The organism is Pseudomonas sp. A1230, from assembly GCF_044218825.1.
Classification (GTDB): domain Bacteria; phylum Pseudomonadota; class Gammaproteobacteria; order Pseudomonadales; family Pseudomonadaceae; genus Aquipseudomonas; species Aquipseudomonas iridis.
In genome coordinates this window covers 4,530,101-4,644,099 of the sequence record NZ_CP162582.1, presented here as the reverse complement: position 1 = coordinate 4,644,099, position 113,999 = coordinate 4,530,101, and the positions used below count along the sequence as shown (strand labels likewise).

General features: G+C 59.7%; 105 protein-coding genes and 1 riboswitch (2 of these 106 running past the window's edge). Of the genes, 48 read left to right on the top strand and 57 right to left on the bottom strand.

Translation table 11 applies throughout. From position 1 onward, the window contains the following. From hemW to AB4P97_RS21720, 9 genes are all read right to left on the bottom strand, one after another. Positions 1-569, bottom strand: the 5' portion of a protein-coding gene (gene hemW, locus AB4P97_RS21760; RefSeq protein WP_395601602.1) for a radical SAM family heme chaperone HemW. Its footprint begins 637 nt before the window's first position; only the first 569 of its 1,206 coding nucleotides appear in the window; its start codon is at positions 567-569; its stop codon lies off the left edge, out of view. Beyond that, entirely contained in the window at positions 566-1,162 is a 597-nt protein-coding gene (gene rdgB, locus AB4P97_RS21755; protein WP_042561550.1) for an RdgB/HAM1 family non-canonical purine NTP pyrophosphatase, read from the bottom strand. Before rdgB ends, hemW begins: the two co-directional genes overlap by 4 nt. After that, positions 1,159-1,593 carry a DUF4426 domain-containing protein gene (locus AB4P97_RS21750; RefSeq protein ID WP_042561549.1) on the bottom strand — a complete coding sequence of 145 codons (435 nt, stop codon included), beginning with the start codon at positions 1,591-1,593 and terminating at the stop codon, positions 1,159-1,161. The genes rdgB and AB4P97_RS21750 overlap by 4 nt, the downstream gene beginning before the upstream one ends. Positions 1,594-1,611: 18 nt before the next feature. Next, complete coding sequence (gene metW, locus AB4P97_RS21745) at positions 1,612-2,232, bottom strand: methionine biosynthesis protein MetW (protein WP_042561548.1); 621 nt, start codon at positions 2,230-2,232, stop codon at positions 1,612-1,614. A gap of 7 nt (positions 2,233-2,239) precedes the next feature. Continuing rightward, the gene (locus AB4P97_RS21740) at positions 2,240-3,379 is read right to left on the bottom strand and encodes a homoserine O-acetyltransferase (RefSeq protein ID WP_042561547.1); all 1,140 of its coding nucleotides are present in this window, start codon (positions 3,377-3,379) and stop codon (positions 2,240-2,242) included. Between the two features lie 186 nt (positions 3,380-3,565). Beyond that, positions 3,566-3,859, bottom strand: coding sequence for a DUF167 domain-containing protein (locus tag AB4P97_RS21735; protein ID WP_042561546.1), 294 nt, complete (start codon positions 3,857-3,859; stop codon positions 3,566-3,568). After that, positions 3,856-4,446, bottom strand: coding sequence for a YggT family protein (locus AB4P97_RS21730; protein WP_042561545.1), 591 nt, complete (start codon positions 4,444-4,446; stop codon positions 3,856-3,858). Before AB4P97_RS21730 ends, AB4P97_RS21735 begins: the two co-directional genes overlap by 4 nt. A 10-nt stretch (positions 4,447-4,456) precedes the next feature. After that, a complete protein-coding gene (gene proC, locus AB4P97_RS21725) occupies positions 4,457-5,275 on the bottom strand; it encodes a pyrroline-5-carboxylate reductase (protein WP_395601601.1) in 819 nt (272 codons plus the stop codon). A 23-nt stretch (positions 5,276-5,298) separates the two neighbouring features. Next, positions 5,299-5,985, bottom strand: coding sequence for a YggS family pyridoxal phosphate-dependent enzyme (locus AB4P97_RS21720; RefSeq protein ID WP_042561543.1), 687 nt, complete (start codon positions 5,983-5,985; stop codon positions 5,299-5,301). Between the two features lie 56 nt (positions 5,986-6,041). On the opposite strand from AB4P97_RS21720, the gene AB4P97_RS21715 reads away from it, so the two are divergent. Beyond that, positions 6,042-7,076: a type IV pilus twitching motility protein PilT gene (locus tag AB4P97_RS21715; protein ID WP_007953348.1), complete on the top strand. Its 1,035-nt coding sequence runs from the start codon at positions 6,042-6,044 to the stop codon at positions 7,074-7,076. Between the two features lie 110 nt (positions 7,077-7,186). Here the strand turns inward: AB4P97_RS21715 and AB4P97_RS21710 are convergent, their stop codons facing one another. Further along, entirely contained in the window at positions 7,187-7,804 is a 618-nt protein-coding gene (locus tag AB4P97_RS21710) for a C40 family peptidase (protein WP_042561542.1), read from the bottom strand. Positions 7,805-8,052: 248 nt separating this feature from the next. Between AB4P97_RS21710 and AB4P97_RS21705 the strand changes: the two genes are divergently transcribed. Next, the gene (locus tag AB4P97_RS21705; RefSeq protein WP_150601974.1) at positions 8,053-8,487 is read left to right on the top strand and encodes a TM2 domain-containing protein; all 435 of its coding nucleotides are present in this window, start codon (positions 8,053-8,055) and stop codon (positions 8,485-8,487) included. Between the two features lie 512 nt (positions 8,488-8,999). Here AB4P97_RS21705 and AB4P97_RS21700 read toward each other — a convergent pair. The 8 genes from AB4P97_RS21700 to gshB form a co-directional block, all read right to left on the bottom strand. Beyond that, positions 9,000-9,986 (bottom strand): lipid II-degrading bacteriocin, encoded by a 987-nt coding sequence (locus tag AB4P97_RS21700; protein WP_395601600.1) that lies wholly within the window; start codon positions 9,984-9,986, stop codon positions 9,000-9,002. 356 nt (positions 9,987-10,342) lie between these two features. Next, on the bottom strand, positions 10,343-11,614 hold the full coding sequence (locus tag AB4P97_RS21695; RefSeq protein WP_273878335.1) for a dihydroorotase: 1,272 nt from the start codon (positions 11,612-11,614) through the stop codon (positions 10,343-10,345). After that, on the bottom strand, positions 11,611-12,615 hold the full coding sequence (locus AB4P97_RS21690; protein WP_007913665.1) for an aspartate carbamoyltransferase catalytic subunit: 1,005 nt from the start codon (positions 12,613-12,615) through the stop codon (positions 11,611-11,613). The genes AB4P97_RS21695 and AB4P97_RS21690 overlap by 4 nt, the downstream gene beginning before the upstream one ends. 27 nt (positions 12,616-12,642) lie before the next feature. Next, the gene (gene pyrR / locus AB4P97_RS21685; protein ID WP_042561538.1) at positions 12,643-13,149 is read right to left on the bottom strand and encodes a bifunctional pyr operon transcriptional regulator/uracil phosphoribosyltransferase PyrR; all 507 of its coding nucleotides are present in this window, start codon (positions 13,147-13,149) and stop codon (positions 12,643-12,645) included. A gap of 82 nt (positions 13,150-13,231) precedes the next feature. After that, positions 13,232-13,669: a Holliday junction resolvase RuvX gene (gene ruvX / locus AB4P97_RS21680; RefSeq protein ID WP_042561537.1), complete on the bottom strand. Its 438-nt coding sequence runs from the start codon at positions 13,667-13,669 to the stop codon at positions 13,232-13,234. Then, positions 13,669-14,241: a YqgE/AlgH family protein gene (locus AB4P97_RS21675; RefSeq protein ID WP_395602963.1), complete on the bottom strand. Its 573-nt coding sequence runs from the start codon at positions 14,239-14,241 to the stop codon at positions 13,669-13,671. The genes ruvX and AB4P97_RS21675 overlap by 1 nt, the downstream gene beginning before the upstream one ends. 193 nt (positions 14,242-14,434) lie before the next feature. Further along, entirely contained in the window at positions 14,435-15,334 is a 900-nt protein-coding gene (locus tag AB4P97_RS21670; protein WP_042561535.1) for an energy transducer TonB, read from the bottom strand. Between the two features lie 153 nt (positions 15,335-15,487). Beyond that, positions 15,488-16,459: a glutathione synthase gene (gene gshB / locus AB4P97_RS21665; RefSeq protein ID WP_395601599.1), complete on the bottom strand. Its 972-nt coding sequence runs from the start codon at positions 16,457-16,459 to the stop codon at positions 15,488-15,490. Positions 16,460-16,684: 225 nt separating this feature from the next. Between gshB and pilG the strand changes: the two genes are divergently transcribed. The 16 genes from pilG to madM all read left to right on the top strand — a co-directional run bounded on the left by pilG (position 16,685) and on the right by madM (position 35,132). Beyond that, positions 16,685-17,089, top strand: coding sequence for a twitching motility response regulator PilG (pilG, locus tag AB4P97_RS21660; RefSeq protein ID WP_042561533.1), 405 nt, complete (start codon positions 16,685-16,687; stop codon positions 17,087-17,089). 60 nt (positions 17,090-17,149) lie between these two features. Next, the gene (gene pilH, locus AB4P97_RS21655) at positions 17,150-17,515 is read left to right on the top strand and encodes a twitching motility response regulator PilH (RefSeq protein WP_042561532.1); all 366 of its coding nucleotides are present in this window, start codon (positions 17,150-17,152) and stop codon (positions 17,513-17,515) included. A 10-nt stretch (positions 17,516-17,525) separates the two neighbouring features. After that, complete coding sequence (locus AB4P97_RS21650; protein WP_042561531.1) at positions 17,526-18,065, top strand: chemotaxis protein CheW; 540 nt, start codon at positions 17,526-17,528, stop codon at positions 18,063-18,065. 154 nt (positions 18,066-18,219) lie between these two features. Further along, positions 18,220-20,280 (top strand): methyl-accepting chemotaxis protein, encoded by a 2,061-nt coding sequence (locus AB4P97_RS21645; RefSeq protein WP_042561530.1) that lies wholly within the window; start codon positions 18,220-18,222, stop codon positions 20,278-20,280. An 11-nt stretch (positions 20,281-20,291) separates the two neighbouring features. Then, on the top strand, positions 20,292-26,204 hold the full coding sequence (locus AB4P97_RS21640; protein WP_395601598.1) for an Hpt domain-containing protein: 5,913 nt from the start codon (positions 20,292-20,294) through the stop codon (positions 26,202-26,204). Next, entirely contained in the window at positions 26,197-26,667 is a 471-nt protein-coding gene (locus AB4P97_RS21635) for a chemotaxis protein CheW (protein ID WP_339474477.1), read from the top strand. Before AB4P97_RS21640 ends, AB4P97_RS21635 begins: the two co-directional genes overlap by 8 nt. Before the next feature lie 460 nt (positions 26,668-27,127). Then, positions 27,128-27,493: a DUF6124 family protein gene (locus AB4P97_RS21630; RefSeq protein WP_042561527.1), complete on the top strand. Its 366-nt coding sequence runs from the start codon at positions 27,128-27,130 to the stop codon at positions 27,491-27,493. A gap of 413 nt (positions 27,494-27,906) precedes the next feature. Next, entirely contained in the window at positions 27,907-29,577 is a 1,671-nt protein-coding gene (gene mdcA / locus AB4P97_RS21625; RefSeq protein WP_395601597.1) for a malonate decarboxylase subunit alpha, read from the top strand. Beyond that, complete coding sequence (locus AB4P97_RS21620) at positions 29,577-30,449, top strand: triphosphoribosyl-dephospho-CoA synthase (protein WP_395601596.1); 873 nt, start codon at positions 29,577-29,579, stop codon at positions 30,447-30,449. The genes mdcA and AB4P97_RS21620 overlap by 1 nt, the downstream gene beginning before the upstream one ends. Further along, positions 30,449-30,748 (top strand): malonate decarboxylase subunit delta, encoded by a 300-nt coding sequence (locus AB4P97_RS21615; RefSeq protein WP_150601960.1) that lies wholly within the window; start codon positions 30,449-30,451, stop codon positions 30,746-30,748. Before AB4P97_RS21620 ends, AB4P97_RS21615 begins: the two co-directional genes overlap by 1 nt. Then, entirely contained in the window at positions 30,741-31,592 is an 852-nt protein-coding gene (locus AB4P97_RS21610; protein WP_047303917.1) for a biotin-independent malonate decarboxylase subunit beta, read from the top strand. The genes AB4P97_RS21615 and AB4P97_RS21610 overlap by 8 nt, the downstream gene beginning before the upstream one ends. Further along, positions 31,589-32,374, top strand: coding sequence for a biotin-independent malonate decarboxylase subunit gamma (gene mdcE / locus AB4P97_RS21605; protein WP_395601595.1), 786 nt, complete (start codon positions 31,589-31,591; stop codon positions 32,372-32,374). The genes AB4P97_RS21610 and mdcE overlap by 4 nt, the downstream gene beginning before the upstream one ends. Next, positions 32,368-32,988, top strand: a complete 621-nt coding sequence (locus tag AB4P97_RS21600) for a malonate decarboxylase holo-ACP synthase (protein ID WP_115147120.1) — start codon at positions 32,368-32,370, stop codon at positions 32,986-32,988. The genes mdcE and AB4P97_RS21600 overlap by 7 nt, the downstream gene beginning before the upstream one ends. Then, positions 32,985-33,905 (top strand): malonate decarboxylase subunit epsilon, encoded by a 921-nt coding sequence (gene mdcH / locus AB4P97_RS21595; RefSeq protein WP_395601594.1) that lies wholly within the window; start codon positions 32,985-32,987, stop codon positions 33,903-33,905. The genes AB4P97_RS21600 and mdcH overlap by 4 nt, the downstream gene beginning before the upstream one ends. Positions 33,906-33,969: 64 nt before the next feature. Further along, entirely contained in the window at positions 33,970-34,362 is a 393-nt protein-coding gene (gene madL, locus AB4P97_RS21590) for a malonate transporter subunit MadL (RefSeq protein WP_395601593.1), read from the top strand. A 5-nt stretch (positions 34,363-34,367) separates the two neighbouring features. Then, positions 34,368-35,132: a malonate transporter subunit MadM gene (gene madM / locus AB4P97_RS21585; RefSeq protein ID WP_395601592.1), complete on the top strand. Its 765-nt coding sequence runs from the start codon at positions 34,368-34,370 to the stop codon at positions 35,130-35,132. 216 nt (positions 35,133-35,348) lie between these two features. Here madM and AB4P97_RS21580 read toward each other — a convergent pair whose 3' ends face one another. Next, positions 35,349-36,269, bottom strand: coding sequence for a LysR substrate-binding domain-containing protein (locus AB4P97_RS21580; protein ID WP_042561519.1), 921 nt, complete (start codon positions 36,267-36,269; stop codon positions 35,349-35,351). Between the two features lie 214 nt (positions 36,270-36,483). Here AB4P97_RS21580 and AB4P97_RS21575 point away from each other — a divergent pair, with 214 nt between their 5' ends. After that, entirely contained in the window at positions 36,484-37,101 is a 618-nt protein-coding gene (locus tag AB4P97_RS21575) for a hemolysin III family protein (RefSeq protein ID WP_115147123.1), read from the top strand. A gap of 111 nt (positions 37,102-37,212) precedes the next feature. Here the strand turns inward: AB4P97_RS21575 and AB4P97_RS21570 are convergent, their stop codons facing one another. Next, entirely contained in the window at positions 37,213-37,932 is a 720-nt protein-coding gene (locus AB4P97_RS21570; RefSeq protein ID WP_210623078.1) for a 16S rRNA (uracil(1498)-N(3))-methyltransferase, read from the bottom strand. A gap of 142 nt (positions 37,933-38,074) precedes the next feature. Beyond that, a complete protein-coding gene (locus tag AB4P97_RS21565) occupies positions 38,075-39,481 on the bottom strand; it encodes an adenosylmethionine--8-amino-7-oxononanoate transaminase (RefSeq protein ID WP_395601591.1) in 1,407 nt (468 codons plus the stop codon). Positions 39,482-39,702: 221 nt separating this feature from the next. Here AB4P97_RS21565 and AB4P97_RS21560 point away from each other — a divergent pair, with 221 nt between their 5' ends. The 3 genes from AB4P97_RS21560 to AB4P97_RS21550 all read left to right on the top strand — a co-directional run bounded on the left by AB4P97_RS21560 (position 39,703) and on the right by AB4P97_RS21550 (position 42,978). After that, complete coding sequence (locus tag AB4P97_RS21560) at positions 39,703-41,478, top strand: flavin monoamine oxidase family protein (protein ID WP_395601590.1); 1,776 nt, start codon at positions 39,703-39,705, stop codon at positions 41,476-41,478. Positions 41,479-41,815: 337 nt separating this feature from the next. Continuing rightward, positions 41,816-42,367, top strand: a complete 552-nt coding sequence (locus tag AB4P97_RS21555) for a cytochrome b (protein WP_042561514.1) — start codon at positions 41,816-41,818, stop codon at positions 42,365-42,367. 32 nt (positions 42,368-42,399) lie between these two features. Next, entirely contained in the window at positions 42,400-42,978 is a 579-nt protein-coding gene (locus AB4P97_RS21550; protein ID WP_042561513.1) for a YceI family protein, read from the top strand. A gap of 256 nt (positions 42,979-43,234) precedes the next feature. Here AB4P97_RS21550 and AB4P97_RS21545 read toward each other — a convergent pair whose 3' ends face one another. The 4 genes from AB4P97_RS21545 to ahcY all read right to left on the bottom strand — a co-directional run bounded on the left by AB4P97_RS21545 (position 43,235) and on the right by ahcY (position 48,786). Then, positions 43,235-45,112 (bottom strand): DEAD/DEAH box helicase, encoded by a 1,878-nt coding sequence (locus tag AB4P97_RS21545; protein ID WP_047303902.1) that lies wholly within the window; start codon positions 45,110-45,112, stop codon positions 43,235-43,237. A 221-nt stretch (positions 45,113-45,333) separates the two neighbouring features. After that, positions 45,334-46,146, bottom strand: coding sequence for a substrate-binding periplasmic protein (locus tag AB4P97_RS21540; protein WP_395601589.1), 813 nt, complete (start codon positions 46,144-46,146; stop codon positions 45,334-45,336). A gap of 193 nt (positions 46,147-46,339) precedes the next feature. After that, positions 46,340-47,185 (bottom strand): methylenetetrahydrofolate reductase [NAD(P)H], encoded by an 846-nt coding sequence (gene metF, locus AB4P97_RS21535; RefSeq protein WP_042561510.1) that lies wholly within the window; start codon positions 47,183-47,185, stop codon positions 46,340-46,342. Between the two features lie 191 nt (positions 47,186-47,376). Next, positions 47,377-48,786 (bottom strand): adenosylhomocysteinase, encoded by a 1,410-nt coding sequence (gene ahcY, locus AB4P97_RS21530; protein ID WP_047303898.1) that lies wholly within the window; start codon positions 48,784-48,786, stop codon positions 47,377-47,379. A gap of 23 nt (positions 48,787-48,809) precedes the next feature. Further along, positions 48,810-48,908: riboswitch (S-adenosyl-L-homocysteine riboswitch) on the bottom strand. A gap of 189 nt (positions 48,909-49,097) precedes the next feature. Here ahcY and AB4P97_RS21525 point away from each other — a divergent pair. Together AB4P97_RS21525 and AB4P97_RS21520 are read left to right on the top strand one after the other, a co-directional pair. Beyond that, positions 49,098-49,502, top strand: a complete 405-nt coding sequence (locus tag AB4P97_RS21525) for an acyl-CoA thioesterase (RefSeq protein WP_042561508.1) — start codon at positions 49,098-49,100, stop codon at positions 49,500-49,502. A gap of 172 nt (positions 49,503-49,674) precedes the next feature. Next, positions 49,675-50,556: a formate/nitrite transporter family protein gene (locus AB4P97_RS21520; RefSeq protein ID WP_042562232.1), complete on the top strand. Its 882-nt coding sequence runs from the start codon at positions 49,675-49,677 to the stop codon at positions 50,554-50,556. A gap of 6 nt (positions 50,557-50,562) precedes the next feature. Here the strand turns inward: AB4P97_RS21520 and AB4P97_RS21515 are convergent, their stop codons facing one another. Further along, positions 50,563-51,429 (bottom strand): LysR substrate-binding domain-containing protein, encoded by an 867-nt coding sequence (locus AB4P97_RS21515; protein WP_395601588.1) that lies wholly within the window; start codon positions 51,427-51,429, stop codon positions 50,563-50,565. A 112-nt stretch (positions 51,430-51,541) separates the two neighbouring features. Here AB4P97_RS21515 and AB4P97_RS21510 point away from each other — a divergent pair, with 112 nt between their 5' ends. Together AB4P97_RS21510 and AB4P97_RS21505 are read left to right on the top strand one after the other, a co-directional pair. Beyond that, on the top strand, positions 51,542-51,955 hold the full coding sequence (locus AB4P97_RS21510; protein WP_115147130.1) for a VOC family protein: 414 nt from the start codon (positions 51,542-51,544) through the stop codon (positions 51,953-51,955). A gap of 57 nt (positions 51,956-52,012) precedes the next feature. After that, positions 52,013-53,296, top strand: a complete 1,284-nt coding sequence (locus AB4P97_RS21505; RefSeq protein WP_395601587.1) for an amidase — start codon at positions 52,013-52,015, stop codon at positions 53,294-53,296. 52 nt (positions 53,297-53,348) lie between these two features. Here AB4P97_RS21505 and AB4P97_RS21500 read toward each other — a convergent pair whose 3' ends face one another. Continuing rightward, entirely contained in the window at positions 53,349-54,611 is a 1,263-nt protein-coding gene (locus AB4P97_RS21500; protein WP_395601586.1) for a cation:proton antiporter, read from the bottom strand. A 290-nt stretch (positions 54,612-54,901) separates the two neighbouring features. Next, a complete protein-coding gene (locus AB4P97_RS21495) occupies positions 54,902-56,071 on the bottom strand; it encodes an MFS transporter (RefSeq protein WP_395601585.1) in 1,170 nt (389 codons plus the stop codon). Between the two features lie 310 nt (positions 56,072-56,381). Between AB4P97_RS21495 and AB4P97_RS21490 the strand changes: the two genes are divergently transcribed. Then, positions 56,382-57,215: an EamA family transporter gene (locus AB4P97_RS21490; protein ID WP_395601584.1), complete on the top strand. Its 834-nt coding sequence runs from the start codon at positions 56,382-56,384 to the stop codon at positions 57,213-57,215. A 39-nt stretch (positions 57,216-57,254) separates the two neighbouring features. Next, entirely contained in the window at positions 57,255-57,638 is a 384-nt protein-coding gene (locus AB4P97_RS21485; RefSeq protein WP_042561501.1) for an MAPEG family protein, read from the top strand. Positions 57,639-57,733: 95 nt separating this feature from the next. Here the strand turns inward: AB4P97_RS21485 and AB4P97_RS21480 are convergent, their stop codons facing one another. Continuing rightward, on the bottom strand, positions 57,734-58,906 hold the full coding sequence (locus AB4P97_RS21480) for a murein transglycosylase A (RefSeq protein WP_395601583.1): 1,173 nt from the start codon (positions 58,904-58,906) through the stop codon (positions 57,734-57,736). Positions 58,907-59,034: 128 nt separating this feature from the next. Between AB4P97_RS21480 and AB4P97_RS21475 the strand changes: the two genes are divergently transcribed. Next, on the top strand, positions 59,035-59,484 hold the full coding sequence (locus AB4P97_RS21475) for a cytochrome c (protein WP_339474449.1): 450 nt from the start codon (positions 59,035-59,037) through the stop codon (positions 59,482-59,484). 137 nt (positions 59,485-59,621) lie between these two features. Here AB4P97_RS21475 and AB4P97_RS21470 read toward each other — a convergent pair whose 3' ends face one another. From AB4P97_RS21470 to AB4P97_RS21455, 4 genes are all read right to left on the bottom strand, one after another. Beyond that, positions 59,622-60,017 (bottom strand): DUF1090 domain-containing protein, encoded by a 396-nt coding sequence (locus tag AB4P97_RS21470; RefSeq protein ID WP_042561498.1) that lies wholly within the window; start codon positions 60,015-60,017, stop codon positions 59,622-59,624. Between the two features lie 96 nt (positions 60,018-60,113). After that, complete coding sequence (ligB, locus tag AB4P97_RS21465; protein ID WP_395601582.1) at positions 60,114-61,781, bottom strand: NAD-dependent DNA ligase LigB; 1,668 nt, start codon at positions 61,779-61,781, stop codon at positions 60,114-60,116. A gap of 243 nt (positions 61,782-62,024) precedes the next feature. Continuing rightward, positions 62,025-63,215, bottom strand: a complete 1,191-nt coding sequence (gene metK, locus AB4P97_RS21460) for a methionine adenosyltransferase (RefSeq protein WP_042561496.1) — start codon at positions 63,213-63,215, stop codon at positions 62,025-62,027. 18 nt (positions 63,216-63,233) lie between these two features. Further along, positions 63,234-64,229: a metalloregulator ArsR/SmtB family transcription factor gene (locus tag AB4P97_RS21455; RefSeq protein ID WP_042561495.1), complete on the bottom strand. Its 996-nt coding sequence runs from the start codon at positions 64,227-64,229 to the stop codon at positions 63,234-63,236. 259 nt (positions 64,230-64,488) lie between these two features. Between AB4P97_RS21455 and tkt the strand changes: the two genes are divergently transcribed. The 6 genes from tkt (at position 64,489) to fba (ending at position 70,867) form a co-directional block, all read left to right on the top strand. After that, on the top strand, positions 64,489-66,486 hold the full coding sequence (gene tkt, locus AB4P97_RS21450) for a transketolase (RefSeq protein WP_042561494.1): 1,998 nt from the start codon (positions 64,489-64,491) through the stop codon (positions 66,484-66,486). A 179-nt stretch (positions 66,487-66,665) separates the two neighbouring features. Then, on the top strand, positions 66,666-67,718 hold the full coding sequence (epd, locus tag AB4P97_RS21445) for an erythrose-4-phosphate dehydrogenase (RefSeq protein ID WP_042561493.1): 1,053 nt from the start codon (positions 66,666-66,668) through the stop codon (positions 67,716-67,718). A 12-nt stretch (positions 67,719-67,730) separates the two neighbouring features. Beyond that, positions 67,731-68,894: a phosphoglycerate kinase gene (locus tag AB4P97_RS21440; RefSeq protein WP_047303881.1), complete on the top strand. Its 1,164-nt coding sequence runs from the start codon at positions 67,731-67,733 to the stop codon at positions 68,892-68,894. A 34-nt stretch (positions 68,895-68,928) separates the two neighbouring features. After that, positions 68,929-69,150 carry a hypothetical protein gene (locus tag AB4P97_RS21435; RefSeq protein ID WP_395601581.1) on the top strand — a complete coding sequence of 74 codons (222 nt, stop codon included), beginning with the start codon at positions 68,929-68,931 and terminating at the stop codon, positions 69,148-69,150. 57 nt (positions 69,151-69,207) lie between these two features. Further along, positions 69,208-69,540 carry an MliC family protein gene (locus AB4P97_RS21430; protein WP_008081029.1) on the top strand — a complete coding sequence of 111 codons (333 nt, stop codon included), beginning with the start codon at positions 69,208-69,210 and terminating at the stop codon, positions 69,538-69,540. Between the two features lie 262 nt (positions 69,541-69,802). After that, the gene (fba, locus tag AB4P97_RS21425) at positions 69,803-70,867 is read left to right on the top strand and encodes a class II fructose-bisphosphate aldolase (RefSeq protein WP_007913760.1); all 1,065 of its coding nucleotides are present in this window, start codon (positions 69,803-69,805) and stop codon (positions 70,865-70,867) included. Between the two features lie 127 nt (positions 70,868-70,994). Here fba and AB4P97_RS21420 read toward each other — a convergent pair whose 3' ends face one another. From AB4P97_RS21420 to AB4P97_RS21410, 3 genes are all read right to left on the bottom strand, one after another. Further along, positions 70,995-71,420 (bottom strand): hypothetical protein, encoded by a 426-nt coding sequence (locus tag AB4P97_RS21420; protein ID WP_042561490.1) that lies wholly within the window; start codon positions 71,418-71,420, stop codon positions 70,995-70,997. A 230-nt stretch (positions 71,421-71,650) separates the two neighbouring features. Beyond that, a complete protein-coding gene (locus AB4P97_RS21415; RefSeq protein ID WP_395601580.1) occupies positions 71,651-72,013 on the bottom strand; it encodes a DUF6124 family protein in 363 nt (120 codons plus the stop codon). Between the two features lie 455 nt (positions 72,014-72,468). Further along, positions 72,469-73,137, bottom strand: coding sequence for a polysaccharide lyase family 7 protein (locus AB4P97_RS21410; protein ID WP_047303876.1), 669 nt, complete (start codon positions 73,135-73,137; stop codon positions 72,469-72,471). 320 nt (positions 73,138-73,457) lie between these two features. Between AB4P97_RS21410 and AB4P97_RS21405 the strand changes: the two genes are divergently transcribed. From AB4P97_RS21405 to AB4P97_RS21395, 3 genes are all read left to right on the top strand, one after another. Beyond that, positions 73,458-75,581 (top strand): bifunctional diguanylate cyclase/phosphodiesterase, encoded by a 2,124-nt coding sequence (locus tag AB4P97_RS21405; protein WP_115147139.1) that lies wholly within the window; start codon positions 73,458-73,460, stop codon positions 75,579-75,581. 44 nt (positions 75,582-75,625) lie between these two features. Beyond that, the gene (locus tag AB4P97_RS21400) at positions 75,626-76,117 is read left to right on the top strand and encodes a M48 family metallopeptidase (RefSeq protein ID WP_273877187.1); all 492 of its coding nucleotides are present in this window, start codon (positions 75,626-75,628) and stop codon (positions 76,115-76,117) included. A 116-nt stretch (positions 76,118-76,233) separates the two neighbouring features. After that, a complete protein-coding gene (locus tag AB4P97_RS21395) occupies positions 76,234-76,530 on the top strand; it encodes a helix-turn-helix domain-containing protein (protein WP_027610630.1) in 297 nt (98 codons plus the stop codon). 118 nt (positions 76,531-76,648) lie between these two features. Here the strand turns inward: AB4P97_RS21395 and AB4P97_RS21390 are convergent, their stop codons facing one another. Continuing rightward, positions 76,649-77,101, bottom strand: a complete 453-nt coding sequence (locus AB4P97_RS21390; protein WP_042561485.1) for a GNAT family N-acetyltransferase — start codon at positions 77,099-77,101, stop codon at positions 76,649-76,651. A gap of 254 nt (positions 77,102-77,355) precedes the next feature. Between AB4P97_RS21390 and AB4P97_RS21385 the strand changes: the two genes are divergently transcribed. Continuing rightward, a complete protein-coding gene (locus tag AB4P97_RS21385) occupies positions 77,356-78,093 on the top strand; it encodes an ABC transporter substrate-binding protein (RefSeq protein WP_042561484.1) in 738 nt (245 codons plus the stop codon). A 148-nt stretch (positions 78,094-78,241) separates the two neighbouring features. Here AB4P97_RS21385 and yccS read toward each other — a convergent pair whose 3' ends face one another. From yccS to betI, 9 genes are all read right to left on the bottom strand, one after another. Then, positions 78,242-80,425 (bottom strand): YccS family putative transporter, encoded by a 2,184-nt coding sequence (yccS, locus tag AB4P97_RS21380; protein ID WP_047303870.1) that lies wholly within the window; start codon positions 80,423-80,425, stop codon positions 78,242-78,244. Positions 80,426-80,688: 263 nt separating this feature from the next. After that, a complete protein-coding gene (locus tag AB4P97_RS21375; RefSeq protein WP_395601579.1) occupies positions 80,689-81,867 on the bottom strand; it encodes an NAD(P)/FAD-dependent oxidoreductase in 1,179 nt (392 codons plus the stop codon). Between the two features lie 143 nt (positions 81,868-82,010). Next, positions 82,011-83,348, bottom strand: coding sequence for an ATP-dependent RNA helicase DbpA (dbpA, locus tag AB4P97_RS21370; protein ID WP_395602962.1), 1,338 nt, complete (start codon positions 83,346-83,348; stop codon positions 82,011-82,013). 128 nt (positions 83,349-83,476) lie between these two features. Then, entirely contained in the window at positions 83,477-84,904 is a 1,428-nt protein-coding gene (gene mdtD / locus AB4P97_RS21365) for a multidrug transporter subunit MdtD (protein ID WP_042561480.1), read from the bottom strand. Positions 84,905-85,044: 140 nt separating this feature from the next. Next, positions 85,045-86,382, bottom strand: a complete 1,338-nt coding sequence (locus tag AB4P97_RS21360; RefSeq protein ID WP_395597957.1) for a TldD/PmbA family protein — start codon at positions 86,380-86,382, stop codon at positions 85,045-85,047. Beyond that, entirely contained in the window at positions 86,382-87,824 is a 1,443-nt protein-coding gene (locus tag AB4P97_RS21355) for a TldD/PmbA family protein (protein WP_395601578.1), read from the bottom strand. Before AB4P97_RS21355 ends, AB4P97_RS21360 begins: the two co-directional genes overlap by 1 nt. A 262-nt stretch (positions 87,825-88,086) precedes the next feature. After that, positions 88,087-89,790, bottom strand: a complete 1,704-nt coding sequence (betA, locus tag AB4P97_RS21350) for a choline dehydrogenase (RefSeq protein WP_200617174.1) — start codon at positions 89,788-89,790, stop codon at positions 88,087-88,089. A gap of 137 nt (positions 89,791-89,927) precedes the next feature. Continuing rightward, positions 89,928-91,400: a betaine-aldehyde dehydrogenase gene (gene betB, locus AB4P97_RS21345; protein ID WP_042561477.1), complete on the bottom strand. Its 1,473-nt coding sequence runs from the start codon at positions 91,398-91,400 to the stop codon at positions 89,928-89,930. Between the two features lie 108 nt (positions 91,401-91,508). Then, positions 91,509-92,102 (bottom strand): transcriptional regulator BetI, encoded by a 594-nt coding sequence (gene betI / locus AB4P97_RS21340; RefSeq protein ID WP_042561476.1) that lies wholly within the window; start codon positions 92,100-92,102, stop codon positions 91,509-91,511. A gap of 486 nt (positions 92,103-92,588) precedes the next feature. On the opposite strand from betI, the gene AB4P97_RS21335 reads away from it, so the two are divergent. Continuing rightward, positions 92,589-94,529, top strand: a complete 1,941-nt coding sequence (locus AB4P97_RS21335; protein ID WP_395602961.1) for a BCCT family transporter — start codon at positions 92,589-92,591, stop codon at positions 94,527-94,529. 182 nt (positions 94,530-94,711) lie between these two features. Here the strand turns inward: AB4P97_RS21335 and choV are convergent, their stop codons facing one another. The 4 genes from choV to AB4P97_RS21315 all read right to left on the bottom strand — a co-directional run bounded on the left by choV (position 94,712) and on the right by AB4P97_RS21315 (position 98,218). Beyond that, positions 94,712-95,890, bottom strand: a complete 1,179-nt coding sequence (gene choV / locus AB4P97_RS21330) for a choline ABC transporter ATP-binding protein (protein WP_395601577.1) — start codon at positions 95,888-95,890, stop codon at positions 94,712-94,714. After that, a complete protein-coding gene (gene choW / locus AB4P97_RS21325) occupies positions 95,887-96,732 on the bottom strand; it encodes a choline ABC transporter permease subunit (RefSeq protein ID WP_042561472.1) in 846 nt (281 codons plus the stop codon). Before choW ends, choV begins: the two co-directional genes overlap by 4 nt. Positions 96,733-96,798: 66 nt before the next feature. Beyond that, the gene (locus tag AB4P97_RS21320; RefSeq protein ID WP_042561471.1) at positions 96,799-97,746 is read right to left on the bottom strand and encodes a choline ABC transporter substrate-binding protein; all 948 of its coding nucleotides are present in this window, start codon (positions 97,744-97,746) and stop codon (positions 96,799-96,801) included. Between the two features lie 205 nt (positions 97,747-97,951). Then, positions 97,952-98,218 carry a hypothetical protein gene (locus AB4P97_RS21315; RefSeq protein WP_147282618.1) on the bottom strand — a complete coding sequence of 89 codons (267 nt, stop codon included), beginning with the start codon at positions 98,216-98,218 and terminating at the stop codon, positions 97,952-97,954. Between AB4P97_RS21315 and AB4P97_RS21310 the strand changes: the two genes are divergently transcribed. Together AB4P97_RS21310 and AB4P97_RS21305 are read left to right on the top strand one after the other, a co-directional pair. After that, on the top strand, positions 98,181-99,557 hold the full coding sequence (locus AB4P97_RS21310; protein WP_047303857.1) for an L-serine ammonia-lyase: 1,377 nt from the start codon (positions 98,181-98,183) through the stop codon (positions 99,555-99,557). The genes AB4P97_RS21315 and AB4P97_RS21310 overlap by 38 nt on opposite strands. A 566-nt stretch (positions 99,558-100,123) precedes the next feature. After that, positions 100,124-101,227, top strand: coding sequence for a GlxA family transcriptional regulator (locus tag AB4P97_RS21305; RefSeq protein WP_007949927.1), 1,104 nt, complete (start codon positions 100,124-100,126; stop codon positions 101,225-101,227). 112 nt (positions 101,228-101,339) lie between these two features. Here the strand turns inward: AB4P97_RS21305 and AB4P97_RS21300 are convergent, their stop codons facing one another. From AB4P97_RS21300 to AB4P97_RS21280, 5 genes are all read right to left on the bottom strand, one after another. Then, entirely contained in the window at positions 101,340-101,603 is a 264-nt protein-coding gene (locus AB4P97_RS21300; protein ID WP_273877182.1) for a hypothetical protein, read from the bottom strand. A 384-nt stretch (positions 101,604-101,987) separates the two neighbouring features. Further along, on the bottom strand, positions 101,988-102,464 hold the full coding sequence (locus AB4P97_RS21295) for a thioesterase family protein (protein WP_395601576.1): 477 nt from the start codon (positions 102,462-102,464) through the stop codon (positions 101,988-101,990). Between the two features lie 215 nt (positions 102,465-102,679). Then, positions 102,680-103,645: an L-carnitine dehydrogenase gene (locus tag AB4P97_RS21290; protein ID WP_115147146.1), complete on the bottom strand. Its 966-nt coding sequence runs from the start codon at positions 103,643-103,645 to the stop codon at positions 102,680-102,682. 141 nt (positions 103,646-103,786) lie between these two features. Then, a complete protein-coding gene (locus AB4P97_RS21285; protein ID WP_042561466.1) occupies positions 103,787-104,674 on the bottom strand; it encodes a 3-keto-5-aminohexanoate cleavage protein in 888 nt (295 codons plus the stop codon). 75 nt (positions 104,675-104,749) lie between these two features. After that, complete coding sequence (locus AB4P97_RS21280; RefSeq protein WP_115147147.1) at positions 104,750-105,694, bottom strand: choline ABC transporter substrate-binding protein; 945 nt, start codon at positions 105,692-105,694, stop codon at positions 104,750-104,752. A 192-nt stretch (positions 105,695-105,886) separates the two neighbouring features. On the opposite strand from AB4P97_RS21280, the gene AB4P97_RS21275 reads away from it, so the two are divergent. Next, positions 105,887-106,831 carry a GlxA family transcriptional regulator gene (locus AB4P97_RS21275; RefSeq protein ID WP_042561464.1) on the top strand — a complete coding sequence of 315 codons (945 nt, stop codon included), beginning with the start codon at positions 105,887-105,889 and terminating at the stop codon, positions 106,829-106,831. 135 nt (positions 106,832-106,966) lie between these two features. On the opposite strand, the gene AB4P97_RS21270 is transcribed toward AB4P97_RS21275, so the two are convergent. Together AB4P97_RS21270 and AB4P97_RS21265 are read right to left on the bottom strand one after the other, a co-directional pair. Beyond that, entirely contained in the window at positions 106,967-107,383 is a 417-nt protein-coding gene (locus AB4P97_RS21270; RefSeq protein WP_395601575.1) for a DUF3010 family protein, read from the bottom strand. Positions 107,384-107,430: 47 nt separating this feature from the next. Beyond that, positions 107,431-107,832, bottom strand: a complete 402-nt coding sequence (locus tag AB4P97_RS21265) for a lysozyme inhibitor LprI family protein (RefSeq protein ID WP_047303846.1) — start codon at positions 107,830-107,832, stop codon at positions 107,431-107,433. A gap of 234 nt (positions 107,833-108,066) precedes the next feature. On the opposite strand from AB4P97_RS21265, the gene AB4P97_RS21260 reads away from it, so the two are divergent. The 5 genes from AB4P97_RS21260 to AB4P97_RS21240 all read left to right on the top strand — a co-directional run. Continuing rightward, entirely contained in the window at positions 108,067-109,044 is a 978-nt protein-coding gene (locus AB4P97_RS21260; RefSeq protein ID WP_034153590.1) for a dipeptidase, read from the top strand. Between the two features lie 105 nt (positions 109,045-109,149). Beyond that, positions 109,150-109,680 (top strand): DUF5943 domain-containing protein, encoded by a 531-nt coding sequence (locus tag AB4P97_RS21255; protein ID WP_047303843.1) that lies wholly within the window; start codon positions 109,150-109,152, stop codon positions 109,678-109,680. A gap of 15 nt (positions 109,681-109,695) precedes the next feature. After that, entirely contained in the window at positions 109,696-111,756 is a 2,061-nt protein-coding gene (gene dgcA, locus AB4P97_RS21250) for a dimethylglycine demethylation protein DgcA (RefSeq protein WP_042561460.1), read from the top strand. 155 nt (positions 111,757-111,911) lie between these two features. Then, the gene (gene dgcB / locus AB4P97_RS21245; RefSeq protein ID WP_047303841.1) at positions 111,912-113,861 is read left to right on the top strand and encodes a dimethylglycine demethylation protein DgcB; all 1,950 of its coding nucleotides are present in this window, start codon (positions 111,912-111,914) and stop codon (positions 113,859-113,861) included. Next, positions 113,861-113,999 carry the start of an electron transfer flavoprotein subunit alpha/FixB family protein gene (locus tag AB4P97_RS21240; protein WP_395601574.1) on the top strand. 1,082 nt of this gene lie beyond the right edge of the window, so the window shows 139 of its 1,221 coding nt (coding positions 1-139); the start codon lies at positions 113,861-113,863; its stop codon lies beyond the right edge, outside the window. The genes dgcB and AB4P97_RS21240 overlap by 1 nt, the downstream gene beginning before the upstream one ends.

The following is a 113,999-nucleotide window of genomic DNA, read 5'->3' as shown; positions in this document are numbered from 1 at the left end:
AGGCCGTGCATCAAGTCGAGATTGAAGTTATCGAACCCGGCCTGCCGCGCCATGCCAGCCGCACGTACCGCTTCGTCGCCGTTATGGATACGGCCGAGGGCCTTGAGTTTTTCCTGCTGGAAACTCTGGATACCGATCGACAGGCGATTGATCCCCAACTTGCGATACGCGACAAACTTCTCCTGCTCGAAGGTACCGGGGTTGGCTTCCAGCGTGATTTCAATGTCGTGAGCAAACGGAATGCGCTGCTCTACGCCCTCCAGCAAGCGCCCGAGCGCCTCGGCACTGAACAGGCTCGGCGTACCGCCACCGAAGAAAATCGAGCTGATTTCGCGACCGTAGACCGCATGCAGATCCTGATCGAGATCGGCCAGCAACGCGTCGACGTACTCCTGCTCCGGCAGCACCGGGCTGGCGGTGTGCGAGTTGAAGTCGCAATACGGGCATTTGCGTACACACCACGGGATGTGGATGTACAACGACAGGGGCGGCAACGTCGGCAACGGCGCCCGTGGCGAAGAAGCGGCGCCGCCGACTATCAGCGACGACGCAGAAGAGTCATGGGTCATTTCAAGCCCAGACGCTGGCGCAGCAGATCCATTGCACGGGCGCGGTGGCTGATCTGGTTCTTGTCGGCAGGCGTCAGCTCGGCACTGGAGCAATCACGCTCCGGCACCCAGAACAGCGGGTCGTAACCAAAACCGTGTTCGCCGCTGGCCGCCGTCAGCATGCGCCCGTGCCACAAGCCTTCGCAGAGGATCGGCAACGGATCGTCGGCGTGACGCACCAGTGCCAGAACACAAACGAACTGCGCGCCGCGCTCGGCCTCAGGAACGTCCTTCAAGGCATCGAGCAGTTTTGCGTTGTTTGCCGCATCGCCCTTGCCGTCGGCATAACGCGCCGAGTAGATGCCCGGTGCACCGCCGAGGAAATCCACAGCCAGACCGGAATCATCGGCCAGCGCCGGCAGCCCGGATATGCGTGCGGCATTGCGTGCCTTGAGGATCGCGTTCTCGACGAACGACAGACCGGTTTCTTCCGGCTCCACGTTGCTCCACTCACCGATCGAGCGCAGTTGCACCGACTCGCCGAGCATGGCCTGGAGTTCCTTGAGTTTGCCGGCGTTGTGGCTGGCCAGTACGAGCTGCTTGAGGTTCATCATTCGCCGGGGAAAAGTTCTTGGTTGAAATTGATGGTGTTGATCTTGTCGCCATTCTGCACCTTGATTTCAAAGGTGCGGGTTTCCTGCTGTTCCACCGGGTACTGGGCGATGTAATAGATCGCGCCCTGTTCGGTGACCTGGCGGAAATTCAGCGGCACGCTTTTGCTGGTCAGGTCTTTGACCGTGCCGGTGACATTGGCGACCAGTGGTTTGCCGTCTTTGATCACCGAGACATTGATTACGCCTTGGTTTTTGCTGCGGATCAGTTCGGCAGCCTTGGCGATGTCAGGCGTCAGAAAGGTGGAATTAAAGGTGTTGTAGTGAACGGTGACATCACCAAACACTTCCTTGCGCTCGCCCTTGATCGCGTCGGCGGCGACCGCCGAAAAGCTCAGACATGCTGCCAACAGCGTACCAATCAAACGTCTCATGCTCGTTCTCCTCGAATGTCAGACCGCGATTTGGTGATCTGCCAGTACCGGGCTGCTGACGCGGTAGATACCAATCTCACCTAACAGATTAGGCCATAGCTTACTGGCCCACCCGTGGCGGTGCTGTTGATCCACGGCAAGCCGATCAATGACCTTCGCGTCACGTTCGCGGCAAAGTTCTTCAAAGTCTTCGAAGGTGCAGAAGTGAATGTTCGGCGTGTTGTACCAGGTGTAGGGCAAAAACTCCGACACCGGCATGCGCCCCTTGCTCGCCAGATACCAGCGGCAGCGCCAGTGGCCGAAATTGGGGAAGGTGATGATGCACTGACGACCGACCCGCAGCATTTCGTCGAGGATCTTGTCCGGGTAGTGCACGGCTTGCAGGGCCTGGGTCATGACGACGATGTCGAAACTGTTGCTGGCAAAGTTGCCGAGGCCCTTGTCCAGGTCCTGCTCAATGACGTTGACGCCTTTGGCCACGCACTGGGCAATGTTGTCAGCATCGTTTTCCAGGCCATAACCGGTGACCTGCTTGTTGTCGCGCAGCCAGGTCAGCAGTTCGCCGTCACCGCAACCGAGGTCGAGGACGCGGCTGCCGGCGGGGATCCATTCCTGGATGATTTCCAGATCAGCTCTCATGGCTTTCTCACAACGTGATGCGGTTCATGTAATTGCCGAACGCCTGCAAGTAGCGAGGGATCGGAATCAGGAAGGCGTCGTGGCCCTGCGGTGCGTCGATTTCCAGATAGCTGACGTCTTTGCGCGCCGCCATCAGTGCATCCACCAGCTCACGCGAGCGCGCCGGGGAGAAGCGCCAGTCGGTGGTGAAAGACATCACGCAGAACTTGGCCGTGGCGTTCTCGAAGGTTTTCGCCAGGTTGTCGTCGAAGTTCGCCGCCGGATCAAAGTAATCCAGCGCCTTGGTCATCAACAGATAGGTGTTGGCGTCGAAGCGTCCGGAGAACTCTTCGCCCTGATAACGCAGGTAGCTTTCGACCTGGAACTCGACACTGTGGAAGTCGTAGTTGAGCTTCTCGCTCTTCAGGCCACGGCCAAATTTCTCGCCCATCGAATCGTCGGACAGGTAGGTGATATGGCCGACCATGCGCGCCAGCATCAGGCCGCGCTTGGGGATTACACCCGCTTCCTGGAACGAACCACCGTGGAATTCCGGGTCAGTGAGAATCGCCTGGCGCGCCACTTCATTGAACGCGATGTTCTGCGCCGACAGCTTGGGCGCCGAGGCGATGGCCAGGCAGTGACGCACGCGATCCGGATAAGTGATGGTCCATTGCAGCGCCTGCATACCACCGAGGCTACCGCCGATCACCGCGGCCCACTGGCCGATGCCGAGCAGGTCAGCGAGACGCGCCTGGCTGTGCACCCAGTCTTCCACGGTGAGCACCGGGAAGTCGGCACCGAACGGTTTGCCGGTCTCAGGGTTGATGCTGCTCGGGCCGGTGGAGCCGTTGCAGCCGCCCAGATTATTCAGGCTGACCACGAAGAACTTGCTGGTGTCGATCGGTTTGCCGGGGCCGATGCAGCTGTCCCACCAACCGGGTTTGCGGTCGTCGACGCTGTGATAACCGGCGGCGTGATGATGGCCGGACAAGGCGTGGCAGATCAGCACGGCGTTGCTCGCCTGTGCGTTCAGCGTGCCGTAGGTTTCGTAGATCAGGTCATAGGCTGGCAGCGAGCGGCCACAGGCCAGGGCCAGAGGTTCGCTGAAGTGCGCCGTTTGCGGCGTCACCAGACCAACAGAATCGGGGGGAAAGGCAGTTGGCATCGACCCTGCTCTCGTTGAAATGAGGCGTAAGTCTAAAGACCGGGGGGGTTAGCGGCAAGCAACCATCTGGCCCTCATGTGTTCACTCTGGACCGAGGTGCCGCCATTCGCGAGCAGGCTCGCTCCCACAGGGGATTGCGTTTCAATGTGGGAGCGAGCCTGCTCGCGAATGGGACGACTCGGTGGATCAGGTCGGACGCATTAGATCTGGCAAATCCGGCAACTTCTTCGGCGAGCAAATCTTCACCCGTTTCTGCCGGTTCAACTCGCCACTGAGCAAGCTGACCTGGCTCTTGGACACCCCAAAAGCCTTGGCCAGAAAACCCATCAGATACGCATTGGCCTTGCCCTCGACCGGTGGCGCAGTCAGGCGGATTTTCAGGCGATCACCGTGCAGCCCGCAGAAATCATCGCTACGGGCTGCCGGTTGCAGGTGACACTCCAGAATCAGGTCGTCACCGTCCCAACGAAACCAGCTCACATCAGCAGACGGAGGATTTCCGGCATCATCGTCATCGCCGCCAGATTGTTGATCACCAGCATGTCGATCAGCTTCAGCGCGAGGAAGGCGAAGATCGGCGACAGATCCAGACCACCGAGGTTAGGCAGGAACTTGCGGAACGGCGCCAGGGCTGGCTCGCAGATCTGGTTGACCAGCTCGGCGCCCGGGTTGTGGCTGCCCGGAGCGACCCAGGACAGGATCACGCTGATGATCAGGGCAAAGAAGAAGATCTTCAGGAACAGCGCAGTCACGCCGATCAGCGACCAGATAAGCAGTTGCAGCGGGTTGCCGATGGTGCCGTAAGTCAGCAGCAGGGTCAGCGCCATCAGCGCCAGTTGCACCAGAATCGCCAGCACCAGCGACGACATGTCCAGACCGAACATGCTCGGGATGATCCGGCGCAGTGGCTTGAGCAGCGGCTGAGTCGCTTTGACGATGAACTGGCAAAGCGGGTTGTAGAAGTTCGCCCGCACCAGTTGCAGGACAAAGCGCAGCAGCACGATCAGCAGGTACAGGCTGCCGAGGGTTTGCAGCACGTAAACCGCTGCAGTGTTCAATCCAATCATGTAAGGCTCCTTATTTGCCCAGTTGTTCGGCCATTTCGGCCGAGCGGTGCGCGGCGGCGCCGAGTGCTTTTCCCACCAGGGCTTCGAAGCCCCCGGCCTGGAACGATTTGATCGCGGCTTCGGTGGTACCGGCCGGCGAGGTCACGCGACGACGCAGTTCGGCAGCATCGACGTCACTGGCCGCTGCCATGTGCGCGGCGCCCAGTGCGGTTTGCAGGGTCAGTTGTTCAGCGGTTTCTTTCGGCAGCCCGAGTTTGACGCCGGCGGCGGTCATGGCTTCGATCAGCAGGAAGAAGTACGCAGGGCCGGAACCGGATACAGCGGTCACTGCATCGAGTTGTTGTTCTTCATTCAGCCACAGTGCGATGCCGACGGCGGACAGCAGTTCTTCGGCTTGCTGGCGTTGTTCGGCAGTCACTTCGCTGGTGGCGTACAGACCGCTCACGCCCTGACGCAGCAGCGCCGGGGTATTGGGCATGCAGCGTACGATCGGCTGCTCGCCTAGCCATGCAGTCATGCTCGCGCAGGTAATGCCCGCCGCGATGGAGACCACCAGTTGATCGGGCTTGAGGCTCGGGCGAATCGCTTCGCAAACGGCTTTCATCGCCTGTGGTTTGACCGCCAGCACGACAACGTCGACGCCTTCGATGGCCTGAGCGTTGTCGGCGAAAGTTTCAATGCCGTGTTCGGCGCTGACCTTGGCGCGGGTTTCTTCGCCCGGGTCGCTGGCGCGGATGTGTGCAGCTTCCAGACCCTTGGCCCGCAGGCCGCCGATCAAACTGGCGGCCATGTTGCCGGCACCGATGAAGGCAATACGTGTGTTGCTCATGTCAGGTCCTTATCTGGAAAATTTCAAGATTGGGAATAGTCGCGTGCGCCAAACAGGGCGGTACCAATCCGCACCCAAGTGGCGCCTTGGGCAATGGCCGACTCAAGGTCATGGCTCATGCCCATGGAAAGTGTGTCGAGCGGCAGATTCAGGCTGGCCTGCAAACGTTGCACGGCAGCAAACGCGGCGTCTTGTTCGGCGCGATCTTCAGTCGGCTCGGGAATCGCCATCAAGCCGCGCAGCTTAAGGCGTGGCAGGGCGCTGATGGCATTCGCCAGCGCCGGCAGGTCGGCCGGGGTGCAGCCGGACTTGCTGGCTTCACCGCTGACGTTGACCTGAATGCAGATGTTCAGAGGCGGCAGGTCGGCCGGGCGCTGTTCGGACAGGCGCTGGGCAATTTTCAGACGATCCACGGAGTGCACCCATTCGAAATGCTCGGCAATCGCGCGAGTCTTGTTCGATTGAATGGGGCCGATGAAGTGCCAGATCAAGGGCAGGTCGGCCAGTTCGAGCTGTTTGCTCAGGGCCTCTTGCAGATAGTTCTCGCCAAAGTCCCGCAGACCGGCGGCATGAGCTTCGCGCAGCGCCTCGGCAGGTTTGGTTTTGCTCACGGCAAGCAACTGCACGCTGTTTTCAACGCGTCCGGCAGCTGCGGTGGCGGCCTGGATGCGCGAACTAACCTGAAGGATGTTGTCTGCTATCGTGGACATCAAGAGGCGCCGTGGGTCTGAAGGTTCGCGGCATTCTACTGGAATTGAGGAGCGCTATGGATATCACTGAACTGCTGGCCTTCAGCGCCAAACAGGGCGCTTCCGACCTGCACCTGTCGGCCGGTCTGCCGCCGATGATCCGCGTCGATGGCGATGTGCGGCGGATCAATCTGCCGGCACTGGATCACAAGCAAGTGCACGAATTGATCTACGACATCATGAACGACACCCAGCGGGTCGACTTCGAGAAACATCTGGAAACCGACTTTTCCTTCGAAGTCCCCGGCGTGGCGCGCTTTCGGGTCAATGCCTTCAATCAGAATCGTGGCGCGGGTGCCGTGTTCCGCACCATTCCCTCGAAAGTGCTGAGCATGGAAGACCTCGCCATGGGCGACGTCTTCCGCAAGATCACCGATGCTCCGCGCGGGTTGGTGCTGGTCACCGGGCCGACCGGTTCCGGCAAGTCGACCACGCTGGCGGCGATGATCGACTACCTCAACACCCATCGCCACCATCACATCCTGACCATCGAAGACCCGATCGAGTTTGTTCACGAGTCGCGCAAATGCTTGATCAATCAGCGTGAAGTCCACCGCGATACCCGTAGTTTTGCCACGGCTCTGCGTTCAGCGCTGCGTGAAGACCCGGACGTGATTCTGGTGGGCGAGATGCGCGACCTGGAGACCATTCGCCTGGCGTTGACTGCCGCCGAGACCGGGCACCTGGTATTCGGCACGCTGCACACGACGTCTGCCGCGAAAACCATCGACCGTGTGGTGGACGTGTTCCCCGGTGACGAGAAATCCATGGTGCGTTCGATGCTGTCGGAGTCACTGCTGGCAGTGGTCTCGCAGACGTTGATCAAGAAGATCGGCGGCGGGCGGGTGGCGGCGCACGAGATCATGCTGGGAACGTCAGCGATCCGTAACCTGATCCGCGAGGACAAGGTGGCGCAGATGTATTCGGCGATTCAGACCGGTGGGTCGCTGGGGATGCAGACACTGGATATGTGCCTGAAAGATCTGGTGACCAAGGGCTTGATCAGTCGCGAGCATGCGCGGGAGAAGGCGCGTACGCCGGATAACTTTTAAAAGCAAAAGATCGCAGCCTTCGGCAGCTCCTACACAGGTCAGTTCGTCCACATATCGGGGATGAACACAAAATCCTGTAAGAGCTGCCGAAAGCTGCGATCTTTTGACCCTTAGCGCTGAACCACGCGCATCTGGCTTTGCTCTTTCGGTAATACACGCTTGGCAACCACGTAATGTTTCTGCCAATACGGCTTGTTCAGCGTATCGATGCTCACCGACTTGCCACGACGTGGCGCGTGGATAAAGCGGTCGTTGCCCATATAGATGGCAACGTGATTGACCCGACGGCTCTTGAGTTTGAAGAAAATCAGGTCGCCCGGTTTCAAATCCTTGCGGTCGACTTTCTCACCGTGGCCGCTGGCCATGGCATTGGAGGTGCGTGGCAGGTCGAATGTGGCGTCGTTGAACGCGTATTTCACCAGGCCGCTGCAATCAAAGCCTTTACTTGGGCTGCTGCCGCCCCAACGATAAGGAGTACCGAGGACGTTTACGGCGCGGCTCAGGACATTGCTGCTTTCCTTGCTCGCCATCGGCGGTACCAGACTGCTGCGGCTTTTGCTGCTCAGCGTGGTGATTTTGCTTTGTTTGCTTTTGCTCGATGGGGCAGAAGCGTGGGATTTAGGGGTAAAGCCGTTAACGTTAGGAAGACGTTGCTCACGATTGGTGGCGTGGGCGGCCAGTGGCATTAATAGGCAAATAGTTAGCCATGTCTTGAAAAATGGTCGCATTAGGCGTGGCTCTTAAGTGATAGCGCGCAACTTTATAACAGCTTTTTTGTGACTTCCGAGGCCGTTGGTCGATTCAAACGGGAGGCAACGGAACCAAATAAGCGGCAAATTGACGCGATTGTCGGACAGAGGTCCGGTGCTATAAGGCTTTCACGGTAGCGACGGTAACATTTGCCATACGTCGGGTACCTGTAAAAAAGTCACAAAGAATTCAAGAATATTTATCTATCGAGTGCATCGAGGTCTTCATGAACAGCTATCAGCTACCCCGTGTGAAGGAAAAAACCACCCACAGCAAAATCATCGGTTACCTGCTGTGGATCTTCGGATTTACCGGTGCCCACCGCTTTTATTACGGCAAGCCTGTGACCGGGACGATCTGGTTCTTCACCTTCGGTTTGCTGGGAATTGGCTGGCTGATCGACCTGTTTCTGATCCCGGCAATGGATCGCGAAGCAGATCTGCGCTTTGCCGACGGGCCGATCGAGTACAACGTGGCGTGGATTCTGCTGACGTTTCTCGGCGTGCTGGGCGTGCACCGGATGTACCAGGGCAAGTGGATCAGCGGCTTGTTGTACCTGCTGACCGGCGGGTTGTTCTTCATTGGCGTGCTGTATGACTTCTGGACACTGAACGATCAGGTCTCGGTGCGCAACGCACAGAATCGCGGCACTTTTCAGTAATTACTGGATGAGGGAGCTTGCTGGAAAGCCGCAGTGCCTGGCCAGCAAGCCTCTTGATGTGCGTTCGGTTTATTTCAATTGTGCGAGTGTCCTCAGTTGAAAATCCATGAATACGATCGTGCAAGCGCCATACAGAATTGAAATCACAGCATGGTCGGGTACCGCCCAGTAAATAGTTCTGTTCGCGAGAATCAATAGCGATGAAGCTGCAATCAAATATATTGGGATATTAATTAGTAAGCCTGTGTGGTTGCGGGTGGATTTATTTTTTAGGATCACTATTTGTATCATGTGTGCGAGTGTTAGCACTGCCCATATGATTATTATTATGCTGATGGGTAACCCAACTGAGTCCCGATCCATTTGATATTTGTTTAATTCCAGATTATTTATAATTGTGAATATGCCCGTGGCAGATGTGATGGCTAAAAACAACGGGTAGATGTAGCTCGGATGTTTGTAGATTCGATTCATTGGCATTTTCGTGGTTAGCCTCTCAGGAATTCATCGTGTTACGGTGACGGATTATAGCCAACTCCGTTGAGTCGTATTTTTTGTTCGCCGAATATATCGATTTCATAGTGTGTTCCAGAAAATACTCTACCAGCTGTTGTTAATGTTTCAAGAGCGGTCGATCTGTTACTGGCGTCGAAGTCGTAGGTGTCAGCGTAGGCTTTGACGAAACCATCGAAAACCCAAGCGCCTTGATTGTCTCGAGTAAAGTTCCCTTCCATCTTCAACGTTATTCTTCCTAAGTACGCTCCCGTGACTTTACTATCATTGATGGTTGCGTATGGGATCTTGGGGTCAGACAAGTAGTAGGTTCCAGCTTCTTTGGTGCTTCTGATGGTATTGGCCAATAGTGGGAGTTCGTTGGCACTGACGTTCAGGCCGATGTTGTTGATGTTAACTTTCATCCTTTCGCCATTGCCCCAGAGGTAGTGAGCGAAGGCTTTCACCGGGCTAAAGGTGCCTCCGGACAGCTCGGTTGTCTGTATTTCGTAATTCAGATTGTATTGGGAAGTCGATGAAACCTTGATCAGTGCTTCTATGCTGCTGAGTTTTTGCTGTGCGGCAAATGAATCGGCAAGGCTGAAGTTTATTATTTTATTTTTAAAGTAGCCGTGACTGATGATTGCGGCGCTGTTTAGTAAATAATTATCGCTTTCCGTAATCTTCCACAGGTCACGTATGCCGCCAAGAGCATCGTTGTTAATCGCTTTACTCACCATTTGTAACTCATAGGTGAATGCTTTGATTCCAGATTTCATCTCCAGCCAGGCATGGAACATATCCATGTCTGCGGTGGATATTGTTGGCCCGCCACTCAACGGAAGGGAATAGGTTTGACCTTCATTAGTAATGATGGCTTCTCCCGCTCCCTGCCAATCTGCAGTTGCATAGGTTCCCCACCTGAATCCCGTGTCGACCGTAAAGCCGCCAGAATTTCCAGTTGTGCCTCGTGTGACTATTGGGGGTAACGTAAGTCCGTTTTTCATTTGTTCATCCCTGTTTGTGTTTGTCATCCTTCTGATGGATCAATGTTAATTGCTAATCGATAATTTTGTATCTGGAAGCTTTGTAGGCTGTTTCTGATTAGGTTGAAGTTGTTTTCGCGAATTGCGGAGGGGGAGAACTTTCTTTCAGGCGAGTGCGATTTTTCTGACGTTTCTGGACTGGTATTTAGCGGAGATAATTTGAGGAGGGATATGGCTGTGCGGTCTTGCGATCTCGTGCAACTGCTTGTTGTGGGTAAGGTTGATTGAGTAAATCATCCTTTTAATTACGGTTTTGTATAGCCATTAGATGCAGCTCAAGCGATCGCAGCCCCTCGCAGGGCTGCGATCTTTTGCTTTTAGGCCTGGTGGCTGATCCGCCCATCCACCAGCGTATAGCGAACCACACCCGGCAAGCTGTGACCCATGAACGGGCAGTTCTCGCCTCTCGACAGCCAGTGCTCACCGGCCACCGTCGATGCCTTCGGATCGAACAGTACGATATCCGCCGCACCGCCCACCGTCAGTTTGCCCGCCGGCAGTCGCAGTGCCTCGGCGGGGCCGGCGCTCAGGCGAGCCAGCAAGGTCGGCAGATCGAGCAAACCATCCTCAACCAGCGTCATCGCCAGCGGCAGCAGCAGTTCTACGCTGCTGATGCCCGGTTCAGTCGCGCCAAACGGTGCCAGTTTGGCGTCACGCTCATGGGGTTGGTGATGGCTGGAAATCGCCGAGATCACCCCCGACTTCACTGCTTCGCGCAGACCATCGCGGTCAGCGCGGGTGCGCAGCGGTGGCTGCACGTGATAGAGGCTGCTGAAGTCGATCAGCGCTTCGTCGGTCAGAATCAACTGATACAGCGCCACATCCGCCGTCACCTTCAAACCACGGGCCTGAGCCTGAGCGATCAGCGCAACACCGCGAGCACTGGTCAGCTGGCTGAAGTGCGCGCGCACGCCGGTCTGCTCGACCAGCAACAGGTCCCGAGCCAGCGCCACCGTTTCAGCGGTTTCCGGAATCCCCGGCAGGCCGAGGAAACTGGCCACCGCGCCTTCATGGGCCAGGCCACCTTCGGCCAGATCGTGATCCTGCGAGTTGAAGATCACCGTCAGGTCGAATGTCGCCGCGTAATCCAGCGCCCGGCACAGGGTGCGGGTGTTGCGGAAACTCTCCAGTCCGTTGCCGAACGCCACACAACCGGCGTCGCGCAGGGCAACCAGCTCGGCGAGCTGCTCACCGTCCAGACCTTTGCTCAAGGCGCCAATCGGGAACACCTTGGTATTACCGGCCTCGCGGGCGCGGTCGAGGATCAGTTCGGCCACAGCGGAGGTGTCGAGCACCGGTTTGGTTTGCGGTGGGCAGCACAGGCTGGTCACACCGCCGGCCGCTGCGGCGCGGGTTTCGCTGGCGATCGAGCCTTTGCGGCTGTAGCCCGGCTCGCGCAGGGCGACGTTGAGGTCGACCAGGCCCGGAGCGGCCACCAGGCCTGTGGCATCAATGGTTTCCATCGCGCTGAAACCGGCCGGCGCCGCGCCGAGGGCGATGATCTTGCAGGCTTCAATGTGAATGTCGGTGATTTGATCCAGGCCACTGCTTGGATCGATGACGCGTGCGCCGAGAATGCTGAGCTTCACTGGGCGTTCTCCTGCTCGAATTGGCGCTGGGCAGTCTGCCCGCTCATGGCCATGGACAGCACGGCCATACGAATCGCGATGCCGTAGGTGACCTGATTGAGGATCACCGAGTGCGGGCCATCGGCCACCGCCGACTCGATTTCCACCCCACGGTTGATCGGCCCCGGGTGCATGACGATGCAATCGGGTTTGGCCCCGGCCAGGCGCGCGGTGGTCAGGCCGAACAGGCGATAGAACTCGCCTTCGCTCGGCAGCAGGCCGCCGGTCATGCGCTCACGTTGCAGGCGCAGCATGATCACCACGTCGACGTCTTTCAGGCCTTCGGTCATGTCGGTGTAGACCTTGACGCCGTATTGCTCGATGCCGATCGGCAGCAGGGTTTTCGGCGCGATCACGCGGATGTCCGGGCAGCCGAGGGTTTTCAGGGCGAGCATGTTCGAGCGCGCGACCCGCGAGTGCAGGATGTCGCCGACGATGGCCACCGAGAGGTTTTCGAAACCGCCCTTGTGCCGACGGATGGTCAGCATGTCGAGCATGCCTTGCGTTGGGTGCGCGTGACGGCCATCGCCGCCGTTGATGATCGCCACCTGTGGGCAAACATGCTCGGCGATGAAGTGCGCAGCGCCGGAATCACCGTGGCGCACGACGAACATGTCGGCGGCCATCGCTTCCAGGTTGCGCAGGGTGTCGAGCAGGGTTTCACCTTTGCTTGCCGACGAGGTCGACACGTTCAGGGTGATCACGTCCGCCGACAGCCGCTGGGCGGCGAGTTCGAAGGTGGTGCGAGTGCGGGTGGAGTTTTCGAAGAACACGTTGCACACGGTCTTGCCGCGCAACAATGGGACTTTTTTCACCGCCCGGGCGCCGACTTCAAGGAACGAGTCGGCAGTGTCGAGGATTTCCGTCAGCAACTCGCGGCGCAGACCGTCGAGCGAGAGGAAGTGGCGCAGCTGGCCCTGATCATTGAGCTGCAGCGGGCGCTTGGTATCTAGAGGCGTCATCGCGAGGGGGACTCTCAATAGGGCGGATTAAAGGGTGAAATCTTGCAGTTCGAGCGTCAGCGGCTCGGGACCGGACAGCTTCACGCGCTCGTGAGCGGCCAGCGACAGGGTCGCGCCGACCACGTTCGGGCGGATCGGCAGTTCGCCAGCTTCCAGGTCGAGCAGGCATACCAGCGTCACGCTGGCCGGGCGGCCGTAGTCGAACAATTCGTTCATGGCGGCGCGGATGGTGCGCCCGCTCATCAGCACGTCGTCGATCAGCACCAGATGCTGGCCTTCGATCTCGAAGGGCAGGGCAGACGGGCGAACTTGCGGGTGCAGGCCGTTCTGGCTGAAGTCGTCGCGGTAGAAGGAAACATCCAGCGTGCCCAGCGGCGCGTCGCTGCCCAGTTCTTTGAGCAGCGCCTGCGCGACCCAGATGCCGCCGGTACGGATACCGATGTAACGCGGTTCGCTGATGCCGCGTTGAGCAAGGTGCGCCTTGAGGCGGATCGCCATCTGGCTGATCAGATCGGCGGGATTGGGCAGACTCATGGTTGCTCCTTCTTCGACCCGAGCTCCGTCCTGCCGGAGGTGGCTCGAGGTTTTAGCCAAAAGAAAAGCGCCGTAGCGCTTGTCAGGATTCAAATAAAGCAGTGTTTTCATCGAGCCAGCCCTGCAACAGCAGAGCGGCAGCGATGGCGTCCACCGGGTTGTCGCGGTAACTGCCCTTCTGACCGCCACGCGCCAGGCGCTCGCCCTTGGCTTCGAACGTGGTCAGGCGTTCATCGTGGGTATAGAAGGGCAGGTTGTAGCGGCCGTTGAGGCGGCGGGCGAATTTCTCGGCGCGCACGCACATGTCGCTGGGGGTGCCGTCCATGTTCAACGGCAGGCCGACGACGACGGCGTCGGGTTTCCATTCCTTTATAAGCGCTTCGACCTGGTTCCAGTCAGGAACACCGTTCTGCGCTTTCAAGGTGCACAGCTCGCGGGCCTGGCCGGTGATCACCTGGCCGACCGCTACGCCGATCTGTTTGGTGCCGTAGTCGAAGCCGAGAATCAGGCGCAGGGCCATCAGGCGTGCCCTGCCTGGCTGGTCAGCAGGTTGAGGTTGATCCCCAAGTGCCTGGCCGCCGCTTCCAGACGCAGTTCGCTGCGGGTGTTGAACAGGATGTCGACGTCGTACGGGCAGGTCAGCCAGGCGTTGTCGGCCATTTCGGCCTCCAGTTGCCCGGCTTCCCAACCGGCGTAACCCAGCGCGATCAGGCTTTTTGCCGGCCCCATGCCGTCAGCGATGGCGAACAGCACGTCCTGCGAGGTGGACAGTGCCAGGTCGCCCTCAAGCTCGGCGGTGGCCTGGAAGGTCTTGCCCGCCGGGTGCAGGACAAAGCCGCGATCGGTCTGTACCGGCCCGCCGATGAAGATCGGCACGTGCTGGCAGAGGGCCGGCGGATCGATGTCCGGGCGCAATTGCTCGAGGATGTCAGCCAGATTCAGCTCTTGCGGTCGATTGACCACGATCCCCATGGCGCCATTGGCCGTGTGCTCGACGATGTAGGTCAAGGTATGGGCAAAGTTCGGGTCGGCCATGTGTGGCATGGCGATCAGGAATTGATGCTTGAGGTAGCTGGGGCTGACGTTTTTCATGTGCGCTAGTGTGGCGTTCAAGGGGCGAACTGACAAGCTGAGGATGTCTGGGAAATGCTGCAAAAGCCGTGAGCGATGCTGATCTTTGTGGGAGCGGGCTTGCCCGCGATGGCGTCGTGTCAGTCACGATCAATGCCGCATGTGCCGGCCCCATCGCGGGCAAGCCCGCTCCCACAGGGTTCTACGGTGTTCTTTAATTACTTGAGAGCTTGTCGCCCCGGGCGAATTTCCAGGTGCGGATGATTTCCAGTCGGTCGATATCCGACAGATCCCCGGTAAACGGTGCAAACGGCGCCGCCAGTCGCACGATGCGCTGCGCGGCCTGATCCAGTAGCGGCTGGCCGGACGATTCCAGCACCAGCACTTCATACAGCGAGCCGTCGCGGTTGATCGACACCATCAGGCGCAAATTGCCGTAGATCTGCTTGCGCCGTGCTTCCTCGGGGTAGTTGAGGTTGCCGATACGTTCGACCTTCTTGCGCCAGTCGTCTTTGTACCAGGCACCCTTGTCGCGCATGGTCGAGGCAGCGCTCAAACGGTGGATTCGCGGGCGCTTGGCGTACAGCTGTTGTTCCTTGGCCAGCTCGGCTTCAAGGCTGGCGATGTCGCTGGACAGCTGCGAGCTGTCGAACGTCGGCGCGTCGACCGATGGTTTGACTTCGGTTTTGGTTTCTTCTTTCTTGGTCGGCGCCTTTTTCGGCGTCGGCGCAACCGTAGTCACGGCAGCCTTGGGCGCGGCTTCCTGCACTTGCGGCTTGGCGGCCGGTGGCGGCGTGACTTTTTTGACCTGATTGTCTTGGAACGGCGCGATCTCGGTGGTCTTCGGCGTCGCCTTCTTGTCCAGCGTGCCGCTGCCTTCCTGATTTTCCTGAGCGAGAAAGTCAGCTTTTTCGGGCTTCTTTTCGCTCTTGAAGGTGGCGAGGGTAATTTCCAGGGTTTTGCTGATCTGTTTCGGCTCGACCATCGTGAAACCGACGCCGAGCAGCAGCGCCAAATGAATCAGCGCGGCGAGGAATAGGGTAAATCCGAGGCGATCGGCCGGGCGCACGCCACGATGGGCGAGTTCAGCGGGCAGATCGGACGGGAGGGTCATGACAGAAAAACCAACATCGCGTTTTTAAAGGCACGGCATGATAACGCAATGTTGGTTTTTAGCTGCAAGTGACTAGCTTCAAGCGACAAGATGCACAGGGGCAGCTGCAAGCTACTAGTTACAAGCTGCAAGTTAGAAGCTTGTCGCTTGGCTTCAGGCCTGTGGCTTGCGGCTAATAGCTTGCAGCTGCTTTTCAATAGCATCCATGAGCATCCCGCCAATGTCGGTGCCGAAAGCGTTGTCGATTTCACGGATGCAGGTCGGGCTGGTGACGTTGATTTCGGTCAGATGCTCGCCGATCACATCGAGGCCAACGAACAGCAGGCCTTTTTCACGCAAGGTCGGGCCGACTTGAGCGGCGATCCAGCGATCCTTGTCGGTCAACGGACGGGCTTCACCGCGGCCGCCAGCCGCCAGGTTGCCACGGGTTTCGCCCTGGGCCGGAATCCGCGCCAGGCAATAATCCACCGGCTCACCGTCGATCATCAGGATGCGCTTGTCGCCGTCCTTGATCGCCGGCAGATAGGCCTGGCCCATGATCTGCTGGCCGCCGAGGGCGGTCAGGGTTTCCAGAATCACCGACAGGTTCGGATCGCCGGCGCGGTGACGGAAGATCGAAGTGCCGCCCATGCCGTCCAGCGGTTTGAGGATGACGTCGCCGTGTTTCGCGGCAAATTCGCGCAACACATCGGCGCGGCGGCTGACCACGGTTGGCGGCGTGCACTGCGGGAACAGTGTGGCGAACAGCTTTTCGTTGCAGTCGCGCAGGCTCTGCGGCTTGTTGACCACCAGCACGCCGGCGGTTTCGGCCTGTTCAAGCAAGTAGGTGGAGTAGACGAACTCCATGTCGAACGGCGGATCCTTGCGCATCAGGATCACGTCCAGATTGCTCAGCAGGTTGTCCTGCTCGGCGTCCAGTTCGAACCATTTTTCCGGGTTGGCGAAGACTTTCAGCGGCTTCATGCGCGCCCGTGCCTGACCTTCACCTTGATACAGGTCGCGCTGTTCCATATAGAACAGTTCCCAGCCGCGCTTCTGCGCGGCCAGCAGCATGGCCAGCGAGCTATCCTTTTTATAGGAGATGCTGGCGATAGGGTCCATGACAATCCCGACGCGAACGCTCATTGGGTTTTCCTCGAAAATTGGCTACCGGATCGGTATGAAAAAAGTGCCGCCAGAGTGGCGCCGGCAGGGTTTTCGGTCAAGGGAAAACCCGTCGATAGATTGCATCTGGAGACTGTGCTAAAAAGGCTGCCATGCAGTGCCGGCCCTTGAACATCAAGGGTTTCCGGCCATTACTGATAGCAAAACGGACAATTTGATTCGCAAAGGCGACGGTAGAGCCCTCTTATGGAACAGCAGTCCAGCGCCTTGAAGGTCATGGTGATCGACGACTCGAAAACGATTCGCCGTACCGCCGAAACCTTGTTGAAGAATGTCGGTTGCGAAGTCATCACGGCAATCGACGGTTTCGACGCTTTGGCGAAGATCGCCGACAACCACCCCGGGATCATTTTCGTCGACATCATGATGCCGCGTCTGGATGGTTATCAGACCTGCGCTTTAATCAAGAACAACAATGCGTTCAAGGCCACGCCGGTGATCATGCTGTCGTCCCGGGACGGGTTGTTCGACAAGGCCAAGGGGCGGATTGTCGGTTCCGATCAATTTTTGACCAAGCCTTTCAGCAAGGAAGAACTGCTCAGCGCGATCCAGGCCCATGTTCCGGGCTTTGCCGCCGTTTTGCCGCAGTAAGAAAAGCACTGAGACGCTCGGCCAGCGGGCCGGGTGTCGACAAGAAAAATGGGGAAGACCATGGCACGTATCCTGATCGTCGATGATTCGCCGACTGAAATGTACAAACTGACCGGCATGCTCGAAAAGCACGGCCATCAAGTGCTCAAGGCCGAAAACGGCGCCGACGGCGTCGCACTGGCCCGTCAGGAAAAACCCGACGCGGTGCTGATGGACATCGTCATGCCCGGCCTCAATGGTTTTCAGGCGACTCGTCAGTTGACCAAGGATCCGGAAACCGGGCATATCCCGGTAATCATCATCACCACCAAGGATCAGGATACCGACAAGGTCTGGGGCACCCGCCAGGGCGCCAAGGATTACCTGACCAAGCCGGTCGATGAAGACACTCTGATCAAAACCCTGAACAACGTGCTGAACGGTTGATCGCGCAGCCATGAGCGAAACACTGACTGCGTTCGAACTGCTTTGGCAGATCGACCAGCGCTGCCGCTTGTTGGCGGCGGACCTGCCGTCGCAACCCGCGCGCCAGGATCGCTGGAGCGGTATCGGGTTTCGCCTCGGCGAACACTGGTATGTCGCGCCGATGGGCGAAGTCAGCGAGGTGCTGCACGAACCGCGCTTCACCCAACTGCCCGGAGTCAAACCGTGGGTCAAGGGTGTGGCCAACCTGCGTGGGCGCTTGCTGCCGATCATGGACCTGTGCGGTTTCTTCGGGCATGAACTGTCACCGCTACGCAAACAGCGGCGGGTATTGGTGGTCGAGCATGAGGATGTGTTTGCCGGGTTGATGGTCGATGAAGTCATCGGCTTGCAGCACTTCGAACAAGACAGTTTTGAACCGCTGTCGATCAGCAAACGCCAGGGCTCGAAGGCCGAGTTCGTCAAAGGCTATTTCCGGCGCGAGCAGAACTGGCGGGTGTTCAGTTTGTTTGCGCTGGCCAGATCCCCGGTGTTCATGAGCGTCGCGATATAACAGATTCAGCACCGTCCCCTGTGGGAGCGAGCCTGCTCGCGAAGAGGGCGTGTCAGGCAAGATAAATATTGGCTGACCCACCGCTTTCGCGAGCAGGCTCGCTCCCACAGGGATTGCAGCAGGCCTCAAAGGTGTGGGTTAAGGGCGAGGACCGATGACAAAAGCAAAAACAGGCAAGTCAGCAGAGGGATCGCGCAGTCGCTCGCAGATCGTCGTGCTGTTCATTGCATTGATCGTGTTCATCATGCTGTTGTTCGCCAACTTCGCGTACCTCAACACCCAGGCGAATTACGATAAACAGTACATCGGCCATGCCGGTGAGCTGCGCGTGCTCTCGCAACGCATCGCCAAGAACGCCACCGAAGCCGCCGCCGGCAAGGCTGCCGCGTTCAAATTGCTGAGTGACGCCCGCAACGATTTCGCCCAGCGCTGGGGTTATCTGAAAAAAGGCGACCCGGCCACCGGCCTGCCGCCGGCGCCGTCCACCGTGCGCCCGGAAATGCGCGCCGTGCAGCTCGATTGGGAACGCCTGCTGAAAAACACCGACGCCATTCTTTCCAGCGAACAGACCGTGCTGTCGCTGCATCAGGTCGCCGCGACCCTGGCCGAAACCGTGCCGCAGTTGCAGATCGAATACGAAAAAGTCGTCGAAATCCTCCTCCAACGCGGTGCTCCCGCAGCGCAAGTGGCGATGGCCCAGCGTCAGTCGTTGCTGGCTGAACGCATCCTCGGCGCGGTCAACACCGTGCTCGCTGGCGATGAAAACTCGCAACAAGCCGCGGATGCCTTCGGCCGCGATGCCACGCGTTTCGGTCAGGTGCTCAATGGCATGCTCCAGGGCAACCCGGCGCTGAAAATCAGCCAGGTCGAAGACCGCGACGCCCGTGCTCGCTTGAGTGAAATCTCCGAGCTGTTCCAGTTCGTCTCCGGCTCTGTGGATGAAATCCTCGAAACCTCACCGGAGCTGTTCAAGGTCCGTGAGTCGGCCAGCAACATCTTCAGCCTCTCGCAAACCCTGCTCGACGAAGCCTCGCACCTGGCCAACGGTTTCGAAAACCTGGCCGGCGGGCGCAGCACCGACACCATCGGCGGCTACGTGCTCGGCTTGCTGGCGCTGGCCTCGATCATCCTCATCGGTCTGGTGATGGTGCGCGAGACCAATCGGCAACTGCGCGAAACGGCAGAAAAGAACGAGCGCAACCAGAACGCGATCATGCGTTTGCTCGATGAAATCGAAGATCTCGCCGATGGCGACCTGACCGTGACCGCTTCGGTGACCGAAGACTTCACCGGCACCATTGCCGACTCGATCAACTATTCCGTCGACCAACTGCGCGATCTGGTGGCGACCATCAACCTCACCGCCGGCCAGGTCGCCGCCGCTGTGCAGGAAACCCAGGCCACTGCCATGCATCTGGCCCAGGCCTCGGAACATCAGGCCCAGCAGATTTCTGAAGCGTCGACGGCGATCAGCGATATGGCCCAGTCCATCGATCAGGTGTCGGCCAACGCTGCCGAATCCTCGGCGGTGGCCGAGCGTTCCGTGGAAATCGCCAACAAGGGCAACGAGGTGGTGCACAACACCATCCACGGCATGGACAACATTCGCGAACAGATTCAGGACACCGCCAAACGCATCAAGCGTCTCGGTGAGTCGTCTCAGGAAATCGGCGACATCGTCAGCCTGATCGACGACATTGCCGACCAGACCAACATCCTCGCCCTCAACGCCGCCATTCAGGCGTCGATGGCCGGGGATGCCGGGCGCGGATTTGCCGTGGTCGCCGACGAAGTGCAGCGCTTGGCCGAGCGTTCATCTGCCGCTACACGCCAGATCGAAACCCTGGTGCGGGCGATTCAGACCGACACCAACGAAGCCGTCATTTCGATGGAGCAGACCACCACCGAAGTGGTGCGCGGCGCGCGACTGGCGCAGGATGCCGGTGTGGCGCTGGAAGAAATCGAAGGCGTATCCAAGACGCTCGCGGCGCTGATTCAAAGCATCTCCAACGCGGCGCAGCAGCAGACGTCTTCGGCGGGGCAGATTTCCCTGACCATGAACGTGATCCAGCAGATCACGTCGCAGACGTCGTCCGGCTCCACGGCCACCGCCGAAAGCATCGGCAACCTGGCGAAAATGGCCAGTCAGTTGCGCCGTTCGGTGTCCGGTTTCACCTTGCCGGCGGCGTCCGCGTCGGCGACGGATAAAGTGTGATTGGAGCGGTTATGGGTGATCGGCACGATTACGTGGCCCTCGAATGGGTCAAGGGCGAAATTGCCGAAACGCTGAAACAGGCGCATCAGGCGATCGAAGCCGTGCTCGATGATCCGCAGGCCTTTCCCGGGCTCGACGAGTGCCTGAGTTACATCCATCAGGTCCACGGCAGTTTGCAGATGGTCGAGTTCTACGGCGCGGCGTTGCTCGCCGAAGAAATGGAACATCTGGTCGAGGCCCTCCAGCACGAGCGCGTCAGCCATCGCGACGAAGCCCTGCACCTGCTGTTACAAGCCTTGGGGCAACTACCGATTTACCTTGAGCGTGTGCAAAGCGCCCGTCGCGATCTGCCGCTGGTGGTCTTGCCGTTGATCAATGATTTGCGCAGCGCCCGCGGCGAAAGCCTGCTCTCGGAAACCAGCCTGTTCAGCCCGCAACTGCCGGAACTGGCGCCGCTGAGTGAAGAGGCGCTGGCGCTGCTGGAACCGGCCGAACTGCCGAGCGTTCTGCGCAAGTTGCGCCAGACGCTGCAAATGGCGCTGGTCGGGTTGCTGCGTGAACAGGATGATCACACTCACCTCGATTATCTGGCCAAGGTCTTCAGCCGTCTCCAGGCGCTAAGCGGCGATGCGCCGTTGAGTCCGTTGTGGCAAGTAGCATCGGCATTGGTCGAAGGCATGCGTGAGGGTGTGATCGCCAACAGCCCGGCGCTACGCAGCCTGTTCAAGGATGCTGACAAAGAGCTCAAGCGCCTGCTCGAACAAGGCCTGCAAGGGCTCAATCAGCCGCCGCCTGCGGAGCTGCTCAAAAGCCTGTTGTTCTATATCGCCAAAGCCGAAAATCCCACCGGGCAGATGCTGACCATGAAAGATCGCTACTCGCTGGATGATGCTTTGCCCGACAGCGCGATGGTCGACGAAGAGCGCGCGCGCCTGGCCGGTCCCGACCGCGATGCGATGCGCTCGGTGCTCGCGGCACTGTGCGAAGAACTGGTGCGGGTCAAGGAGCGGCTCGACCTGTTCGTGCGCAGCGACCGCCAACATACGTCCGATCTGGAAAGTCTGCTGGCACCACTGCGGCAGATCGCCGATACCCTGGCCGTGCTCGGTTTCGGCCAGCCGCGCAAAGTCATCATCGACCAATTGGCGGTGGTCTTGAGCATCGCCCAAGGCCAGCGTGAACCGAACGACGCGGTTCTGATGGACGTCGCCGGTGCCTTGCTCTACGTCGAAGCGACCCTGGCCGGGATGGTCGGCACTGTCGAGCCGGAGAGCCCGGAAGATTCACGCCTGCCGACCACCGACCTCACGCAGATTCATCAGATCGTGATCAAGGAAGCACGCATCTGCCTGCAACAGGCCAAGGACATGATCGTCGACTACATCGACGCCGATTGGGACCGTCAGCAGCTGCAACCGCTGCCGGCGCTGCTCACTCAGGTGCGTGGGGCGCTGGCGATGATTCCGCTTGCGCGTGCGGCGAGTCTGGTCGAGGCCTGCAACGGTTTTATCCGCGAACATCTGTTGCTCGATCCGCATGAACCGGGTTGGGAGCAGTTGGACAACCTGGCCGATGTCATCAGCAGTCTTGAGTACTATCTGGAACGCTTGACCGACGACCCGCTGGCGCCCGGCGAGCAACTGCTGGATATCGCACAGAAGAGTCTCGCCAGCCTCGGTTTCTTTCCCAGCGAGCAGCCCGGTGAGGTCCATGTACCGGTGCTCGACGACGTGCTCAGTCCCAGCGAAGCACTGGTGATGCAGGACGCGCAGTCGCTGGACGATCCTGAAACTGTACAGTCGCTGGCCGAGGTCCTGGCCAGCCCGGTGTCGGTGCTCAACCCGCCCGCGCGCATCACGCCCGGCAGCCTGATGCCGCCACCGGCGGATGAAGAACCGGTGGATGACGAACTGCGCGAAGTGTTCCTCGAAGAGACCGACGAGGTCCTCGAAGTCCTTCACGAATACTTGCCGCGCTGGTCGGCCAATCCGCAGGATCACGCCGCGCTGACCGAACTGCGCCGCGCCTTCCACACCTTGAAAGGCAGCGGTCGCATGGTGCGTGCGCTGATTCTCGGCGAACTGGCGTGGGCCGTGGAAAACCTGCTCAACCGCGTGCTGGAGCAAAGCGTCGAACCCGGCTCGGTGGTCCAGCAACTGCTGACCGATACGGTGTTGTTGCTGCCGGAGCTGATCAACGAATTCGCCACTAATCGCCAGCGTCAGCGCAGCGATGTCGATCATCTCGCCGCGCGCGCCCATGCCTTGGCCAAGGGCGACGAACCGCTGGCCGCCGAGGACGTTGATGACGTCGCGGCGCTTGATCCATTGCTGCTGGAGATCTTCCGCAACGAAGCCGAAACCCATCTCGCCAGCCTCAACCGCTTTCTCGATCAGGCCGCTGAACACGTGCCGCTGCAAGCCAGCGACGAATTGCAGCGCGCCTTGCACACGCTCAAGGGCAGCGCGTCGATGGCGGGCGTGTTGCCGATTGCCGAACTGGCTGCGCCGCTCGATCAACTGGCCCGAGAGTTCAAGGCGCATCAACTGCCACTCGACCTCGATGAAGTGGAATTGCTCCTCGAAGCCGAGGGCCTGTTCCGTGTCGGATTACGTCAGCTCAAGCATGATCCGCTGGCGCCGATTGTCGGCGCGCAGTCACTGATCAAACGCACCGAAGCGCTGCTCGCCGAGCGTCTGGAATCGATCCTCAATGCGCCGAACACCGGCCTTCGGATCAAGCGTGATCCGCAACTGATCAACAACTTTCTTGCGCAAGGCATGGACATCCTGCTCGACGCCGAAAGCCTCTTGCAGCGCTGGCAGCAACACCCCGGCGAACGGCAGGAATTGAGCGCGCTGCTGGATGAACTGACCACCCTCGGCGAAGGCGCGCACCTGGCGGATCTGCTGCCGGTCGATGTGTTGTGCGAAGCCTTGCTCGATCTGTATGGCGCTGTGGAAGAAAGCAGCCTGGCGGTCAGCGACCGGTTCTTCCACGAAGCGCAAAACGCCCACGAAGCGCTGATCAACATGCTCGACGAGCTGGCCGCGGGCCAGGAAGTCACGCCGCAGCCTGCGCGGATTCGTGCGTTGCACGACTTGCTCGATGAGAGTCTCGATCCCTCGTCCATGGGCCTGATCCGCAGCGACGGCAGCCGCACCTTGAGCATCCGCGAACTGGGCGCCGCGACCGCTGAGCTTGCACAATCCACGTCTATCCCAGCGCCGGACGACGAGATCGTCGACATCTTCCTCGAAGAGGCCGTGGACATTCTCGACAGCGCCGGGCAAGCCTTGCAGCGCTGGTTGAACGACCCGGACAACGCCGCGCCGCTGTCCTCGTTGCAGCGCGATTTGCACACCCTCAAGGGCGGTGCGCGGATGGCTGAAGTCGAAGCCATTGGGGATCTGGCCCAAGAGTTGGAAAGCCTTTACGAAGGCCTGGTTGATCGGCGCCTCAGCCACAGCGAAGCCCTCGGTCGCTTGCTGCACAAGAGCCATGAGCGTTTGGCGCTGCTGCTGGAACAGCTGCAAGACCATCAGCCGCTGAACCCGGCGCAGGATCTGATTGAGGCGATTCGGCAGTTTCGCCAAGGTTCGTCCGCCAGTGTCGAAACGGCGCAACCTGCCGTCGATCACGAAGGTGCCGGTCACGATCCGGAGTTGCTGGAAATCTTCCTCGAAGAAGGTTTCGACATCATCGAAAACTCCGGCGCCGCGCTGCTGCGTTGGCAGGCCGAACCGGGCAATCGCCAGGAAGTGGAAACCCTGCTGCGCGATCTGCACACCCTCAAAGGCGGCGCGCGGATGGTCGAGATCGGCCCGATCGGCGACCTTGCCCATGAGCTGGAATACCTTTACGAAAGTCTCTCCGCCGGCACCTTACAAGCGTCGACCGAGTTGTTCGCATTGGTCCAGCGCGGCCACGACCGACTGGCGCAAATGCTCGATGCCGTGCGCGCCGGGCAACCGTGCCCGCCGGCGGATCGGCTGATCAATGCGATTCGCAATTTCAGTCATCCAGCGGCGCTGGAAACCCCGCCGCCGGTGCCGCTTGCGGTCAAGAGTGAGACCGCGCCACCTGCCGTCGACGCCAGCGCTGACATGGTCAAGGTCTCCGCCGAACTGCTCGACGAACTGGTCAACCTGGCCGGGGAAACCTCGATTTTCCGCGGGCGTATCGAACAGCAAGTCAACGACGCGCAGATAGCGCTCAACGAGATGGAAACCACCATCGAGCGTATGCGCGATCAACTGCGTCGCCTCGACACCGAAACCCAGGGACGGATTCTCAGCCGGCAGCAGGTCGATGCCGAGCGTCTTGGCTATGAAGAATTCGATCCGCTGGAAATGGACCGTCATTCGCAGTTGCAGCAATTGTCGCGAGCGCTGTTCGAATCCGCCTCGGACTTGCTCGACCTCAAGGAAACCCTCGACCGACGCAACCACGACGCCGAGAACCTGCTGCAACAACAGGGACGGATCAACACCGAATTGCAGGAAGGCCTGATGCGTACACGCATGGTGCCTTTCGAACGTCTGTTGCCGCGCCTCAAACGCATCGTCCGTCAGGTGGCTGAAGAGCTGGACAAGGACGTTGCGTTCGTCGTCGGCAATGCCGAAGGCGAGATGGACCGCAACGTCCTTGAACGCATGGTCGCGCCGCTGGAACACATGCTGCGCAACGCCGTCGACCATGGTCTGGAATCTGCCGAGGTACGCCAGGCCTGCGGGAAACCGACGCAAGGACAAATCAGCCTCGACCTGTCGCGCGAGGGTGGCGACATCGTTTTCGACATTCGCGACGATGGCGCGGGTGTGCCGCTGGAAGCCGTGCGGCGCAAGGCGATAAAGCGCGGCTTGCTGGCCCCCAACGCCGAGATCAGCGACCGCGATGTGTTGCAGTTCATCCTTCAGCCGGGGTTTTCCACCGCCGAAAAAATTACCCAGATTTCCGGGCGTGGCGTCGGCATGGACGTGGTTCACGAGGAGGTCCGCCAACTGGGCGGCAGCATGAGCATCGACTCGGTGCCGGGGCAGGGCGTGCACTTCCGCATCCGTTTGCCGTTCACGGTGTCCGTCAATCGCGCGTTGATGGTGCAGTGCGCAGAGGATCAATACGCGATTCCGCTGAACACCATTGAAGGCATCGTCCGTGTCTTGCCGAATGACCTCGAAGGACATTTCCGTCTCGACCCGCCGAGCTATCAGTACGGCGGCCAACGCTATGAGTTGTGCTATCTGGGCGAACTGCTGAAAACCGCGCCACGGCCGAAACTGCTCGGCCAGAATCTGCCATTGCCGGTGCTGCTGGTGCATTACAACGACCGGCACATTGCGGTGCAGGTTGATGCCATGGCGGGTACTCGCGAGATTGTGGTGAAGAGCCTCGGCGCGCAGTTCGCGGCGGTGCAGGGCGTGTCCGGCGCGACGATTCTCGGTGATGGTCGGGTCGTGTTGATTCTTGATTTGCTCGCGCCGATCCGCGCGATGCAGGCGCGCGTTACGCAGCATCCGACGCGCCCGGAAATCGACAGCGAGTCGCAGAAACCGCTGCTGGTGATGGTGGTCGACGACTCGGTGACGGTACGCAAGGTCACCAGCCGTTTGCTTGAGCGCCACGGCATGAACGTACTGACCGCCAAGGATGGCGTCGACGCCATGCTCCTGCTCGAAGAACACATGCCCGACCTGATGCTGCTCGACATCGAAATGCCGCGCATGGACGGTTTCGAAGTGGCGACCCAGGTACGCAACGACGAACGCCTGCAACACCTGCCGATCATCATGATCACCTCGCGCACCGGGCAGAAACACCGCGACCGCGCCATGGCCATCGGCGTCAACGACTACCTCGGCAAGCCGTACCAGGAATCGGTGCTGCTCGAAAGCATTGCCCACTGGAGCAAGAAACATGCATGAGCGCCGGCACAACCCGCGCACCAGCCAACTTACCGGGCTGCTGCTGCCGCTGGCGGATCGCAATTTGATCCTGCCGAACGTGGCAGTCGCGGAGCTGATCGACTATCAGGCCAGCGCCTTCGATCTGGATACGCCACCGTGGTATCTGGGGCGCGTGACGTGGCGCGAGCGGCAGATTCCGTTGTTGAGTTTTGAGTCCGCCTGCGGGCAAAAAATCGTGATTGGCGAGCGGGCGCGGATCGTGATTCTCAATGCGCTGGGCGGGTTGCCGGAGCTGAAGTTCATTGCGCTGCTGGTGCAGGGGATTCCTCGGTCTTACAAACTCGACAGTCAGTTGAGTTACGTCGATGTGCCGTTGTGTGCGCTGGAGCAGGCAGCGGTGCAGGTGGGGGAGCAGGTGGCGAAGGTGCCGGATTTGTTGGCACTTGAGCAGTTGTTGGTGGAGGCGGGGCTTGTCCATTGATCCAGCATTTGTGGTGCTCTGAATGGCCCTATCGCTGGCAAGCCAGCGATGAGGCCAGTCGCGTGGCCAGATGCCGACAGGCAAATCCGCAACTTCTGTAGTGCAATAAACCCTTTCCGGCGCTGATGTTTAAAGACACTCGGTGTTACGCCCGGGAGCCTACAAATCCTTGCGCCGCTGCCTACGCATGCACCAGAATCCGCCGGCTTGTGCGCCCAGGGCTGGCTGCGTAACTTGGATCGGGTCACTGATTCGCAGTGATCGGGTTTAGCAGCCCGTGGTTAATCTAAGGGTGCACACACATCATCAGTCAGGCTCAACGCCTGAGTTCGATGGCGGCTGTGCGCAGGGCGCTTCGGCGCGCCGGCTTCCTTAGGTTCCCCGGTCTGCTAACCTGCGTTCAGCTGCCACCCCTTCTTTTAGCAGAGAAGCGGTTCCAGCTTTATTCCGGAACCTGAAGATGATTAAACCAACGCCTAACCCGCCGGTCACAGACCCGGCATCCCCCTACGAATCGTCCGATTCCAAGAAATTTCACGAAGCCGCCGAGCGCGCCCTCGACCATTACCTCGGCCCACCGACCGCCGAAATCATGGCCGCACCCTACAAGCCCAACAAGCTGTACATGACCGACCCCGAAGCTGATACCGAGTCTCTCCTGGCAGATGCCAGCGAAACACTCGGCTCGGCCACCGTCATGCTGCACAACCATGTGGCGATGGTCGAAGGCACCCACCGCAAAACCCTGCAAGGCATTGCTCAAGTGGTGATGCTGGCGGAGCTGGCGGTTAATCGGGTGCTGGACAGGTTAGTGCCTACGGATTGATCCAGAGCTTTCACTGATTGCACTGGCCCCATCGCTGGCAAGCCAGCTCCCACAGTGTCCGGGTTGTATCCGAATCTTGTGAACCACACAAAACCCTGTGGGAGCTGGCTTGTCAGCGATGGGGCCAGTGGCATCAGCAACTTCCTACCGGCCAACCCCCTGACTCATCGGCGGACTTATCCAGAACTTACGCTGCTTTGGCTGGCCTCTTCGCGAGCAGGCTCGCTCCCACAGTTGATCTTCAGTGCCCCCGGTTTTTGCGGACGATAGAGATCCCCTGTGGGAGCGAGCCTGCTCGCGAAGGCGGCAGTGAACGTTACGCTCAGCGTAACGTTTCACCACCCTGCTTGATTGATGCCCCCCCACTCACACGCCTAACTTAGCTCCACGACAGCGAACCCCGTGGAGTGAGCATGACAACAACAATTTCCCCCGACTCGCGCTGGACGCGGCGGCGCGATGAGAAGCAGCGCCGTCTCGACAAGGTGCGTGGGCTGGCCGACGGTGTGGTGTTGCCCACCGACAAGATCGTCGCGGCGCTTGAGGCGTTGATCCTGCCGGGCGACCGTGTAGTGCTGGAGGGCAATAACCAGAAGCAGGCGGACTTCCTCTCTCGCTCTCTCGCCAAGGCTGATCCCGAGACGCTCCACGACCTGCACATGATCATGCCCAGCGTCGGCCGCTCCGAGCACCTCGACCTGTTCGAACGCGGCATCGCTCGCAAGCTGGATTTCTCCTTCGCCGGCACCCAGAGCCTGCGCATCAGCCAGTTGCTTGAGGACGGGTTGCTGGAAGTCGGCGCGATCCACACCTACATCGAACTCTACGCACGGCTGGTGGTGGACCTGATCCCCAACGTCGTGCTCTCGGCCGGGTTCATGGCCGACCGAGCCGGCAACATCTATACCGGCCCAAGCACCGAAGACACCCCGGCGCTGATCGAACCGGCGGCGTTCAGTGACGGCATCGTCATCGTCCAGGTCAATCAACTGGTCGACGACGTCAGCGAACTGCCCCGCGTGGACATTCCGGCGTCATGGGTCGATTTTGTGGTGGTGGCCGACAAGCCGTTCTACATTGAGCCGCTGTTCACCCGCGACCCACGCCACATCAAGCCTGTGCACGTGTTGATGGCGATGATGGCGATCCGCGGTATCTACGAAAAACACAACGTGCAGTCGCTCAACCACGGCATCGGTTTCAACACTGCGGCCATCGAACTGATCCTGCCGACCTACGGCGAATCCCTTGGCCTCAAGGGCAAGATCTGCCGCAACTGGACGCTCAACCCGCACCCGACGCTGATCCCGGCGATTGAAAGTGGCTGGGTTGAAAGCGTGCATTGCTTCGGCACCGAACTGGGCATGGAAAACTACATCGCCGCGCGCCCCGACGTGTTCTTCACCGGCCGCGACGGCTCGCTGCGTTCCAACCGGATGTTCTGCCAACTGGCCGGGCAGTACGCGGTGGATCTGTTTATCGGCGCGACGTTGCAGGTCGATGGAGACGGCCATTCTTCCACCGTTACCCGTGGCCGACTCGCCGGTTTCGGTGGCGCACCGAACATGGGCCACGACCCGCGTGGCCGCCGCCACGGCACGCCTGCATGGCTCGATATGCGCCACGACGACTCGCCGCAACCGATGCTCGAACGCGGCAAGAAACTCGTGGTGCAAATGGTCGAGACGTTCCAGGAGGGCGGCAAACCGACCTTCGTCGAAACCCTCGATGCGGTGGAAGTGGCGAAGAAGAGCGGCATGCCGCTGGCGCCGATCATGATTTACGGCGACGACGTGACCCACCTGCTGACCGAAGAGGGCATCGCTTACCTCTATAAAGCGCGTTCGCTGGAAGAGCGCCAAGCGATGATCGCAGCCGTTGCGGGCGTCACCGCCATTGGCCTGCGCCACAACCCCAAAGACACCGAGCGCATGCGCCGCGAAGGCCTGATCGCCTTGCCCGAAGACCTCGGCATCCGCCGCACCGACGCCACCCGCGAACTGCTGGCGGCGAAGAGCGTGGCCGATCTGGTCGAGTGGTCCGGCGGCCTCTACAACCCGCCCGCCAAGTTCAGGAGCTGGTAATGCACGCATTCAACCTGCAAACGAAACCTCTGAGCCTGGCCGAGCGACTGGCGGATCTGGCGGTCGACGCATTGATCGACGAAGCGGATCTGTCACCGAAACCGGCACTGGTGGATCGTCGTGGCAACGGCGCGCATACCGATCTGCACCTGGGCCTGATGCACGCTTCGGCGCTGTCGTTGTGGCCAGCGTTCAAGGAAATGGCCGAAGCGGCTGTCGACATCGGCGAAGTCGCTTTGCCGTTGCGCGAAGCGGTTGGGCGGATTGGCCGTGAAGGCGAGCAAGCGATGCTCGCAACCACTCACGGCGTGAATACCCATCGCGGCGCGATCTGGGCGTTGGGCCTGATCGTGACAGCGGCGGCACTGGACGCGAAATCCAGCAAGGCCGGTGCTGTTTGCGTCAGGGCCGCACGTCTGGCGCTGCTCGATGATCGCTATGCACCGCGCCCGCTAAGTCACGGCGCGCAAGTCGCACTGCGGTACGGCGCACGCGGTGCTCGCGAAGAAGCGCAACTGGGTTTTCCGTCGGTGCTGCAACGCGGCTTGCCGCAACTCAAAAGCAGTCGCGCCCGTGGTCACGGCGAACAGAACGCCCGGCTCGACGCCTTGCTGGCGATCATGACTGACCTGGCCGACACCTGCGTGCTGTATCGCGCCGGCGAAGCGGGTTTGCAAGCCATGCAGGAAGGCGCGCAAGCGGTGCTGGATGCCGGCGGTAGCGCCAGCCTCACCGGCCGCCGTCGACTGCACGAACTGGATCAACAACTCATCGCATTGAATGCCTCGCCCGGTGGCGCCGCCGACTTGCTCGCCGCCACGCTACTGCTCGACCGAATCGAGCGCGACGGCCTCTTTCAGGGAGCGTTTTGATGGAAACCCTATCGTTTGAATTCCCCGCCGGGCCGCCGCCACGCGGTCGCGCGCTGGTCGGTTGTGTTGGCTCGGGCGACCTGGAAGTGCTGATCGAACCGGGACTGGCCGGCAAGTTGACGATCAACGTGCAGACCTCGGTCAACGGCGCGCAGCAGCGCTGGCAGCACTTGTTTGCGCGGATGTTCGACGGCACCACGCCGCCCGCCATGGCCATCGATATCCACGATTTCGGCGCGACGCCGGGTGTGGTGCGGTTGCGTCTGGAGCAAGGTTTCGAGGAGATCGGCCATGACTGACAGCGCAGCGCTTTTGCACAAACACAGCTTCGTTGAACTCGGCGCGCGGCAACGGGCGAAAGTCTTGCTCGATGCCGGCACCTTCCGCGAATTGCTTGACCCGTTCCAGCGCGTCATGTCGCCATGGCTTGAACGCCAGGGCGTGGTGCCGCAGGCCGATGACGGCGTGGTGATCGCCAAGGGCAGCGTCGATGGGCTGCCGGTGGTGATCGCCGCCATCGAAGGCGCGTTTCAGGGCGGCAGCCTCGGCGAAGTCGGCGGGGCGAAGATCGCCGGCGCGCTGGAACTGGCCGCCGAGGACAACCGCAAAGGCATCCCGACCCGCGCCATATTGCTGCTGGAAACCGGTGGCGTGCGTTTGCAGGAAGCCAATCTCGGTTTGGCGGCGATTGCCGATATTCACGCGGCAATTGTCGATTTGCAGCAGTACCAACCGGTCGTCGGTGTGGTGGCGGGCAGCGTGGGTTGCTTTGGCGGCATGTCGATTGCCGCGGCGCTGTGCAGCTATCTGCTGGTGACTCAGGAAGCACGCCTTGGCCTGAACGGCCCGCAAGTGATCGAGCAGGAAGCCGGGATCGAAGAATACGACTCACGCGACCGGCCATTTATCTGGAGCCTGACCGGTGGCGAGCAGCGTTTCGCCAGTGGGTTGGTGGATCGTTATGTCGCCGATGATGTGGCGCAGATTCGTCAGCAGGTCGGCGAATTACTGCAGCAAGGATTGCCGACGCAACCGCGCAGTCAGCGCGCCGAGTGGTTCCTGCAGCGTCTGGCCAGCCTCGACACTGACAAGCAAATCGAGCCTTCGGTGGTTCGCGATCTGTATCAAGGAGAGCGCTCATGAGTAGCTATTCCGTGCGCGGTTTGAACTGGTTCAACGCGTTGAGCGCTGGCGCCGTAGAGGTCGAAGGGTTGCCGTCATCGTTGAAAGTTGCCGATGGCCAACTCGGGCGTTTTATCGCCGTGGTCGCTGACCCGGACAATCGTTTTCCCCGTGCTCGAAACGGTGAAGTCGGGCTGTTGGAAGGCTGGGGTTTGGCCAAGGCTGTGGATGACGCGATCACTGCTGACCGCGACAAATCACAGAAACGCGCACTGATCGCCATCGTCGATGTACCAAGCCAGGCCTATGGTCGTCGCGAAGAAGCGCTGGGCATTCATCAGGCTTTGGCCGGTGCTGCGGACAGTTATGCCCGCGCACGTTTGGCCGGGCACCCGGTGATTGGGCTTCTGGTGGGCAAAGCGATGTCCGGGGCGTTCCTTGCCCACGGTTATCAGGCCAACCGTTTGATTGCCCTGCGCGATCCCGGCGTGATGGTGCACGCGATGGGCAAGGCGTCGGCGGCGCGGGTCACGTTGCGCAGTGTCGAAGAACTCGAAGCACTGGCCGCCAGCGTGCCGCCGATGGCTTATGACATCGACAGCTATGCCAGCCTCGGCTTGCTCTGGGAAACCCTGTCGGTGCAGCAGATCGAACAGCCGACAGTCGAGGATCTGGCTCGGGTGACTGAATGCCTGACCCAAGCGATCAACGATGTCAGCAGCAATGATCTGAGCGGTCGTCTCGGTGCGAACAATCGTGAAGCTTCCAGCCGCGTGCGCGAACTGCTGAGGGCGCAGTGGTGAACATGCCTCTGGCCCACGACCTGCTCTGGGGCATGACGCCTGCGCAGTTGCCGGTGGATGCGCCGCAGTGGGCGGTTGAATCGCTCAGGGTCGGGCAACCGGTGGTGGTGCGCCGGGCAATGAGCGCTGATGGTTTTGTTGCCGTTGGCGTGCGCGGTGTTTTGCGCGAGCAGCGGTTGGCGGCGTTCATGGCAGTCGATTCGATTGCCTGTCGGGTCAGTCCGGAAGCGCTTTGTCATGTCGACAGTGATCGCGACGTGCCGGCCCTGCGCGCGCTCGAACAGTTGCGGCCGATGCTCGATGATTGCGGTTGGGTCTGGGGCGTCAGTGGCAGTGCCGGGTTTGAACTGGCCAGTGGCTTTGCGGCGATGCATGAGGGCAGCGATCTCGATCTGATCCTGCGTACGCCGCACCTGTTGGCGCGTAATCAGGCGCGCGAACTGGTAGCGCTTTTCGATCAGGCAGCCTGCCGGGTCGACATGCAATTGCAGACGCCATTCGGCGCGGTGGCTCTGCGCGAATGGGCTGGCCCCTCAGCGCGGGTGCTGCTGAAAAACGCCCATCAGGCGTGTCTGGTGGCAGATCCATGGAATGTGCAGGAGCAGGCAGCGTGAGCAGCCTTTTGGTGTTCCCAGGCCAAGGCGCCCAGCAACCGGGCATGCTCCAGCGGTTGCCTCGGGAAACCTTGGTCGAGGCCAGCGATGTGCTCGGCGAAAACGTGTTGCTGCTCGACTCTGCCGAAGCGTTGCGCACGACAAGGGCGGTTCAGTTGTGTCTGTTGATCGCAGGCACAGCCGCTTCGCGGCAACTGCTGCAGCACGGACTGACGGCGGATTACGTCGCAGGTTTGTCCATCGGCGCTTACCCGGCAGCGGTGGTGGCGGGTGCCTTGAGCTTCAGCGATGCACTGCATCTGGTCAGCCTGCGCGGTGAGTTGATGCAGCAGGCTTATCCACAGGGCTTTGGCATGACCGCGATTATCGGCTTGCAGTTGTCCACAGTCGAAGCGTTGCTGGTGCAGGTTCACAGCGCCGAAACGCCGGTTTATCTGGCCAACATCAACGCCGATAACCAAGTGGTCATTGCTGGCAGTGACAAGGCGATGCAAGCGGTTGCCGAACTGGCGCGCAGTCGTGGCGCAGGGCTGGCGAAACGTCTGGCGGTCAGCGTGCCGTCGCATTGTCCTCTGCTGGATCAACCGGCTCAGGCCCTCGCTGAAGCCTTCGCCAAAATACAACTGCAAACTCCGCAAATCGCTTACCTGAGTGGCAGCCGGGCGCGCCCGGTGACTAAGGTCGATGCCCTGCGCGACGACCTCGCTTTCAACATGTGCCGCGTAGTGGACTGGCGCGGCACCGTGCAAAGCGCCTACGAGCGCGGCGTACGGCTACAGATCGAACTGCCGCCTGGTGCTGTGCTGACCGGGCTGGCGCGCCGGGTGTTTGAATCAGGCACTGTCACTGCCTTCGACAGTGCTCGCCTCGACACCTTGCAGGCGCTGTTGCGTGAGGAGGGAAGCCGCCGAACCTAAAACGCCGACTCAAGCTTCGAACAACAAAAACAACATTCGACGATGCACTTTGAGGACTACAACAATGATTATTTACGGTGTGGCGTTTCTCGCCTTTTGTACGCTGGTGGGTATCTGGGTCGGTGAACTGCTCGGCAAGCTGATCGGCGTACCGGCCAACGTCGGCGGCGTCGGCATTGCGATGCTGCTGTTGATCGGCCTGGGCAGTTATCTGAACAAAACCGGCTGGCTCAAGGGCAAGACTGAACAGGGAGTCGGGTTCTGGAGTGCGATCTACATTCCGATCGTGGTCGCCATGGCGGCGCAGCAAAACGTTTACGGCGCACTGAAGGGTGGGCCGATGGCGATTCTGGCGGGGACGCTGGCTGTGGTGATTGCGTTTGCCATGGTGCCGGTGCTGGTACGCCTTGGTAACAAGGAGTCGACCGCCGTCATTCCACCCAAGACTGTGGGGTGATCGCCATGTACGAATCATTGATGAAAGTCATCACCGGTTACGGCCTGATCAGCGGTTTCCTGATTGTAGGCCTGACCATGTGGGTGTCCTACTGGATGTCCAACACCTTCACCAAGGGCCGGTTGCACGGTTCGGCGATTGCCATTCTGCTCGGGCTGGTGTTGTCCTACGTTGGCGGTGCGCTGACCGGTGGGCAGAAAGGCGTGGTGGATATTCCACTGTTGTCCGGTATCGGTTTGCTGGGCGGAGCGATGCTGCGCGATTTCGCCATCGTTGCCACGGCGTTCGGCGTGAGTGTTGAAGAGCTCAAGCGGGCCGGGTTTGTCGGTGTACTGGCGCTGTTTGTCGGGGTGGGCACGTCGTTTGTCGCCGGTGTAGGTGTGGCGATGGCATTCGGTTATACCGATGCTGTGAGCCTGACCACCATCGGCGCGGGGGCGGTGACTTACATTGTCGGCCCGGTGACCGGTGCGGCGATTGGTGCCAGTTCTGAAGTCATGGCGCTGTCGATTGCTGCGGGGTTGATCAAGGCCATTCTGGTGATGGTGATGACACCGTTCGTAGCGCTGATGATCGGCTTGAACAACCCGCGCAGTGCGGTGATCTTCGGCGGGTTGATGGGCACTTCCAGTGGCGTGGCTGGCGGGCTGGCGGCGACGGATCCGAAACTGGTGCCTTACGGTTGCCTGACGGCGGCGTTCTATACCGCGCTTGGGTGTTTGCTTGGGCCTTCGGTGTTGTTTTTGGTGATGCGGGGGTTGGTGGGTTAACGGCCGCCTGAAAAGCAAACCCTAACCCTCCCGAAACGTCGGACCGCCCGGAGGGAGAGGGGACTGAACGAGTAGTTTTTGGCGTTATACACCGTCCTGAAATTTCTGTGTCGAACTCCGGTTCTGAAAGCCCCCGATCTGCTCCCTTTCCCCCTCGCCCCCTTGGGGGAGAGGGCTGGGGTGAGGGGGTAGCTCTTGATCTTGATCTGCTTCCAATCACACCGCCGTCTGGCGATTGGCATACATCCGACACTCCGCCAACAACGCGAGCAAATTCGGATCGCGCTCCTTGGCCTTCAAAAACACTACGCCGATGTGCTGCTGCAACCGATACTTTTCCTGCAACGGAATCAGCTTTACCCGGTTCTCGTACACCGCCGCAATCCGCCCCGGCAGCAATGCATAACCCACCCCGGAACTGACCATGCTCAGCAGCGTGAAGATGTCATTCACCTGCATCGCCACCTTCGGCTCGAACCCCGCCTGCCTGAACACCCGATTGCCGTCCTGATGGGTCGCGAATCCCTGGGTCAAGGTGATGAAGGTTTCATCGCGTACGTCCGCCAGATCAACTTCACTGCGCTGGGCAAATCTTGAATCGGCAGGAGTGGCGAGGAAAATGTCATCGGAGAACAGCGCAATCTGCTCGCAATCCGGGTCGTTGATGCTGTCGTCCAGCGACACCAGAATCGCGTCGACTTCCATGTTTTTCAGCTTGTAGAGCAGGTCGATGTTCGAGCCAAGAATCAGGTCGATGTTGAGTTCGCTGCGGCGGATCTTCAGGCCCATGATCAGTTGCGGCACGGTTTTCACGGTCAGTGAATACAGCGAGCCGAGCTTGAAGCGTTCGGCGGAGAACCCGGCGGCCTCGCGGGTCAGGCGTACGCTTTCGACCACGTCCTGGATCAGCTTCTGCGCGCGTTCCTCCAGTACATAGGCGCTTTCCAGCGGCGTCAGGTTGCGGCCTTCGTGTTTGAACAGCGGGCAGCGCAGGGCGTTTTCCAGCGAGTGAATCGCGCGGTGCACGCTGACGTTGCTGGTTTGCAACTCGGCAGCGGCACGGGCGAGATTGCCGGTGCGCATGAAAGCGAGGAACACCTCGAGTTTTTTCAGGGTCAACTCTTCGTCGATCAGCATGGCGCGGACTCTTTTTGGTATCGGCCGATTGTGCACGGTAAACGCGGCCCTTTGTAGGAGCTGCCGCAGGCTGCGATCTTTTGCTTTTGAAGATCAAAAGATCGCAGCCTGCAGTAGCTCCTACGCGGATTCATGTTGAACAGAAACATTGCGCTTTTATGCTCAAGGCCCGAGCCTTGCGCACTGCGGTAATGAATTTTGAGGTGAGCAATAGATGTATCACGGAGAACGATTGAACGCCTGGACGCATCTGGTCGGGGCAGTGGCGGCTTTTATCGGTGGTGTGTGGATGCTGGTCATCGCCTGCCTCGATGGCAGTCCATGGAAGATCGTCAGTGTGGCGATTTACGCGTTTACCCTGCTGGTGTTGTACAGCGCATCGACCGTGTACCACAGCGTGCGCGGGCGCAAGAAAGAGATCATGAAGAAGGTCGATCACTTCTCGATCTATCTGCTGATCGCCGGCAGCTACACGCCGTTTTGCCTGGTGACCTTGCGCGGGGTGTGGGGCTGGACGCTGTTCGGGATTGTCTGGGGGCTGGCGCTGATCGGCATTCTGCAAGAGATCAAACCGCGTTCCGAGGCGCGGATTCTGTCCATCGTGATCTATGCGGTGATGGGCTGGATCGTGCTGGTGGCAGTCAAGCCGTTACTGGCGGCGTTAGGCGCGACGGGTTTCGCGTGGCTGGCGACGGGCGGAGTTTTGTACACCGTGGGGATTATCTTTTTTGCCCTGGATCATCGTCTGCGGCATGCCCACGGGATCTGGCATTTGTTTGTGATTGCCGGGAGCCTGCTGCACTTTATCGCGATTATGTTTTACGTCTTGTAGACCGAGGCGCGGCTAATCGCTGGCAAGCCAGCTCCCACAGGTGCGTTGTTGGCCACAACATTTGTGAACAACACTGAACCCTGTGGGAGCTGGCTTGCCAGCGATGGGGACCTAGAAATCACCCCACAACTGTTGTGCCACCGCCAACGCAACCACCGGCGCCGTCTCGGTACGCAACACGCGCGGACCCAGGCGCGCAGCATGAAAACCATTGCCCTTGGCCTGCTCGACCTCGGCCTCGGACAAGCCACCCTCCGGCCCGATCAGAAACGCCAGTGTCGAAGGTTTGGCATGGCTCACCAGCGGCTCGGCCACCGGGTGCAGCACCAGTTTCAACTCGGCTTCGGTCTGCTTGATCCAGTCTGCCAGCAGTACCGGTGGGTGAATCACCGGGACCCGCGAACGACCACATTGCTCACATGCGCTGATGGCCACCTGACGCCAATGCTGCAGGCGTTTGTCAGCGCGCTCGTCTTTGAGGCGAACTTCACAGCGATCGCTGAAGATCGGCGTGATTTCATTGACGCCCAGTTCGGTGGCTTTCTGGATCGCCCAGTCCATCCGCTCGCCGCGGGACAAGCCCTGGCCGAGATGGATTTGCAGCGGTGATTCGATCTGTCCGGCGAACTGCTCGTCGATCTGCACCACCACGCGTTTCTTGCCGACTTCCAGCAAGGAACCGCGAAACTCATGGCCGGAACCGTCGAACATCTGCACCGCATCGCCCTCGGCCATGCGCAGCACGCGGCTGATGTAATGTGCCTGCGCTTCCGGCAGTTCGTGTTGGCCGGTGCTTAGCGGGGCATCGATAAAGAAGCGGGACAGTCTCATTTCGGGTCTCTGAAAAGATGTGAATCAGTTGAATCGGTGTCGGTTTCATTCGCGAGCAGGCTCGCTCCCACAGGGGAATGCATTCCAGGGTGGGAGCGAGCCTGCTCGCGAAAGCGGCAGTTCAGGCACCACAAATTTTGAATCAACCCGGATCACGGAACCCCGGATGGAAATCCTTCGGCACGGCCACGCTGACGCTGTCACGGGTGGCGATGTCGATGCCTTCGCTGGCGACTTCGGCGAGGAAGTCGATCTGCTCCGGCGTGATCACGTACGGCGGCAGGAAGTACACCACGCTGCCGAGCGGACGCAGCAGCGCGCCACGCTCCAGCGCATGCTGGAACACCTTCAGACCGCGCCGATCCTGCCAAGGGTAGGCCTCCTTGGTGGCTTTATCCTTGACCATCTCGATGGCCAGGACCATGCCGGTCTGACGCACTTCGCTGACGTTCGGGTGATCGACCAGGTGCGCCGTCGCCGACGCCATGCGCTGGGCGAGTGCCTTGTTGTTCTCGATCACGTTGTCCTGCTCGAAGATATCCAGCGTCGCCAGCGCCGCCGCACACGCCAGCGGGTTGCCGGTGTAGCTGTGCGAGTGGAGGAAGGCGCGCAGGGTTGGATAGTCGTCGTAGAACGCGCTGTAGACATCGTCGGTGGTCAGGCACGCGGCCAGCGGCAGGTAGCCGCCGGTCAGGGCCTTGGACAGGCAGAGGAAGTCCGGACGAATGCCGGCCTGCTCGCAGGCGAACATCGTCCCGGTGCGGCCAAAGCCGACGGCGATTTCGTCGAGGATCAGGTGCAAGCCGTAACGGTCGCAGGCCTCGCGCAACAGTTTGAGGTACACCGGGTGGTACATGCGCATGCCGCCGGCGCCCTGAATCAGTGGCTCGACGATCACTGCCGCAACGCTGTCATGGTTCTCGGCCAACGTCTGTTCCATTGCCGCGAACATATTGCGCGAGTGCTCTTCCCAGCTCATGCCTTGCGGACGCCCATAGCAATCCGGGCTCGGCACCTTGATGGTGTCCATCAGCAGGGCTTTGTAGGTTTCGGTGAACAGCGGCACGTCGCCGACCGCCATCGCCGCCATGGTTTCGCCGTGGTAGCTGTTGGTCAGGGTAACGAAGCGTTTTTTGGCGGGCATGCCGCGGTTGAGCCAGTAGTGAAAGCTCATTTTCAGCGCGACTTCGATGCAGGACGAACCGTTATCGGCGTAGAACACCCGGTTCAGGCCTTCCGGCGTCATCTTCACCAGACGTTCGGACAGCTCGATCACCGGTTGATGGCTGAAACCGGCGAGAATCACGTGCTCCAGTTGATCGACCTGATCCTTGATGCGCTGGTTGATCCGCGGGTTGGCGTGGCCGAACACGTTGACCCACCACGAGCTGACCGCGTCGAGGTAGCGCTTGCCTTCGAAATCTTCGAGCCAGACGCCTTCGCCGCGCTTGATCGGGATCAGCGGCAGTTGTTCGTGGTCTTTCATCTGGGTGCAGGGATGCCACAACACCGCGAGATCGCGTTGCATCCACTGATTATTAAGGCCCATTTACAGTCTCCTCGAGGCGGCTCGCGACAGGCGCGGGCAAACAATCGCGCAAGCCTATGCAATGCATCGCGCGGGAACAACCCATTGTGTCGATTGAGCTACTTTGTATGAGCCGATAGACGTCGCTGGCGGCGTTTTGATGGCTAACGTATTCTTCGCGGTTCTTTGGGTCGTCTGACCCGCACAACTGCTTTTTTCTGTGTATTTCCGGAGTTCGCTGAATGTCTGTCGGTTGGCTGCGCGCCTGTGCGCTGGTGATGTTGGGGCTGTTCAGCGTTACGGCGCTGGCCAAGGATAAAACTGCAATCGTGATCGGCGGCGGCCTGTCGGGCCTGACAGCCGCTTACGAACTGCAAAACAAAGGCTGGCAGGTCACGCTGCTCGAAGCCAAACCAAGCCTGGGCGGTCGCTCGGGCATGGCCACCAGCGAGTGGATCGGCAATGACAAAACCCAGCCGGTACTGAACAAGTACGTCTCGACGTTCAAGCTCGGCACCACGCCTGCACCGGAATTCGTGCGCACGCCGGGTTATCTGATCGACGGCGAGTATTTTTCCGCTGCCGACCTGGCGACCAAGCAACCAGCCACCGCCGATGCGCTCAAGCGCTACCAGAAAACCCTCGACGATCTGGCGCGCTCGATCGACGACCCACAGAACCCGGCAGCGACCAACACCCTGCACGCACTGGACCAGATCACCGTGTCGAGCTGGCTCGACAAACAGAATCTGCCAGCCACTGCGCGTCAGTTGATCAACCAGGACATCCGCACCCATTACGACGAGCCTTCGCGTCTGTCGCTGCTGTATTTCGCCCAGCAGAACCGCGTGTATCGCGGCGTCTCCGACCGTGACCTGCGCGCTTCGCGTCTGGTCGGCGGCAGCCAGGTGCTGGCGCAAGCGTTCGTCAAACAGATCAAGACCATCAAGACCAACTCGCCCGTGTCGGCCATCAGCCAGGATAAGGACGGCGTGACCGTCAAGGTTGGCAGCGTCGGTTACCAGGCCGATTACGTCGTGCTGGCTGTGCCGCTGCGTGCATTGAACAAAATTCAGCTGACCCCGGCACTGGATGCCCAGCGTCTGGGGGCCATCAAGGGCACCAACTACGGTTGGCGCGACCAGATCATGCTGAAGTTCAAGACGCCGGTGTGGGAAAGCAAGTCGCGCATGTCCGGCGAGATCTACAGCAACACCGGTCTGGGCATGTTGTGGATCGAGCCCGCGCTGAAGGGCGGCGCCAACGTGGTGATCAACCTGTCCGGCGACAATGCCCGCGTGATGCAGGCATTTGGCGACAAGCAGATGGTCGATCAGGTGCTGATTCGTCTGCACGCGTTTTATCCACAGGCCCGTGGCTCGTTCACCGGTTATGAGATCCGTCGCTACAGCACCGACCCATCGATGGGCGGCGCGTACCTGGCCTATGGCCCGGGCCAGATCAGCAAGTTCTGGCGCGTCTGGGAGCGTCCGCTGCAGCGCGTAGCGTTTGCCGGCGAACACACCGACACCTTGTACCCGGGCACTCTGGAAGGTGCTCTGCGCACCGGTCAGCGTGCGGCCAGCCAGGTTGAAGATCTGGCGGCTGGCAAATCATTTGAACCGGCCAAAGTGATCCCGGCCGCAGCAGCGGCGGGCGCGGCAGGTGCCGTAGCAGCGAAGAAGGGCAACTTCTTCAGCAACCTGTTCGGTGGTTCGGATGATGAGAAGAAGCCAGAGCCTGTGAAAGCTCCAGAGCCAGCTCCCGTGGCCCCAGCGCCGGCGCCAACTCCATCACCTGCGCCAGCTCCGGTGGAAGCGCCGAAGCCAGCCGCGCCGGTAAAAGCCGAGCCTGCGAAAAAAGCCGCGGCCAAGCCAGCAGCGAAGAAACCTGCGGCGAAAACCGAAGCGAAAAAGCCAGCGGCGAAACCAGCGGCCAAACCTGCGGCGAAAAAGGCTGAACCGGCGAAGAAGCCAGCAGCCAAGCCTGCGGCAACAACCGAGACCAAGGCGCAGTAAAGCCTTGCGGTGATGAAGAAGCGCGGCGCTTATGCCGCGCTTTTTTTTGCCTGTCAGATCGCTTTCGCGAGCAGGCTCGCTCCCACATTCGAGCGGGCTCTTCAGCTGCAATGCAATTCCCTGTGGGAGCGAGCCTGCTCGCGAAGGGGCCTGTTCAGACATACCCATTCCATTGCCTGGCAACAACATCCCGCCACAATTTCTCCTTTAATCTTTCCTTAACACGCCACTTTCAGACTCTTCATCGTATTTCTCGATATTTCAAAGCGAAATTTTCCGCTTTAATTCGATAGATAACTCGCTAGTCTTGGTTCGCAGTTCTCACAGGATTTGGGCAATGCAGCTACGTAACTCTTCTTCGCGCTATGGTTGGGTCAGCATCTTCATGCACTGGGGTGTGGCGCTGGTGGTCTTCGGACTGTTCGCGCTGGGCCTGTGGATGGTGGGGCTGGATTACTACAGCACCTGGCGCAAAGACGCGCCGGATCTGCACAAGAGCATTGGTCTGGTGCTGCTCGGTGTGATGGTGTTGCGGGTGTTGTGGCGTTTTATCAGCCCACCGCCGCCGACGCTGCAAAGCTACAGTCGCATGACCCGTATCGGCGCTAAATTCGGCCACGGGTTTCTGTATCTCGCGCTGTTCGCTGTGATGCTTGCCGGTTACCTGATTTCCACCGCAGACGGTGTCGGTATTCCGGTGTTTGGCCTGTTTGAAGTTCCTGCACTGGTTTCCGGGCTACCGGATCAGGCAGATACCGCTGGGGTGATTCATCTCTGGCTCGCGTGGGCGGTGGTAATTTTTTCCGGTCTCCATGCGTTGGCAGCATTGAAGCACCACTTTATCGATCGTGATGCGACCCTCACTCGAATGCTCGGTCGCAAAGCCTGAAATTCAACCTCGACTCCAAAGGAAAACAAAGCATGTTGAAAAAGACTCTGGCCGCTCTGGCAATCGGTTCTGCCGTTCTGTCCGCCAACGTAATGGCTGCTGACTATGTCGTTGATAAAGAAGGCCAGCACGCCTTCGTCGACTTCAAGATCAGCCACCTGGGCTACAGCTTCATCACCGGTACTTTCAAGGACATCGACGGCAAGTTCAGCTTCGACGCGGCCAAGCCTGAAGACAGCAAGATCGAGTTCAACGTCAACACCGCCAGCGTGTTCACCAATCACGCCGAACGCGACAAACACATCGCCAGCGCAGACTTCCTCAATGCCAGCAAGTTTGGCAAAGCGACTTTCGTCTCCACCAGCGTCAAGTCCACCGGCGCGAACACCGCTGACGTGACTGGCGACCTGACCCTCTTGGGCGTCACCAAGCCAGTGGTTGTCAAAGCCACTTTCCTGGGTGAAGGCAAGGATCCATGGGGCGGCTACCGTGCCGGCTTCGAAGGCACCACCAGCATCAAGCGTTCCGATTTCGGCAAGCAGAAAGACCTGGGTCCTAAGTCCGACGCGGTCGAGCTGTACGTTTCGTTTGAAGGCGTGAAAGCGAAGTAATTTTTCGCCAGCCACACAAAAACGCCCCCGGTTGAACAGCCGGGGGCGTTTTTTATTGCCTGCCACACACACACATCCCCCTGTGGGAGCGAGCCTGCTCGCGAAGGCGTAGTGTCAGCCAGCATCCATATTGGATGTGCTGACCTCTTCGCGAGCAGGCTCGCTCCCACAGGGGAAGGTGTGTACAGGGTTGGCGTTGCCCATAAAAAATGCCCCGGCTCTTGTGAACCGGGGCATTTTTCATTGCGGCATCAAATCAGCGATTGCGAGTCAGCAAGGCTGGTTTTTCGCCACGTGGGCGGCTTGGCAGTTGATCGAGCTGCTCAGGTGTCGGGAAGCGGTCGGCTTTCGATTCCTTGTGCATGATCTTCGGGCCATTGCTGCGCGGAGCCTGCACGGCTGGCTCGGTACGTGGTTGATCGTCACGGGCCGGGCGGCGGTTGCGCGAGGACGAGGAAGAGTCGTCGCGACGACCCGACTGACCGTCACGCGGTGCACCATTGCGTGGACCGCTACGCTTGGCTGGCGGGGTGCCGGTGCTCGAGCCGTTGGTGTTGCGCGGAGCGTTCTGGCGACCCTGCGACTGACCGCCGCGTGGTGCGCCCGAACCTGCGCCTGCGCCCTGGGCCGGTGCGCCTGGACGACGACCGCGACCGCCGGCAGGGGCTGGCTTGGGCACGTAGTCAACGCGGTTACCGAAGTTATCCACGTCGTCGTCGAGGAATTCGTCCGGAGCGCGGTCAGCAGCAGCACGTGGCGGCTGGCTCGGACGCTGGTCACGAGCCGGGGTGCCTTCGCGAGGCTTTTGCTGACGGGCAGGACGCTCGCCGCGTTCGCCGGCTGGCTTTTCCTTGCTCTTTTCCTTGCCCTTGTCTTTACGACCACCGCCGCCGCCATTCGGACCGTCGCCACGCGGGCCACGAGGATTGCGCGGGTTGCGCACGTCCGGACGCTCACGCACTTCCGGTTTCTCGGCTTCAATGGTGCTCGAGTCGAAGCCCATCAGGTCGCCGTCGGCGATTTTCTGCTTGGTCATGCGCTCGATGCTTTTCAGCAGTTTTTCTTCGTCCGGTGCGACCAGCGAGATCGCTTCACCCGAACGACCGGCACGGCCAGTACGGCCGATACGGTGCACGTAGTCTTCATCAACGTTCGGCAGTTCGAAGTTGACCACGTGTGGCAACTGGTCGATGTCCAGACCGCGCGCGGCGATGTCGGTGGCAACCAGAATGCGCACTTCGCCAGCCTTGAAATCGGCCAGGGCTTTGGTGCGAGCGTTCTGGCTCTTGTTGCCGTGAATCGCGACAGCCGGCAGACCGTGCTTGTCGAGGTACTCGGCCAGGCGGTTGGCGCCGTGCTTGGTACGGGTGAACACCAGCACCTGTTCCCACGCGCCGGCGGTGATCAGGTGAGCCAGCAGCGCACGCTTGTGGCTGGCCGGCAGACGGAATACGCGCTGTTCGATGCGCTCGACCGTGGTGTTCGGCGGCGTGACTTCGATGCGTTCCGGGTTGTGCAGCAGCTTGCCGGCAAGGTCGGTGATGTCTTTGGAGAACGTCGCCGAGAACAGCAGGTTCTGACGCTTGGACGGCAGGCGTGCGAGGACTTTCTTCACGTCGTGCACGAAGCCCATGTCGAGCATGCGGTCGGCTTCGTCGAGGACGAGGATTTCAACGTGGGACAGATCGACGCTGCCCTGGCCGCACAGGTCGAGCAAACGACCCGGGCACGCCACCAGCACGTCGACACCACGGGCCATGGCCTGAACCTGTGGGTTCGTGCCGACGCCGCCGAAGATGCAGGCGCTGACGAATTTCAGGTCACGGGCGTAGATCTTGAAGCTCTCGTGAACCTGGGCCGCGAGTTCGCGGGTCGGGGTCAGGACCAGTACGCGCGGTTGGCGCGGGCCGTGACGCTGGGATTTGTCCGGGTGACCGTTGGGGAACAACCGCTCCAGGATCGGAAGGGCGAAACCGCCGGTTTTACCAGTACCTGTCTGCGCCGCAACCATCAGGTCGCGACCTTGCAACACGGCGGGAATGGCCCGCTGTTGCACCGGAGTAGGCTCGGTATAGCCCGCATCTTCGATGGCACGGACTAAAGCCTCGGAGAGACCGAGGGAAGCAAAGGACATGAGTAATCCTGTTTTAGTTAGGGCTTGGCCCAATGGGAATCTTGCCTGGCGCGAATCACGTTTAAGAGGACGCAATCCCGTCCGGTCCTGCTGCGGTTCCAAAGACACGTCTGGAGTGCTCGCGCTGGCTGAAAGCTGCGCTGTAGCGGGTCGAGAGGCCTGTTAAGGTTCCGGGCGTCCGGGCGTGAGCCTGGCGGGAACGCCGGAGTATAACAGAGCAATCACTGCGCGCTGCTTTCCTGCTGCTCAACGGTTTTGCTGTCCGCCGCCGCTCTACTCAATGGCGCCGCCTGGCCAGGGGCTGCGCCATAGCGTGCGCTCAGCTCGGCGTAGGCCGGTTCGCGCTTGAATCGCTTGAGTTCGGCGCCGAAGCGCTGGACCAGCAAATCCATCCCGGCATTGCGCCGAACTGCAAGAAACTGGCTCTGGCGGCTAATAACCGTAGGATTTTGGCTGATCAGCTCGCGAATATTCAACTCGTCGAGCAAATGCTGGCCCACGCGACGATCAGTGATCAATAAATCGATGCGTCCGCGCACCAGTTTGCCGAAGTTCGCTTCGTGGGTCGGCGCAGGCTCGCGGGTAAACAGGGTCGATTCGCTGAATTCGGGGCTATACAGATAACCCGGGGAAGTGCCGATGGTCAGGCCTTTGAGCTCGTCGAGCCTGGTGAACGGGTGGGGGCGGTCGTTGGCGTAGAACATCACGAACTCGACATCCGACAGCGGCTCGCTGGGGTAGAGCAGGGTGGCGTCGCGCTCGTCACTGTGAAAAATATCCAGCGCGCCGTCGGCCTGGCCGGTTTCCAGCATCGACAGGCAGCGTTTCCACGGCAGGAACTGCCATTCGACTTCTATGCCCAGGCGCTTGAACACAATGGCGGTGGTTTCGTAGTCCAGTCCGAGCTTTTTACCGTTCTCTTCATAGACGTAAGGCGCCCATGGCTCGGTGACAATACGCAGCTTCTCGCCCCGAGCGGCGAAGCTTAGGCAAGCAAAAACCAGCACGGCGAATAGTTGCGTGATCAAAGGCATGGCTTGAGATTACGACGAGAAACCATAAAGAGCCAGAAACGGCCTCTACAAGCTCTGCCTCGGGCCTTTAAAAGCAAAAAATCGCAGCCTTTGGCAGCTTCTGCAGGGAGAACTGAATCCCAATGCATGAGCTGCCGCAGGCTGCGATCTTTTGATCTGGCTTGTAGCTTTCAGCTTGAAGCTTGTAGCTGCTTCAACGCGGCAACTTCAGGTTATTCCAGATCGCCAGACTAGGTTCAGCCTGGTTCATGGAATAGAAGTGCAGCCCCGGTGCGCCGCCCTGCAACAGGCGTTCGCACATCTCGCTGACGACTTGCTCACCAAAGCGCTGAATGCTTTGAGTGTCATCGCCATAGGCTTCCAGCTGCTTGCGAATCCAGCGCGGGATTTCCGCACCGCAGGCATCGGAGAAGCGCGCGAGTTTGCTGTAGTTGGTGATCGGCATGATCCCCGGCACCACCGGAATATCCACGCCCAGCGCCTGCAAACGGTCGACGAAGTAGAAGTAGCTGTCGGCGTTGAAGAAGTACTGGGTGATCGCGCTGTCGGCGCCGGCGCGAGCCTTGCGCACGAAGTTGGCGAGATCGTCTTCGTAATTGCGCGCTTGCGGATGCATCTCCGGGTAAGCGGCGACTTCGATGTGGAAATGGTCGCCGGTTTCTTCACGAATGAATTCAACCAGTTCATTGGCGTGACGCAGCTCACCGCTGGTCATGCCCATGCCGGACGGCAAGTCGCCACGCAGGGCAACAATGCGCTTGATGCCGGCAGCCTTGTACTCGTTCAGCAGGCCGCGCAAATCGCCCTTGCTGTCGCCGACGCACGACAGGTGCGGTGCGGCCGGTACTTTGACTTCGCTTTCCAGCTGCAAAACGGTGTTGAGGGTGCGATCACGCGTCGAACCACCAGCGCCATAGGTGCAGGAAAAGAAGTCAGGGTTGTAGGTGGCCAACTGACGGGCAGTGGCGAGCAGTTTTTCATGCCCAGCATCGGTCTTGGTCGGAAAGAACTCGAAGCTGTAGCGACGGTCTTGGGACATGGAGGAAACCTCCAGCTACAAGCGGCAAGCTTCAAGCTGCAAGAGAAGCGGAGGTGCGCTTGTCTCTTGTGCCTGGAGCCTGCTGCCTGAAACTGTTTTGAAATAGGGGCAGAGCCTCACGCTTTGCACGGCAAGTCCGGCTTTTGACCTCGCTTGCCGCTTGAAGCTGGATGCTCGCAGCTGCTCTAAACTTAGTAGCGGTAAGCGTGCGGCTTGAACGGGCCTTCGACGGTAACGCCGATGTAGTCAGCCTGTTGCTTGGTCAGTTGAGTGACCACGCCGCCGAAGCCGCGAACCATTTCCAGGGCCACTTCTTCGTCGAGTTTCTTCGGCAGTACTTCAACGGTCAGGCGCTCGGCTTTCTGGGCTGGCGACAGGTCGGCGTACTTCTGGTCGAACAGGAAGATCTGTGCCAGCACCTGGTTGGCGAACGAACCGTCCATGATGCGGCTCGGGTGACCGGTAGCGTTGCCCAGGTTCACCAGACGGCCTTCGGCCAGCAGGATCAGGTAGTCGTCGTTCTGAGCGTCGAAAGCGCCAGCACCGGTACGATGAATCTTGTGTACCTGCGGCTTCACTTCTTCCCATGCCCAGTTCTTGCGCATGAAAGCGGTGTCGATTTCGTTGTCGAAGTGACCGATGTTGCAGACAACGGCGCGCTTCTTCAGGGCTTTGAGCATGTTCGAGTCGCAAACATTGACGTTACCGGTGGTGGTCACGATCAGGTCGATCTTGCCCAGCAGCGCTTTGTCGATGCTCGCTTCGGTACCGTCGTTGATGCCGTCGATGAACGGCGAAACCAGCTCGTAGCCGTCCATGCAAGCCTGCATGGCGCAGATCGGGTCGACTTCGGACACTTTAACGATCATGCCTTCCTGGCGCAGGGACTGGGCGGAGCCCTTGCCCACGTCACCGTAACCGATGACCAGCGCTTGCTTGCCGGACAGCAGGTGGTCGGTGCCGCGCTTGATCGCGTCGTTCAGGCTGTGACGGCAGCCGTACTTGTTGTCGTTCTTGGACTTGGTCACCGAGTCGTTGACGTTGATGGCCGGGATTTTCAGCTCGCCCTTGGCCAGCATGTCCAGCAGACGGTGTACGCCAGTGGTGGTTTCTTCGGTCACGCCGTGAACGCGATCCAGAACCTGTGGGTATTTCTTGTGCAGCAGCTCGGTCAGGTCGCCGCCGTCGTCGAGGATCATGTTGGCGTCCCATGGCTGGCCATCTTTCAGGATGGTCTGCTCCAGGCACCACTCGTACTCTTCTTCAGTTTCGCCTTTCCAGGCGAAAACCGGGATGCCGGCAGCAGCGATAGCGGCAGCAGCCTGATCCTGAGTCGAGAAAATGTTGCAGGACGACCAGCGTACTTCGGCACCCAGGGCAACCAGGGTTTCGATCAGCACGGCAGTCTGAATGGTCATGTGGATGCAGCCGAGAATCTTCGCGCCTTTCAACGGCTGTTCGCCGGAGTACTTGCGACGCAGACCCATCAGAGCCGGCATTTCCGATTCGGCGATGATGGTTTCGCGACGGCCCCAGGCAGCCAGGGACATGTCGGCAACTTTGTAATCGTTAAAATCTGCAGGCGTGATAACAGCGCTCATGAAGAGCCTCCATTCGTAATGTATGCGAATGGGCGCCGTTGTGCGTTTAGTGTCCGGCCTAGGCCAGTCAACGCCCCATCCGAGCCTGACAGGTTGAACCTGCTGCAGCGCCCCTCGGACAGGTGGCGGGAAAACGGTATTAGCCGTTCTGAATCGGTGGCGATTATAGCTTTCTTCGCCCGGCTAGTGGCAAGCGGCAAGCTACAAGCGGCAAGTCACAGCGAATCCGCTTTTACTTGCAGCTTGTAGCTTAAAACTTGAAGCTGGGGCCAGAACCCTTTCGCTCAAATGCCTCGACCTTGGAGCCCCCCATGAATTTCCACACCCGCAAATGGGTAAAACCCGAAGACCTCAACCCTAACGGCACCCTGTTCGGCGGCAGTCTGCTGCGCTGGATCGACGAGGAAGCAGCGATCTACGCCATCGTCCAGTTGGGCAATCAGCGCGTGGTTACCAAGTACATTTCTGAAATCAACTTCGTCAGCGCCTCGCGCCAGGGCGACATCATCGAACTGGGCATCACTGCCACCGAGTTCGGCCGCACCTCGATCACCCTGACCTGCGAAGTACGCAACAAGATCACCCGCAAGAGCATTCTGACTGTCGAGAAGATGGTTTTCGTCAACCTCGGTGAAGACGGCTTGCCGGCACCGCACGGGCGGACCGAGATCAGATATGTGAAAGACCAGTTCAAGGATGACGAGGCCGTCCAATAAGATTGGCGGCGCATTCTTCGCGAGCAGGCTCGATCCCACAGGCACGGCGATCCCTGTGGGAGCGGGCCTGCCCGCGATGGCGATTCTGTTATCGCTGAAGATTCACTGGGTCAGTGAACAGCTGTCAGCGGCGAATGTCGTAGCTAAATCGCCCCCCACCGGTTCCCACGCCATGACCACGCCCACCGACGGCAAGACCCCCGATCTCTCGGCCAAAGAGCAACACGAAGTCGAGAAAAGCCAGCCGCCCCGCGCGGCGGTTCTGCATGAAATCATCCGCTCCCAAGGCGATCAGGAACTTGAACGCAGTATCGCTGCGCTATGGTGGTCGGCGCTCGCTGCAGGGCTGACCATGGGCCTGTCGCTGATGGGCATGGGCCTGCTCACGTCACGCTTGCCCGAGGGCGACGAGTTCAAGGTGATTGCCAGTTTCGGCTACTGCGCAGGTTTCCTCGCGGTGATCCTTGCCCGCCAGCAACTGTTCACCGAAAACACCCTGACCGCCGTGCTGCCGGTCATGACCAAACCGACGCTGCTCAATTTCGGTCGGCTTATCCGCCTCTGGACGGTGGTGCTGGTCGGCAACCTGTGCGGCACGATTCTGGTGGCTTACGTGATGCTGGAGCTGCCGATTTTCGACGCCAAGACCGACCACGCCTTCCTCGAAATCGGCCGTAAGGTGATGGAACACAGCGCCAGCCAGATGTTCGCCAAAGGCATAGTTTCCGGCTGGATGATCGCGACCATGGTCTGGATGATCCCGTCGATGGAGAGCGCGAAGATGTGGATCATTATCCTCATCACCTACTTCATGGCGCTCGGTGACTTCACTCACATCGTCGTCGGTTCCGCGGAGGTGTCCTATCTGGTGTTTGCTGGTGAGTTGCCGTGGAGCGATTTCTTGGCGGTGTTTGCGGGGCCGACGCTGGCCGGCAATATCATCGGCGGCAGTTTTATCTTCGCCCTGATCAGCCATGCGCAGATTCGCAGCGAAAGCGGGACGCCGAAACCTGATGGCCCTGAGAAGGATCATGCCGAGTCCAAGCCAGATTGAATCCCGTCAGGCTTGTGCCAGTGAAAGCACTTTGGACAAGGCGCCCATCATCTTGGGCCGGTCAGTCTGAACGTGGCTGATCAGCGCAATCTCTCTGTCGTAGTGGTCGTTGCCAAGCGGGGTCACAACACACTTGTGGCCCCAGTGTTCGAAGCCGGACCAGTAAGGCACAAGGCTCACGCCCAGGCCTTCAGTCACGAGCATGGCAATGGTCTCCAGTGCATCCAGATCTACCAGCGGCGTCGGCAGCAATCCGTTGTCCGCCAGATAGTGCTCGGCATGCCTTCCGCCCCACGAGTCAGGATCGTAGCGGATATACGGTTGGGTTTTCAGTTGAGCCGGGATGCTGTCCGAGGATTTTTCCTTCGACAGAAAAACCAGAGGTTCCTTGCGAAGCGATACCGCCTGCAGGGCTTTCGGCAATTCGAACGGCGGAACCACCAGGATGGCCGCGTCGATTTCCCCAGAGAGAAGCGACTGATACAACGCGCGCGATGTACCCGGCACGATGACTGGCGTCAGCCCCGGCGCCAGCTCGGTCAGTGCGCGCAATGCGCCGGGAAGCAGACCGGTCAGCACAGTTGAAATAGCGCCTATTCGTAACTGCCCCGTAAGCCCGCCCTCGTCGGCATCTCCCGCCAGCAATGCAATCTCGCGAACGATGTGTTTAGCCCTCGGCAACAAACCGAGACAGGCTTGGGTCGGCTTGGCTGCGTGCCCAACCCGCGATAGCAGTTCAAAGCCGAGCTGCCGTTCGAGCGCGAGAATTCGCTGACTGATCGCTGCTGCCGTCAAACCTTCCACGCGCGCGGCGTGTGCGATGGAGCCACATTCCACGACCGTAATGAGGCTTTTCAAATAACGCGTATCCATAAGAAATTCTTTCGATAGCGAAAAAATTACATGCTATCTCTTTTGATGAAAACCGCACAGTCTTCAACTCAGCCAGTCACTCTCACTTTCCGGCGACGTTCAGGAGCTACCGATGCAGTCAATTTTTCATCTCGCTATTCACGTCCGCGATTTGCAGATTTCCCGCCAGTTCTATGGTGATCTGCTGGGATGCGAAGAAGGGCGCAGCACCGAGACCTGGGTGGACTTCAATTTTTTCGGGCATCAATTGTCGTTGCATCTGGGCGAGCCGTTTGCGGTAGCGAACACCGGGAAAGTAGGTGAGCACAACGTGCCGATGCCCCATCTTGGGGTGATATTGAAGATGTCGGACTGGGTTGCCTTGAAGGACCGTTTGATCGAAGGCCAAGTGAAATTTGTTCTTTCACCCACGATTCGTTTTCCGGGAGAGCCCGGCGAGCAAGCGACCATGTTCTTCCTGGACCCCGCCGGAAACCCGATCGAGATAAAAGGCTTCACTGATTTGCAATCGGTTTATGCAACTTGAAACGTCCAAAAGCGCACCTCCCTCAAGTGCTTTTCGAAGGGCAGTCCAAGGAACGATATGCACAATTTCAATCAAGCTGATGCCACCGCAATTTCTGAAATGGTTCGTGCGGATGTCGTGAGCGCAGAGGCAGTAGCCGAGCACTTTCTTGGCTGTGTCGAAGCGGGTGAACGCAGCATAAATGCCTTCGTTTCGTTCGATCCGGACGCGGTGCGCAGTCAGACGCGCCAATTGAAAAACGGTAACGCAAAAGGCCTCTTGGCAGGTGTGCCCGTGGGGATCAAAGACGCCTATGACACTGTCGATCATCCCACCCGTTTTTACTCGCCGATCTATGAGCAAAACCGCCCCTCGCGTGACGCCCATGTCGTTGCGCTGCTGCGCCAGGCCGGGGCAGTCATCATGGGCAAGACCCATACCACCGAATTCGCCTACATGCACACAGGTCCAACCCGCAATCCTCATGATCTTGCCAGAACCCCCGGTAGTTCGAGCGCCGGGTCGGCAGCGGGGATGGCTGCCGGTTTTTTCCCGCTCGCGTTGGGGACTCAGACGGCTGGCTCATTGATCAAACCGGCGGCCTATTGCGGGCTGTATGCCTTCAAGCCTTCGTATGGTCTGGTTTCTCTGGAGGGGGTCAAACCCCTGGCGCCGAGCTTCGACACGGTGGGTTGGTATGGCAGGTCTGTTCGCGATCTGGAGGTGATGGCGCGCGTCCTGATTCCTGGCTTTCCCCAGCCTGCGCATGAACGTCACGCCTGTTCGTTCGGCTTCTGTCGTACGGCGCGTTGGGATCAGGTAGATGAAGATGTGGCCAGATCTCTGGAAGCTGCGGTTCAAGAGCTGCGTTCAGCCGGACATCAGGTGAGCGAGGTGTTGCTGCCTGAGGAGTTTGCGGGGGTATTTGATGACCATCTGCTGATTAACGATTGCGAAGGCGCCCGATCACTGTCCAAAGAACTGCAAATGCATCCGGACAAACTCAGTGAAGAACTGTTAGCCATGATCGAACGCGCCCGTTTGACGACATGGGAGCAAGAGTCAGCGGCAAAGAAGCGTCTGGCAAAGTTGGCCACCGTTTTGGAGTCGATATTCCAGCCTTTCGACGCCGTCCTTGGGGCGAGCTGTGGCATCGTCGCCCCGTTGGGTCTTGAAGCCACCGGACCTTCCGATTTCAGCAAGTTCTGGATGGCGTTTGGCTTGCCGCAAATCAACCTTCCGCTCGTGCGCAATGCCGGGGCGTTACCCGTTGGCCTGCAAATGATCGGAGGGTTTAGAGACGACAGCAATCTGTTGCGTGCTGCGGAGCAGGTGGATGCTGTGCTGCGGGCTGCCGGCTAATTGAAGAGGCGCCGTCGTGGAGGTGGCTCCACGACGGCGCTCCATTGGTGCGTCAGTGCGCGGAACTCGCAGCGCTGACGTCTTGCTGGCCAGAGACGCCGCGAACAACCCGGCCAATGGTCAGGCCCTGTATCAGAATCGACGACAACACCACGATGTAGGTGATGCTCAGCAGCAGGTCACGCTCCTCGCCCAGTGGCAGCGATAGTGCCAAAGCGACCGAGACCCCACCGCGCAAACCGCCCCAGGTCAGCACCCGGATTGTGCCGCGCGGCACTGTGCGCCAACGCCGCAGCAGCAGGATTGCCGGGGCCACGGTGAGCAGACGCGACAGCAGAATCGCCACCGCCAGCAAGCTCGCCGCCGCCACGTGCAGCCAGTTGAATGGCAGCAGCAACAGCTCCATGCCGATCAGCGCAAACAGCAGCGCGTTGAGCATGTCGTCGAGCAGCTCCCAGAAGCCGTCGAGGTATTTGCGGGTCATGTCGTTCATCGCCAGATTGCGCCCCAGGTTGCCGATGATCAGGCCGGCAACCACCATCGCAATCGGTGCGGAAACGTGCAATTCGGAGGCCAGCGCCGAACCACCGATGACCAGCGCGAGGGTCAGCATCACTTCGATCTGGTGCTGCTCGATGCTCTTGATCATCAGGTAAACCAGATAACCGATCAGCCCACCGAACACCACGCCGCCAATGGCTTCGTGGGCGAATAGCATGGCGGTGGCACTGACGGTCGGGGTCTCGCCGAGTTGGGCGATGCCCAGCAACACGGTAAACACCACGACAGCGGTGCCGTCGTTGAACAGCGACTCGCCGACGATGGTGGTTTTCAGCGGTTTCGAGGCGTTGGCGGTACGCAACACGCCGAGTACCGCAATCGGGTCGGTCGGGGAAATCAGCGCGCCGAACAACAGGCAGTAGAGGAAGCTCAGGTGCCAGCCGAACAGGGCAAAGATGTAATACGCGAGGCTGCCGATCACCGCCGTGGCGATCAATACACCGAAAGTCGCCAGCAAGCCGATGGGCCAGCGATAGCTGCGCAAATCATTCAGGTTTACGTGCAAGGCACCGGCGAACAGCAGGAACGACAGCATCCAGTTCATCAGCAGATCGCCGAAATCGATCTGGCCGATCAGTTGCTGTACGCGTTCTTCCAGGCCCGGATAGCCGAGCACGCTCAAACCTTGCAGCAGCAGGGAAAACAGCAACGCGGTGACCATCACGCCGATGGTCGGCGGCAGACCGATGAAGCGGAAGTTGACGAAGGTGAGGAGGGTGGTGAGGCAGATGAAAGCGGCGACAAGTTCAAGCATCCGGGGTCCTTTGGATGAGGGGTGGGAAGAAAACGCACCGGTTCGTTGGTGCAGGGGTTTGATGGGCTGGAGGCAACTGAAGACACAGTGGAAATCTGAGCTGAGATCAAGAGCCCCCCTCATCACAGCCCTCTCCCAAAGGGAGAGGGGGGAAGGGAACCGATCTTCAGGCTTTTCAAACTGAGCTCGACTCGCGATTTCAGGTCGGCGTAATTCTACGGAACGGCGCGGTCAGTCCCCTCTCCCTCTGGGAGAGGGTTAGGGTGAGGGCAATGTCTGGCACAACTCGATCAGCCAGACACATTGACCGCAGCAGCTCCGCGACGTTGCAGGTAGATAAACCAAAGCGCCGTCAGCACCGTCAACACACCCACCAGCGCCCCGGTCCACGGCAACTGCGCAAGATCGGCACCGCTCGCCACCACCAACCCGCCAATCCAGGCACCGGCCGCGTTGCCGAGGTTGAAGGCGCTTTGATTCAGGGTCGAGCCGAGGTTCGGCGCTTCATGAGCTTGATCAATAATCAGCAGTTGAAGGATCGGGCACAGCGCGAAGGCGAAAATCCCCCACAGCACCAGCGTGATCGCTGCTGGAATCAACGAGTGACTGGTCTGGGTGAACGCCGCGAGAACCAGCACCACCGCCATTGCCACACCCACCAGCGACGGCAGCAAACGACTGTCGGCCAAACGCCCGCCGAGCATGCTGCCAGCGGTCAGGCCGACGCCGAACAGCAACAGCATCACTGTCACGCCGTGCGGGCTGACGCCGGTGATGTCCTGCAGGATCGGCGCAATGTAAGTGAACACGCTGAACAGGCTGGTCGACGCTAGCACACTCATGCCCAGCGCCAGCAGCACATTGATCTTGCCCAGCACCTTGAACTCACTGGCGAGGTTGGCCTTGTCCATCGGGATGTGTTTGGGCAACCACAACCATTGCGCGAGTGCGGCGACAACACCGATCACCGACACCGCCCAGAAGGTCGACCGCCAACCGGCGTATTGCCCGAGCGCAGTACCCAGCGGCACGCCGAGCACATTGGCCAGGGTCAGACCGGTGAACATCATTGCAATCGCCTGCGCGCGTTTGTTCGGCGCTACCAAACCGGCTGCGACCACCGAGCCGATGCCGAAAAACGCGCCGTGGCACAGCGCCGTGACCACGCGAGCGGCCATGAGCGTGGCGTAATTCGGTGCCAGCGCGCAGAGCACGTTGCCGAGGATGAACATCAGCGTCATGCCCAGCAGCGTGGCTTTGCGCGGCATGTTGGCGGTGCCGATGGCGAGGATCGGCGCACCGAACACCACACCCAGGGCATAACCGGTAATCAGCAGGCCGGCGTGAGGAATACTCACCGCGAGATCGCGGGCGACGTCGGGCAGCAGGCCCATGATGACGAATTCAGTGGTGCCGATGCCGAACGCGGCAACAGCGAGTGCAAACAAGGCGAGTGGCATGCGCAAGGTCTCTGTCGGTAGTCTTGACGCTGTGATCAGGCATACGCAGGCCAACGACCGGTCTCGAAAGAGAGCGGGGGCAGGCAGAAATTATTGGAATTAGTCTGTGCGCAACTGAGTGCGGCGTGGTCGCTTGCAGTATAAACAGCTGCTGACACATCGAGAATCAATAATCTGACTATTCGCTTACTGCTGTAGGAGCTGCCGCAGGCTGCGATCTTTTGACTTTGGTTTTTTATAAACAAGATCAAAAGATCGCAGCCTGCGGCAGCTCCTACAGGGGGGCGGTGAAAATAATAAGGAGTAAGACGTGCTGGCGACAGCTTTGGTGTTGGTAGCGGCGCTGCTGCATGCGGCGTGGAATACCCTGATCAAGTTCAGTGCCGAGCGGCTACTGGTGGTGGCGTGCATGGACACCGTGGCGCTGCTGGTTGTCGCCATCGCGTTGCCCTTCGTGAACGTGCCGCCCATGGAGATCTGGCCGTGGATTCTCGCGTCGGCAGCGTTCGAACTGCTTTATCGCTATCTGTTGATTCAAGCCTATCGCGTTGGCGATCTCGGGCTGGTCTATCCGTTGATGCGCGGTTTGTCGCCACTGGTGGTGCTGGCACTGACCCTGATCTTTGCCGGTGAAGTGCTCACTACACAGCAGATCTTCGGGATCATGCTGATTCCGTTCGGCATGGCGTGTCTGCTGTGGCAGGGCGGCGGTGGCAAACATTTACCGTGGTCGATGTTGCCGGTGGTAGCGCTGATCGGGCTGTGCATCGGCTGCTACACCTACATTGACGGTCAGGCGCTGCGGCGCTGGTCGCATCCGCTGGATTACCTGGTCTGGGTCACGCTGCTCAGCGCCTGGCCGTTTCCGTTGCTGGCGTGGGTCGCCAAACGTCCGGCATTCATGCAGTTCTGGCGTGAGCAGTGGAAACTGGGGCTGGCGGTCGGGTTCTGCGTGTTGTTCAGCTACGCTTTGGTGCTGTGGGCGATGCAGTTGGGCTCGATTGCCGAAGCAGCGGCGTTGCGCGAGATCAGCGTGATTCTGGTGGTGCTGTTCGGAATGCGATACCTCAAAGAACCTTTCGGCAGGTCGCGGCTCTTAGCTTGTGGGCTGGTGCTGATCGGCATACTGGTGATGAAGTTCTGACGGCTCGCGAATTCTATAACTCGAAAAAAGGATGGCGTTATGACGGTGGCTCTTTGGTGTGTGTTGATCGCGATCTTTTTGCCGTACGTGTGCACGATTGTCGCCAAGATCTCGGGCGGTTTCCGGCTCAGTGACAATCATGACCCGCGAGACTTTCTCGACAGCGTTAATGGCGTGGCCCGGCGGGCGCATGCGGCGCAACTGAACAGCTTTGAAGTGATGCCAGCGTTTGCCGCAGCGGTGATCGTTGCGCATCTGGTGGGGACGGCGCAGTTGGTCACCGTGAATGTGCTGGCGGTGCTGTTTATCACCAGTCGCCTGCTGTACATCATCTGCTATCTGGCGGACTGGGCAATTCTGCGGTCGCTGGTGTGGTTTGTGGGGATGGGGTTGATTGCTTCGTTCTTCTTTGTGTCGGTTTAGGTAGAGCAAGGTCAAAAGATCGCAGCCTACGGCAGCTCCTACAGAGGTCACAGATCCACCCTGTAGGAGTTGCCGCAGGCTGCGATCTTTTGCTTTTAAGGTTTGTCGGCCACCTGCGGCACTTGTGGCAACGGTGCACCTTTGGGCCAGAGCATCCAGATCTGCCCCTGCTGTTTCATGTCGCCGGCCAATTGCCCGGCCGCATCACCGGTGCCCCAGAACAGATCTGCGCGAACCTCACCGGCAATCGCACCGCCGGTGTCCTGCGCCGCCACCGGGCGAACCAGTGCCGTGCCATCCGGGCGCGTCGTCGACAACCACAACAGGCTACCCAAAGGAATCACCTTGCGATCCACCGCCGCGCTGTAGCCGGCAGTCAGTGGCACGTTCAGTGAACCGCGCGGGCCTTCGTTGCTGTCCGGGTTGCGGGTGAAAAACACATAGCTGGGGTTGCTGCCCAGCAGTTCCGGGATGCGCGACGGATTGGCCTTGGCCCAGTTGCTGATCGCGCCCATCGTTACGTCTTCTTTCTTCAGTTCGCCTTGCTCGACCAGCCAACGGCCAATCGGTCGATACGGGTGGCCGTTCTGGTCGGCGTAGGCAATGCGTAGCTGCTTGCCGTCCTGGGTCTGGATCCGCCCGGACCCCTGGATTTGCAAAAATTGCAGGTTCATCGGGTCGGTGAGGTAGGCAACCACTGGCGCGTTCACGCCTTTGCTTTCGATCGTCGCCGCGTCGTCGTAGGGCTTGAGCACCCGGCCTTCAAGTCGACCGCGAAGGCGTTTGCCTTTGAGTTCGGGATAAATGCTGTCGAGCGAGACGATGATCATGTCCTCGGGCACGCCATACACCGGAACGTTCGCCACATCGGTAGGCGTCAGGCTGCCGGGGTACACCGGTTCGTAATAGCCGGTGATCAAGCCGTTGGGATTGTCGTTTTCAGCACGCAGGCCGTAGACATCGAGGTTCTGTTTGAGGAAAGCACGAATCTCGCTGGCGCTTTGCGGCACGTTGGCTGCTGCGGCGCAGGTCGTGCCCCAGACCGCATCAGACTTGAGGCGGTTGCAGGCGCTGCGCCACGAGCCGAAACCGGCGACCAGATCGCTATCGGACACTGCCGGCAGTGCTTCCCACGTCGCGCTGGAATAAGTGGCCAGCGCATGGGTTTTCGGCTTGTCGCTGTCGCCACCGGTACAACCGGCGAGAATCGCCAGCATTGGAAGCGTGGTGATCAGCGGATGACGCCAGGCCTTGAAACGGCTGTTCATGGAGTGATTCCTGTGCCGGTCGCCAGAGTGCTCCATGCGCTCCGGCAACCCGTATTTTTAATAGGGCTATTGGTGTTTGTCGGTGACGCGGGGATACTGGCCGCCGATTTCCGTGACCTGAAGCCACCATGACTCTTAAAAGAATTGCTGTTGTATTGCTGGCCTGTCTGACCCTGTCCGCCTGTGGCGGTGTCGATCCGAATTCTCCGCTGGGCCAACGCAAGACGATCTTCAAGCAGATGCTCAAGACCGGCGAAGACCTGGGCGGCATGTTGCGTGGACGCATTCCGTTCGACGGGCCGAAGTTTGCCGAAGGTGCGGTGAAGCTCGATACGTTGTCCCGCGAACCGTGGAAACATTTCCCGCAAGTGCGCGAAGAAGATCACACGAGTGCCAAAGACGAAGTCTGGCAAAAGCAGGCGCGCTTCCAGGAAATGGCCCGTAACCTTGAAGCCGCCACCGGTGAATTGGTGGTCGCCAGCAAGGTCCAGCCGTACAAGGCCAGCAACCTGGGGCCTGCGGTGCAGAAGGTTGAAGATGCCTGCAGCGCTTGCCATAAAGAGTTTCGCGATCATTGATATCTGTTGGCTGATCTGACGCCATCGCGGGCAAGCCCGCTCCCACAAATTTCTCTGCTGTACATAAAGTCCAGGTTCACTCGAGATTCCTGTGGGAGCGGGCTTGCCCGCGATGGCGGCCTTTAACTCACCACCATTTACTTGTCGATCTGGTCCAGCGCGTCCTGCAGCTCTTTACGCGATTCGGCGAGCTTGTTCTTGCGCTTGTCGATCTTCTCCGGATCACCTTTCTTCATGGCCTTGTCGAGGTCGGCCTGGCGCTGGCTGACTTCATGCTTGGCCTCGAGGACCTTGTTTTCGCGCTCCTTTTTCAGGCCGGCGTCAGTGCAATGTTCGGTGACTTCACGCAGAGCGGTTTCCAGACCTGCCTGCTGATCGGCGTTGCCGCGGGCTTTGGCCTGCTCGATCTGGTTCACGATGCCCTGCTTCTTGGCCGCGCAGCCGGTCAGGCCGGGAGCGTCTTCGGCAGCCATCACGGGAGCGGCCATGACGCCGCAAAGGGTGAGCAGGGCGAGTGGTGCGAAAAATTTCATAAAAGCTCCATGTGCAAAGGCATTCGGGTCGGGAGGCGCTGCGCTGTTGGAGCGCCTCGGCGACCGTTGGGTTCCCGGTGAGCCGGGATTGCATGTTCAGAAACCGTCGATTCCGGCGGCGCGTAAAATTTCACTCAAGGCTAGCACCTGCGCGTCACGGAAGAATGCGTTCAATTGCGCTGCGCGACCGGGGCCGATGCCGGCTTCCTTCTGCCATTGTTCGGTATCGCGTTGTGCCAGTGCCTGCCACGAATCGGGGAGTTTTGCCCCGCCCGTTGGCGGCATACCCAGTGCCTTGAGCCATTGTGCGAACGGCCGTTGGCGGGCGCTGCGAAAGCTGTGCATCAGGCGCGCACTGCTGCGTTCGCCGAAGCCGGCAATGTTAGCAAGCTCTGGCTCGTCGAGGGTCAACCAATCCAGCAGGTGTTTCACGCGGCCTGTTTCGAGAAGTTTCTCCCAAGTACCGCGCCCGACATTCTGCATGGCCAGTCCTTGTTTGCCGCTGAGCCAGGTCAGGCGCGAGAGAAACTGGCTTTCGCAGCCGGGCGTGGGCTGCCAGCAACTCAAGGCATGAAAATCCTTGGCGTTCGGGACATTGATTACTGCGCGCTCGCTGGTGCGCAATACAGCGCTGTCGAGACGCGGAATCGTGAGTCCGGCCAGACTGATTGCCACCTGATCGCCGGGGCGGATATCCAGCGCCTGCCAGCGCTTGAGTGAACTGGCGCTGACCCGTTTGATCTCCCGGTCATCGAGCATGACGGGTATCAGTTCGAGTACCGGCGTGATGCGGCCGGTGCGACCAATCTTGAAATTCACCTTGCGTACTTCGGCCAATGCCTGGGCAAACGGATATTTCCAGGCGATCGCCCAGTAAGGTGCGCGGGCCTGCCAGCGCTCGGCGGGAGGGCGCTGACTCTGGCGCAGAACGATGCCATCAGTGGCAAATGGCAGGGGGGAGCGATACCAGTGCTCGCGCCACTTTTGCGCCTCTGCCAATTGCTGGACGGGATAGCTGTAGGGCACCGTTGTGGCGAAGCCCAGTGCCGCCAGTGTCGATAGCCGCTCAGGCAAATCCGAAGGCCCTTGTGGCCAGTCCCAGATGAATAAGCCGATGCCGGCACCTTGTTCTGTACTCAGGGATTTTCTGCCCATCAAGCCTGCAACGATAGCGCGTGCGTTGACGCTGCCGGCGCGTGCTTGAACATGCTCGTTCAAGCGCCAATAGAGTTCGCCTTGCACCAACACATCCAGCGGTTGCTTCAGGCGTTGAGGAATGGCGTCGATGTTGCGCGCCGATACCGTCCAGTCTTGCCCGTTGACGCCGTCACCGCGACTGATCGCTTGCTGCAAAACGCCTGCGCGATAGATGAGTGTCACGGCGACGCCATCGACTTTGGGTTGTACCCAGACGTCCTTGCGATCTCTCAGCCATGCCTCCACGGCCTCGGCTTTATGCAGCTTGTCCAGGCCAGTGTGGGCAATAGGGTGCGCAATGGCGCCCGCGGCTGTGCGCAAAGAGTCGGGCGCCATTGGTAATTTGAAACACTGCCGCCATTGGTTTAGCCGCAGGCGCGATTGATCGTAGAGTTCGTCGGCAATCAATGCGCGGCCTTCGCGGTGATAGGCGTCGTCCCATTGGTCGATCTGTTTTTGCAGGGTGGTGATTTCGCGCTGGGCCTGGGTGAGGGCCCAGTTCGGACATTGAGACGCGTAGCCAGTCAGGTATATGAGGTTCAGCAAAACAAACAAAAACAAACGCATCTTGAGCGTCCTTGCTCATGGGGGTTTCTGAAGACTAGTCAGGATTTTTAGCGAGGTCGGTTGGGTGTTTTGCGGGGTGTTGCGCAGAGCTGAAGATCAAAAGATCGCAGCCTTCGGCAGCTCCTACAAAGGATATGCGTTTCACCTGTAGGAGCTGCCGAAGGCTGCGATCTTTTGATCTTGAGAGCATAAAAAAACCCCGCACGGCGCAAACCGTGCGGGGTTTTTCATGCAGCCAGGGAATTACAAACCGGCAGCAGAACGCAGAGCGTCAGCGCGGTCGGTTTTTTCCCAGGTGAATGTGGTGAAGGTGTCTTCGCCAACAGTCTTGGTCTCTGGCGTGCGACCGAAGTGGCCGTAGGCTGCAGTTTCCTGGTACATCGGGTGCAGCAGGTCGAGCATGGTGGTGATCGCGTATGGACGCAGGTCGAACACATCACGCACCAGTTTGACGATTTTGTCGTCGCTGATCTTGCCGGTGCCGAAGGTGTTCAGCGAGATCGAGGTAGGCTGGGCCACACCGATCGCGTAGGAAACCTGAATCTCGCAACGCTCGGCCAGGCCGGCAGCGACGATGTTTTTGGCAACATAACGGCCAGCGTAGGCAGCCGAACGGTCAACCTTCGATGGATCCTTGCCGGAGAACGCGCCGCCGCCGTGACGGGCCATGCCGCCGTAGCTGTCGACGATGATCTTGCGACCGGTCAGACCGCAGTCGCCAACCGGGCCGCCGATGATGAACTGGCCAGTCGGGTTGATGTGGAACTGGGTATCTTTGGTCAGCAATTCGGCAGGCAGCACGTGCTTGACGATCAGCTCCATCACGCCTTCGCGCAGGTCTTTGTACGATACGTCAGGGTTGTGCTGGGTCGACAGAACTACAGCGTCGATACCGACAACCTTGCCGCCTTCGTAACGGCAGGTCACTTGCGACTTGGCGTCCGGGCGCAGCCAAGGCAGCAGACCCGATTTACGGGCTTCGGCCTGGCGCTGAACAAGCTGGTGCGAGAAGGTGATCGGGGCTGGCATCAAAACGTCGGTTTCGTTGCTGGCGTAGCCGAACATCAGGCCCTGGTCGCCGGCACCCTGATCTTCAGGCTTGGCACGGTCAACACCCTGGTTGATGTCTGGGGACTGCTTGCCGATGATGTTCATCACACCGCAAGTTGCGCCGTCGAAGCCGACATCGGAGCTGTTGTAGCCGATGTCCAGAATGACGTTACGCACGATTTCTTCCAGATCGACCCAGGCCGACGTGGTCACTTCACCGGCGATGATTGCAACGCCGGTCTTTACCAGAGTCTCGCACGCCACACGGGCGAACTTGTCTTCAGCAATAATGGCGTCCAGCACCGCATCGGAAATCTGGTCGGCGATTTTGTCCGGGTGCCCTTCGGACACGGACTCGGAGGTGAAGAGGGAGTATTCGCTCATCTCGATTTTTTCCTGAATTTACCGATGGTGAGTGTCGCCAGCCGGTCGCTGAAAGTGGCGGACCTGGATCTGGAAACCATTACGTAAGCCTACATAGAGGCTTTCCCCGGGAACGAGTCCCGCAGCGGTGGCCCAACGGGCCAAATCGTCCTGTTCAAACCCCAACCACAGATCACCGCAGGCCTCCCTGGCCCAACTCTGGTTGTGGCTACATAACTCTGTCACGAGCAGGCTACCGCCCGGTTGCAGCAAGTCGGCCATGTGCTTGAGCGCTTCGGCCGGCGCGGCGAAATGGTGCAACACCATGTTCAACACCACGCAATCGGCCTGAAGGCTGGTGCCGTTCAATGCATCGGCCAATTGCAGGCTGACGTTAGCCAGTTGTTCACGAACGCATACCTGACGCGCCAGTTCGAGCATCGCCGGGCTGTTGTCCAGCGCGGTTACGGTGCTGAAACGACGCGCCAGTTCCGGCAGGAAAGCGCCATCGCCGGGGCCGACTTCAATAGCCGTGGCAGCACCATCGAAATTCAGTTTGTCGAGCAGCGCCAGCACGCTTTCGCGGTACTGCGGCAGGCCTGCGATCAAGTCTTGCTGGGCGCGAAATTTCTCAGCTACCCGAGCGAAAAAGTCCTGACTGGCCGCAGCCCGTTGCCCGTGAACCTGAGTGATTCGCGCTTGAACGTCGTCAGGCAGCACCAGGTTGTCGACTTCTTCTAACAATGCGGCGTGCAACTTGCCACCCAGCAATTCGGTGTGGGGCAGGGCGCGGCGATAGAAAATCGCGTTGCCTTCGCGGCGGGTCGCCACCAGATCGGCTTGCGCCAACACTTTAAGGTGATGACTCATGCCGGACTGACCGATGCCGAAAATCTGCGCCAGCTCCAGTACACCGAACGAATCGTTGGCCAGCGCGCGCAATACATTCAGGCGCAGCGGATCGCCGCCGGCCTTGCACAGGGCCGCCAGCTCGTCGCAATCGTCATGGCGAATGGAAGGCACGCGTAAGTTCATAGGGTTGGCAGTCTAGTGACGGCCTCAAAGCACCGCAAGGGCAATATCAAAAAGTTTTGATATTGCTCGATAGATGGCACTTCTCACGAGATGGTTAACTCTACAAACCAATAGCGGAAAGGTTTCACCTGCCTAATCCGCCGCTATCCATTGGAAAAACGCTGCCGGATGACTATCTGTCATTGCCCCGAGGCGCTCCGGTGAGGGAAAATGCCCTCCTTTTTTCCGTTTCAATCTATTCACACCCAGGAGATCAGCGATGCCTAGCCGTCGTGAGCGTGCCAACGCCATTCGTGCCCTCAGCATGGATGCCGTGCAAAAAGCCAACAGCGGCCATCCCGGTGCACCTATGGGTATGGCAGATATCGCCGAAGTGCTTTGGCGCGACTACCTCAAGCACAACCCGAGCAATCCATCCTTCGCCGACCGTGACCGCTTCGTGCTGTCCAACGGCCATGGCTCGATGTTGATCTATTCGCTGCTGCACCTGACCGGTTATGACCTGTCGATCGAAGACCTCAAGCAGTTCCGTCAACTGCACAGCCGCACGCCGGGTCACCCGGAATTCGGCTATACCCCAGGCGTCGAGACCACCACTGGCCCGTTGGGTCAGGGCCTGGCCAACGCCGTGGGTTTCGCGCTGGCGGAAAAAGTCCTGGCGGCGCAGTTCAACCGTCCGAGCCACAACATCGTTGACCACCACACCTACGTGTTCCTGGGTGATGGCTGCATGATGGAAGGCATTTCCCACGAAGTTGCTTCCCTGGCCGGTACGTTGGGTCTGGGCAAGCTGATCGCCTTCTACGATGACAACGGCATCTCCATCGACGGCGAAGTCGAAGGCTGGTTCACCGATGACACGCCGAAGCGTTTCGAAGCCTACAACTGGCAAGTGATCCGCAACGTTGACGGTCACGACCCGGAAGAGATCAAGACCGCCATCGAAACCGCTCGCAAGAGCGCGCAGCCGACGCTGATCTGCTGCAAGACCACCATCGGTTTCGGTTCGCCGAACAAGCAAGGCAAAGAAGACTGCCACGGCGCCCCACTGGGTGACGCGGAAATCGCCTTGACCCGTCAGGCGCTGAACTGGAACCACGGTCCATTCGAAATCCCGGCCGACATCTATGCCGAGTGGGATGCCAAGGAATCCGGCCGCGCTGTAGAAGCCGAGTGGGATCAGCGTTTCGCTGCCTACTCCGCCGCGTTCCCGACCGAAGCCAACGAGCTGATCCGTCGTCTGAGCGGTGAGCTGCCAGCAGACTTCTCCGAAAAAGCCTCGGCCTACATCGCTGAAGTCGCTGCCAAAGGCGAAACCATCGCCAGCCGTAAAGCCAGCCAGAACACCCTGAACGCGTTCGGCCCGCTGCTGCCGGAATTGCTCGGCGGTTCGGCTGACCTGGCCGGTTCCAACCTGACCCTGTGGAAAGGTTGCAAGGGCGTCAGCGCTGAAGATGCCAGCGGCAACTACATGTACTACGGCGTGCGCGAGTTCGGCATGACCGCCATCATGAACGGCGTCACCCTGCACGGCGGCCTGGTGCCTTACGGCGCTACCTTCCTGATGTTCATGGAATACGCTCGCAATGCTGTGCGCATGTCGGCGCTGATGAAGAAGCAAGTGATCCACGTCTACACCCACGACTCCATCGGTCTGGGCGAAGACGGCCCGACGCACCAGCCGATCGAGCAGCTGACCAGCCTGCGTACTACGCCGAACCTCGACACCTGGCGTCCAGCCGATGCCGTTGAATCGGCCGTGGCCTGGAAAAACGCTCTGGAGCGCAAGGACGGTCCATCGGCGCTGATCTTCTCGCGTCAGAACCTGCAGCACCAAACCCGTGATGCTGGCCAGATCGCCGACATCAGCCGCGGTGGCTACGTGCTGAAGGACTGCGCAGGCGAGCCTGAGCTGATCCTGATTGCGACCGGTTCGGAAGTCGGCCTGGCTGTTCAAGCCTTCGACAAACTGACCGAGCAGGGCCGCAAGGTGCGCGTGGTTTCGATGCCTTGCACCAGCGTGTTCGATGCTCAGGATGCTGGCTACAAGCAAGCCGTCCTGCCGTTGCAGGTCAGCGCGCGTATCGCGATCGAAGCGGCTCACGCCGACTTCTGGTTCAAGTACGTGGGTCTGGAAGGTCGCGTGATCGGCATGACCACTTACGGTGAGTCGGCGCCTGCGCCAGCACTGTTCGAGGAATTCGGCTTCACCCTGGAAAACATCCTGGGGCAGGCTGAAGAGCTGCTGGAAGACTAAGGCACAGCGCGGTGATCTAACGGTCACCGCAGTTCCATGTGGGAGCTGGCTTGCCAGCGATAGCGTCCGTTCAGTCAGCATTTATGTTGATGCGAATGGCCCTATCGCTGGCAAGCCAGCTCCCACAAGGGTTGTGTTGCAACAAACATTACGTCTGCCTGCGTACTATCGAGAACCCCATGCCTCAACCGCGTCCTTACAAAGTTGCACTCAACGGCTACGGCCGGATTGGTCGTTGCGTCTTGCGTGCGTTGTTTGAGCGAGGCGAGAAAGCCGGGTTTGAAATTGTCGCGATCAACGATCTGGCCGACATGGCCAGCATCGAATACCTGACACGCTTCGACTCTACCCACGGCCGGTTCCCCGGCGAAGTGCGGGTCGAGGGCGATTGTCTGCATATTAATGGCAACTGCGTGAAGGTCCTGCGCAGTGCCACCCCCGAAGGCATCGATTGGGCGTCGCTGGACGTCGATCTGGTGCTCGAATGCTCCGGCGCCTACAACACCCGTGAAGACGGCCAGCGTTTCCTGAACGCCGGCGCGCCGCGTGTGCTGTTCTCGCAGCCGATGGCCAGCGAGGCGGATGTCGACGCCACCATCGTTTACGGCGTCAATCAGGACTGCCTGACCGGCGACGAACTGCTGGTGTCCAACGCCTCCTGCACCACCAACTGCGGCGTGCCGCTGTTGCGTCTGCTCGACAAGGCGATCGGCCTTGATTACGTGTCGATCACCACGATTCACTCGGCGATGAACGATCAGCCGGTCATCGACGCCTATCACCACGAAGACCTGCGCCGCACCCGTTCGGCGTTCCAGTCGGTGATCCCGGTGTCCACTGGTCTGGCGCGTGGTATCGAGCGCCTGCTGCCGGAACTTGCCGGCCGAATTCAAGCCAAAGCCGTACGCGTGCCGACGGTCAACGTGTCGTGCCTCGACATCACGATGCAGACCGCCACGGCGACCGACGCCACTGAGGTCAACCGGATCCTGCGTGAAGCCGCCACCAGCGGCCCGCTCAAGGGTCTTTTGGCCTACACCGAATTGCCTCACGCCAGTTGTGATTTCAACCACGACCCACATTCGGCCATCGTCGATGCCAGTCAGACCCGCGTTTCCGGCCCACGGCTGGTGAACATCCTGGCCTGGTTCGACAACGAGTGGGGTTTTGCCAACCGAATGCTGGACGTTGCAGAACACTATCTGCAAACAGCAATTTCAAAAAAACCGTAGGAAGTGCGACCCATGACCGTGTTGAAGATGTCCGACCTCGATCTGCAAGGTAAGCGCGTATTGATCCGCGAAGACCTCAACGTCCCAGTCAAGGACGGTGTTGTCACCAGCGATGCGCGAATCCTGGCTTCGCTGCCGACCATCAAGCTGGCCCTGGAAAAAGGTGCCGCCGTCATGGTGTGCTCGCACCTTGGCCGTCCGACCGAAGGCGAGTTCTCGGCCGAGAACAGTCTCAAGCCAGTCGCTGACTACCTGAGCAAGGCGCTCGGCCGTGAAGTGCCGCTGGTAGCCGATTACCTGGGCGGCGTTGACGTCAAGGCCGGCGACATCGTGCTGTTCGAAAACGTGCGCTTCAACAAGGGCGAGAAAAAGAACGCTGACGAACTGGCCCAGCAATACGCCGCCCTGTGCGATGTGTTCGTGATGGACGCGTTCGGCACCGCTCACCGCGCCGAGGGTTCGACCCACGGCGTGGCCAAATTTGCCAAAGTCGCCGCCGCTGGCCCACTGCTGGCCGCCGAGCTGGATGCACTGGGCAAAGCGCTGGGCGCGCCTGCGCAACCAATGGCTGCCATCGTTGCCGGCTCCAAGGTCTCGACCAAACTCGACGTACTGAACAGCCTGAGCCAGATCTGCGATCAACTGATCGTCGGCGGCGGTATTGCCAACACCTTCCTCGCCGCTGCCGGTCATCCGGTAGGCAAGTCGCTGTACGAACCGGATCTGCTCGACACCGCGCGCGCCATCGCCGCCAAGGTCAGCGTGCCGCTGCCCGTTGATGTTGTGGTTGCCAAGGAATTCGCCGAGTCCGCTGAAGCCACCGTCAAGCTCATCGCTGACGTTGCCGCCGACGACATGATTCTGGACATCGGCCCGCAAACCGCAGCCAACTTCGCTGAACTGCTGAAATCGTCGAAAACCATTCTGTGGAACGGCCCGGTCGGCGTGTTCGAGTTCGATCAGTTCGGCAACGGCACCAAAGTGCTGGCTCAGGCCATTGCCGACAGCGATGCGTTCTCGATTGCCGGCGGTGGCGACACCCTGGCGGCCATCGATAAATATGGCGTGGCTGAAAAGATCTCCTACATTTCCACCGGTGGCGGCGCGTTCCTCGAGTTCGTCGAAGGCAAAGTGCTGCCAGCCGTTGAAGTCCTGGAAAGCCGGGCCAAGGCCTGAGGCCGCCCGTTTGGCCAGGCAAAGGAGTGTTCACATGGTCAAGTCGTTAGCATTGTTGTTGCTGACCGGTACGCTGGCGGCCTGCGGGAGCAACCCGAAGGCCGAGCCTACGCCTGCGCCTGACGCGGTGCACAAAGGCTGTTATCAGGCCGACTGGCAGGCCGAGACCAACCCGGTGCTGAACAAGCGTTCCGGGCCGGACGGTCTGGACAAATACGAGACGCATACCCCGGCCAAGGAACATGGTTGTCCTTGACGGGTCTGACTCTTTAACTCAGGACTGGCGGCGTGCGTCGTCAGTCGAGGAACACGGATGAAAGGCTTGATCGCCATTGCGGCGTTGGCATTGTTGGGCGGTTGCGCGCAGTTGAACCTGTTTCAGTCGTCCGCCCCTGCGGATAACTGGACCACCTGGACCTGCGACAGCCAGGCCAAAGTGCTCTGGCGTTACGCCGATGCCGGCCAGAAGGAAGTCGACGTTCGACTGGGCGGCGGTGATCAGGTCTATCGCCTGAAAGAAGAACCGGGCGCCTCGGGCACGCTGTACAGCGACGGCATGCTGGCGTTTCACGTCAAGGGTGAGGAGGGCCTGGTGTATTGGGTCGCCACCAATGACCTGATCGGCCGCGGCTGCAAAGCCGAGTAACACGATTGAATTGATGTACGGAGATCCAAATGTGGGAGCGAGCCTGCTCGCGAAAGCAATCTTATTGCCGATGATGCAGTGTCTGTCAGACCGCTTTCGCGAGCAGGCTCGCTCCCACAGGGGTTCTGTGTTGTTCACAAGATTTTGGTACCACCGAATCACCAGGCCGGGCCTCAACCCCCGATCTGCAATCACTTGAATAGCCGCCGCCGCTCCGGCAGGCTGGCACGATTAACGACCCAAACCGGGAGAGACACACACAATGGCACTTATCAGCATGCGCCAGATGTTGGACCACGCAGCCGAGTTCGGCTACGGCGTTCCAGCTTTCAACGTCAACAACCTTGAGCAGATGCGCGCCATCATGGAAGCCGCTGACAAGACTGACTCCCCGGTGATCGTCCAGGCTTCGGCCGGCGCCCGTAAATACGCCGGCGCGCCATTCCTGCGTCACCTGATCCTGGCCGCGATTGAAGAATTCCCGCACATCCCGGTGTGCATGCACCAGGACCACGGCACCAGCCCTGACGTCTGCCAGCGCTCAATCCAGCTGGGCTTCAGCTCGGTGATGATGGACGGCTCCCTCGGCGAAGACGGCAAAACCCCGACCGACTACGACTACAACGTCCGCGTCACTCAGCAGACCGTAGCCATGGCTCACGCCTGCGGCGTTTCGGTAGAAGGCGAGCTGGGCTGCCTGGGTTCGCTGGAAACCGGTATGGCCGGTGAAGAAGACGGCATCGGCGCCGAAGGCGTTCTGGATCACAGCCAAATGCTGACCGACCCGGAAGAAGCCGCTGACTTCGTCAAGCGCACCCAGGTCGACGCATTGGCCATCGCCATCGGCACCAGCCACGGCGCCTACAAGTTCACCAAGCCACCTACCGGCGACGTGCTGGCCATCGACCGCATCAAGGAAATCCACAAACGCATCCCTAACACCCACCTGGTGATGCACGGTTCCTCGTCGGTGCCACAAGAGTGGCTGGCGATCATCAACCAGTACGGCGGCGACATCAAAGAAACCTACGGCGTACCGGTTGAAGAAATCGTCGAAGGCATCAAGTACGGCGTGCGCAAGGTCAACATCGACACCGACCTGCGCCTGGCATCCACCGGCGCCATGCGTCGCCTGATGGCCACCAACCCGAGCGAATTCGACCCACGTAAATTCTTCGGCGCGACCGTGACTGCAATGCGCGACGTATGTATCGCTCGTTATGAAGCGTTCGGTACTGCGGGCAATGCTTCGAAGATCAAGCCGATCTCGCTGGAAGCGATGTACCAGCGTTATCTGAAGGGTGAGTTGAACGCGAAGGTTAACTAAGCCTTAGCGTTAAACCATTGAATCAAGAAACCCGCCGAGAGGCGGGTTTTTTGTGGGGGCGGGTCGCTGTTAAATATCCAGCGAATAATTAAGAAGTAACTAGCGAATAAAATGGGATGATTGCATGTTATGGGTAAAAGTTCACATTAAATTGCGCTGTGCTAGAGATTCCACAAACAGGGTCGCTAACAATAATGCGAGTGTGTGCATTAACGCCGTCCTCCGCCTTAACCCTAATAGTAGCCTGATCAGTTGGGTCTAGAAATTCATATCCGCCTGTAACTTTCTCCCATTTGTAGATCTTGGTGCCGCTAGGCGTCTTTGAGTTACTCGCATCATAAACATACTCTACGTTGACTTTGCCGCTATCAGGTCTCTTGACGTCAAGATGAATGTCTTTTGAGGTTTTAACTAGGACCATTCCCCCTGCGTCCCTGTCATATTCTTGAGTGGTGTTATGGCAGGAGTCGGGCGTGTCAGCGTTGACGCCAGTACTAATGAGGACTAGCGCACTTGCAGCTGCGGCGAAAATAATTGATTTTAAAGGTTTCATAGTTAGATCCTTCTAAATTTAATTTAAGAGGCGTTGTTTTATGTTTCTGTTCATACAAAACGATAGTAGACCTCGGTTTTTTTATTTACACCTGTCAGATCTGACAGGGTTATAGATCTTTTCGCGATAGCGATGGCAGCAAGCTATAGAAAATATTTGCTTGTTTGCTTGTTTGCTTGTTTGCTTGTTTGCTTGTTTGCTTGTTTGCTTGTTTGCTTTAAGGCTGGGGGTTACTTGTTAAGTTCAACATGATCCAGTGCCTGATTCACCGCCAGTTCACCGAGCATGACTACCTGCGCAATGCCCAGCGCGGTCTTGCGGTGCGAGGTATCGAGCATCGCCGCGAAGTTGTTGAGCATTTCGCTGGCTGAGCCCAACGTTTCGCTGGCATTGGCCAGCAAGGACTCGTTGTTGTACTTCGGGTTGGCGAGGTACATGGGTTCGGGGTTGTTGGTGCTCGCCATGATAAGGGCGGCGGGATTGAGGTAGTGGTCGAGGGCGCGTTCGGCGGCGTCGCTGAGTTTTTTTGAGTCGGGGGATTCGTACGGGGAGGCCGGGTCGGTGGTCGGCGGGTGTGGCGTTGATTTGGTCATAAGCTGAAAACTCCTGTTGGAGCCGCTTCTCCCTCTCTACTAAAAGAAGGGTGGCAGCTGTGCGCAGGTTAGTAGACCGGGGAGTATTCAGCATTGACCGGCGCGCCGAAGCGCCCTGCACACAGCCACCATCAAGTCAGACAGCAAGAGCTGACTGAAGCGCTATGCACATAACTGAAAAACACCACGGGCTACTAAACCCGATCACTGGAAATCAGTGACGCGAATCAAGTTACCGATGGCCCTCCAGGCGCACAAGCCGGCGGATTCTGGCGTAGTGGTAGGCAACGACGCAAGCTGTTGTAGGCATCCGGACGTAACCGCTGACAGATCTAAACAGCGCCGTTTAAAGGTAGGAGCTGCCGAAGGCTGCGATCTCTTGATCTTGCTTTTGATATTGAAAAGTCAAAGTCAAAAGATCGCAGCCTTCGGCAGCTCCTACAGGAGAACGCGGGTTATTTGTCGTGATCGATATCGAGTTTGCTGAAGGTCACCTGCCCACCCTCGCTGGTGTAGCCGGTGTTGTCCTGCACATACACCCCGGCCTTGAAATACAGCGGCTTGTTACGCCACGTCGCGCTGATCTGTGAATCCCACTGATAACCCGCCGCACTCACGCCCAACGCGCCGCCGGGGCTGAGGTGGATGAGGTAGTTGAATTCGCGGTCCATTTTGACGCCGGTGGCGAGGGTGATGACGCGGCTTTCGTCATCATCGGGGCGCATGCGGACTTTGATTACAAGGTTGCCGGTTTCGGTTTTAGTCTTGTATTGGTACTCGAGCTTGAGCATCGGCTTCTGGCTTTCATAGGCATGAATCTGGCCGATGACGATTTTGCCGGAGCTTGGCACTTTGTTGACCGTGACGGTCGCGCGTAGCAGGTTGTCGGCGTCCGGGTAATACCAATTTCGCAGGGTGCCGTTGCTGTAGGTCTCGCGCAGTTCAGTACGCGGGTAGATGGCGTTTTCGGTTTTTGACCCGGTGACCGGTGACCAGAAGAACAGGGTGCCGGTGTCGGAATGGAAGTATTGATCCTTGAAGCCTTTCACCAGTTTGGAGGTTTCGACGGTATATGGCGGGCTGCCAACGGGAACGCTGAGGTTCCAGGTTGCGAGATCGATCATGTCGGTTCTTCCACTCAAGTTTCGCTGCACGCACGTGCCAGATGCTCTAGCCCGCGCGTTTTGGGGCGGCCTTTATAAGCGTAGAGGGAAAGTTTGTTAACGGCCGTCCGGCGGAAGGTTGACGTCAACATCCTGTCGAAATGCCACCTTTCCCGGTTTCAGGGGGCTTCAAGCGTGACCGTTAGTCGGCTAAACCAGTCATTCGTTAAATGATGGCTTGATGACAGCTACTGCTTTAGTGGATCCAAGACTAGAGTGAACGCTCAGTATGTGTGCGGTTTTTACCGGAACCGACCTGATGTCCCGACAAGAGAAGCAGCATGGAATGCGCGCAACCCCCGCCAAGTGAAGGCAGCTCTGTCCTCTTAATCGTAGATGACTACCCTGAAAACCTGATTAGCATGCGCGCATTGCTGCAGCGTCAGGATTGGCACGTCATGACCGCCGCCTCCGGTTTCGAGGCGCTCAATATTCTGCTCGAACACGACGTCGATCTGGTCCTGCTGGATGTGCAGATGCCGGGCATGGACGGCTTTGAAGTCGCGCGGCTGATGCGCGGCAGCCAGCGCACGCGCCTTACGCCAATCATTTTCCTCACCGCCAACGAGCAATCCCAGGACGCCGTGATCAAGGGCTATGCCAGTGGTGCGGTGGATTACCTGTTTAAACCCTTCGACCCGCAGATCCTCAAGCCCAAGGTGCAAGCGCTGCTGGAGCATCAGCGCAATCGCCGCGCCTTGCAGCAACTGACTCGCGATCTGGAGTTGGCTCGGGCATTTAATGCCTCGGTGCTGGATAACGCTGCCGAAGGCATTCTGGTGCTGGGCGAGGACGGTCTGATCCGCTTTGCCAATCCGGCGATTTCACGGCTGCTCAATGCGCCGGTGAAAGAGTTGGAGGGTAAGGAGTTTCTTGATTACCTGCAGAAACCACACATCCCGTTGTGGGCTGATTCCGAATTCAAAAGCAGTTACCAGCGCGGCGAAACCTTGCGGCTGCGCGACGCTTTGCTGCGTACCGCGCCCGGACAGCAAGTGCCGGTGGCGCTGTCCTGCGCGCCGTTACCCGCCGAGCAATATGGGATGGTGGTGACGGTGCTCGACATGTCGGTGGTGCGTCATTTGCACCAGCAGCTTGAATATCAGGCAGTCACTGATCCGCTGACCGGGTTGCTCAATCGTCGTGGCTTTTATCAAACCGTCGAAAACCTGCTACTGCGCGGCGAACGCAGCGACGGCAGTTGGGTGCTGCTTTATCTGGATCTCGACGGCTTTAAACGCGTCAACGATTCCCTCGGGCACGACGCGGGCGACCGCGTGTTGCGCTGGGTCTCTGAACAGTTGAAGGCGTGTTTGCGGCCGTTCGATATTCTTGCGCGCATGGGCGGTGATGAATTTACTGCACTGCTGGATCTGGAGTTTCCCGAGCAGGCGGCGAAGATTGCCGAGAAACTGATCGAACGGGTCTCGATCTGTCAGCAAATCGAAGGTATGGATATTGCCCTCGGCGCCAGTATCGGTATCGCCACTTATCCGGACTGCGGATCGAACCTCGACGGATTGCTACGTGCCTCGGACATCGCCATGTACGAAGCCAAACGCGCCGGGCGTCAGCAATATCGCTTCTATGATCATGAAATGAACGGCCGTGCGCGCTCGCGGTTGATGCTTGAAGAAAGTGTGCGCACGGCCATCGAAAACCGTGATTTCAATCTGGTCTATCAACCGCAGGTGGCGATTGATAGCGGGCAGATCCGTGGTTTCGAGGCGCTGTTGCGTTGGCAGCACCCGAGTGTGGGTGATGTGCCGCCGGGGTTGTTCCTGCCGTTGCTGGAGGAGGCGCGGCTGATCAGTCGCCTCGGCAGCTGGATTTATCACCGTGGCGCTGGGCAGCGAAAGGCCTGGGAAACCTTGTTTGCCGAAGACCTGGTGCTCGGCGTTAGTTTGAGCAACACACAGTTTGGCCTGCCCAATCTGGTCACCGAGTTGCGTCAGGTCATGGAGCGGCATGCCTTGCAGCCACGGCAACTGGAGGTCGAGGTCACCGAGGAGGCCTTGATGCAAAACCCCGACGAAACCCGCAAGCAGCTGCGCTTGCTGCGCAATCTCGGGGTGCGGGTGGCGCTCGACGATTTCGGCTCCGGGCCATGTTCGTTGACGCATTTGCGTGACCTGGAGCTGGACACACTCAAGCTCGATCGCCATCTGATCGCTCGATTGCCGGACTCCAAAAAGGATGCGTACCTGGTGAGCACGGTGATCAATCTGTGCAAGCAATACGGTTTGCTGGTGATTGCCGAGGGTGTCGAGACCATCGAGCAATATCAATGGCTGCAAGCCCACGGCTGCGAGTACGTACAGGGCTTTCTCGTGGCGCGTCCGATGATTGCCGAAGACGCCGCAAGCTTTGCCGAGCCTTTCGACTGGAGCGCGTTGCCCGGCTGAATTCGCTACACTGGCACACCTTTTTCGAACCGTGTCGCCCTTCCATGATTGTGTTGAAGTACCTCCAGGCCTATCCCGCGCAACTCCAGGATCAGGTGCGCCAATTGATCGCCGACGGGCGTCTGGGTGAATACCTGGACCAGCGTTATGCGGGGCGCCACGATGTGCAGAGCGACAAGGCGCTGTACACCTACGCGCTGGAGCTGAAGCAGGAATACCTGCGCAACGCCCCGGCCATCGACAAAGTGCTGTTCGACAACCGCCTCGACCTGACCCACCGTGCTCTCGGGTTGCACACCACGGTTTCGCGCGTTCAGGGCGGCAAACTCAAGGCCAAGAAAGAGATTCGTATCGCCTCGCTGTTCAAGGACGCTGCGCCGGACTTTCTGAAAATGATCGTCGTGCATGAATTGGCGCATTTCAAAGAGTCGGATCACAACAAGGCGTTTTACAAATTGTGCGAACACATGCTGCCGGGGTATCACCAGGTCGAGTTTGATCTGCGGGTGTATCTGACCTGGCGAGATATGCAGTGAAGAACAAGACCAAAAGATCGCAGCCTTCGGCAGCTCCTACAACGGGGAACGCGTTCCAGAGTAGGAGCTGCCGAAGGCTGCGATCTTTTGATCTTCAATAAATGCGGAGTGCATGCATGGACGTCAGCAAGACCAAAAGCAGTTTCTATCGACGCTTGTACGTCGCGTACCTGATCGACAGCGGTCTGGCCCCAAGCGTGCCGGCGCTGACCGAAGTGACCGGCATGCCCCGGCGCACGGCGCAGGACACGATCGCCGCACTGGCGGATCTGGATATCATTTGCGAGTTCGAGCAGGAAGAGGGCGCCCGCAACCATGCCGGGCGTTATCGGATTCGTGAGTGGGGGGCGATTGATCGGGGGTGGATCGAGCGCAATCTGCGGCAGATCAAGGCTGTGCTTGAGTATCCCTGAATCCTGAGTGGACTGGGCTGACGCCATCGCTGGCCAGCTCCCATAGGTTTTCTGGTGTTCACATAGGTTGTGAACGACGCAATACCTTGTGGGAGCTGGCTTGCCAGCGATGGGGCCTTCAGGAACGACGCATCCCGATATGCGGAATGTCGTCCTCCAGATATTCCTCTCCCGCCACCACGAAACCGTACTTGCCGTAATACCCCTGCAAATGCGCCTGCGCCGACAGATAGATCGGCACCTGCGGCCAGTGTTTCTCGGCCTGCTTCAGCGCCTGCTCCATCATTTCGTGCCCCACTCCTTGGCCGCGGGCTTGCGGCGCGGTGATCACGCGGCCAATCACCACGTCGCCACCCTGGGACTGCGGATCGAGCAGGCGCAGATAAGCCTTCAACTGATCATCCTCCCAACCCATCAGGTGATAGGTGTCGCCCTCCAGATCCTGCCCGTCGAGGTCGGGGTAGGCGCATTTCTGTTCAACCACGAACACTTCCGACCGCAGCTTCAACAGTGCGTACAGCTGCTCTTTGCCCAGATCGCTGTGATGTTTGCAGACCCACTCGATTGTCATTTTCCGCTTCCTTGAATACGTCGTCCGATACTAAGCGCACTGGTCGCAGATGTCTGTATGGCGTAAGAGTCTGTGACAAAGGTCAAAATGCCATCATTCCTTTCGCGCAGCACGGGCGTCTTTGTGTAATCTGCGGGTGAGCGCTGTGCACGGGCTCCATTGAGCTAATGTTAGTGCCTGGGTTTTGCCGGTAAGGGGCCTTGGGGTTTTGACTGAAAACACGCAGGGCTCCGGCCCGCTAAGGATTTTCAAGCATGCCGCGTTTGCATCGAGCCTTTGCTTTGATCGGATTGCTCTTGCTGGCTCAGACCGCAGCGGCGCAGAAGTTGCGGCTGGTGTTTGATATCTGGCCACCCTTTACCGATGACACACTGGTCAACGGCGGTCTGGCCACGGACATCGTCACCACCGCGCTGGCCCGGGCGGGCTATGCCAGCGGTTACGAGCAGGTGCCGTGGGCGCGGGCGCTGCTGGGGGTTGGCGAGGGGCGTTACGACGTACTGGTCAATGCCTGGTACAACGAAGACCGGACGAAAATGGGGCAGTTTTCCGGTGAGTATCTGGTCAACCGTATCCGCTTTCTCAAGCGCAAAGACACGCCACTTGAATACAACAATCTGCAGCAACTGCACACGTATCCCATAGCGGTGGTGCGCGGCTACGCCTACTCGCCGCCATTTGATGCCGACACGGCGTTGCAGAAAGTCCCTGTGCATAACTTTGCCATGGGCGTGCGCATGCTGGCGGCGGATCGGGTCAAGCTGACGCTGGAGGATGAATATGTCGCGCGGTATTACCTGGCGCGGGAATCATCGAAGGTACGCAGTGCGGTGGAGTTTTTGCCCAAGCCGTTGAGCGAGAACAGCCTGCACATATTGGTGAGTCTGAAGAATCCGCAGCATGCGCAGATTGTCGCGGGGTTTGATCGGGCTATTGCGGCGATGAAGGCGGATGGCAGTTATGACAAGTTGCTTCGACAGCATGGGATGTAGGTTTCTGATCCCTGAGTTGTGTTGTTGCTGAGGGCCTCATCGCTGGCAAGCCAGCTCCCACAGTGGGTCGGGTTGATTCACAAAATTGTGCTTCACCAAAGAACCCTGTGGGAGCTGGCTTGCCAGCGATGGGGTCAGTCGGGCCAACTCAAGCTTCAGAGGTGTCCTTGATCAGATGCGCCGCCAACGTCCGCAGTGGCCCCAACTGTCGGCAGATCAGCGCCAGTTGTGTCTGCACCAGTCGCTGCCCTTCATCGATTTCATCCGGCATCTGCTCCAGCTCATTGGCCAGCGCTTCTTCTTCGTCACTTTGAATCGCAATCGGTTGTTTGCTCGCCAGGCCTTGGGCGATTTCATCGATGCTCGCCGCCAGTTTCACCCCGGCGCCTTCTATCAACTGCTCACGCACATCCGCGGGCAACTGGGTTTCGCGGTGCGCTCCCAGCCCTGACAGATAACTCAGCAAGGTGTGCGACAGCACCAGAAAGCGGAAACCGACATCCGCTTCCTTACGAAAATGACCAGGCTCCATGAGCATGTTCGCCAGCGTCGTCGACAGCGCTGCATCAGCGTTGTGTGCGTTGCGTCGGGCCAGGCGATAGGCGAGGTCGTCACTCTTGCCCGCCGCGTATTGCTGCATGATCTGGCGCAGATAGATGCTGTTGCAGGTCAGGGTGTTGGCCAGCACTTTGTTCAGGCGCCGGCCTTGCCAGTCCGGCAGGAACAGGAGCACCGTCAGACCGGCGATCAGGCTGCCGAGCAAGGTATCGAACAGCCGCGGCAGGAACAGCCCGTAACCGTCGCCGACCTGATTGAAGCAGAACAGCACCATGATGGTGATCGCGGCGGTCGCCAGGGTGTAGCGAGTGGTGCGGTTGGTAAAGAACACGACCCCGGCGGCGATGGCGAAGCACGATTGCACCAGTGGACTTGGGAACAGATCGAACAATGCCCACGCCACGGTCAGGCCGATGGCGGTGCCGAGAATCCGCTGGCCGAGTTTACGCCGCGTCGCGCCGTAGTTCGGCTGGCAGACGAACAGCGTGGTGAGGATGATCCAGTAGCCTTGCGACGGGTGAATCAAATGCACCATGCCGTAGCCGATGCTCAAGGCCAGCGGCAGACGCAGGGCATGCCGGAACAGCAAAGAGGTCGGTGTCAGCTGTGTGCGCAAGCGTATCCACACATCCTTGAAGTTGCGCGGCGAACGGTCGAGCAGGCTGCTGTCGGTGGCGTCGGCCAAGGCATCGGGGTTGCTCGCATCGCTGAGCAAACGGTCGAGGGTGCCGAGGTTGGCCGCCAGTGCGCGCAGTGAGCGCAGCAGGCCGCGCCATGCCGGGTTGCTCTGGATGCGCAGGTGTTCGAGGGAGGCGTCGAGGTCGCTCAGGGCTTCGGCGAAACTGGCGTCGTAAATGAACGGCTGACGCATCTGGATCGATTCGGCCAGCGCCCGGCAGGCTTTGCCTTGCTGGCGCAACAGGCGCTGGCAGCGGAACAGTACGTCGCTGTGGAAAAATGCATCGGCCAGCGCGTTGTACGGATAGTGCGAAGAGCTGGCGCGTTCGTGGATGTCCTGGGCGAGGAAGTACAGCTTCAGGTAACGGCTGACTTTCGAGCCGGGGCGCCCGTTGCCGACCCGGTGCAGGATGATTTCCTTGGCGCTGTTCAGTGCCGCCACCACGCGACCATTCTGCTGCGCCAGTTCCAGGCGTCGGGCCTCGACGTCCATCTGCCGGATCGGCTCGAACAGCGAAGATTTCAGCTTCAGGTAAAAACCCAATTCACGGAACAACCGCGCCAGACTCTGTTGCACCGGCTGGTTGGAAAACAGCGCCTGCCACAGCACAGAGAGCAAGCCGTACCACGCGGCGCCAGCCACCAGCAGCATCGGTTCATGCCAGAAATCGAGCACTGCGCCGCCGCGCTGGTCGACGCCGATCATCGTGTACACGGAAAGGATCAGGGTTGCCGAGGCAATCGCCCCATAACGCTCGCCCAGCGCCCCGAGCATGGTCAGGCCGAAACTGGCCAACGCCAGCGCTATCGCAAAGATGATGGGGTAGGGGAAGAGCAGTTCCACCGACAGTGCGGCGATGCTGAAACACACCAGCGTCACGGCGAGTGCGTTGAGGCGACCCTGCCAACTGTCGTCGGTCTCGGCCAGGGCGCTGGCGATAATCCCCAGGAACAACGGGATCAGCAGGCCCATTTCATCCTGATACCAGCACAGCGCCATGCTGCCGGTCAGGGCGATGAACACCCGCACGCTATAACTGAATTTATCCAGCGCCCACAGGCGCCGCAAAGACTGACGAAACGAAGTCGAGGACATGAAGTGCGAAGGCCTTCCGAGGCGATGCCGCTAAATTGAGCCAGTAATGACGCCGACGCAATGGCGCCGATCACATCTGACAGCAAAAAGTGTTCCTTACTGCTTTTATGCCGAACTCAAATTCATGGCTGGCATATAACCCTGTGGGAGCTGGCTTGCCAGCGATGGCTGCCTGACAGTCAACAATGATGTTGGATGTGCCGGCCTCATCGCTGGCAAGCCAGCTCCCACAGGGATTGCATTTCACATTTGAAAGACGTGGATCAAACGTACTGCGCAGCCGCGTAACCCGATGCCCAGGCCCACTGAAAGTTGAAACCGCCCAAATGCCCGGTGACGTCGAGCACTTCGCCGACAAAATACAGGCCCGGGCTTTTCAGCGATTCCATGGTCTTGGACGACACTTCGCGCGTGTCCACACCACCCAGTGTCACTTCGGCCGTGCGATAACCTTCAGTGCCTGCCGGCACGACTTTCCAGCTGCCCAGCTTCTCGGCGATCTCAGCCAGTTCCGCATGGGTGTACTGCTTCATCGGCTTGGACACGAACCAGTTATCCGCCAGCAGATTGGCCATCTTCTTGGTGAAGATCTCACCAAGCAGCGTTTTCAGCTCGCTGTTCGGACGCTCGGCCACTTGCTGTTGCAGCCAGCTGGCGGCGTCGTGATCCGGCAGCAGGTTGATCTCCACCGTGTCGCCGGATTCCCAAAACGAGGAGATCTGCAAAATCGCCGGGCCGCTGAGGCCGCGGTGAGTGAACAGGATGTTCTCGCGAAAACTCTGATCGTTGCAGCTGACCAGGCAATCCACCGACGTACCGGACAGCTCTGTGCACAGTTCCTTGAGCTGATCGGTGATGGTGAACGGCACCAGCCCGGCGCGGGTCGGCAGCAGTTCGTGACCGAATTGCTTGGCGACTTGATAGCCGAAACCGGTGGCGCCCAACGTCGGGATCGACAGGCCGCCGGTGGCGATCACCAGCGACTGGCACTGGATCTGGCCGAAGGTGGTGTCGAGCAGGTAACCGCTTTCGACTTTCTCGATCGTCTGGATCGAGGTGTCGAGGTGCAGTTCGACGCCGACCTGATCACATTCGGTGAGGAGCATTTCGAGGATGTCGCTGGATTTGTTATCGCAGAACAGCTGACCGAGCTTCTTCTCGTGATACGGCACCGCATGCTTGCCGACCATGCCGATGAAATCCCACTGGGTGTAGCGCGCCAGTGCGGATTTGCAGAAGTGCGCGTTCTGCGAGAGGAAATTGCTCGGTTCGGTGTACATGTTGGTGAAATTGCAGCGGCCACCGCCCGACATCAGGATTTTCTTGCCGGCCTTGTTCGCATGGTCGAGCAGCAATACCTGACGGCCGCGCCCGGCGGCGGTCAGTGCACACATCAAACCCGCGGCGCCAGCGCCAATGATCACGACTTCGGTAGAGCGCAAAACGGTGTCCTCTGAAAATTTCACCACAAAACCAATTGTGGGAGCGAGCCTGCTCGCGAAAGCGGTATGCCATTCAACATTAGATGTTGGCTGACAGATTGCCTTCGCGAGCAGGCTCGCTCCCACAGGGGAGTACGTTGTTTTTACAGGATACGCACGCGCAGCGAACGGCCCTTGATCTTGCCGTCGTTGAGGCGCTGCAAGGCTTGCATGGCCACGGTACGTTCCACGGCCACATACGCCTGGAAGTCGAAGATCGCGATTTTGCCGACCTGTGCGCCCGGAATGCCGGCGTCGCCAGTCAATGCGCCAAGAATGTCGCCCGGACGCACTTTGTCTTTACGGCCGGCACCGATGCACAGGGTGGTCATCGGCGGCTGCAGCGGAGCAAGGCCCTGGGACTTGAGGTTGTCTACCTGATCCCAGTTCAGCGGCGACTTTTGCAGTTGCTCGATGGCTTGCGCGCGGTGCGCTTCGCTCGGTGCAACCAGGCTGATGGCAATGCCTTTCTCGCCCGCACGACCGGTACGGCCAACGCGGTGAATGTGGATTTCCGAATCGCGCGCCAGTTCGACGTTGATCACCATGTCCAAGGCATCAATGTCCAGACCACGGGCGGCAACATCGGTGGCAACCAGTACCGAAGTACTGCGGTTGGCGAACATCGCCAGCACCTGGTCGCGGTCACGTTGTTCCAGATCACCGTGCAGGCCGACGGCGGAGATGCCTTTGGCCGTCAGGTGGTCAACGGTTTCCTGCACTTGCTGCTTGGTGAAGCAGAACGCCACGCAGGATGCCGGACGGAAGTGGTGCAGGACCTTGGTCACCGCGCTCATGCGCTCTTCCGGGGAAATCTCGTAGAAGCGCTGCTCGATCTGGGTGTCATCGTGGAACGCTTCGGCTTTCACCGTTTGCGGATCGCGCATGAACTTCGACGCAAGCTGCTTGATGCCCACCGGGTAGGTTGCCGAGAACAGCAAGGTCTGACGACGCTCAGGGGTTTTGACGATGATGTCTTCGATGGCGTCGTAGAACCCCATGTCGAGCATGCGGTCGGCTTCGTCGAGGATCAGCGTGTTCAGGCCATCGAGTACCAGCGAACCTTTGCGCAAGTGCTGCTGGATGCGTCCCGGGGTGCCGACGATGATGTGCGCGCCGTGTTCCAGCGACGCGATCTGCGGGCCGAACGACACGCCGCCGCACAGGGTCAGGACCTTGATGTTGTCTTCGGCGCGGGCCAGGCGACGGATTTCCTTGGCCACCTGGTCGGCCAATTCGCGCGTCGGGCAGATCACCAGCGCCTGGCAACCGAAGTAGCGCGGGTTGATCGGGTTGAGCAGGCCGATGCCGAACGCAGCGGTCTTGCCGCTGCCGGTCTTGGCCTGGGCAATCAGGTCCATCCCCTTGAGGATCACCGGCAAGCTCTGCGCCTGGATCGGCGTCATCTGCGCATAACCGAGTGATTCGAGGTTAGTCAGCATGGCAGCGGACAGCGGCAGAGTGTTAAAAGCGGTGGCGATGGTGGTCACGGGACGGGCCTGCAAAACAAAATGTCGCGCAGTGTAGCAGCCCCGTGCCACTTTTCTCGAAAGTTCTGGACGAACAGCGCTTAATGTTCGATGTGTTCTTCCGGCCTTTTTGCGCGCCTTCCGTCTTCTTTCGACAGTTGCGAGAAAATCGTCGCGGCGAGCATCGCCATGATCCCGACGGTCACGAAGGTCAACTGGAATGCGCCCAGCACCGTCTCGACACCGTCGTTGCCGACCTCGGCGGTAAACCCGCCCAACAAGGCACCGGCGCAGGCAACCCCCAGACTTAGCGACAACTGCGCGACCACCGACAGCAAACTGTTGCCGCTGCTGGCACTGGCGTCGTCGAGGTCGATCAGGGTCACGGTGTTCATCGCGGTGAATTGCAGCGAGTTGATCGCGCCGAGAACCGCCAGCAGGCACAGCAGCAGCCAGTACGGCGTCTGTTCGCTGACCAGGCCCATGCTGGCCAGCATGATCCCCAACAGCAGCGTGTTGCCGGTGAGGACGATGCGATAGCCGAGACGTTCGATCAGCGGTCGCGCGACCCACTTGGCGATCATCGCCGCAGCGGCCAGTGGCAACATGCTCATCCCCGCTTGCGACGGTGAGTAACCCAGCGCCACTTGCAGCAGCAACGGCACCAGAAACGGCAGGGCGCCGCTGCCGAGACGGGCGAACAGGTTGCCGAGAATGCCGACGGCAAACGTGCGGGTCTTGAAGAGCGACGGGGAGAACAGCGGGTTTTCGATATGCCCGGCGCGCAGCCAGTACGCGGCCAGACAGGCGAAGCCACCGAACAGCAGCAACATCACGCGCAAGTGCGGCAGATGCAATTCGCCGAGGCCTTCCATGGCGATGGTGATCAGAATCATCGCTGCGCCAAACAACAGGAAACCGAGGCTGTCGAAACGCGTGCGTTCGGTGCCGCGCAGGTCGGGGATGAATTTCCACACCGCGTAGCAGCCGATGACGCCCACCGGAAGGTTGATCAGGAAGATCCAGTGCCACGTCAGGTATTCGACCATCCAGCCGCCCATGGTCGGACCGAGCAGCGGACCGAGTAATCCGGGAATGGTGATGAACCCCATGATCCGCACCAGCTCGGAACGCGGATAAGCGCGCAAGACCACCAGTCGCCCGACCGGCAACATCAATGCACCGCCCAGGCCCTGAATCACCCGGGCGCCGATCAGCATGCTCAGGGTGCTCGACAGTGCACAGAGCAGCGAGCCGATGCTGAACAGCAGGATCGCGCCGAAGAAGATTTTCTTGGTGCCGAAACGGTCGGCGATCCAGCCGGAAGCGGGGATCAGCAGGGCCACGGTGAGCATGTAGGCGATGACCACGCCCTGCATGCGCAAGGGGTCTTCGGCCAGGTCGCGGGCCATGGCCGGCAGGGCGGTGTTGAGGATGGTCCCGTCGAGGGACTGCATGAAGAACGCAATGGCGACGACCCAGGGCAACCAGCGTGCGGTGATGGCGTCGAGAGGCGGGCGGTCGGGCATGGGACCTCTAAGAGTATGGGTCAGGCGGAATGCGAACCTGTGGGAGCTGGCTTGCCAGCGATGGCGGACTTTCAGACGAGCACGATGTTGAATCTGCCGTCCTCATCGCTGGCAAGCCAGCTCCCACAAGTGCTGCGGTGTTACAAGGTTAAAGTCAGTCGGCTCACCAACGCCCCCGGCAGCAATGCTGACGACGTATTGCGCTGGCTATAAGTGCTCGCCGACAGCAGCAACTCCCGTTCGGCCGTCAACGCTTCCAGCTGCGAACCCAGCAGGCTGTAAGCGCTGTCGTCGAATCGCATGGTGCTGACCGGTGCCTGAATCTCGCCGTTTTCGACCCAGAACGTCGCGAAGCGCGTCATGCCGGTCATGCGTGCCGCCGGTTGATCCGAGAAGTTCAGGTACCACAGGTTGCTGATGTACAGCCCGGTGCCCAACTGCTTGAGGATTTGCGCTTGTGGCAAATCCCCGGCGGCCATGTTCAGCGCACTGGGTGATTCACCACCGCTGGCACCGTTGGCCGTCAGACCATACTCGGCTGCACTGCGCGAACCGACCAACTGATCTCCAGCCTTGCCCTCGATGATCAGGCGCAGATCACTGCGCGGATAACCCTCGCCGGAAAACGCCGGACTCAGCGAGTCGCTGACTTTTTCATCGAGCGATACCAGCGGACTGAAAGCCTGATCGCCGACATACAGTTTTTGCAACGGGCTGCTTTTGCTGGCAATCGACTGCGCGGAGAAGCCGCCCCAGCTCAGCATGCCCATGATTTCTTCCAGCGCGGCTGGCGCCAGATAAGCGCGGTACTGTCCTGGCGGCAAGGTGCGCAGTGGGCGACCGAGAAACTCCAGTTGTTCGCGAGCCTGCCGGAAGCGCTTGGCGAAGTCTTCGCTGCTCCAGTCGTGCCCGGCGTAGCTGGCTTTCACCGCTTCACCATTTTCGTGGAACAGGCTGAAGTCGAAATTGAAGCTGTTGGCCTGATGCCAGCCAAACGCGCCTGAGGAACTGGCGAAACCACGGCTGATCGGGCCTGCGGCATAGAAACCAACCAGATCCAGGCCTTCAGCGGCGGCGCAGATTTCGTCGACCACGTGCTCGGTATCCGGCAGCGGATGATCCTGCACTTTACTGCTCTGCCAGCCATTGTGGTTGAGCAGCAGATACGGATCCTGCGGCAGCAGCGGCAGGGTTTCGCGCAGTTGTTGCAGGCCTTCGGCCAGCCGCTGCAGATCGCCTTCCTGATCGCCGGAGAGGGTGACTTGGAGGTCGGCGTGGCGGCCATCGTTGATCAGTTTCAGGACGATGTTGGCTTGTTGCACCTGCCCGGCCTGGCGCACCTTGGCGTGATTGAAACGCACGAACGCCGAAGATTCAGCGGCGTAGCTGAGGGTGAACTGTTCCGGCTCGCGGACGCTGTCGCGCAGCCAATTGACCATGTCCTTGAAGGCGTCGGACTGACTCTTCGAAATGCTCATCAGGCGTCTCCCCCAAATACATCAACGTTGCTGAATACGCAGGCCGGCGAAGCGTGGCCGACGCGGATCACCTGGTTCGGTTCGCCCTTGCCGCAGTTCGGCGTGCCGAGCACCTTGACGGTGTTGGCATCGCCTACGGCGCGCAGGCTTTTCCAGAAGTGCGCGGAAATCGCCCGGTAGTTGGGATTTTTGACCACGCCTTTGAGTTCGCCGTTTTCGATCAACTGGCCCCATTCACAGCCGAACTGGAATTTGTTGCGCGCATCATCAATCGACCATGAACGGTTGGTGCTCATCAGGATGCCGTTTTCGATGCTTTCGATGAGTTTGTTCAGCGGCTGATCGCCCGGCTCGATGTTGAGGTTGGCCATACGATCAATCGGTGGACGGTTCCAGCCGCAGGCGCGGCTGTTGGCGACGCCGTCCATCCCGGCACGGAACTGCGACAGCGCACCGCCGAGTGGGCGCAGCAGCAGGCCATCACGAATCAGGAATTGTTTGCTGGCTTTGGTGCCGTCGTCGTCATGGCCGTAACTGGCGAGTTCCTCGGGGATGCCCGGATCGAACGTCACGTTGAGCAGTTTCGAGCCGTATTGCAGGCTGCCGAAGTCAGATGCTTTGACGAAGCTGGTACCGGCGTAATTTCGTTCGTCGCCGAGGATGCGGTCGAGCTCCAGCGGGTGACCGATGGATTCGTGGATCTGCAGCATCATCTGGTCAGGCATCAACAGCAGGTCGCGCGGGCCTTGTGGAGTGTTTGGCGCGAGCAACAGTTGCAGCGCCTGATCGGCGACCAGCGGACCGGCACCGATCAGCCCGCAACGGCTGATCACGTCTGCGCCACCCTGTTGGCCGAAGTTTTCGCGGCCGAGGCTGCGAGTCTGGCTGTCGTTGCCGTCGTAGGCGGTGACGTCGAGGCTTGGGTAAACGAAGCGCTGGGCCTGGCGCAATTCGGCGCCGGCGCTGCTCAGGTAGATCTGTTCGACATGGGTGATGCCAATGCTGACTTCCCAATTCACCAGGCGCTCATCCTTTGGCACCGAGGCGGATTCCGCGCCGAGCAGCTCGAAGCATTCGCTCAGGGACGGGAAGGGTTGTTCGAGATTGGGCGAAAAGTAATCCGCGCGGTCGCTGGAGATCGGTTGATCGCGCAGGTCGAGCAAGGCGTGGGGCTTGAGCCGCCGGGCTTGCTGTTCGGCGCGCTCAAGGGCGGCTTGCAGGCCCCGTTGCGAGAGGTCATTGGTCGCAGCGTAGGCTTCGACGCCGTTGACCCGCACCGTGAGCATCGCACCTTCGTCGCGGCTCAGGCTCGGCGGCTCGGCAACGTTCTTGCGCACCGACAGGTATTGGCCGGACTCGCGTACATACCGCAGGGAAAAGAACTCGGCGCCCGTGCGCAAGGCAGCGAAGCGCTGCTTGAGCTGGGGGTGGAAATCGAACATTCGGGAACCTCCTTGTTAGGGGGAAGCGGTAAAGCGACGGCGGGGAGGGGTGAAACGATTGCGCGAGGTCTAGAGTAGGCCTGCGTGGGGGTAGGATCAAGTGAAGAGGGGGTGTAGGAGGTTTTACTGTGCAGCGAGGGAATTTGTGCTGAATGTAAGGGCCCCTTCGCGAGCAGGCTCGCTCCCACACTGGATCTGCGTCGTTCACAAATCAAATGTGGGAGCGAGCCTGCTCGCGAAGGCCGCGCCTCGGTATTACGTCTTACTGAGCAACAGGCGTGATATCACGCATCGCCTTGCCCTTTACCGGCGCATCGCCCGCTACGTAGTAGTCGGCGGTGCTGCGCGGCAGTGGCTTGCGGCCACGGATCTTGTCGGCGATTTTCTCGGCGATCATGATCGTCGGCGCGTTCAGGTTGCCGGTGGTGATGATCGGCATGATCGACGCATCGACCACCCGCAGACCCTGCATGCCATGCACGCGGCCTTCGCCATCGACCACAGCCATCTCGTCGGTGCCCATCTTGCACGAGCAGGACGGGTGGAACGCGGTTTCGGCGTGTTCGCGGATGAACTTGTCCAGCTGCTCATCGGTTTGCACGTCGATACCCGGGCTGATTTCACGGCCACGGTATTGATCCAGCGCTGGCTGCTGCATGATTTCACGGGTCAGGCGGATGCCGTCACGGAACTCCTGCCAGTCTTGCTCGGTGGCCATGTAGTTGAACAGGATGCTCGGGTGCTGACGCGGATCCTTGGACTTCACCTGGATGCGGCCACGGCTCGGCGAACGCATGGAACCCATGTGCGCCTGGAAACCGTGCTCTTTCACACCGTTGCTGCCGTTGTAGTTAATCGCTACCGGCAGGAAGTGGTACTGGATGTTCGGCCATTCGAATTCCGGACGCGAACGGATGAAACCGCCGGCCTCGAACTGGTTGCTGGCGCCGATGCCGGTGCCGTTGAACAGCCACTCGGCACCGATGGCCGGCTGGTTGTACCAGAGCAGCGACGGGTACAGCGAAACCGGTTGGGTGCACGCATATTGCAGGTACAGCTCAAGGTGATCCTGCAGGTTTTCACCGACGCCCGGCAGATCGTGTACGACCGGGATGTCGAGGCTTTCCAGCAGTTTTGCCGGGCCTACGCCGGAACGCTGCAGAACCTGCGGCGAGGCGATGGCGCCGGAGCACAGCAGGACTTCCTTGCGGGCTTTGGCTTCAACGCGCTCTTCAGCGTCGCCAACCAGATAACGCACGCCGATGGCACGCTTGCCTTCGAACAGAATCTTGTCGGTCAGGGCGTGGGTGACGATGGTCAGGGTCGAACGCTTTTTGGCGATATCGAGGTAACCACGGGCGGTGGAAGCACGGCGGCCGTTCGGCGTTACAGTGCGGTCCATCGGGCCGAAGCCTTCCTGCTGATAACCGTTCAAGTCTTCGGTACGCGGGTAACCGGCCTGCACGCCTGCTTCAACCATCGCGTGGAACAGCGGGTTGTTGCCAGCCTTTGGCGTGGTCACGCTGACCGGGCCATCGCCACCGTGGTAATCGTTCGGGCCGATGTCACGGGTTTCCGCTTTGCGGAAATACGGCAGGCAGTTCAGGTAATCCCAATCTTCAAGGCCCGGCAGCTTGGCCCAGTTGTCGTAGTCCATCGCGTTGCCGCGGATGTAGCACATGCCGTTGATCAGCGAAGAGCCGCCGAGGCCTTTGCCGCGACCGCATTCCATCCGGCGACCGTCCATGTGTGGCTCTGGATCGGTTTCGTAAGCCCAGTTGTAGCGACGACCTTGCAGCGGGAACGCCAGTGCGGCCGGCATTTGCGTACGGAAGTCGAGACGATAATCCGGCCCGCCTGCTTCGAGCAGCAGAACGGTGACGCCTTCGTCTTCAGTCAGACGGGTCGCAAGTGTGTTACCTGCAGAGCCGGCCCCTATGATGATGTAGTCGTATTCTGTAGTCATAAATTCTCCTGGGGGAGCTACAAGTCACAAGCTTCAAGCTGCAAGAAAAAGCAGCGAGCTGTGTCTTCGAAATCGGGGGAGGGCGGCAAGCCCAAACTGCTTTTACTTGCAGCTTAAAGCTTGCCGCTTGTGGCTCCTCAGAACACTGAGGCGTAATCGCCCAGTTCGACTTGCACGGACTTGATGCGCGTGAAGTTATTGAGAGAGCTGATCCCGTTTTCACGGCCAACGCCCGACTGCTTGTAACCGCCAACCGGCATTTTTGCGTCGGACTCGCCCCAGGCGTTGATCCAGCAGATACCGGCTTCGAGCTGATGAATCACGCGGTGCGCGCGGTTCAGGTCTTTGGTGACGACACCGGCGGCCAGGCCGAAGTCAGTGTCGTTGGCACGGCGGATCACTTCTTCTTCGGTCTCGTAAGACAGGATCGCCATGACCGGGCCAAAGATTTCTTCACGAACGATGGTCATGTCGTCGGTGCAGTCGGTGAACACGGTCGGCGCCACGAACGCGCCTTTGGCGAATTCGCCGTCGGTCAGACGCTCGCCGCCGCACAGGACGCGGGCACCTTGTTCTTTACCCTTGGCGATGTAGCCCAACACGCTTTCCATGTGCGCGAAGCTCACCAGCGGACCGAAGTTGGTGTTTTCGTCTTCCGGGTTGCCGATGCGGATGCGCGCAACGCGCTCAACGATCTTGGCTTCGAAAGCAGCTTTCAGGTGGCTCGGCACGAACACGCGAGTACCGTTGGTGCAGACCTGACCCGAGCTGTAGAAGTTGGCCATCATTGCGGTGTCGGCGGCGCGATCGAGGTCGGCGTCGTCGAAGATGATCAGCGGCGACTTGCCGCCCAGTTCCATGGTCACGTCTTTCAGGGACGATGCCGAAGCGCTGGCCATGACTTTCTTGCCGGTGTCGGTGCCGCCGGTGAAGGAGATTTTCTCGATGCGCGGGTGCTCGGTCAGCCAGGTGCCGACTTCACGGCCGCTGCCGGTCAGGACGTTGAACACGCCATCCGGAACGCCGGCTGCGGTGTAGATTTCAGCCAGTTTCAGGGTGGTCAGCGAAGTGACTTCGCTTGGCTTGAAGATCATCGCGTTACCGGCGGCCAGCGCTGGAGCGGATTTCCACAGAGCGATCTGGATCGGGTAGTTCCACGCGCCGATACCGGCGACAACGCCCAGTGGCTCGCGACGGGTGTAAACGAATGCGGTGTCACGCAGCGGGATCTGCTCGCCTTCGATGGCGGGTACCAGGCCTGCGTAGTATTCCAGCACGTCAGCGCCGGTAACGATGTCGACGTACTTGGTTTCGGAGAAGGCTTTACCGGTGTCCAGGGTTTCCAGAGCAGCCAGTTCATCGTTGCGCTCGCGCAGGATGTCGACGGCACGACGCAGGATGCGCGAACGCTCCATGGCGGTCATCGCGGCCCAGATTTTCTGGCCCTTTTCGGCGCTGACCACAGCGCGCTCGACGTCTTCTTTGGTCGCACGTTGTACTTGTGCGAGGACTTCACCGGTTGCCGGGTTGATGGCTTCGAAGGTGGCGTCGCTGGAGGCGTCGGAGTAAGCGCCATCGATGTAGAGTTTTTGCAGTTCGAAACGGGCCATAGTGTCCTCGCAAGTGCATAAGTGGTTGGCGTTGGTCACCGGGTGAGCCATGTAGCTGTGGCATCGCTGATCGGTGACAGTTCAGGGGCCGAGCTTTTTTCGAGTGCTCTAGCTCACCTGCTTGGCCAATTGGAAATCCATGTATTCGTAAGCGATCTGTTGCGCCTGCGCTGTGTCGAAAGCGTCTCCCGACAGCGCGCCGCGCAACCACAACCCGTCAATGAGGGCTGCCAGACCGCGGGCGGCGCTGCGCGCATCTTCGAGCGGCAACACACGGCGGAACTGGCAGCACAGGTTGGAATACAAGCGGTGATCGTTGATCCGCTGCAACCTGTGCAAAGACGGCTGGTGCATGCTGGTGGCCCAAAAGGCCAACCAGGTTTTCATTGCCGGGCCATTGACCTGGCTGGCGTCGAAGTTGCCTTCGATGATCACCTGCAGATGCGCCCGTGGGCTGTCATCTGCCAACGCCTGACGACGTGCGGTGACACTCTCGCTGAGGGCGGTCATCAGATACCGCATCGTGGCGGCAATCAGGCCATTCTTGTCCTGAAAATAGTGACTGATGATGCCATTCGAGACACCGGCCAAACGGGCGATCAGCGCAATGCTGGCGTCCCCCATTCCGACCTGATCGACCGCCTGCAAAGTGGCTTCGATCAGTTGTTGGCGGCGGATGGGTTGCATACCGACCTTGGGCATCTTGCACATCTCCTTAGGCCTTCCGACGGGCGAATAACGCTTATCGGATTGAGGGCCAGTCTATTTTGTTTTGATTGAACGTTCAATCAACAAAGAATAAGATCTGCGACAAATCGTCGCTGCCTACAGCTTTTTCCTACGTGTAAGTGGCGATAAAACCGACATCCGAAAATGCTCGAAACCTGTATGGGGCATGGCGCGGTTCGCTATTCGAAGGACGTGTTGAAAGGGCAAGACGCTCAGGGCCAGGTTTCGGATGAACGTCCGTACATCTTCGGCCACGGTAGCGATTCGCAGCGCCATTTCGGCAGGTTCAGGCTTTTTTCGGGGTGTCTTTATATCACCCGCCGGTCGGCTGCCAACTAACCGATTGGTCGGGTTCCGTGTTGCCTTGTGTTCTTCTCTCGCACTGCCTGGAGCATTTGTGCCATGAGTTCTGCCTCGCTAATAAAGACCCCGCCCGAGAAGGTGACGGTCAACGGTTGGGTGTTTTACACCTCTACCGCGCTGATTCTGTTGTTGACCGCCATTCTGATTATCGCCCCGCAAGAGGCCGGCAGGATGTTGGGTGTGGCTCAGGCCTGGTTGTCGCGCAGCTTCGGCTGGTACTACATGGTGGTGATCGCCGCTTACCTGGTGTTTGTGGTGGGCCTGGCGTTTTCTTCCTACGGCAAACTCAAACTGGGCAGCAAGGACGACACCCCTGATTTCAGTTACGGCGCCTGGGCGGGGATGCTGTTCTCGTCGGGTATCGGTATTTCGCTGTTGTACTTCGGCGCCTCCGAACCGCTGGATCACTACTTCAATCCGCCTGAAGGCACTGCCGGCTCCAACATGGCGGCGCGTCAGGCTGTACAGCTGACTTTCCTGCATTGGGGCCTGCACGGCTGGGCGATCTATGCACTGGTCGGTCTGGCCGTGGCGTACTTTGCTTACCGTCATAACCAGCCGCTGGCACTGCGTTCGGCGCTGTATCCGCTGGTAGGCGAGCGTTGGGTCAAAGGCGCGGCCGGTCACGCGGTGGACGGCTTCGGCATGTTCGTGACCCTTCTGGGTCTGGTGACCAACCTGGGGATTGGTTCGCTGCAGGTGTCGTCGGGCCTTGAAAACCTTTTCGGCATGGAACACAGCAACACCAACCTGCTGATCGTGATCATTGTGATGAGCACCGTGGCGACCATCGCGGCGGTGTCGGGTGTGGAAAACGGCATCCGTCGTCTGTCCAACCTGAACATCGTGCTGTTCAGCGGTCTGCTGATTTTCGTGCTGCTGTTCGGCCCGACCTTGCACTTGCTCAATGGCTTCGTGCAGAACATTGGCGACTACCTCAACGGCATCGTGCTGAAAACCTTCGACCTCTACGTGTATGAAGGCAGCGCCGAGAAAACCGAACGCTGGATGGGCCTGTGGACGCTGTTCTACTGGGCCTGGTGGATTTCCTGGGCCCCATTTGTCGGCATGTTCATCGCGCGGATTTCCCGTGGTCGGACCGTGCGTGAACTGGTCGCCGGTGTGCTGCTGATTCCGCTGGGCTTCACGCTGGCCTGGTTGTCGATTTTCGGTAACTCGGCCCTGGATCTGGTGATGAACCATGGGGCGGTTGAGCTCGGCAAGACGGCGCTGGAACAGCCGTCGATGGCGATCTATCAGCTGCTTGAGCATTACCCGGCGTCGAAGATTGTCATTGGTGTGTCGATCTTCGTGGGCTTCGTACTGTTCCTGACCCCGGCCGATTCCGGTGCGGTGATGATGGCCAACCTTTCGTGCAAGGGCGGCAACGTCGACGAAGATGCGCCGCACTGGCTGCGGATTTTCTGGTCGGCAGTTATCACGCTGGTAACCATCGGTCTGCTGTTTGCCGGTAACTTCGAAGCCATGCAAACCATGGTGGTGCTGGCCGGTCTGCCGTTCTCGGTGGTGCTGGTGTTCTTCATGTTCGGCCTGCACAAGGCGATGCGTCAGGACGTGCAGATCGAACAGGAGCAAGCGCAACTGGCCGAGCGTGGTCGTCGTGGTTTCAGTGAGCGTCTGACGCAACTGGATCTGCAGCCGAGCCAATCGGTGGTTCAGCGTTTCATGGACAAGCAAGTCAGCCCGGCGCTGGAAGACGCGGCCGCGCAAATGCGTGCGCAGGGTCTGGAAGTACAGACGCTGTTGGGTAAATCCAAGCGTTGCATGGGCGTGCGCATCGAAATGGAAGAGGGGAACCCTTTCGTTTATGAAGTGAGCCTGGAAGGTTACCTCGCGACGCCGACTGAATCTGTGGGCTCTGAAGAGGCGCGCCAGCGCTACTACCGCGCCGAGGTGTACCTGCACAACGGCAGCCAGGATTATGACCTGATGGGCTTCACGCAGGATCAGATCACGCGGGATGTGCTCGATCAGTTTGAAAGCCATCGGCAGCTCCTTGGCCGGGTGTACAGCTAAGTAATGAAGGAGGCGGTGTTTCTGTCTGAAGCACCGCGTTGCCTCCTTTAAAGATCGCAGCCTTCGGCAGCTCCTACATTGATCGCATCCCCCTGTAGGAGCTGCCGAAGGCTGCGATCTCTTGATCTTCACTCAAACAAAAACGCCACGATCCTCTCGCGGCGTTTTTGTGTCTGCGGGGCTTACCCCAGGTTCTTGCCCAGCAACGCGTGATACAGCTCGCTGTCGCCCAGGATCCCCACCACATGATTGTTATCGTGCAGCACCAGTTTGTTGCCGGTCTGGTAACGAATCTGCAACGCATCGCGCATGCCGATATTCGAGTCGACCAGCGTCGGCCGGCGCTCCAGTCCTTCCACCGCTTGCCCCGGTGCCCAATTCTGCAAGTCGAGGGCCGCGCCGTTCTGCCGCGCGCCTCTGATGGTGTTGCCTTCGGCCAGGTCCAGCCACGAATCGCCGCCCGGATCGAGACACACCGAGCCGTTGATGCGTTTGCACTTGTCCAGCGTGCGCATCAGGCTGCGACCGCACAGCACGTTGAGCGGATTGGTGTGCGCGACGAAGGTGCGCACATAGTCGTCCGCCGGGTTCAGCACAATCTCTTCAGGCACGCTGTATTGAATGATCCGGCCGTCCTTCATGATCGCGATGCGGCTACCTAGTTTGAGCGCCTCATCAAGGTCGTGGCTCACGAACACAATCGTCTTGTTGAGCTTGCGTTGCAGCTCCAGCAGTTCATCCTGCAAACCCTGACGGATCAACGGGTCGAGTGCCGAGAATGGTTCGTCCATCAGCAGAATATCGGCATCCATGGCCAGCGCCCGGGCAAGGCCCACACGTTGCTGCATGCCGCCGGAGAGTTCGTCAGGCTTTTTGTTGCGCCATTGGGTCAGGCCCACCAGTTCGAGTTTTTCATCGACCAGTTTCTTGCGTTCCTTTTCCGGGCGCCCCTGCATTTCCAGACCGAAACTGATGTTCTCGCGCACCGTCAGCCAAGGCATCAAGGCGAATTTCTGGAACACCATGGCGATGCGTTTGGTGCGCATCATTTTCAGTTCGGCGGGCGTGCAGGAGGCGATGTCGATCTGGCGGTTTTCATGCTCGACGAACAGCTTGCCGCGGCTCACGGTGTTGAGGCCGTTGATGCAGCGCAGCAGGCTCGACTTGCCGGAGCCCGAGAGGCCCATCAGCACGCAGATTTCGCCTTTGTTGATGTCCAGCGTGGCTTTTTCCACACCAACGATTTGCCCGGTCTTTTTCAGGATCTCGTTGCGGGTCATGCCCTGATCCAGCAGCTTGAGTGCCTCGCGCGGATCTTTGGAGAAGATTACGTCGACGTCTTCGAAGCGAATTATGCTCATGCGTCACCCCCTACTTTGGCGTCGGGTTGTTTGCAGATACGGTCGAGCATGATCGCCAGCAGTACGATCGCCAGGCCTGCTTCGAAGCCCAGGGCGATATCAGCAGTGTTCAGTGCGTTGACCACCGGTTTGCCGAGTCCGTCGGCGCCCACCAGTGCCGCGATCACCACCATCGACAACGACAGCATGATGCATTGAGTGATGCCGGCAGCGATGCTCGGCATGGCGTGAGGCAATTCGATCCGTGAGAGCAATTGGCGACGCGAGCAGCCGAAGGCCTTGCCGGCGTCCATCAGTTCTTGCGGGACATCGCGGATGCCCAGGTAGGTCAGGCGGATGGGCGCCGCGATGGCGAACACCACCGTGGAGATCAGGCCCGGCACCACACCCAGCCCGAAGAGGGTCAGGGTAGGAATGAGGTAAACGAAGGTCGGTACGGTCTGCATCAGATCGAGTACCGGGCGCATCACCGTGTAGAACATCGGCTTGTGCGCGGCGATGATGCCCAGCGGCACACCGATCAGCACGCAGACAAAGGTGGCGAACAACACCTGGGCGAGGGTTTCCATGGTTTCCTGCCAGTACCCCAGATTGAGGATCAGCAGAAACGAAGCGACTACAAAAGCGGTGAGCCCCCATTTGCGCTGGATCAGATGCGCAATCAGGGCGATGAGGCCGATCAAGACCAGCGGGTTGAACCAGGTCAGCGCAAACGTCACGCCGTGGATCATCGTTTCCAGCGTCACGGCAATTGCGTCGAACGTGTTGGCGCCGTGTTGCGTCAACCATTCAACGAATGCCGCGATGTACTGGCCTAAAGGTATTTTCTGATCAATCAGCATGGTAGTGAACGTCCGCATGCAAGGAAATAAACAGCCCGGGCAGGCGAACCTGCCCGGCATAAGCGATTACTGGGCTAACTTGGCTTTCACGGCCTCCAGGCCAGGCTTACCGTCAATGGTGGTCACGCCAGCGAGCCAGGTATCGAGCACCTGTGGATTCTTTTTCAGCCAGGCCTTGGCGGCCGCGTCAGGCTTCATCTTGTCGTCGAGGATGTTGCCCATCAGTTCGCTTTCCATGTCGACGGTGAACTCCAGATTCTTCAGCAATTGACCGACGTTGCTGCATTCCGTGGCGTAACCCTTGCGGGTGTTGGTCGCTACGGTGGCCGCACCGAAATCGGGGCCGAAGAACTCGTCGCCGCCGGTCAGGTATTGAATCTTGAACCGCTTGTTCATCGGGTGCGGCGCCCAGCCGAGGAACACCACCTCGGTGCCACGGCGCGACGCGCGGTCAACCTGCGAGAGCATGCCCGCTTCAGACGATTCGACGACTTTGAACCCGGCGGTTTTCAGGCCGAAGGCGTCCTTGTCGATCATGCTCTGGATCAGACGGTTGCCGTCGTTGCCAGGCTCGATGCCGTAAATCTTGCCGTCGAGTTCTTTCTTGAATTTGGCGATGTCGGCGAAGTCATGCAGACCTTTGTCATACAGGGCTTGCGGCACGGCGAGGGTGTACTTGGCGCCGGTGAGGTTGGTGCGCACGGTTTCCACGGTGCCGGCGTCACGGTAGGCCTTGATGTCGTTTTCCATGGTCGGCATCCAGTTGCCGAGGAACACGTCCATGTTCTTGCCGTCGGCCAGCGACTTGTAGGTCACGGGTACGGAGATCATGGTGGTCTTGGTCTTGTAGCCGAGGGCGTTGAGGACGACGGAGGTGGTAGCGGTGGTGGCGGTGATGTCGGTCCAGCCAACATCGGAGAAATTTACGGTACTGCACTGTGCCGGTTCTGCAGCTTGCGCCAGTAACGGCAGACTCAGCATGGCGGCCAACAACAACGACGGGGAACCTTTCATGGATGGACTCCTTGGTGTTTTTTTTGGCAGTGTTCCGACTGGACCACCGCACTTATGGGTTGCGGTTGGATGGCGTTCTGGAGACAGCTCTACCACGTCGCCTTGCAATCGAGTCATAACGATCATGTACCAGTGAAAATCTGACGCCTACAGGGGGGGTCGTATCCAGTACAGGGATGGTCGCATCCAGTGTCAGTGACGTCGTTTACAGCTTTTTTCTGCCCTGTCTGGCCATCTGAACTGCATAAAAACGGCGCAAACAGGCGTGAAAACCGGTACGGCGTTCGTGGACATGAGTGCGTCGGTGCCAGACGCCGTGCGAGCCATCAAAAGCCTGATGATGCGGGCATTCCGGCGGATCGCAGCTTGAGCGTAGCAGCTCCGCCAGCGGGCGCTTAACGCCCCGGATCAGCATCTTCAGGAGCTCTGCAGCAATGGCTATCAGCGTTTTCGACCTGTTCAAAATCGGCATCGGCCCTTCCAGTTCCCACACCGTCGGGCCAATGCGCGCGGCGGCATTGTTTGTTGAGTCGCTGCGTGACAGGCATCAGTTGGAACAGGTGCGGCGCATTGAGGTTCAGCTTTTCGGTTCGCTGTCGGCCACGGGCATCGGTCACGGCAGCGACAACGCGGTGATCATGGGGTTGATGGGCGAGTGGCCGGACGCGATCGATCCGTCGCAGATCGGACCGCGCATCCAGGCCCTGCGTGAAACCCACACACTTCTCTTGGATGGTCGCTTGTCGGTGCCGTTTGTCTGGGCCCGCGACATGCGCCTGATCGAGGAAAACCTGCCGTTTCATCCCAACGCCATGACCCTGGTTGCCGAAGGCGATCACGGCGAGCTGCATCGCGACACCTACTATTCAGTCGGCGGCGGTTTTGTCGTAGATGAGGCGCAGGCGTCCAGCGGCGTGGTCGATCTGGATCGCACCGAGTTGCCTTATGACTTTTCCAGCGCCGTCGAACTGCTGGAGCTGTGCAAAAAGAACAACCTGCGCGTTGCCGAATTGATGATGGCCAACGAGAAGGTCTGGCGCAGTGAAGAAGAGATTCGCGCCGGGCTGATGAAGCTGTGGCGGGCGATGCAGGATTGCGTCGAACAGGGCTTGAAGCACGAGGGCATCCTGCCCGGCGGTTTGAATGTGCGTCGCCGCGCGGCGAAGTTGCACCGTAGCCTGCAGGAGCTGGGCAAGCCGAATGTGATTGGTTCGACACTGAGCGCAATGGAGTGGGTCAACCTGTTCGCACTCGCCGTGAATGAAGAGAACGCCGCGGGTGGGCGCATGGTCACGGCACCGACCAACGGCGCGGCGGGGATCATTCCGGCGGTGTTGCACTACTTTATGAAGTTCAGCGAGGCGGTGACTGACGCCAATGTCGTCGATTACCTCCTCGGTGCGGCGGCGGTCGGGATTCTGTGCAAGAAGAATGCGTCGATCTCCGGTGCTGAAGTCGGCTGTCAGGGCGAAGTCGGCTCGGCGTGCGCGATGGCGGCGGCGGGGCTGGCGGAGATTCTTGGCGCCACACCCGAGCAACTGTGCAATGCGGCGGAGATAGGCCTGGAGCACAACCTTGGGCTGACGTGCGATCCGGTAGGTGGCCTGGTGCAAGTGCCGTGCATCGAGCGCAATGCGATTGCGGCGGTGAAAGCAATCAACGCAGCGCAGATGGCGTTGCGTGGCGACGGGCAGCACTTTATCTCGCTGGACCGGGTGATTCGCACCATGCGCGATACCGGCGCCGATATGCATGACAAATATAAAGAAACGTCGCGCGGTGGCTTGGCGGTGAGCGCGGTTGAGTGCTGAGTCAGCTCCACCGAGGTGAATTCTTCGTCGGAACGCCGCCCGGAGACAAGCTCGCTCCCACATTGGAACCAGGCGTTCATACATTTTTGTGTTCACTGGAGATCTACTGTGGGAGCGAGCCTGCTCGCGAAGGGGCCAGACCAGTCAAAACTGCGCGCTAAGTGAACACGGCTAATCAATCACGCCACCTTTTAGCGCGTCGCAATCAGATAAGAGTCTTTCCCAGCTGTTACAGGCAATCGGCACCCCCTACCGTCCGTCACCCGTGCCTTAGGTGACATTCCCCGGCAACCGTGCGCAAGCCAGTTCCCACAAGTGCTACCGATATGCTCACACCCATCGGGGCAGGGCTTTCACTGGCGTCGATGGCACTTCGAAATACCCTTCGTCGGACGTCTCGAATAGACACGTCGCGACGTCGTTTTCAGGAGTTGTTGAACGGCCATTCAATTTTAGGCATGGCAATTGCTCTGTCATAACAAAGCCCGTCTCCCCTGCGAGAACGCCGGCAATAACAAGAGCCTCCGCCTGAGGCCATCACCCGCTTTGTGTGAGGAGATACCGCGATGACGTCGTTCAACTCCGGGGCCCAACCCCAGAACCGTGCGCCTCAATCCATCGGCTTTCTGCTGCTGGACAATTTCACGCTGATTTCTCTGGCCTCCGCAGTTGAACCTCTGCGCATGGCCAACCAATTGTCCGGTCGCGAGCTGTATCGCTGGAGCACCCTCACCGTTGATGGCGGCCAGGTGTGGGCCAGTGACGGTCTGCAAATCACCCCTGACGCCTCCATGCACAAAGCACCACCCCTGGACACTGTGATCGTCTGCGGTGGCATCGGCATCCAGCGCACCGTTACCCGTGAACACGTCTCATGGCTGCAAAGCCAGGCGCGTCAGTCCAAGCGTCTCGGTGCCGTGTGCACCGGCAGTTGGGCCCTGGCGTGCGCCGGCCTGCTCGACGGTTTCGATTGCAGCGTGCATTGGGAATGTCTGGCGGCGATGCAGGAAGCTTTCCCGCGCGTGGCGATGAGCACCCGCTTGTTTACCCTCGACCGCAACCGTTTCACCAGCTCCGGCGGCACCGCGCCGCTGGACATGATGCTGCACCTGATCAGCCGCGATCACGGCCGTGAGCTGTCCGCCGCGATCTCGGAAATGTTCGTCTACGAGCGTATCCGCAACGAGCAGGATCACCAGCGTGTGCCGCTCAAGCACATGCTCGGCACCAACCAGCCGAAACTGCAGGAAATCGTTGCGCTGATGGAAGCCAATCTGGAAGAGCCAATCGACCTTGATGAACTGGCGGTGTACGTCGCCGTGTCGCGTCGACAGCTCGAGCGCCTGTTCCAGAAATACCTGCACTGTTCGCCGTCGCGCTACTACCTCAAGTTGCGCCTGATTCGCGCGCGGCAATTGCTCAAGCAGACGCCGATGTCGATCATCGAAGTGGCATCGGTGTGCGGTTTTGTGTCGACGCCGCACTTCTCCAAATGCTACCGCGAATACTTCGGCATTCCGCCGCGTGACGAGCGCGTAGGGTCCAACACCACCCAGCAAGTGGCGATGCTGCCGCTGCCGCAAGCGATTGTGATGTCGCCGCTGTCGGGTCCGATGTCGGCGTTGAGCCAGGCGCGCAATGAGTCGACGTTTGCCAGTGTAAGGCTCTAGACCGAGGCGCTTTCATCGCTGGCAAGCCAGCTCCCACAGTGATCCGGGTGAACACAACATTTGTGTCCAACACAGATCCTGTGGGAGCTGGCTTGCCAGCGATGGCGGTTTATCAGGCGCTATGGCTTTGCTGGTACTCCGCCAACGCTGGCAGCAACTGTTTGTCGATGGCCTGACGCACTGCGGGCTGGATGCTGGCGCCGCTGGTGTACATGTCCTTGACCATCTTGCGCAGCTCGGATGCCCTTACATTATCCAGCCCACGCACCGCACACTCACAGGCCTGCTCGGCCGTGGAGCCACTTGGCACCTGAAACCCCAATGCCTTGAGCTGTCCCAACAGGTCTTCCTGATCAATCAAGTCGGCGTACATCATGAGGCGAATCCTTCTTCGGCAACGGAGGTCGTGGTTCGATTCTGGTAGGCGGGTGAAGTGACGGCAAGAGCGATTTGTCGCAGTGGCCGCGACGGCTATGAACAGGTCGTTTTCGGCTAACTCGCTGTGCCGGGGAGTCGGCACACTGAACTCAGCTTGCAACACGAAGGTTTGGTCACCCTCGCATCGCAGCTCCTCAACAGTAGCCTCTGCCCCGATCCAGTCACGGCTGGTATCGGGTTTTTTTTGGCTGTAAATCAGCAAGACCGAGGTGGATTCATCGCTGGCAAGCCAGCTCCCACAGGTTTTGGATCTGGACACCTTTTTGTGACCAGCGCCTAACCCTGTGGGAGCAGGCTTGCCCGCGATGAACGATGACGCGGTCTACCGGGCAGGCGGCAGGGCGATGACGCGGCCTGTGTAAGCTGGGGCGGGCAGGTCGGTTTGCGCGGCGACGATGGTTTGCAGATGATTCAGCGTGTCGGGGGTGAACGGTGCCGAGCGTGGGCCGGCGAGATCGACATGGAGCAACATTTGCTCGTTGCCGGCCAGTTCCTGGGGATCGCCGACTTTGTGCAGGCTGTGATAGAGGTGCAGGCGTTTACTATCGTGGCCGATGATTTGCGTGTGCACTTCGACCTCGGCGTCGAGCTTCACTTCGTGCAGGTAGTTGAGGTGCAGTTCGAGCGTAAACAGCGAGTGGCCGCTGGCTTCGCGGTTGTTGCTGTCCATGCCGAGGCGATCCATCAGGGCGTCGGTGGCGTAGCTGAAAATCAGCAGGTAAAAGGCATCGCGCAGGTGGCCGTTGTAGTCGACCCAGTCGGGGATGATGCGGGTTTGGTAGGTGGTGAGGGTGGGCATGATTGGGTTCCGGGCTGTTAGATGGTCTTCAGGATCAAAAGCTACCCCCTCACCCCAGCCCTTTCCCCCAGGGGGGCGAGGGGGAAAGGGAGCCGATCTTTATGCGATTCAAAACTCGTTTTCGGCTCGGTAATTCAGGTCGGCGTCACTCGCACGAGCACCTCGGACCTCTGGGAGAGGGCTAGGGTGAGGGCAGCAATGTCATGCCAAACGCATCACTCGCTGAAACTCATTCCATGCTTTTCCTTGGTAGTCCTGACCGCCTCCAATACCGCCAGCAGGCAATCATCACGATAGCGCTCCAATGCCGAAATACTACGTTCGCCAAGCTGCTCGCTGGTGCCATCGACCACGTCATCAATCAACTTGTCAGTCAGTTCCGGGGCCGGCAGATAGGTCCACGGCAACTGCAAGGCCGGGCCGAATTGCGACATGAAGTGGCGCATCCCGGCATCACCACCGGCCAGCGTGTAAGTCAAAAACGTGCCCATGAACGACCAGCGCAGGCCCGCGCCAAAGCGGATCGCATCGTCGATCTCGCCCGTTGTGGCGACGCCATCGTTAACCAGGTGCAGCGCCTCACGCCACAGTGCTTCAAGCAAACGGTCGGCAATAAACCCCGGCACTTCCTTGCGCACGTGCAGCGGGCGCATGCCGAGGGATTCATAGACTTTCATAGCCGCTTGCACGGCTTCAGGCGCGGTGTTCTTGCCGCCGACCACTTCCACCAACGGCAGCAGGTAGACCGGATTGAACGGATGGCCGACCACACAGCGTTCCGGGTGGGTCGAGCTCTCGTAAAACTCGCTCGGCAGCAGGCCAGAAGTGCTGGAACCGATTAACGCGTTAGGCTTGGCGGATGCGCTGATTTTGCTGTGCAATTCCAGTTTCAGTTCCAGACGTTCCGGAGCGCTTTCCTGAATGAAATCGGCATCACGCACGCATTCTTCGATGGTCGCGACAAAGCGCAGACGATCCTGCGAAGCGCCCGGCGCCAGGCCGTTTTTCTCCAGCGCACCCCAGGCATTGGCGACGCGTTTGCGCAATGCCGCTTCAGCGCCGGGCGCCGGGTCCCAGGCCACCACGTCGAGGCCGTGGGCGAGGGCACGCGCGACCCAGCCGCTGCCGATGACACCGCTGCCCAGGGCGGCGAAGGTTTTGATTTCGGTGATAAAGCTCATTGGTCATGTCCTAAAGAGTTCGCAGAACCCTGTGGGAGCGGGCTTGCCCGCGATGGCGTCGGCACTACTGAAAAAATCTGTCGGTAGAACAGCCGTCATCGCGGGCAAGCCCGCTCCCACAAGGTCATGGGTAAGTTCGAATTAACCGCGCTGGGTCAGGCCCATTTTCTTGCGACCTTCCGCCGGAGTCAGCACGCGGGCGCCGAGGCGGCTGAGGATTTCGGTGGCGCGTTCGACCAGTTGGCCGTTGGTCGCCAACACGCCCTTGTCCAGCCACAGATTGTCTTCCAGGCCGACCCGCACGTTGCCGCCGAGCAGCACGGCTTGCGCCGCCATCGGCATCTGCATGCGGCCAATGCCGAACCCGGCCCACACGGCATCCGCCGGCAGGTTGTCGACCATGGCTTTCATGGTGGTGGTGTCGGCCGGCGCGCCCCACGGGATGCCCAGGCACAGCTGGAACAACGGGTTGTCGAGCAGGCCTTCCTTGATCATCTGCTTGGCGAACCACAGGTGACCGGTGTCGAAAATTTCCAGTTCGGCCTTCACTCCCAGCTCGGTGATGCGTTTGGCTCCTGCGCGAAGTTGCGCCGGGGTGGAGACGTAAATGGTGTCGCCGTCGCCGAAGTTCAGCGTGCCGCAATCGAGGGTGCAGATTTCCGGCAGCAGTTCTTCGACATGAGCGAGGCGGGTCAGCGGGCCGACCAGATCGGTGTTCGGGCCGAACTCCATCGGGTTCTCGCCCGCGCCGATTTCCAGGTCGCCACCCATGCCGGCCGTGAGGTTGACGATGATGTCGACGTCCGATTCGCGGATCCGCTCCATCACTTCGCGGTACAGCGCCACGTCACGGCTGAACTTGCCGGTCTGTGGATCACGGACGTGGCAATGCACCACAGTGGCGCCAGCCTTGGCGGCTTCCACGGCGGCTGCAGCGATCTGTTTCGGGGTGACCGGCACGTGCGGGCTGCGGGCGGTCGTGTCGCCAGCACCGGTGAGTGCGCAGGTGATGATGACGTCGTGGTTCATGGTGCGGTTTCCTTCAGGCGTGATGGGTCTGTCCGCAGCCCTTGTCGGGCTGCGAAGCGGTGATTCAGGGGTGATTTACTTGCTGGTCAGTTGCAGGTTTTCAGCGGCCGGTTTTCCATCGAAAGTGGTCACACCTTCGAGCCAGCGCTGCTTGTCTTGCGGGTGATCCTTGAGCCATTGCCGGGCGGACTCGAAGGCGTCCTTGTGATCGAGCAGCGGTTGCATCATCCGGCTCTCGTCTTCGGCGGTGTACGTCAGGTTGGTCAGCAGGCGACCGATGTTCGGGCATTGTTCGGCGTACTTGGGCGACGTGACCGTCCATACGGTGGCCATGCCTTCGTTCGGGCCGAGGGCGTCTTCGCTGCCCGTGAGATAAGTCATCTGCACGTTGACGTTCATCGGGTGCGGCGCCCAGCCGAAGAACACCACGGCCTCTTTGCGGCGCACGGCGCGATCAACCGCCGCGAGCATGCCGGCTTCGCTTGATTCGACCAGTTGGAATTTGCCGAGACCGAACTGGTTCTTGGCGATCATTGCCTTGATCTGCGTGTTGGCGCCCGAACCCGGCTCGATGCCGTAAATCTTGCCGCCCAGTTCTTTCTCGAATTTCGCGATGTCGGCGAAGGTTTTCAGGCCCTTGTCAGCCAGGTAAGTCGGCACAGCCAGGGTGGCGCGGGCATCTTTGAGGCTAGGCGCTTCGAGGACCTTGACCTGATTGGCGTCGACGAACGGCGTGATGGTCTGGGTCATCAGCGGGTTCCAGTAGCCGAGGAACAGGTCCAGACGCTGATCGCGTATCCCGGCGAAGATGATTTGCTGGGATGCGCTGGTTTGTTTGGTGTTGTAGCCGAGGCCGTCGAGCAGGACCTGGGTCATGGCGCTGGTAGCGATCACGTCGGTCCAGTTGACCACGCCCATGCGTACGTTCTGGCAAGACGCGGGTTCGGCCGCCATGACGCTGGCGCTCAAGAAAGCGGTACCGCTGAGTGCAAGAACACAGCTGCTGATCAGTCGTTTCATGTCGGGTTCCTCGGCAGGTCGTTTATTGTGGTTCCCGGCGTCTGATGCGCCGGTGATGCAAAGTTACGCAGCAATGCGCCCGTGAAAGCGCACTACGGCGACCGGCACTTGCACTGTAGCGACCTGTGCGCTTGAACGCTGACGACAATCGGCGTATCAACGACCCACGCTACCCGCCAACCGAGTGCGCCCATGTCCCAGGATTTTTACTTTTTGCTGATGCCGGGGTTTTCCGCGATCGGCTTTATCTCCGCGATCGAACCGCTGCGGGTGGCCAACCGCTTTCGCGGCGAGCTGTACCGCTGGCATGTTCTGAGCGCCGATGGCGGGGCAGTGCTGGCGAGTAACGGCATGTCGGTCAATGCCGACGCTGCGCTGGAGCCGCTGAAGAAGGGCGCGACGCTGTTGGTGGTCGCCGGATTCGAACCGCTGAAATTCGCCACGCCGACGCTTGAGCACTGGCTGCGCCGCCTGGATAACGAAGGCGTCACCCTTGGCGCCATCGACACCGGCAGCTTCGTCCTGGCCGAGGCGGGCCTGCTTGAGGGCCATCGCCTGACCCTGCATTGGGAAGCCATCGATGCGTTCAAGGAATCTTATCCACAGCTCAGCGTGACGCAGGAGCTGTTCGAGATTGACCGGCGGCGCATCACCTCGGCCGGTGGCACCGCTTCCATCGATTTAATGCTCGACCTGATCGCCCAGGCCCACGGCCCGCAACTGGCGATCCAGGTCAGCGAGCAATTTGTGTTAGGCCGCATCCGCCCGCGCAAAGACCACCAGCGCATGGAGGTCGCCACGCGTTATGGCATCAGCAACAAGAAACTGGTGCAGGTGATTGGCGAGATGGAACAACACAGCGAACCGCCGCTGAGCACGCTGCAACTGGCGGAATCGATCAAGGTCACGCGGCGACAACTGGAGCGATTGTTCCGGCTGCATCTGAACGACACGCCGAGCAATTTCTATCTGCGCTTAAGGCTGGAGAAGGCTCGGCAGTTGTTGCGCCAGACGGATATGAGCGTGCTCGAAGTCAGCATTGCCTGCGGGTTTGAATCACCGTCGTATTTCACTCGCAGCTACCGGGCGAAGTTCGCACGCTGTCCGCGAGAAGACCGCCGTACTGCCCAAGCCTGATGGGGGCACAAAAACCAATGTGGGAGCGAGCCTGCTCGCGAATGCGGTGTGCCATTCAATACCACTGTCGACAGACAGATTGCATTCGCGAGCAGGCTCGCTCCCACAGTTGATTTGTATCGTCTGAAAGAATGCTTACTTCTTCACCAACGCCGAGCACGCCGCTTTATAAGCCTCATGCTGATACTTGTTCAGCGTCCCCGGCAGCTCGAAATTGTGCTTCTTGGCCTGTGCATTGATCGTCTGCGGCGACAGCAGCGTCACCTCACACCCATCGAGCAACTGAAACACATCCTCGATCTTGAACGTCGTCGGCCCACCGGCAAATTCACCCTTCTTGCTGCGCTTCTTGATCGCAATCCGGTCAATCGAGTTCTCCCGCACAAACGACGCGACCTGCGCGGCGAAGCGTTTGACGTTGGCTGCCTCGTCATCGTCTTCGAGGGCGATTTTCTTGGTGGCGAGAGGGATGTGGCTCAGGGTCGAACCGTCGAGAGCGGCCACGGCGATGATCGCTTCGCTGCCTTTGATTTCGATGCCGCAGATGTTCATGGGTGTCCTTTGATTAGCTATAGATGTGCAGCTTACAGATCAGACACTCACTCCTGACCAATCGACTCCAAAAACTCCGACCGCTCGTCACTCATCCGCGCCACGCAATCATTCTGCGCAATCGTAAAAGCCTTGCTCCCCGCCGTTGCCGGGAAGGCTTCTACCGCGCAATCCGCATCCCGCGTCTTCAGCCATTGCTGCTGGGCAGTTTTGAGTTTGGCGGTGATGTCAGCCAGTTGCGTCGGGTTCTTGCCGTATGCCGTTTGCATGCGTTCGGTGAGGCTGGCGTAGTTGTCCTTGAGCAGGTCTTCGGCCGCGGTGCGGCTGTAGGCTGAGCACTCCAGGGTCTGCACGTCGTTTTCGACTGCGTCGCACGGGTTGTTGTCGGACTCTTCGGCGGCGTGTACGCCGGTCGCAATCAGTGCCAGGGCCAGGAAGATCGATTTCATTGAGGTCGCCGCTCTCATCCAGTGGTGTATCCAAGATGCGGGGGATTCTGGCTCAAGCTTGCGGGCTTGAACAGGTGGCTGGTCGGGCCGCCTGATGACCCTTTGTCGCGGATTGACGCTTTCGGCAATTCCCCTGTCGTTTTTGCACCCGGTCGCCCGTGCACCGAGGCATATGCTGGCCCCAAAGCGCCGGCAGACGATTCGGCGCATGAATCGCCAATAAGGGGACGCCTGATGAGCCCAGCCGAATTACACGCCGACAGCATCGTTATCGACGGTCTGATCATTGCCAAATGGAACCGCGAGCTGTTCGAAGACATGCGCAAGGGCGGTCTGACGGCGGCCAACTGCACTGTGTCGGTGTGGGAAGGCTTTCAGGCGACCGTCAACAACATCGCCGCCAGCCAGAAGCTGATCCGCGAGAACAGCGACCTGGTGATGCCGGTGCGCACCACCGCCGACATCCGTCGCGCCAAGGAGCAGGGCAAGACCGGCATCCTCTTCGGCTTCCAGAATGCCCATGCGTTTGAAGACCAGATCGGCTATGTCGAGGTGTTCAAGCAGCTCGGCGTCGGCATCGTGCAGATGTGCTACAACACCCAGAACCTGGTCGGCACCGGTTGCTACGAGCGTGATGGCGGGCTGTCGGGTTTCGGTCGCGAGATCGTCGCCGAGATGAACCGCGTTGGCGTCATGTGCGACCTGTCCCACGTCGGTTCCAAGACTTCCGAAGAAGTCATCCTCGAATCGAAAAAACCGGTCTGCTACTCCCACTGCCTGCCGTCGGGGCTCAAGGAGCACCCGCGCAACAAGTCCGATGAAGAACTCAAATTCATTGCCGACCACGGTGGTTTCGTCGGCGTGACCATGTTCGCGCCGTTCCTCGCCAAGGGCATCGATTCGACCATCGACGACTACGCCGAAGCCATCGAATACGTGATGAACATCGTCGGCGAAGACGCCATCGGTATCGGCACCGATTTCACTCAGGGCCACGGCCAGGACTTTTTCGAATACCTGACCCACGACAAGGGCTACGCCCGCCGTCTGACCAGCTTCGGCAAGATCATCAACCCGCTGGGCATCCGCACTGTCGGCGAGTTCCCGAACCTGACTGAAACCCTGCTCAAGCGCGGCCATCCCGAACGTGTGGTGCGCAAGATCATGGGCGAAAACTGGGTCAACGTCTTGAAAGACGTCTGGGGCGAGTAACGCTTTCCAAGACCGCCGCCGAACTGCCCCCTCTCCTGTGGGAGAGGGCTGGGGTGAGGGCTGCGGCCAACACTGAATCTAAAACTTTTCTGGAGTTAAGTTTCCATGGCCAAGATCGCCCCGCAATTGCCTATCGAAGTCGACAGCGAAACCGGTGTCTGGACTTCCGACGCCCTGCCAATGCTGTACGTGCCGCGTCACTTTTTCGTCAATAACCACATGGGCATCGAGGAAGTGCTGGGCGCCGAAGCCTACGCCGAGATCCTCTACAAGGCCGGCTACAAATCTGCCTGGCACTGGTGCGAAAAAGAAGCTGAATGCCACGGCCTGGAGGGCGTTGCGGTGTTCGAGCACTACATGAAGCGCTTGTCGCAGCGCGGTTGGGGCCTGTTCAAGATTCAAGACATCGACCTCGATAAAGGCACCGCCAGCGTCAAGCTCGAGCACTCGGCGTTTGTCTACGTCTACGGCAAAGTCGGGCGCAAGGTCGACTACATGTTCACCGGCTGGTTTGCCGGCGCGATGGATCAAATTCTTGAGGCTCGCGGCAGCAAGATTCGCACGGTTGCCGAGCAAGTGTACGGTGGCTCCGAAGAAGGCCACGAAGACGGCTTGTTCACCGTCAAGCCGTTGTAAGTCGAGGAACCCGTCATGGCTTTCGAAGCAATGTTCCAGCCGATCCAGATCGGCAAACTGACCATCCGCAACCGTGTGCTCAGCACCGCGCACGCCGAGGTCTACGCGACTGACGGCGGCATGACCACCGACCGCTACGTCAAGTATTACGAAGAGAAAGCCAAGGGCGGCATCGGCCTGGCGATTTGCGGCGGTTCGTCCAGTGTGGCCATCGACAGCCCGCAAGGCTGGTGGAAATCGGTGAACCTGGCGGACGACCGGATTATCCCGCACTTCCAGAACCTGGCCGACGCCATGCACAAGCATGGCGCCAAGATCATGATCCAGATTACCCACATGGGTCGTCGCTCGCGTTGGGACGGCGAGCATTGGCCAACCCTGCTGTCGCCGTCGGGCATCCGCGAACCGGTGCACCGCGCGACCTGCAAAACCATCGAGCCGGAAGAAATCTGGCGGGTGATCGGCAACTACGCCACCGCTGCTGGCCGCGCCAAGGCCGGTGGTCTGGACGGCGTTGAGCTGTCCGCCGTGCACCAGCACATGATCGACCAGTTCTGGAGTCCGCGCGTCAACAAGCGCACCGATGAATGGGGCGGCAGTTTCGAGAACCGCATGCGTTTCGGTCTGGAAGTGCTCAAGGCTGTGCGCAAGGAAGTCGGCGACGATTTCTGCGTCGGCATCCGCTTGTGCGGCGACGAATTCCACCCGGACGGCTTGTCCCACGAGGACATGAAACAGATCGCCAAGTACTACGACGACACCGGCATGCTCGACTTCATCGGCGTGGTCGGTTCGGGTTGCGATACCCACAACACCCTGGCCAACGTTATCCCCAACATGAGTTATCCACCGGAGCCGTTTCTGCACTTGGCGGCCGGGATCAAAGAGGTGGTGAAAGCGCCGGTTCTGCATGCGCAGAACATCAAGGACCCGAACCAGGCCACCCGGATTCTTGAGGGCGGTTATGTCGATATGGTCGGCATGACCCGCGCGCACATCGCCGACCCGCACCTGATCGCCAAGATCAAGATGGGTCAGATCGACCAGATCAAACAGTGTGTGGGCGCCAACTATTGCATCGACCGTCAATACCAAGGTCTGGACGTGCTGTGCATCCAGAACGCCGCGACGTCCCGCGAATACATGGGCGTGCCGCACATCATCGAAAAATCCACCGGCATCAAGCGCAAAGTCGTGGTCGTCGGTGCCGGCCCGGCCGGGATGGAAGCGGCGCGTGTCTCAGCTGAACGCGGCCACGACGTGACGCTGTTCGAGAAGAAAGAATTCATCGGCGGGCAGATCACGACTGCATCGAAAGCACCGCAGCGCGACCAGATCGCCGGCATTACGCGCTGGTTCCAGTTGGAACTGGCGCGGCTGAAAGTCGACCTGCGTCTGGGCACTGCGGCTGATGCCGCGACGATCATGGATTTGCGTCCGGACGTCGTGGTGCTGGCGGTTGGCGGACATCCGTTTCTTGAGCAGAACGAACACTGGGGCGCGGCCGAAGGGTTGGTAGTCAGCAGTTGGGACGTGCTCGACGGCAAGGTTGCGCCGGGCAAGAACGTGCTGGTCTACGACACCATTTGCGAGTTCACCGGGATGTCGGTTGCCGACTTCCTTGCCGACAAGGGTAGCCAGGTCGAGATCGTCACCGACGACATCAAACCCGGCGTGGCCGTTGGCGGTACGTCGTTCCCGACTTACTACCGCAGCATGTATCCGAAAGAAGTGATCATGACCGGCGACATGATGCTGGAGAAGGTCTACCGCGAGGGCGACAAACTGATCGCGGTGCTGGAGAACGAATACACCGGTGCCAAAGAGGAGCGGGTGGTCGATCAGGTGGTCGTGGAAAACGGCGTGCGTCCGGACGAAGAGCTGTATTACGGGCTCAAGGAAGGATCGCGCAACAAGGGCCAGATCGATATCGATGCGTTGTTTGCGATCAAGCCGCAGCCATCGCTGAGTACCACGGGTGACGGCTACTTGCTGTTCCGCATCGGCGACTGCGTGGCGCAGCGCAACACACACGCCGCGATCTACGACGCACTGCGGTTGTGCAAGGATTTCTGACGGCTTGCACCAAACCCTGTGGGAGCGAGCCTGCTCGCGAATGCAATCTGTCAGTTGACGATGATGTCGACTGACTCACCGCTTTCGCGAGCAGGCTCGCTCCCACAGTAAAGCGGATCGTGTTTCTCCAGGTTGCACTGGTGGGAGCTTCACCTATGTTGAACACCCTTCTTCCAATCCTGTTGTTCGCAGCCCTGGGCCTCGCTGTCCTTGGCGCGTTGCGGCGGGTGGCGATGTGGCGTCGAGGCCGGGCCTCGAAGGTCGATCTGATCGGCGGCCTGCTGGCCATGCCCAAGCGGTACATGGTCGATCTTCACCATGTGGTGGCGCGGGACAAATACATCGCCAATACCCACGTGGCCACGGCCGGCGGCGCGGTGGCGTCGATTGTGCTGGCGATTCTGGTGCATGGCTTTGGCCTGCATAACCGCATCCTCGGTTACGCCTTGCTGCTGATGTCGGCGGTGATGTTCGTCGGCGCGATCTTCGTTTACCTGCGCCGGCGCAACCCGCCGGCACGGTTGTCGAAAGGCCCGTGGATGCGCCTGCCGAAAAGCCTGCTGGCCTTCTCGGCGTCATTCTTTCTGGTGACGTTGCCGGTGGCCGGGATACTCCCGGAGAACTTCGGTGGCTGGCTGCTGGCAGTGATTCTCGGGATTGGCGTGCTGTGGGGCGTTTCGGAATTGCTCTTCGGCATGACCTGGGGCGGGCCGATGAAGCACGCCTTCGCTGGCGCGCTGCATCTGGCCTGGCACCGTCGTGCCGAACGTTTCGGCGGCGGTCGTTCCACCGGTTTGAAACCGCTGGACCTCAACGACCCGAGCGCACCGCTGGGCGTGGAAAAACCCAAGGATTTCACCTGGAACCAGTTGCTCGGTTTTGACGCCTGCGTGCAGTGCGGCAAGTGTGAAGCCGCGTGCCCGGCGTTCGCTGCCGGCCAGCCGCTGAACCCGAAAAAACTGATTCAGGACATGGTCGTCGGCCTCGCTGGCGGCACCGATGCCAAGTTCGCTGGCAGCCCTTATCCAGGCAAACCAGTCGGCGAGCATTCAGGCAATCCGCATCAACCGATCGTCAACGGTCTGGTCGATGCCGAGACCCTGTGGTCATGCACCACCTGCCGCGCCTGCGTGGAGGAGTGCCCGATGATGATCGAGCACGTCGACGCTATCGTCGACATGCGCCGCCACCTCACCCTGGAAAAAGGCGCAACACCGAACAAGGGCGCCGAGGTGCTGGAAAACCTCATCGCCACCGACAACCCCGGTGGTTTCGCACCGGGCGGGCGGATGAACTGGGCGGCGGATTTGAACCTGAACCTGCTCAGCGAAAAAAAATCCACCGACGTGCTGTTCTGGGTCGGCGACGGCGCCTTCGACATGCGCAACCAGCGTACCTTGCGCGCCTTCGTCAAAGTGCTGAAGGCAGCGAAAGTCGACTTCGCCGTGCTCGGTCTTGAGGAACGCGACAGCGGCGACGTGGCCCGCCGTCTCGGCGACGAAGCGACGTTCCAGCAGCTCGCCAAACGCAATATCCAGACCTTGGCCAAATACAGTTTCAACCGCATCGTCACCTGTGATCCGCACAGTTTTCATGTGCTGAAAAACGAGTACGGCGCGTTCGACGGCAATTACCTGGTGCAGCACCACAGCACCTACATGGCGGAAATCATTCAGGCGGGCGCGCTCAACCTCGGGCAGCACAAAGGCAACAGCGTGACCTATCACGATCCATGCTATCTCGGCCGCTACAACGGTGAGTACGAAGCGCCGCGTGAAGTGCTGCGTGCGCTCGGTATCGAAGTCAAAGAGATGCAACGTTCGGGCTTCCGTTCGCGCTGCTGCGGCGGCGGTGGCGGCGCGCCGATCACCGACATTCCGGGAAAACAGCGTATCCCCGACATGCGCATGGACGACATCCGCGAAACCGGTGCTGAACTGGTGGCCGTGGGTTGTCCACAGTGCACGGCGATGCTCGAAGGCGTGGTCGAACCGCGTCCACTGATCAAGGACATTGCCGAACTGGTCGCCGATGCGCTGCTCGAAGACGCCGCGCCAAGCAAGCCGACCACGCCGGCCAAACGTGAACCCGCGGAGGCCCACTGATGAGCGACATTATCCGCCGCGATCCGCGCGCCGAATGGATCGCCCGCAACCGACTGCATCCGCTGCACGCGGCGATGCAACCGGCACAACACAGCTGGATGGGGCCGAACGGCGTCATCCGTAAAAACCTGCACGGCA

Coding starts and splice junctions, on each gene's coding strand:
- AB4P97_RS21555 (WP_042561514.1), top strand. CDS start 41,816: ATGCAGCTACGTAACTCTTCTTCGCGCTATGGTTGGGTCAGCATCTTC.
- betI (WP_042561476.1), bottom strand. CDS start 92,102: ATGCCCAAGGTCGGTATGCAACCCATCCGCCGCCAACAACTGATCGAA.
- AB4P97_RS21750 (WP_042561549.1), bottom strand. CDS start 1,593: ATGAGACGTTTGATTGGTACGCTGTTGGCAGCATGTCTGAGCTTTTCG.
- AB4P97_RS21690 (WP_007913665.1), bottom strand. CDS start 12,615: ATGACGCCTCTAGATACCAAGCGCCCGCTGCAGCTCAATGATCAGGGC.
- AB4P97_RS21565 (WP_395601591.1), bottom strand. CDS start 39,481: ATGGGCCTTAATAATCAGTGGATGCAACGCGATCTCGCGGTGTTGTGG.
- AB4P97_RS21630 (WP_042561527.1), top strand. CDS start 27,128: ATGATTAAACCAACGCCTAACCCGCCGGTCACAGACCCGGCATCCCCC.
- gshB (WP_395601599.1), bottom strand. CDS start 16,459: ATGAGCGTTCGCGTCGGGATTGTCATGGACCCTATCGCCAGCATCTCC.
- AB4P97_RS21280 (WP_115147147.1), bottom strand. CDS start 105,694: ATGAAACGACTGATCAGCAGCTGTGTTCTTGCACTCAGCGGTACCGCT.
- AB4P97_RS21495 (WP_395601585.1), bottom strand. CDS start 56,071: ATGCCACTCGCCTTGTTTGCACTCGCTGTTGCCGCGTTCGGCATCGGC.
- AB4P97_RS21520 (WP_042562232.1), top strand. CDS start 49,675: ATGACCACGCCCACCGACGGCAAGACCCCCGATCTCTCGGCCAAAGAG.
- choV (WP_395601577.1), bottom strand. CDS start 95,890: ATGAGCATAATTCGCTTCGAAGACGTCGACGTAATCTTCTCCAAAGAT.
- AB4P97_RS21295 (WP_395601576.1), bottom strand. CDS start 102,464: ATGCCCACCCTCACCACCTACCAAACCCGCATCATCCCCGACTGGGTC.
- AB4P97_RS21475 (WP_339474449.1), top strand. CDS start 59,035: ATGACTCTTAAAAGAATTGCTGTTGTATTGCTGGCCTGTCTGACCCTG.
- AB4P97_RS21310 (WP_047303857.1), top strand. CDS start 98,181: ATGGCTATCAGCGTTTTCGACCTGTTCAAAATCGGCATCGGCCCTTCC.
- AB4P97_RS21615 (WP_150601960.1), top strand. CDS start 30,449: ATGGAAACCCTATCGTTTGAATTCCCCGCCGGGCCGCCGCCACGCGGT.
- AB4P97_RS21635 (WP_339474477.1), top strand. CDS start 26,197: ATGCATGAGCGCCGGCACAACCCGCGCACCAGCCAACTTACCGGGCTG.
- AB4P97_RS21410 (WP_047303876.1), bottom strand. CDS start 73,137: ATGATCGATCTCGCAACCTGGAACCTCAGCGTTCCCGTTGGCAGCCCG.
- AB4P97_RS21285 (WP_042561466.1), bottom strand. CDS start 104,674: ATGAACCACGACGTCATCATCACCTGCGCACTCACCGGTGCTGGCGAC.
- AB4P97_RS21355 (WP_395601578.1), bottom strand. CDS start 87,824: ATGTTCGATTTCCACCCCCAGCTCAAGCAGCGCTTCGCTGCCTTGCGC.
- AB4P97_RS21510 (WP_115147130.1), top strand. CDS start 51,542: ATGCAGTCAATTTTTCATCTCGCTATTCACGTCCGCGATTTGCAGATT.
- madM (WP_395601592.1), top strand. CDS start 34,368: ATGTACGAATCATTGATGAAAGTCATCACCGGTTACGGCCTGATCAGC.
- AB4P97_RS21315 (WP_147282618.1), bottom strand. CDS start 98,218: ATGCCGATTTTGAACAGGTCGAAAACGCTGATAGCCATTGCTGCAGAG.
- AB4P97_RS21730 (WP_042561545.1), bottom strand. CDS start 4,446: ATGATTGGATTGAACACTGCAGCGGTTTACGTGCTGCAAACCCTCGGC.
- AB4P97_RS21740 (WP_042561547.1), bottom strand. CDS start 3,379: ATGCCAACTGCCTTTCCCCCCGATTCTGTTGGTCTGGTGACGCCGCAA.
- fba (WP_007913760.1), top strand. CDS start 69,803: ATGGCACTTATCAGCATGCGCCAGATGTTGGACCACGCAGCCGAGTTC.
- AB4P97_RS21700 (WP_395601600.1), bottom strand. CDS start 9,986: ATGAAAAACGGACTTACGTTACCCCCAATAGTCACACGAGGCACAACT.
- mdcA (WP_395601597.1), top strand. CDS start 27,907: ATGACAACAACAATTTCCCCCGACTCGCGCTGGACGCGGCGGCGCGAT.
- AB4P97_RS21300 (WP_273877182.1), bottom strand. CDS start 101,603: ATGATGTACGCCGACTTGATTGATCAGGAAGACCTGTTGGGACAGCTC.
- AB4P97_RS21260 (WP_034153590.1), top strand. CDS start 108,067: ATGAGCCCAGCCGAATTACACGCCGACAGCATCGTTATCGACGGTCTG.
- AB4P97_RS21430 (WP_008081029.1), top strand. CDS start 69,208: ATGAAAGGCTTGATCGCCATTGCGGCGTTGGCATTGTTGGGCGGTTGC.
- betA (WP_200617174.1), bottom strand. CDS start 89,790: ATGACTACAGAATACGACTACATCATCATAGGGGCCGGCTCTGCAGGT.
- AB4P97_RS21270 (WP_395601575.1), bottom strand. CDS start 107,383: ATGAACATCTGCGGCATCGAAATCAAAGGCAGCGAAGCGATCATCGCC.
- AB4P97_RS21610 (WP_047303917.1), top strand. CDS start 30,741: ATGACTGACAGCGCAGCGCTTTTGCACAAACACAGCTTCGTTGAACTC.
- AB4P97_RS21620 (WP_395601596.1), top strand. CDS start 29,577: ATGCACGCATTCAACCTGCAAACGAAACCTCTGAGCCTGGCCGAGCGA.
- AB4P97_RS21290 (WP_115147146.1), bottom strand. CDS start 103,645: ATGAGCTTTATCACCGAAATCAAAACCTTCGCCGCCCTGGGCAGCGGT.
- AB4P97_RS21275 (WP_042561464.1), top strand. CDS start 105,887: ATGTCCCAGGATTTTTACTTTTTGCTGATGCCGGGGTTTTCCGCGATC.
- pyrR (WP_042561538.1), bottom strand. CDS start 13,149: ATGAGTCTGCCCAATCCCGCCGATCTGATCAGCCAGATGGCGATCCGC.
- metF (WP_042561510.1), bottom strand. CDS start 47,185: ATGTCCCAAGACCGTCGCTACAGCTTCGAGTTCTTTCCGACCAAGACC.
- epd (WP_042561493.1), top strand. CDS start 66,666: ATGCCTCAACCGCGTCCTTACAAAGTTGCACTCAACGGCTACGGCCGG.
- mdcE (WP_395601595.1), top strand. CDS start 31,589: ATGAGTAGCTATTCCGTGCGCGGTTTGAACTGGTTCAACGCGTTGAGC.
- AB4P97_RS21575 (WP_115147123.1), top strand. CDS start 36,484: ATGTATCACGGAGAACGATTGAACGCCTGGACGCATCTGGTCGGGGCA.
- AB4P97_RS21570 (WP_210623078.1), bottom strand. CDS start 37,932: ATGAGACTGTCCCGCTTCTTTATCGATGCCCCGCTAAGCACCGGCCAA.
- AB4P97_RS21405 (WP_115147139.1), top strand. CDS start 73,458: ATGGAATGCGCGCAACCCCCGCCAAGTGAAGGCAGCTCTGTCCTCTTA.
- dgcB (WP_047303841.1), top strand. CDS start 111,912: ATGTTGAACACCCTTCTTCCAATCCTGTTGTTCGCAGCCCTGGGCCTC.
- AB4P97_RS21545 (WP_047303902.1), bottom strand. CDS start 45,112: ATGTCCTTTGCTTCCCTCGGTCTCTCCGAGGCTTTAGTCCGTGCCATC.
- AB4P97_RS21470 (WP_042561498.1), bottom strand. CDS start 60,017: ATGAAATTTTTCGCACCACTCGCCCTGCTCACCCTTTGCGGCGTCATG.
- AB4P97_RS21515 (WP_395601588.1), bottom strand. CDS start 51,429: ATGGATACGCGTTATTTGAAAAGCCTCATTACGGTCGTGGAATGTGGC.
- pilG (WP_042561533.1), top strand. CDS start 16,685: ATGGAACAGCAGTCCAGCGCCTTGAAGGTCATGGTGATCGACGACTCG.
- metW (WP_042561548.1), bottom strand. CDS start 2,232: ATGAGAGCTGATCTGGAAATCATCCAGGAATGGATCCCCGCCGGCAGC.
- ligB (WP_395601582.1), bottom strand. CDS start 61,781: ATGCGTTTGTTTTTGTTTGTTTTGCTGAACCTCATATACCTGACTGGC.
- AB4P97_RS21525 (WP_042561508.1), top strand. CDS start 49,098: ATGAATTTCCACACCCGCAAATGGGTAAAACCCGAAGACCTCAACCCT.
- pilH (WP_042561532.1), top strand. CDS start 17,150: ATGGCACGTATCCTGATCGTCGATGATTCGCCGACTGAAATGTACAAA.
- AB4P97_RS21415 (WP_395601580.1), bottom strand. CDS start 72,013: ATGACCAAATCAACGCCACACCCGCCGACCACCGACCCGGCCTCCCCG.
- AB4P97_RS21385 (WP_042561484.1), top strand. CDS start 77,356: ATGCCGCGTTTGCATCGAGCCTTTGCTTTGATCGGATTGCTCTTGCTG.
- AB4P97_RS21320 (WP_042561471.1), bottom strand. CDS start 97,746: ATGAAAGGTTCCCCGTCGTTGTTGTTGGCCGCCATGCTGAGTCTGCCG.
- AB4P97_RS21360 (WP_395597957.1), bottom strand. CDS start 86,382: ATGAGCATTTCGAAGAGTCAGTCCGACGCCTTCAAGGACATGGTCAAT.
- AB4P97_RS21560 (WP_395601590.1), top strand. CDS start 39,703: ATGTCTGTCGGTTGGCTGCGCGCCTGTGCGCTGGTGATGTTGGGGCTG.
- AB4P97_RS21550 (WP_042561513.1), top strand. CDS start 42,400: ATGTTGAAAAAGACTCTGGCCGCTCTGGCAATCGGTTCTGCCGTTCTG.
- AB4P97_RS21480 (WP_395601583.1), bottom strand. CDS start 58,906: ATGAACAGCCGTTTCAAGGCCTGGCGTCATCCGCTGATCACCACGCTT.
- AB4P97_RS21440 (WP_047303881.1), top strand. CDS start 67,731: ATGACCGTGTTGAAGATGTCCGACCTCGATCTGCAAGGTAAGCGCGTA.
- proC (WP_395601601.1), bottom strand. CDS start 5,275: ATGAGCAACACACGTATTGCCTTCATCGGTGCCGGCAACATGGCCGCC.
- AB4P97_RS21500 (WP_395601586.1), bottom strand. CDS start 54,611: ATGCTTGAACTTGTCGCCGCTTTCATCTGCCTCACCACCCTCCTCACC.
- yccS (WP_047303870.1), bottom strand. CDS start 80,425: ATGTCCTCGACTTCGTTTCGTCAGTCTTTGCGGCGCCTGTGGGCGCTG.
- AB4P97_RS21580 (WP_042561519.1), bottom strand. CDS start 36,269: ATGCTGATCGACGAAGAGTTGACCCTGAAAAAACTCGAGGTGTTCCTC.
- AB4P97_RS21645 (WP_042561530.1), top strand. CDS start 18,220: ATGACAAAAGCAAAAACAGGCAAGTCAGCAGAGGGATCGCGCAGTCGC.
- dgcA (WP_042561460.1), top strand. CDS start 109,696: ATGGCTTTCGAAGCAATGTTCCAGCCGATCCAGATCGGCAAACTGACC.
- ruvX (WP_042561537.1), bottom strand. CDS start 13,669: ATGGCCCTGCGCCTGATTCTCGGCTTCGACTACGGCACCAAACAGATC.
- AB4P97_RS21540 (WP_395601589.1), bottom strand. CDS start 46,146: ATGCCTTTGATCACGCAACTATTCGCCGTGCTGGTTTTTGCTTGCCTA.
- AB4P97_RS21710 (WP_042561542.1), bottom strand. CDS start 7,804: ATGCGACCATTTTTCAAGACATGGCTAACTATTTGCCTATTAATGCCA.
- AB4P97_RS21675 (WP_395602963.1), bottom strand. CDS start 14,241: ATGAAAAACGTCAGCCCCAGCTACCTCAAGCATCAATTCCTGATCGCC.
- AB4P97_RS21400 (WP_273877187.1), top strand. CDS start 75,626: ATGATTGTGTTGAAGTACCTCCAGGCCTATCCCGCGCAACTCCAGGAT.
- dbpA (WP_395602962.1), bottom strand. CDS start 83,348: ATGCTGACTAACCTCGAATCACTCGGTTATGCGCAGATGACGCCGATC.
- AB4P97_RS21485 (WP_042561501.1), top strand. CDS start 57,255: ATGACGGTGGCTCTTTGGTGTGTGTTGATCGCGATCTTTTTGCCGTAC.
- AB4P97_RS21420 (WP_042561490.1), bottom strand. CDS start 71,420: ATGAAACCTTTAAAATCAATTATTTTCGCCGCAGCTGCAAGTGCGCTA.
- AB4P97_RS21265 (WP_047303846.1), bottom strand. CDS start 107,832: ATGAAATCGATCTTCCTGGCCCTGGCACTGATTGCGACCGGCGTACAC.
- ahcY (WP_047303898.1), bottom strand. CDS start 48,786: ATGAGCGCTGTTATCACGCCTGCAGATTTTAACGATTACAAAGTTGCC.
- rdgB (WP_042561550.1), bottom strand. CDS start 1,162: ATGATGAACCTCAAGCAGCTCGTACTGGCCAGCCACAACGCCGGCAAA.
- choW (WP_042561472.1), bottom strand. CDS start 96,732: ATGCTGATTGATCAGAAAATACCTTTAGGCCAGTACATCGCGGCATTC.
- mdtD (WP_042561480.1), bottom strand. CDS start 84,904: ATGCCCGACCGCCCGCCTCTCGACGCCATCACCGCACGCTGGTTGCCC.
- AB4P97_RS21720 (WP_042561543.1), bottom strand. CDS start 5,985: ATGTCCACGATAGCAGACAACATCCTTCAGGTTAGTTCGCGCATCCAG.
- AB4P97_RS21390 (WP_042561485.1), bottom strand. CDS start 77,101: ATGACAATCGAGTGGGTCTGCAAACATCACAGCGATCTGGGCAAAGAG.
- AB4P97_RS21670 (WP_042561535.1), bottom strand. CDS start 15,334: ATGACCCTCCCGTCCGATCTGCCCGCTGAACTCGCCCATCGTGGCGTG.
- AB4P97_RS21305 (WP_007949927.1), top strand. CDS start 100,124: ATGACGTCGTTCAACTCCGGGGCCCAACCCCAGAACCGTGCGCCTCAA.
- AB4P97_RS21640 (WP_395601598.1), top strand. CDS start 20,292: ATGGGTGATCGGCACGATTACGTGGCCCTCGAATGGGTCAAGGGCGAA.
- AB4P97_RS21255 (WP_047303843.1), top strand. CDS start 109,150: ATGGCCAAGATCGCCCCGCAATTGCCTATCGAAGTCGACAGCGAAACC.
- tkt (WP_042561494.1), top strand. CDS start 64,489: ATGCCTAGCCGTCGTGAGCGTGCCAACGCCATTCGTGCCCTCAGCATG.
- AB4P97_RS21435 (WP_395601581.1), top strand. CDS start 68,929: ATGGTCAAGTCGTTAGCATTGTTGTTGCTGACCGGTACGCTGGCGGCC.
- AB4P97_RS21715 (WP_007953348.1), top strand. CDS start 6,042: ATGGATATCACTGAACTGCTGGCCTTCAGCGCCAAACAGGGCGCTTCC.
- AB4P97_RS21705 (WP_150601974.1), top strand. CDS start 8,053: ATGAACAGCTATCAGCTACCCCGTGTGAAGGAAAAAACCACCCACAGC.
- AB4P97_RS21650 (WP_042561531.1), top strand. CDS start 17,526: ATGAGCGAAACACTGACTGCGTTCGAACTGCTTTGGCAGATCGACCAG.
- AB4P97_RS21505 (WP_395601587.1), top strand. CDS start 52,013: ATGCACAATTTCAATCAAGCTGATGCCACCGCAATTTCTGAAATGGTT.
- metK (WP_042561496.1), bottom strand. CDS start 63,215: ATGAGCGAATACTCCCTCTTCACCTCCGAGTCCGTGTCCGAAGGGCAC.
- betB (WP_042561477.1), bottom strand. CDS start 91,400: ATGGCCCGTTTCGAACTGCAAAAACTCTACATCGATGGCGCTTACTCC.
- madL (WP_395601593.1), top strand. CDS start 33,970: ATGATTATTTACGGTGTGGCGTTTCTCGCCTTTTGTACGCTGGTGGGT.
- AB4P97_RS21455 (WP_042561495.1), bottom strand. CDS start 64,229: ATGAACTTACGCGTGCCTTCCATTCGCCATGACGATTGCGACGAGCTG.
- AB4P97_RS21395 (WP_027610630.1), top strand. CDS start 76,234: ATGGACGTCAGCAAGACCAAAAGCAGTTTCTATCGACGCTTGTACGTC.